Annotated in this window: 97 protein-coding genes and 1 tRNA gene (1 of these 98 running past the window's edge); 54 read left to right on the forward strand and 44 right to left on the reverse strand. The window is 61.3% G+C overall.

Annotated features, from left to right (window positions below; translation table 11 throughout):
- The 5 genes from ACYVGC_RS20225 to ACYVGC_RS20245 all read left to right on the forward strand — a co-directional run.
- Positions 1 to 538 carry the 3' portion of a hypothetical protein gene (locus tag ACYVGC_RS20225; RefSeq protein WP_460585674.1) on the forward strand. Its footprint begins 92 nt before the window's first position, so only the last 538 of its 630 coding nucleotides appear in the window; its start codon lies off the left edge, out of view; the stop codon is at positions 536 to 538.
- Positions 539 to 691: 153 nt separating this feature from the next.
- Positions 692 to 1,684, forward strand: coding sequence for a porphobilinogen synthase (hemB, locus tag ACYVGC_RS20230; RefSeq protein WP_460585675.1), 993 nt, complete (start codon positions 692 to 694; stop codon positions 1,682 to 1,684).
- A 92-nt stretch (positions 1,685 to 1,776) separates the two neighbouring features.
- Positions 1,777 to 2,292: a GNAT family N-acetyltransferase gene (locus tag ACYVGC_RS20235; RefSeq protein ID WP_460585676.1), complete on the forward strand. Its 516-nt coding sequence runs from the start codon at positions 1,777 to 1,779 to the stop codon at positions 2,290 to 2,292.
- 160 nt (positions 2,293 to 2,452) lie between these two features.
- Complete coding sequence (locus ACYVGC_RS20240; RefSeq protein ID WP_460585677.1) at positions 2,453 to 3,175, forward strand: DUF92 domain-containing protein; 723 nt, start codon at positions 2,453 to 2,455, stop codon at positions 3,173 to 3,175.
- Between the two features lie 165 nt (positions 3,176 to 3,340).
- Positions 3,341 to 3,988, forward strand: a complete 648-nt coding sequence (locus tag ACYVGC_RS20245) for an SMI1/KNR4 family protein (protein WP_460585678.1) — start codon at positions 3,341 to 3,343, stop codon at positions 3,986 to 3,988.
- Positions 3,989 to 4,022: 34 nt separating this feature from the next.
- On the opposite strand, the gene ACYVGC_RS20250 is transcribed toward ACYVGC_RS20245, so the two are convergent.
- A complete protein-coding gene (locus tag ACYVGC_RS20250) occupies positions 4,023 to 5,426 on the reverse strand; it encodes an APC family permease (protein ID WP_460585679.1) in 1,404 nt (467 codons plus the stop codon).
- 53 nt (positions 5,427 to 5,479) lie between these two features.
- Positions 5,480 to 5,878 (reverse strand): hypothetical protein, encoded by a 399-nt coding sequence (locus tag ACYVGC_RS20255; protein ID WP_460585680.1) that lies wholly within the window; start codon positions 5,876 to 5,878, stop codon positions 5,480 to 5,482.
- 382 nt (positions 5,879 to 6,260) lie between these two features.
- On the opposite strand from ACYVGC_RS20255, the gene ACYVGC_RS20260 reads away from it, so the two are divergent.
- From ACYVGC_RS20260 to ACYVGC_RS20270, 3 genes are read left to right on the forward strand one after another with little or no spacing between them, the layout of a single operon-like run.
- Positions 6,261 to 7,694, forward strand: coding sequence for a hypothetical protein (locus ACYVGC_RS20260; protein WP_460585681.1), 1,434 nt, complete (start codon positions 6,261 to 6,263; stop codon positions 7,692 to 7,694).
- A gap of 24 nt (positions 7,695 to 7,718) precedes the next feature.
- Entirely contained in the window at positions 7,719 to 8,399 is a 681-nt protein-coding gene (locus ACYVGC_RS20265) for a hypothetical protein (RefSeq protein ID WP_460585682.1), read from the forward strand.
- Positions 8,400 to 8,454: 55 nt separating this feature from the next.
- On the forward strand, positions 8,455 to 9,273 hold the full coding sequence (locus ACYVGC_RS20270) for a hypothetical protein (RefSeq protein ID WP_460585683.1): 819 nt from the start codon (positions 8,455 to 8,457) through the stop codon (positions 9,271 to 9,273).
- 80 nt (positions 9,274 to 9,353) lie between these two features.
- Here ACYVGC_RS20270 and ACYVGC_RS20275 read toward each other — a convergent pair whose 3' ends face one another.
- The 8 genes from ACYVGC_RS20275 to ACYVGC_RS20310 all read right to left on the reverse strand — a co-directional run bounded on the left by ACYVGC_RS20275 (position 9,354) and on the right by ACYVGC_RS20310 (position 21,735).
- Positions 9,354 to 11,366 carry a vWA domain-containing protein gene (locus tag ACYVGC_RS20275; protein WP_460585684.1) on the reverse strand — a complete coding sequence of 671 codons (2,013 nt, stop codon included), beginning with the start codon at positions 11,364 to 11,366 and terminating at the stop codon, positions 9,354 to 9,356.
- Positions 11,367 to 11,623: 257 nt separating this feature from the next.
- Positions 11,624 to 12,157, reverse strand: a complete 534-nt coding sequence (locus ACYVGC_RS20280) for a hypothetical protein (RefSeq protein ID WP_460585685.1) — start codon at positions 12,155 to 12,157, stop codon at positions 11,624 to 11,626.
- Positions 12,158 to 12,185: 28 nt separating this feature from the next.
- Positions 12,186 to 12,578 carry a DoxX family protein gene (locus ACYVGC_RS20285; RefSeq protein ID WP_460585686.1) on the reverse strand — a complete coding sequence of 131 codons (393 nt, stop codon included), beginning with the start codon at positions 12,576 to 12,578 and terminating at the stop codon, positions 12,186 to 12,188.
- Entirely contained in the window at positions 12,578 to 14,737 is a 2,160-nt protein-coding gene (locus ACYVGC_RS20290; protein WP_460585687.1) for a protein-disulfide reductase DsbD family protein, read from the reverse strand. Before ACYVGC_RS20290 ends, ACYVGC_RS20285 begins: the two co-directional genes overlap by 1 nt.
- A gap of 318 nt (positions 14,738 to 15,055) precedes the next feature.
- Positions 15,056 to 15,562 (reverse strand): cupin domain-containing protein, encoded by a 507-nt coding sequence (locus tag ACYVGC_RS20295; protein WP_460585688.1) that lies wholly within the window; start codon positions 15,560 to 15,562, stop codon positions 15,056 to 15,058.
- A gap of 172 nt (positions 15,563 to 15,734) precedes the next feature.
- Positions 15,735 to 15,929, reverse strand: a complete 195-nt coding sequence (locus tag ACYVGC_RS20300; RefSeq protein WP_460585689.1) for a PID-CTERM protein-sorting domain-containing protein — start codon at positions 15,927 to 15,929, stop codon at positions 15,735 to 15,737.
- 118 nt (positions 15,930 to 16,047) lie between these two features.
- A complete protein-coding gene (locus ACYVGC_RS20305) occupies positions 16,048 to 19,857 on the reverse strand; it encodes a DUF4331 family protein (protein WP_460585690.1) in 3,810 nt (1,269 codons plus the stop codon).
- Positions 19,858 to 19,890: 33 nt separating this feature from the next.
- Positions 19,891 to 21,735 (reverse strand): DUF4331 domain-containing protein, encoded by a 1,845-nt coding sequence (locus ACYVGC_RS20310; protein WP_460585691.1) that lies wholly within the window; start codon positions 21,733 to 21,735, stop codon positions 19,891 to 19,893.
- A gap of 489 nt (positions 21,736 to 22,224) precedes the next feature.
- Between ACYVGC_RS20310 and lptB the strand changes: the two genes are divergently transcribed.
- Together lptB and ACYVGC_RS20320 are read left to right on the forward strand one after the other, a co-directional pair.
- On the forward strand, positions 22,225 to 22,965 hold the full coding sequence (lptB, locus tag ACYVGC_RS20315) for an LPS export ABC transporter ATP-binding protein (protein ID WP_460585692.1): 741 nt from the start codon (positions 22,225 to 22,227) through the stop codon (positions 22,963 to 22,965).
- Positions 22,966 to 23,153: 188 nt separating this feature from the next.
- A complete protein-coding gene (locus ACYVGC_RS20320) occupies positions 23,154 to 24,680 on the forward strand; it encodes a GH3 auxin-responsive promoter family protein (protein ID WP_460585693.1) in 1,527 nt (508 codons plus the stop codon).
- Here the strand turns inward: ACYVGC_RS20320 and ACYVGC_RS20325 are convergent.
- Positions 24,677 to 25,120: a hypothetical protein gene (locus ACYVGC_RS20325; protein ID WP_460585694.1), complete on the reverse strand. Its 444-nt coding sequence runs from the start codon at positions 25,118 to 25,120 to the stop codon at positions 24,677 to 24,679. The two genes, ACYVGC_RS20320 and ACYVGC_RS20325, sit on opposite strands and share 4 nt — an antisense overlap.
- Positions 25,121 to 25,492: 372 nt before the next feature.
- On the opposite strand from ACYVGC_RS20325, the gene ACYVGC_RS20330 reads away from it, so the two are divergent.
- Positions 25,493 to 26,020 (forward strand): DUF4126 family protein, encoded by a 528-nt coding sequence (locus tag ACYVGC_RS20330; RefSeq protein ID WP_460585695.1) that lies wholly within the window; start codon positions 25,493 to 25,495, stop codon positions 26,018 to 26,020.
- A gap of 207 nt (positions 26,021 to 26,227) precedes the next feature.
- Complete coding sequence (lpdA, locus tag ACYVGC_RS20335) at positions 26,228 to 27,634, forward strand: dihydrolipoyl dehydrogenase (RefSeq protein ID WP_460585696.1); 1,407 nt, start codon at positions 26,228 to 26,230, stop codon at positions 27,632 to 27,634.
- Between the two features lie 83 nt (positions 27,635 to 27,717).
- Here lpdA and ACYVGC_RS20340 read toward each other — a convergent pair whose 3' ends face one another.
- From ACYVGC_RS20340 to ACYVGC_RS20360, 5 genes are all read right to left on the reverse strand, one after another.
- Positions 27,718 to 28,071: a hypothetical protein gene (locus ACYVGC_RS20340; RefSeq protein ID WP_460585697.1), complete on the reverse strand. Its 354-nt coding sequence runs from the start codon at positions 28,069 to 28,071 to the stop codon at positions 27,718 to 27,720.
- Between the two features lie 108 nt (positions 28,072 to 28,179).
- A complete protein-coding gene (locus ACYVGC_RS20345) occupies positions 28,180 to 28,950 on the reverse strand; it encodes a suppressor of fused domain protein (protein ID WP_460585698.1) in 771 nt (256 codons plus the stop codon).
- 146 nt (positions 28,951 to 29,096) lie between these two features.
- Entirely contained in the window at positions 29,097 to 29,945 is an 849-nt protein-coding gene (locus ACYVGC_RS20350; RefSeq protein ID WP_460585699.1) for a DUF5694 domain-containing protein, read from the reverse strand.
- A gap of 134 nt (positions 29,946 to 30,079) precedes the next feature.
- Positions 30,080 to 30,538: a cold-shock protein gene (locus ACYVGC_RS20355; RefSeq protein WP_283565267.1), complete on the reverse strand. Its 459-nt coding sequence runs from the start codon at positions 30,536 to 30,538 to the stop codon at positions 30,080 to 30,082.
- Positions 30,539 to 30,645: 107 nt separating this feature from the next.
- Entirely contained in the window at positions 30,646 to 31,266 is a 621-nt protein-coding gene (locus tag ACYVGC_RS20360) for a pseudouridine synthase family protein (protein ID WP_460585700.1), read from the reverse strand.
- Between the two features lie 127 nt (positions 31,267 to 31,393).
- Between ACYVGC_RS20360 and ACYVGC_RS20365 the strand changes: the two genes are divergently transcribed.
- The 4 genes from ACYVGC_RS20365 to ACYVGC_RS20380 all read left to right on the forward strand — a co-directional run bounded on the left by ACYVGC_RS20365 (position 31,394) and on the right by ACYVGC_RS20380 (position 35,372).
- A complete protein-coding gene (locus ACYVGC_RS20365) occupies positions 31,394 to 32,263 on the forward strand; it encodes an SDR family oxidoreductase (protein WP_460585701.1) in 870 nt (289 codons plus the stop codon).
- 124 nt (positions 32,264 to 32,387) lie between these two features.
- Positions 32,388 to 33,068, forward strand: coding sequence for a hypothetical protein (locus tag ACYVGC_RS20370; RefSeq protein ID WP_460585702.1), 681 nt, complete (start codon positions 32,388 to 32,390; stop codon positions 33,066 to 33,068).
- Positions 33,069 to 33,260: 192 nt separating this feature from the next.
- Positions 33,261 to 34,721 (forward strand): aldehyde dehydrogenase family protein, encoded by a 1,461-nt coding sequence (locus tag ACYVGC_RS20375; protein ID WP_460585703.1) that lies wholly within the window; start codon positions 33,261 to 33,263, stop codon positions 34,719 to 34,721.
- Between the two features lie 36 nt (positions 34,722 to 34,757).
- Entirely contained in the window at positions 34,758 to 35,372 is a 615-nt protein-coding gene (locus ACYVGC_RS20380; RefSeq protein WP_460585704.1) for a Uma2 family endonuclease, read from the forward strand.
- Positions 35,373 to 35,455: 83 nt separating this feature from the next.
- Here ACYVGC_RS20380 and ACYVGC_RS20385 read toward each other — a convergent pair whose 3' ends face one another.
- Positions 35,456 to 35,848 carry a hypothetical protein gene (locus ACYVGC_RS20385; RefSeq protein ID WP_460585705.1) on the reverse strand — a complete coding sequence of 131 codons (393 nt, stop codon included), beginning with the start codon at positions 35,846 to 35,848 and terminating at the stop codon, positions 35,456 to 35,458.
- Positions 35,849 to 36,056: 208 nt separating this feature from the next.
- Positions 36,057 to 38,069, reverse strand: coding sequence for an FAD-dependent oxidoreductase (locus tag ACYVGC_RS20390; RefSeq protein WP_460585706.1), 2,013 nt, complete (start codon positions 38,067 to 38,069; stop codon positions 36,057 to 36,059).
- Positions 38,070 to 38,173: 104 nt separating this feature from the next.
- Between ACYVGC_RS20390 and ACYVGC_RS20395 the strand changes: the two genes are divergently transcribed.
- Both ACYVGC_RS20395 and ACYVGC_RS20400 read left to right on the forward strand, forming a co-directional pair.
- Positions 38,174 to 38,698, forward strand: a complete 525-nt coding sequence (locus ACYVGC_RS20395) for an acyl-CoA thioesterase (RefSeq protein WP_460585707.1) — start codon at positions 38,174 to 38,176, stop codon at positions 38,696 to 38,698.
- Between the two features lie 96 nt (positions 38,699 to 38,794).
- Complete coding sequence (locus tag ACYVGC_RS20400; protein ID WP_460585708.1) at positions 38,795 to 39,358, forward strand: type 1 glutamine amidotransferase domain-containing protein; 564 nt, start codon at positions 38,795 to 38,797, stop codon at positions 39,356 to 39,358.
- A 74-nt stretch (positions 39,359 to 39,432) separates the two neighbouring features.
- Here the strand turns inward: ACYVGC_RS20400 and ACYVGC_RS20405 are convergent, their stop codons facing one another.
- Positions 39,433 to 39,927: a DUF6992 family protein gene (locus tag ACYVGC_RS20405; protein WP_460585709.1), complete on the reverse strand. Its 495-nt coding sequence runs from the start codon at positions 39,925 to 39,927 to the stop codon at positions 39,433 to 39,435.
- A 127-nt stretch (positions 39,928 to 40,054) separates the two neighbouring features.
- Between ACYVGC_RS20405 and ACYVGC_RS20410 the strand changes: the two genes are divergently transcribed.
- A tRNA-Val gene (locus ACYVGC_RS20410) sits at positions 40,055 to 40,128 on the forward strand.
- 157 nt (positions 40,129 to 40,285) lie between these two features.
- Here the strand turns inward: ACYVGC_RS20410 and ACYVGC_RS20415 are convergent.
- The 7 genes from ACYVGC_RS20415 to ACYVGC_RS20445 form a co-directional block, all read right to left on the reverse strand.
- Complete coding sequence (locus ACYVGC_RS20415) at positions 40,286 to 40,666, reverse strand: hypothetical protein (RefSeq protein ID WP_460585710.1); 381 nt, start codon at positions 40,664 to 40,666, stop codon at positions 40,286 to 40,288.
- A 145-nt stretch (positions 40,667 to 40,811) separates the two neighbouring features.
- Positions 40,812 to 41,501, reverse strand: coding sequence for a peptidase associated/transthyretin-like domain-containing protein (locus ACYVGC_RS20420; RefSeq protein WP_460585711.1), 690 nt, complete (start codon positions 41,499 to 41,501; stop codon positions 40,812 to 40,814).
- A gap of 62 nt (positions 41,502 to 41,563) precedes the next feature.
- Positions 41,564 to 42,016: a hypothetical protein gene (locus tag ACYVGC_RS20425; RefSeq protein ID WP_460585712.1), complete on the reverse strand. Its 453-nt coding sequence runs from the start codon at positions 42,014 to 42,016 to the stop codon at positions 41,564 to 41,566.
- Between the two features lie 471 nt (positions 42,017 to 42,487).
- A complete protein-coding gene (locus ACYVGC_RS20430) occupies positions 42,488 to 43,198 on the reverse strand; it encodes a Crp/Fnr family transcriptional regulator (RefSeq protein WP_460585713.1) in 711 nt (236 codons plus the stop codon).
- Positions 43,199 to 43,389: 191 nt separating this feature from the next.
- Positions 43,390 to 45,084: a 2-oxoglutarate dehydrogenase complex dihydrolipoyllysine-residue succinyltransferase gene (odhB, locus tag ACYVGC_RS20435; RefSeq protein WP_460585714.1), complete on the reverse strand. Its 1,695-nt coding sequence runs from the start codon at positions 45,082 to 45,084 to the stop codon at positions 43,390 to 43,392.
- Positions 45,085 to 45,117: 33 nt separating this feature from the next.
- Complete coding sequence (locus ACYVGC_RS20440) at positions 45,118 to 45,873, reverse strand: HEPN domain-containing protein (protein WP_460585715.1); 756 nt, start codon at positions 45,871 to 45,873, stop codon at positions 45,118 to 45,120.
- Positions 45,874 to 45,954: 81 nt separating this feature from the next.
- On the reverse strand, positions 45,955 to 48,885 hold the full coding sequence (locus ACYVGC_RS20445) for a 2-oxoglutarate dehydrogenase family protein (protein ID WP_460585716.1): 2,931 nt from the start codon (positions 48,883 to 48,885) through the stop codon (positions 45,955 to 45,957).
- A gap of 470 nt (positions 48,886 to 49,355) precedes the next feature.
- Here ACYVGC_RS20445 and ACYVGC_RS20450 point away from each other — a divergent pair, with 470 nt between their 5' ends.
- The gene (locus tag ACYVGC_RS20450) at positions 49,356 to 50,039 is read left to right on the forward strand and encodes a hypothetical protein (RefSeq protein WP_460585717.1); all 684 of its coding nucleotides are present in this window, start codon (positions 49,356 to 49,358) and stop codon (positions 50,037 to 50,039) included.
- Here ACYVGC_RS20450 and ACYVGC_RS20455 read toward each other — a convergent pair.
- Entirely contained in the window at positions 50,015 to 51,199 is a 1,185-nt protein-coding gene (locus ACYVGC_RS20455; protein WP_460585718.1) for an SMP-30/gluconolactonase/LRE family protein, read from the reverse strand. The two genes, ACYVGC_RS20450 and ACYVGC_RS20455, sit on opposite strands and share 25 nt — an antisense overlap.
- Positions 51,200 to 51,472: 273 nt before the next feature.
- Entirely contained in the window at positions 51,473 to 52,468 is a 996-nt protein-coding gene (locus ACYVGC_RS20460; protein ID WP_460585719.1) for a hypothetical protein, read from the reverse strand.
- A 487-nt stretch (positions 52,469 to 52,955) separates the two neighbouring features.
- Between ACYVGC_RS20460 and ACYVGC_RS20465 the strand changes: the two genes are divergently transcribed.
- Together ACYVGC_RS20465 and ACYVGC_RS20470 are read left to right on the forward strand one after the other, a co-directional pair.
- The gene (locus ACYVGC_RS20465; protein ID WP_460585720.1) at positions 52,956 to 53,690 is read left to right on the forward strand and encodes a hypothetical protein; all 735 of its coding nucleotides are present in this window, start codon (positions 52,956 to 52,958) and stop codon (positions 53,688 to 53,690) included.
- A 20-nt stretch (positions 53,691 to 53,710) separates the two neighbouring features.
- Positions 53,711 to 55,090, forward strand: coding sequence for a lipase family protein (locus ACYVGC_RS20470; protein ID WP_460585721.1), 1,380 nt, complete (start codon positions 53,711 to 53,713; stop codon positions 55,088 to 55,090).
- Between the two features lie 7 nt (positions 55,091 to 55,097).
- Here ACYVGC_RS20470 and ACYVGC_RS20475 read toward each other — a convergent pair.
- Positions 55,098 to 56,173, reverse strand: a protein-coding gene (locus ACYVGC_RS20475) for an IS3 family transposase (protein ID WP_460585722.1) whose coding sequence is annotated in 2 segments (ribosomal slippage) — positions 55,098 to 55,921 and positions 55,921 to 56,173 — 1,077 coding nt in all. Because the reading frame shifts where the segments join, the coding sequence is not laid out codon by codon here.
- A 334-nt stretch (positions 56,174 to 56,507) separates the two neighbouring features.
- On the opposite strand from ACYVGC_RS20475, the gene ACYVGC_RS20480 reads away from it, so the two are divergent.
- On the forward strand, positions 56,508 to 56,753 hold the full coding sequence (locus ACYVGC_RS20480; RefSeq protein ID WP_460585723.1) for a lipoprotein: 246 nt from the start codon (positions 56,508 to 56,510) through the stop codon (positions 56,751 to 56,753).
- Here the strand turns inward: ACYVGC_RS20480 and ACYVGC_RS20485 are convergent.
- From ACYVGC_RS20485 to ACYVGC_RS20500, 4 genes are all read right to left on the reverse strand, one after another.
- Positions 56,665 to 58,221, reverse strand: coding sequence for a TolC family protein (locus tag ACYVGC_RS20485; protein WP_460585724.1), 1,557 nt, complete (start codon positions 58,219 to 58,221; stop codon positions 56,665 to 56,667). The two genes, ACYVGC_RS20480 and ACYVGC_RS20485, sit on opposite strands and share 89 nt — an antisense overlap.
- A gap of 3 nt (positions 58,222 to 58,224) precedes the next feature.
- Entirely contained in the window at positions 58,225 to 59,601 is a 1,377-nt protein-coding gene (locus ACYVGC_RS20490) for an HlyD family secretion protein (RefSeq protein ID WP_460585725.1), read from the reverse strand.
- Positions 59,594 to 60,616 (reverse strand): ATP-binding cassette domain-containing protein, encoded by a 1,023-nt coding sequence (locus ACYVGC_RS20495; RefSeq protein WP_460585726.1) that lies wholly within the window; start codon positions 60,614 to 60,616, stop codon positions 59,594 to 59,596. The genes ACYVGC_RS20490 and ACYVGC_RS20495 overlap by 8 nt, the downstream gene beginning before the upstream one ends.
- Before the next feature lie 389 nt (positions 60,617 to 61,005).
- Positions 61,006 to 61,407: a hypothetical protein gene (locus tag ACYVGC_RS20500; RefSeq protein ID WP_460585727.1), complete on the reverse strand. Its 402-nt coding sequence runs from the start codon at positions 61,405 to 61,407 to the stop codon at positions 61,006 to 61,008.
- Between the two features lie 144 nt (positions 61,408 to 61,551).
- Between ACYVGC_RS20500 and ACYVGC_RS20505 the strand changes: the two genes are divergently transcribed.
- The 3 genes from ACYVGC_RS20505 to ACYVGC_RS20515 all read left to right on the forward strand — a co-directional run bounded on the left by ACYVGC_RS20505 (position 61,552) and on the right by ACYVGC_RS20515 (position 63,917).
- Positions 61,552 to 61,977 (forward strand): hypothetical protein, encoded by a 426-nt coding sequence (locus tag ACYVGC_RS20505; RefSeq protein ID WP_460585728.1) that lies wholly within the window; start codon positions 61,552 to 61,554, stop codon positions 61,975 to 61,977.
- 83 nt (positions 61,978 to 62,060) lie between these two features.
- Complete coding sequence (locus ACYVGC_RS20510; RefSeq protein WP_460585729.1) at positions 62,061 to 62,699, forward strand: RNA polymerase sigma factor; 639 nt, start codon at positions 62,061 to 62,063, stop codon at positions 62,697 to 62,699.
- Between the two features lie 96 nt (positions 62,700 to 62,795).
- Positions 62,796 to 63,917 carry a hypothetical protein gene (locus ACYVGC_RS20515; RefSeq protein ID WP_460585730.1) on the forward strand — a complete coding sequence of 374 codons (1,122 nt, stop codon included), beginning with the start codon at positions 62,796 to 62,798 and terminating at the stop codon, positions 63,915 to 63,917.
- 81 nt (positions 63,918 to 63,998) lie between these two features.
- Here ACYVGC_RS20515 and ACYVGC_RS20520 read toward each other — a convergent pair whose 3' ends face one another.
- Together ACYVGC_RS20520 and ACYVGC_RS20525 are read right to left on the reverse strand one after the other, a co-directional pair.
- Positions 63,999 to 65,054, reverse strand: a complete 1,056-nt coding sequence (locus ACYVGC_RS20520; protein WP_460585731.1) for an alpha/beta hydrolase family protein — start codon at positions 65,052 to 65,054, stop codon at positions 63,999 to 64,001.
- A 191-nt stretch (positions 65,055 to 65,245) separates the two neighbouring features.
- Complete coding sequence (locus ACYVGC_RS20525) at positions 65,246 to 65,422, reverse strand: hypothetical protein (RefSeq protein WP_460585732.1); 177 nt, start codon at positions 65,420 to 65,422, stop codon at positions 65,246 to 65,248.
- 158 nt (positions 65,423 to 65,580) lie between these two features.
- Here ACYVGC_RS20525 and fumC point away from each other — a divergent pair, with 158 nt between their 5' ends.
- The 15 genes from fumC to ACYVGC_RS20600 all read left to right on the forward strand — a co-directional run bounded on the left by fumC (position 65,581) and on the right by ACYVGC_RS20600 (position 80,305).
- On the forward strand, positions 65,581 to 66,984 hold the full coding sequence (gene fumC / locus ACYVGC_RS20530) for a class II fumarate hydratase (RefSeq protein WP_460585733.1): 1,404 nt from the start codon (positions 65,581 to 65,583) through the stop codon (positions 66,982 to 66,984).
- A gap of 163 nt (positions 66,985 to 67,147) precedes the next feature.
- Positions 67,148 to 67,648 carry a hypothetical protein gene (locus ACYVGC_RS20535; RefSeq protein ID WP_460585734.1) on the forward strand — a complete coding sequence of 167 codons (501 nt, stop codon included), beginning with the start codon at positions 67,148 to 67,150 and terminating at the stop codon, positions 67,646 to 67,648.
- Entirely contained in the window at positions 67,620 to 67,805 is a 186-nt protein-coding gene (locus ACYVGC_RS20540) for a hypothetical protein (RefSeq protein ID WP_460585735.1), read from the forward strand. The genes ACYVGC_RS20535 and ACYVGC_RS20540 overlap by 29 nt, the downstream gene beginning before the upstream one ends.
- A 97-nt stretch (positions 67,806 to 67,902) precedes the next feature.
- Positions 67,903 to 68,517 (forward strand): hypothetical protein, encoded by a 615-nt coding sequence (locus tag ACYVGC_RS20545; protein WP_460585736.1) that lies wholly within the window; start codon positions 67,903 to 67,905, stop codon positions 68,515 to 68,517.
- Positions 68,518 to 68,582: 65 nt separating this feature from the next.
- A complete protein-coding gene (locus ACYVGC_RS20550; protein ID WP_460585737.1) occupies positions 68,583 to 69,176 on the forward strand; it encodes a GNAT family N-acetyltransferase in 594 nt (197 codons plus the stop codon).
- Positions 69,169 to 69,582, forward strand: a complete 414-nt coding sequence (locus ACYVGC_RS20555; protein ID WP_460585738.1) for a diacylglycerol kinase family protein — start codon at positions 69,169 to 69,171, stop codon at positions 69,580 to 69,582. The genes ACYVGC_RS20550 and ACYVGC_RS20555 overlap by 8 nt, the downstream gene beginning before the upstream one ends.
- A 63-nt stretch (positions 69,583 to 69,645) precedes the next feature.
- Positions 69,646 to 70,107 (forward strand): DUF6970 domain-containing protein, encoded by a 462-nt coding sequence (locus ACYVGC_RS20560; RefSeq protein WP_460585739.1) that lies wholly within the window; start codon positions 69,646 to 69,648, stop codon positions 70,105 to 70,107.
- Between the two features lie 179 nt (positions 70,108 to 70,286).
- Entirely contained in the window at positions 70,287 to 70,778 is a 492-nt protein-coding gene (locus tag ACYVGC_RS20565; RefSeq protein WP_460585740.1) for a DinB family protein, read from the forward strand.
- A gap of 111 nt (positions 70,779 to 70,889) precedes the next feature.
- Positions 70,890 to 71,567 (forward strand): response regulator transcription factor, encoded by a 678-nt coding sequence (locus tag ACYVGC_RS20570; RefSeq protein ID WP_460585741.1) that lies wholly within the window; start codon positions 70,890 to 70,892, stop codon positions 71,565 to 71,567.
- An 84-nt stretch (positions 71,568 to 71,651) separates the two neighbouring features.
- Positions 71,652 to 73,025, forward strand: a complete 1,374-nt coding sequence (locus tag ACYVGC_RS20575) for a sensor histidine kinase (RefSeq protein WP_460585742.1) — start codon at positions 71,652 to 71,654, stop codon at positions 73,023 to 73,025.
- Positions 73,026 to 73,058: 33 nt separating this feature from the next.
- Complete coding sequence (locus ACYVGC_RS20580; RefSeq protein ID WP_460585743.1) at positions 73,059 to 73,763, forward strand: hypothetical protein; 705 nt, start codon at positions 73,059 to 73,061, stop codon at positions 73,761 to 73,763.
- A 134-nt stretch (positions 73,764 to 73,897) separates the two neighbouring features.
- On the forward strand, positions 73,898 to 74,167 hold the full coding sequence (locus ACYVGC_RS20585) for a hypothetical protein (RefSeq protein WP_460585744.1): 270 nt from the start codon (positions 73,898 to 73,900) through the stop codon (positions 74,165 to 74,167).
- Positions 74,168 to 74,204: 37 nt separating this feature from the next.
- The gene (locus ACYVGC_RS20590) at positions 74,205 to 75,362 is read left to right on the forward strand and encodes an efflux RND transporter periplasmic adaptor subunit (protein ID WP_460585745.1); all 1,158 of its coding nucleotides are present in this window, start codon (positions 74,205 to 74,207) and stop codon (positions 75,360 to 75,362) included.
- 135 nt (positions 75,363 to 75,497) lie between these two features.
- The gene (locus ACYVGC_RS20595) at positions 75,498 to 78,668 is read left to right on the forward strand and encodes an efflux RND transporter permease subunit (RefSeq protein WP_460585746.1); all 3,171 of its coding nucleotides are present in this window, start codon (positions 75,498 to 75,500) and stop codon (positions 78,666 to 78,668) included.
- A gap of 191 nt (positions 78,669 to 78,859) precedes the next feature.
- Entirely contained in the window at positions 78,860 to 80,305 is a 1,446-nt protein-coding gene (locus ACYVGC_RS20600; RefSeq protein WP_460585747.1) for an outer membrane factor lipoprotein domain-containing protein, read from the forward strand.
- 187 nt (positions 80,306 to 80,492) lie between these two features.
- On the opposite strand, the gene ACYVGC_RS20605 is transcribed toward ACYVGC_RS20600, so the two are convergent.
- Both ACYVGC_RS20605 and ACYVGC_RS20610 read right to left on the reverse strand, forming a co-directional pair.
- Positions 80,493 to 83,522, reverse strand: a complete 3,030-nt coding sequence (locus ACYVGC_RS20605) for an AsmA family protein (RefSeq protein ID WP_460585748.1) — start codon at positions 83,520 to 83,522, stop codon at positions 80,493 to 80,495.
- 180 nt (positions 83,523 to 83,702) lie between these two features.
- Positions 83,703 to 85,328 (reverse strand): carboxylesterase/lipase family protein, encoded by a 1,626-nt coding sequence (locus ACYVGC_RS20610; RefSeq protein WP_460585749.1) that lies wholly within the window; start codon positions 85,326 to 85,328, stop codon positions 83,703 to 83,705.
- A 251-nt stretch (positions 85,329 to 85,579) separates the two neighbouring features.
- Between ACYVGC_RS20610 and ACYVGC_RS20615 the strand changes: the two genes are divergently transcribed.
- The gene (locus tag ACYVGC_RS20615) at positions 85,580 to 86,029 is read left to right on the forward strand and encodes a DUF7674 family protein (protein ID WP_460585750.1); all 450 of its coding nucleotides are present in this window, start codon (positions 85,580 to 85,582) and stop codon (positions 86,027 to 86,029) included.
- 127 nt (positions 86,030 to 86,156) lie between these two features.
- On the opposite strand, the gene htpG is transcribed toward ACYVGC_RS20615, so the two are convergent.
- The 3 genes from htpG to ACYVGC_RS20630 all read right to left on the reverse strand — a co-directional run bounded on the left by htpG (position 86,157) and on the right by ACYVGC_RS20630 (position 89,225).
- Positions 86,157 to 87,986, reverse strand: coding sequence for a heat shock protein Hsp90 family protein (gene htpG, locus ACYVGC_RS20620; RefSeq protein ID WP_460585751.1), 1,830 nt, complete (start codon positions 87,984 to 87,986; stop codon positions 86,157 to 86,159).
- Positions 87,987 to 88,080: 94 nt separating this feature from the next.
- Complete coding sequence (locus tag ACYVGC_RS20625; protein WP_460585752.1) at positions 88,081 to 88,611, reverse strand: hypothetical protein; 531 nt, start codon at positions 88,609 to 88,611, stop codon at positions 88,081 to 88,083.
- Positions 88,612 to 88,748: 137 nt separating this feature from the next.
- On the reverse strand, positions 88,749 to 89,225 hold the full coding sequence (locus ACYVGC_RS20630; protein WP_460585753.1) for a hypothetical protein: 477 nt from the start codon (positions 89,223 to 89,225) through the stop codon (positions 88,749 to 88,751).
- A 216-nt stretch (positions 89,226 to 89,441) separates the two neighbouring features.
- Here ACYVGC_RS20630 and ACYVGC_RS20635 point away from each other — a divergent pair, with 216 nt between their 5' ends.
- The 5 genes from ACYVGC_RS20635 (at position 89,442) to ACYVGC_RS20655 (ending at position 93,965) form a co-directional block, all read left to right on the forward strand.
- Entirely contained in the window at positions 89,442 to 89,783 is a 342-nt protein-coding gene (locus tag ACYVGC_RS20635) for a hypothetical protein (RefSeq protein WP_460585754.1), read from the forward strand.
- Positions 89,784 to 90,044: 261 nt separating this feature from the next.
- Complete coding sequence (locus ACYVGC_RS20640; RefSeq protein WP_460585755.1) at positions 90,045 to 92,510, forward strand: TonB-dependent receptor; 2,466 nt, start codon at positions 90,045 to 90,047, stop codon at positions 92,508 to 92,510.
- A 144-nt stretch (positions 92,511 to 92,654) separates the two neighbouring features.
- Positions 92,655 to 93,041, forward strand: coding sequence for a hypothetical protein (locus ACYVGC_RS20645; protein WP_460585756.1), 387 nt, complete (start codon positions 92,655 to 92,657; stop codon positions 93,039 to 93,041).
- Between the two features lie 118 nt (positions 93,042 to 93,159).
- Positions 93,160 to 93,600, forward strand: a complete 441-nt coding sequence (locus ACYVGC_RS20650; RefSeq protein WP_460585757.1) for a DUF6526 family protein — start codon at positions 93,160 to 93,162, stop codon at positions 93,598 to 93,600.
- 62 nt (positions 93,601 to 93,662) lie between these two features.
- The gene (locus ACYVGC_RS20655; RefSeq protein ID WP_460585758.1) at positions 93,663 to 93,965 is read left to right on the forward strand and encodes a DUF4286 family protein; all 303 of its coding nucleotides are present in this window, start codon (positions 93,663 to 93,665) and stop codon (positions 93,963 to 93,965) included.
- A 159-nt stretch (positions 93,966 to 94,124) separates the two neighbouring features.
- Here the strand turns inward: ACYVGC_RS20655 and ACYVGC_RS20660 are convergent, their stop codons facing one another.
- The 3 genes from ACYVGC_RS20660 to ACYVGC_RS20670 are packed head-to-tail and all read right to left on the reverse strand — an operon-like array spanning position 94,125 to position 97,268.
- Entirely contained in the window at positions 94,125 to 96,179 is a 2,055-nt protein-coding gene (locus ACYVGC_RS20660; protein WP_460585759.1) for a prolyl oligopeptidase family serine peptidase, read from the reverse strand.
- Positions 96,180 to 96,199: 20 nt separating this feature from the next.
- Positions 96,200 to 96,394, reverse strand: a complete 195-nt coding sequence (locus ACYVGC_RS20665; RefSeq protein WP_460585760.1) for a hypothetical protein — start codon at positions 96,392 to 96,394, stop codon at positions 96,200 to 96,202.
- A 52-nt stretch (positions 96,395 to 96,446) separates the two neighbouring features.
- Positions 96,447 to 97,268: a hypothetical protein gene (locus ACYVGC_RS20670; RefSeq protein WP_460585761.1), complete on the reverse strand. Its 822-nt coding sequence runs from the start codon at positions 97,266 to 97,268 to the stop codon at positions 96,447 to 96,449.
- A 99-nt stretch (positions 97,269 to 97,367) separates the two neighbouring features.
- Between ACYVGC_RS20670 and panD the strand changes: the two genes are divergently transcribed.
- The 5 genes from panD (at position 97,368) to ACYVGC_RS20695 (ending at position 101,868) form a co-directional block, all read left to right on the forward strand.
- Positions 97,368 to 97,715, forward strand: coding sequence for an aspartate 1-decarboxylase (panD, locus tag ACYVGC_RS20675; RefSeq protein WP_460585762.1), 348 nt, complete (start codon positions 97,368 to 97,370; stop codon positions 97,713 to 97,715).
- 82 nt (positions 97,716 to 97,797) lie between these two features.
- Positions 97,798 to 98,844, forward strand: a complete 1,047-nt coding sequence (locus ACYVGC_RS20680) for a lysylphosphatidylglycerol synthase transmembrane domain-containing protein (protein ID WP_460585763.1) — start codon at positions 97,798 to 97,800, stop codon at positions 98,842 to 98,844.
- A gap of 174 nt (positions 98,845 to 99,018) precedes the next feature.
- Complete coding sequence (rfaE2, locus tag ACYVGC_RS20685) at positions 99,019 to 99,501, forward strand: nucleotidyl transferase family protein (RefSeq protein ID WP_460585764.1); 483 nt, start codon at positions 99,019 to 99,021, stop codon at positions 99,499 to 99,501.
- Between the two features lie 109 nt (positions 99,502 to 99,610).
- On the forward strand, positions 99,611 to 100,774 hold the full coding sequence (locus tag ACYVGC_RS20690) for an acyl-CoA dehydrogenase family protein (RefSeq protein WP_460585765.1): 1,164 nt from the start codon (positions 99,611 to 99,613) through the stop codon (positions 100,772 to 100,774).
- Positions 100,775 to 100,941: 167 nt separating this feature from the next.
- Positions 100,942 to 101,868, forward strand: coding sequence for an AraC family transcriptional regulator (locus ACYVGC_RS20695; protein WP_460585766.1), 927 nt, complete (start codon positions 100,942 to 100,944; stop codon positions 101,866 to 101,868).
- A 182-nt stretch (positions 101,869 to 102,050) separates the two neighbouring features.
- On the opposite strand, the gene ACYVGC_RS20700 is transcribed toward ACYVGC_RS20695, so the two are convergent.
- Positions 102,051 to 103,124: a patatin-like phospholipase family protein gene (locus tag ACYVGC_RS20700; protein WP_460585767.1), complete on the reverse strand. Its 1,074-nt coding sequence runs from the start codon at positions 103,122 to 103,124 to the stop codon at positions 102,051 to 102,053.
- Positions 103,125 to 103,250: 126 nt separating this feature from the next.
- Here ACYVGC_RS20700 and ACYVGC_RS20705 point away from each other — a divergent pair, with 126 nt between their 5' ends.
- Together ACYVGC_RS20705 and ACYVGC_RS20710 are read left to right on the forward strand one after the other, a co-directional pair.
- Positions 103,251 to 104,246 carry a Rossmann-fold NAD(P)-binding domain-containing protein gene (locus tag ACYVGC_RS20705; RefSeq protein WP_460585768.1) on the forward strand — a complete coding sequence of 332 codons (996 nt, stop codon included), beginning with the start codon at positions 103,251 to 103,253 and terminating at the stop codon, positions 104,244 to 104,246.
- Positions 104,247 to 104,287: 41 nt separating this feature from the next.
- The gene (locus tag ACYVGC_RS20710; protein WP_460585769.1) at positions 104,288 to 105,565 is read left to right on the forward strand and encodes an AAA family ATPase; all 1,278 of its coding nucleotides are present in this window, start codon (positions 104,288 to 104,290) and stop codon (positions 105,563 to 105,565) included.
- Positions 105,566 to 105,598: the final 33 nt, after the last annotated feature.

The raw sequence follows: 105,598 nt of genomic DNA on the forward strand, positions 1-105,598 counted from the left end.
GCAAGTGCCGGTGGTGGGGCCGGTTGACTCGCCTCGGCTGGCCGAGGTGGCCCCGGCATATCCCAGCTTGCGCAACCGCCAGCCCCGGCCGCTGCGCATCGCTAAGCAGTTGATTAGTAAACGTTTTTTAACGCACTGCATGATTTCGCCTTTGCCGCCGCGTACTCATGCACAGTCGACTGCGGAGGAGAAGACGCCGACTACCTTCAAGGCGAGCTCTTTGATTGTGCTGAGTGGCGTTTTGGTGGCGGTGGGTGGTATTTTGCTGGGCATTGCCCTGGGGGGCGCTTGGGTACTGCTAACGGGCGGCCTGGGCCTGGCGGCCGGGGTAGTACTAGGGATGCTCGGGCTATTCGGGGCGCTCAGTAATGACAGCCGCAGCCAGATTCGCTTTAGTGGCATTATGCTGCTGGGGCTGCTGGTGGCGCTAGCCGGCGTGGTGCTGGGCGTGAGCGTGGGTGGCCTGCTGGGGGTAGGCGTTGGCTTACTACTGCTGGGCCTGGGTAGCCTCGTTACGGGCTGGGGCATTCTTAAGTAACTCGGCGGCGTTCTGGCTGGCCTCGGGCGTGACTGTGTTGTGACGGCTGGGGCATTCTTAAGTAACTCGGCGGCACCGCAACCAAGGTGCGTACTACCTGTTACAAAGTAGGCTTTTGAGCCAAAGCAGTTATCATTTAGCTTATCGTACTTCATGCCTATTATCCCCACGCACCGGCCCCGCCGCAACCGTAAGTCGCAGGTAATCCGCGATATGGTGCAGGAAACGCGCCTCACGGCCCACGATTTTATCTACCCCGTTTTTATCATTGAGGGCCAAAACCAGCGCCTCGAAGTGAAGTCGATGCCCGGCGTGTACCGCTACTCAGCCGACCGCATTATCGACGAAATTGGGGCGGCCGTGGAGCTGGGCATCAACTCGTTCGCGCCGTTTCCGGGTATTAACGACGCCTTGAAAGACCCGCTGGCCCGCGAATCGACCAACATGGACGGGCTGTACCTCAAGACGGTAACCGACATCAAGCGGCAGTTTCCGGACGTGGTGCTGATGACTGACGTGGCGATGGACCCCTACTCTTCCGATGGCCACGACGGCGTGGTGAACCAGGAAACGGGCGAGATTCTCAACGACGCCTCGCTTGAGGTGCTGGGGCAGATGGCGCTGGCCCAGGCCCGCGCCGGGGCCGATATCATCGGGCCGAGCGACATGATGGATGGCCGCGTGGCCTGGATACGCGACGTGCTGGACCGCAACGCGTTCTCGCACGTGAGCATCATGAGCTACACGGCTAAGTATGCGTCGGCTTTCTACGGCCCGTTCCGCGATGCGCTGGACTCGGCCCCGAAAAAAGGCGATAAAAAGAGCTACCAGATGAACCCCGCCAACCGCCTGGAAGCCCTGCGCGAGCTGCAACTCGACGAGGCCGAAGGTGCTGACATGGTGATGATTAAGCCCGCCCTGAGCTACCTCGACATCATTCGGGAGGTGAAGAACCACACCAACCTGCCCGTGACGGCCTACAACGTGAGCGGCGAGTACGCGATGGTGAAAGCCGCCGCCCAAAACGGCTGGGTCGATGGCGAAAAAACCATGATGGAGGTGCTCATGAGCATCAAGCGCGCCGGGGCCGACGCCATCCTGACGTACTTTGCTCAGGAGGCGGCCGAGGTGCTGCGCCGCGGCTAATTTTGGCTATTAGCTGCTGGCTGCTGGCCGTTGGCTTTTGTTCCAACGAAAAAAGCCAAAAGCTAACAGCCAGCAGCTAACAGCCAAAAACCATGACAACTGACCTGACTATCCGCCGCGCCACGGTGGCCGACTTGCCGGCCATCGTGGCGCTGGTGCGGGCCGTAGTACCGCTGATGAATGCCAACGGTAACTACCAATGGACCAGCGAGTACCCAAATGAGGAAGTTTTCCGGCAAGATATTGCGCAGCAGCATTTGTGGGTGGCCGAGCGCCTCAGCGAAATTGAAGGCGTGGCCGCCCTTAATCAGGACCAGGACCCCGAATACGCCGACGCCGACTGGGACGCCGCTGCGCCGGCCCTGGTAACGCATAGGTTGGCCGTGGCCCCCGCCGCCCAGGGCCGGGGCGTGGCCGCCGCGCTGCTGCGCCAGGCCGAGCACGAAGCTAATGCATTGGGAATTGGCACGTTGCGCATCGATACCAATTCGGAGAACGTGGCTACGCAACGGCTTTTCCCGAAGCTGGGCTACCGGTTTGCGGGCGAGATAAAGCTAGCGTTTCAGCCGGGGCTGCGGTTTTTTTGCTACGAAAAGCAGTTGGGGTAGCTGCGCTGATAAAGCGGCAAAGGAGCAGTTACCTCCGGTCCGCCGGCTTTTTCAGCTGGCCGACCGGTTGTCGTTGGGAGCCTGGGTGTAGCAGCGTCAATCGGTCGGCCGGCTGAAAAAGCTGGCGGACCGGCCCTTATAAGCGCCGTATTTTGCCGGCATGACTGATTTATTCCGCTTGGGCGTGGTGGTGGGGCTGCTCAGCCTGGGGATGGCGTACAGCGCGCGGGCGGACAAGCTGACCACGGCCGCCATTTGGACGGGCGGCGGGCTGGGGCTACTCATTTTTCTGGGCAGCGGCTTTGCCGGATTGGCGCAGTTGGCCCTGTTTTTTGGGCTGGGTACGGCCGCCTCCAGCTGGCGCGTGGCCGACAAGCGCCGCCTCGGGCTGGCCGAGGAAAACCGGGGCCGCCGCACGGCCGGCCAAGTAGTGGCCAATGCCGGCGTGGCGGGCCTAATGGGCCTATTGGCTTGGCAGTGGCCACCCCACGCGCCGCTGGCCCGCCTGATGCTGGCCGGCAGCTTTGCCGCCGCCACCGCCGACACGCTGGCCTCGGAGCTGGGCAACGTGTATGGCCGTCACTATTATAACATCCTCACTTTTAGACCCGATACGCGCGGCCTCAACGGCGTGGTGAGCCTGGAAGGTACGGCCTTGGGGCTGGCTGGCTCCGCCGGGCTGGCGGCCAGCTACTGCCTAGGTTTTGGCTGGGGTCCGGCCTTTGGGTGGCTGCTGGTGGCAGGCACGGCCGGCAACCTGGCCGATTCGGTGCTGGGGGCCACAGTGGAACGGCGTGGCTACTTGAGCAACAACGCAGTTAATTTTCTCAACACTTTGACTGGTGCGCTGGTAGCTGGCGGGCTGATACGGTGGCTGGGCTAGATTCGGAGCTAGCAAACTGGCTGACTAAACCAGAAGCTTGTCCTGTGCGACGATGCTAGGTTACCGTTTTGCCGACGAAATGAAGCTGACTTTAGGTTGGAACAGTGGTTATTTTGCTACAGCAAGTCAGTCGCTCCTTGTCTTATCGCACTTACAAGCCCACTTATGAATTCAACCCAGATTGAGTACCTAATGCGCCACCTAAAAGCGAATGGGGTGAGCTTTGATGCCGGGCTAACAACGGAAGAGGTGCAGCAGGTAGAGCAAACCTTTGGCTTCCGCTTTCCGCCTGACTTACGCGCATTTCTACAAACAGCTCTCCCTGCGAGTAAAGGGTTCGTGCCTTGGCGCTATGGAATCAGTAACACGGTTGTTGCCCACAGCATAATAGAGCGAATACATCGCCCAATAAATGAGCTTGTAGCTGATGTGAGAGAGAGTGTTTTTTGGTTGCCACAGTGGGGCCCGCGACCTGCGGATAAATGGGAACGGGAAACACTTGCAAGGCAGTATTTAACTGGCTGTCCGCAGCTTATTCCTATCTACAGCCATCGCTACCTGCCCGAAATGCCCTACGAAACTGGCAATCCGGTATTCTCTGTCTATGGCGCTGATATCATTTACTACGGCTACGACCTGTTTTCTTACTTCGTACATGAATTCACGTTGCACAACCCACCTGACAATAAAGTACCCATCAGGCCAAAACACATAGCGTTTTGGAGCGACTTTGACGAGCCCCAAGACATTAATACCTGGGGTTATTGGGATGGCACAGAAGATGAGAACAATTACTTGTTCTCATGCAAGTAGACGGGGCATTCGGTTCGAATCAACTTCTGTCGCTCTAAACTTTAGCAAACGGCCACTTAGCCTCGCGGCGGCTCCAGAGCAGGAAGGCTACCGTGCCCACGGCCATCATGCCCAGCGCGGCTACCTGGAAGTAGAGCTTGAAGTGCAGCCCGCCCCAGCTGACCTCGGCCGGCGCGATGCCCGCGAATACGAACAGCCACACAATAATGGCCAGGATAACGGGCAGCGGGTAGAGCGGCATTTTGAAGGGCAGCGACGCGGTGCCGCGCCGGCGGCGCAGCAGCACCAGCCCCACCGCCTGGCCCACAAACTGCACCAGAATGCGCATGGCCAGGATGGCCGAAATGACCTCGCCCAGCCGAAACAGCAGGCTGAACACGAAGCCCACACCACCCAGCAGCAGCAGCGACACGTAGGGGAACTGCTTGGTAGGGTGCAACTTACCAAACACGGGCAAGAACTCGCCATCGGCCGCCGCCGCGTACGGAATGCGCGAGTAGCCCAGCAGCACCGCAAACAAGGACGCGAACGCCACCAGCAGCACCATGCCGGTGGCTACGTTGGCGGCCGTGGGCCCGTAGAGGCGCTCCATAAACACGCTGATGATGAACTGCGATTTATCGCTGGCCCCGGCCTGCCAGCCCTGCACCTCCTGCCACCCAATGACGGTGCCCACGCTCCAGTTCAGCAACAGGTACAGCGCCGCAATGCCCAGAATACTCAGGAAAATGCTGCGCGGAATGACTTTCTCGGGACCTTTTATTTCGGCTCCCAGGTGGCACACGTTGTAGTAGCCCAGGTAAGAATAGATGGTTTTGACGGCTGCCTGGCCCATGGCCACCGAAATGAGCAGGCCGGGCAGCTTGCCCACGCCGCCCGCCGGCAGCCAAGCCACCGGGTGGTTAGCGTGGGTGAGGCCCCCAAAAATGAGCCAGCCCATGAGGCTCAGCACGCCCACCCACAGCGCCACGCCGAGCTTGCCAATGTCCTCGATGCGGCGGTAGAGCAGCGCAATGAGCAGCAGCACCACCGAGCCGGCCACCAGCTTGGGCTGCCACCACAGGGGCAGCGGCACCAGGTAGCTGAAGTACTGGGCGAAGCCAATGGCCCCGGAGGCCAGCACCAGCGGCGACTGAATAAGCGTTTGCCAGACGTAGAGAAACGACATGTAGCGGCCCCATTTCTGCTCGCCGTAGGCCAGCTTGAGGAAGCGGTACGAGCCACCCGCCTCGGGGTAGGCCGCGCCCAGCTCGCTCCAGATGAGGCCATCTACGGCGGCCAGCGCCGCGCCTACCAGCCAGGCCAGCAGGAAGTTGGGCCCCATAAAGCCCATGACCAGCGGCAGCGTAACGAAGGGCCCGATGCCCACCATGTCAATCATGTTGAGGGCGGTGGCTTGCACCAGGCCCAGGCGGCGCTGTAAAGAGGGTTGGGACATAGGCGACGAAAGTAGCCCACGGGCGGCCGTTACGGGTGCTGGTGGCCGGCGGGCTACCGCAGCAGCGCCTGCACGGCCGGGTAAAATTCGGCCGCCAGCTCTTCGTCGGGGTAGGTGTCGGAGATGCGCAGGCCACCCCGCTGCCGGTTTGGCGCCGATGCCGGGAAAGCCTCGTAGTAGATGCCCCGGCTGGCCCCGTTAAGGACGAGCCGAACAGGCAGTATCTGGCCCACCTCTTCAAAATCAAGTACTTGGCGACCAATGAATTGCTGATTGACAAACCGGCGTTGCCACAGGTCGATAACCAGTCGGGTACGCAGGGCCATTAGCAACAGCAGCACGGCCCCGGCCCCACCCAACACAGCCGCCGCCGTGCGCACGTATACATCGGCCCCGAAAAAGCCCTGCACCACGGCGTAGCCGGCCAGCAGCAGCGCCAGCCCGTATAGCATTGCCTGCTTCGGGCCCGACTTGCCCAGTCACCAGCCATCGGTGGTTTCGATGAAGTTGAAATTTTCCATGTGCTGCTCAAAGGTGCTGGCCTACTGGTAATTATGCAGAAGACTAGCGTTGAGGCTGATGTAGCGGCGTGGGGCGGTGCCCAGCGCAGCATCCGGGTTAGGAAATGAGCGGTGCACGTAGCCTACGGGCGGTGGGGTGCCCGTGGTAAGTCGGCCGGGGATAACCAGCCCAGAAGCTGCACCGTACAGCTAGCTAAGGAGTTGCGGACGGCCGCCGCAAAGGTCGCTTCCCCGACGAAAACAGCTGTGCACAGAAGCAGTGGCTGGCTGCGTTTGCAGCCGGCCACTCGCCTCGACTTTTCCTTTTCGCGTGATGAAAAATCCCCTCTTCTCCGCCTGGAACCAGAAGCTGCTCCTGGCCCTGCTGCTAGCCACCGCCCTACCCGCCTGGGCCCAGGATTATTCGGGCGGGGCCGGCGACGCCGGCATTAGTATGAGCGACGCCACCATGCGCGCGATGCCTTTCAACTTGATGATGAACCATCTCAAGGATAAGGGCACCAAAAACGGCGCTGCGCGCCCGGCTTCTGCCAAAGCCGCCAGCCTGGCCTACACGCCAACCCCCGCGCTCAGGCAAAAAACCGTGCAGGGCTACGCGGACCGGCTCAAAGCCAAAAACCCCGCCGCCGCGCAGGCCGTGGCGGCCAGCTTCGGGCCGGGCAAAAACGACTACGGCACCGTCTACCGGGGGCTGATAGACGGCTACAACCTGCGCGAAAACGACGCCGTGGATGCTACCACGGCCTACCTGACGCTGGGCTGGATGATAGTACACAACGTGCAGAACGACAAGGCCGTGACTCCGGCCATGGTGCAGGGCCTGCGCGCCCAGCTGGCCCCGCGCCTGGCAACCAACCCAAAACTAACCACCCCCGGCGCGGCGGCTCAGGTGGGCGAAGAAATGAAGCTGCAAAGCGTGGTGGTGCAGGGCGGCTGGCTGGCGGCCATTAAGGAAGGCACCTTGCCGGCCTACCGCCAAGGCATCGCCGCCATGTTCAAAAACCAGTACGGGCTGGATTTCGGCCAGCTCAAACTCACACCCCAGGGCTTTGCGGGCGCAGGAACAGCGGCCGTTGCGGCTAATAAGTCGGCCCCCAACGCGACGTCTTCCACAACGCCCGCAGCTACTGCTGCGCCAGTGGGCAGTGGGCTAGCGGCCGGTGCGCAGTGGTTTTTTCGCGCCGTGAGCGGCGGCAGCGGCGTGGCCTTTGAGCCGGTGGTGCTGCTGGCCAATGGGCAATACTTCGATATTGGCGACGAGCCGCTGGAAAGCGTGAACCCCGCCGCGGCCAAAGCGGCCCGCCCGGCGGCCTGGGGCAGCTGGCGCAAAAACGGCGCGGCCTTCGTGCTCACCAACTACCAGGGCCAGCCGCACGACTACACGCTGGGCAGCGGCAACTGGTTTCCGGCCTACGCCGCCGGGGCCGCGCCGCTGAAGCGGGCCTATGAAAACACGTCGGGCGGCAGCGTGGGCGTAGCTAGTAGCTTGTTTATCAATAAAATACAGTTTGTGGATGCTACGCGTTTTCGGCAGGGCGAGAATATGGGTGTATCGGCCCCCAACGCAGCGGGCGGGCGCGCCAGCAGCGCCAGCGGCACCTACCGCCTGCAAAGCCACACCCTCACCCTCACTTACGCCGACGGCCACACCGTGCGCAAGTCGTTTGCGCTGGGCGCCGAGGGCAGCCCGACCCACGCGGTTAACACGCTGATTTTCATCGGCGGCGATGCCTACACCGACGAATAATCGCTCCCTCTTTCCTTGTCTGCCATGCGTACGCTCTTGAAACTGCTGGCCTGCGCCGCCTTGCTTCTGGCCACCCCCGCTGCCCGCGCCCAAGATGGCCCACCCGTCATGGATTGGATTACGCCCATCATTGATGCCCAACGCGCCGCCGACCTGCGCAACAGCCTGCTCGAACACAAGGCCGGCGATATGAACGTGGGGTACACGCCCACGCCGGCCCTGCGCCAGGCGGCGGTGAAAGGCTACGTGGCCCGCCACCAAGCCACCGACCCGGCCCTGACCCTGGCCATCACCGAGCTGAACCAGGCCGGCAAGCTCAACTACGCCACCGTGTACCGGCAGGCCACGGCCAGCTACGGCTTGTATGAAAACGACGCGGCGGCGGCGCTGACCACGTTTTTCCTGCTCGGCTACCGCATCGTCAACGAAGTCCCGGCGCCCTCGCACGATGCCGCTTTTGCCGCGTGGCTCCAGCTTCTTCCCGGCCTGGCCCATAGCCCCCAACTCGCGGCCCTGGGCGGCGCGGCCCGGTTTGGCGAGGACCTCAAAATGGAATACTACGCCCTGAACCTGGCCTGGACCGTGGCCCGCAAAAACGCGCAGCTAGCGGCCTTCCAGCAGAACACGGCCACGTTGTTTCGCACCAAATACGGGCTGGATTACCAAAAGGTGCAGCTTACCAACAAAGGTTTTTCTAAGCGCTAAGCTTCTAGCATTTGTTTATAACGTATTTACTAACAACTACTTAGCTACTCAGCCTATGAAACGCCCGCTGCACGTATCCGCCTCGCTAGTGGTTTTGAGCGCTGGCCTGCTGGCCGCCCCAATCGCCCGCGCCCAAATGTCGCCGGACCTGGTGATGGAAACCTACAACGCCAACATGAGCGCCATTACGAGCGCGGCCATCAGCAACGCCAACCTGAATAACATTCTGGACGGTAGCGCCCGGCCCAACAGTAAAAAAGGCATCGTGGTGGGCCGGCCCGGCTCCAGCGCCAGCCGGGGCAGCGCCACCGCTACACCGCGCAATACAATGGCCGCCAGCGCCACCAGCGCCGGCCTGCCCTACACCGTGACGCCCGCGCTCAAAGCCAGTACGGTGCAGGGCTACATCGACCGGCTCAAAACCAAAAACCCCGCCGCCTCGCAGGCTGTGGCCACCAACTTCGGGCTGGGCAAGTACGACTACGGCACCATCTACCAAGGCATCGTGAAAGGCAACGGGCTGCGCCAAAACGACGCCGTGGACGCTATGACGGCGTACATGATACTGGGCTGGATGATAGTGCATAACGTGCAGGACGGCAACGCCGTGACCCCGGCCATGGTGCAGGGCGCGCGGGCCCAGTTTGCCCCGCGCCTGAGCCAGAGCCCGCAGCTGACGGCCCCCGGCGCGGCCGGCCAGCTGGGCGAGGAAATGAAGCTGCAAGTCGTCATCGTGCAGGGCGGCTGGCAGTCGGCTATCAAAGAAAATGCGCTGCCGGCTTACCAGCAGGGCATCGCGGCGCTGTTCAAAAATCAGTACGGACTAGATTTCAGTCAGCTCACGCTAACGGGGCAAGGCTTTGCGAAGAAATAGGCCCGCTCGCTGCCACAGCGCGGGCTGTGGGCAGTGAGCGGGCCTATTTCGTTGTTAGCTAATTACTTGATTGACAAGTGCTACCGCACACCCACGTCTTTGCTGGCCGGGGCCAGGCCTTCGGCCAATTGCACGAGGCGCAGCAATTCGGCACGGTAGCCGTCGGCATCGGGGCCGCGGCCGGCCTGGGCCAGCTGGGCGGCGCTGGCATAGGTGGCGGTGCCGCGCTGCTCGCTCTGGCGCAGCAGCAGGCCAAACTCGGCTACGGCGGCGGCAAACTGCTGGTCGGCCGAGGCCTGGGCGATGGGCAGGGCAGCCCCCACCAGGGGCTGAGCCAGCAGCTGGCTAGTGCTGCCCTGCGGCTGCTTGTAGCGCAGCTTCACGGTGAGCACCTCGGTGGTAAGGCCCTGGGACTTGGCCAGCACGTCCTGGCCGGGCTGGTAGGTGGCGGGCTGATATTTCAGCTTATCTACCAAGGGGTTACTGGAATTAACAGGCACGATTTCGTAGAGGGCCGTCACGGTGTGGCCCGCGCCCAGCTCACCGGCGTCTTTGTGGTCGTTGTTGAAATCTTCGTTGGCCAGCAGGCGGTTTTCGTAGCCAAGCAGGCGGTAGCTGGTCACGCGGGCGGGGTTGAACTCGACTTGTAGCTTCACGTCTTTGGCCACCGTGAAGAGGGTGCCACCAAACTGCGCCACCAGGGTGCGGCGGGCCTCGTCGAGGTTATCGAGGTAGGCGTAGTTACCGTTGCCTTTGTCGGCCAATAGCTCCATGCGGCTGTCGTGCAGGTTGCCGCGGCCCACGCCCAACACGGTGAGGAACACGCCCGTTTCACGCTGATTCACAATTAATTGCTCCAGGGCCGCATCGGAGCTTTCGCCCACGTTGAAGTCGCCGTCGCTGGCCAGAATCACGCGGTTGTTACCCTCCTTCTTGAAGTAATGCTGCGCGGTAGAATACGCCAGGCGCAGGCCCGCGCCGCCGGCCGTGGAGCCGCCCGCTTCGAGCCGGTCAATGGCTTCGAGAATGGTATTTTGCTGCGAGCCGGGGGTGGGCGGCAGCACCAGGCCGGCCGCGCCGGCGTAGGCCACCAGGGCCACGTGGTCCTGGGGGCGCAGCTGGCGCACCAGCAGCTTGAGGCCGCTGCGAATGAGCGGCAGGCGGTCGGCGCCCATCATCGAGCCCGACACATCGACCAGAAACACCAGGTTGGCGGGCGGCAGGCTGGCCGTTTCCATCTTTTTGGCCTGAATACCGATGCGGGCCAGCTGGTGGCCGGCGGCCCAGGGGCACTCGCTGAGCTCGGCGCTGATGCGTACCGGCGCGGGGCTGGTGGCGGCCGGCGCGGGCAGCTCGTAGCGGAAGTAGTTAAGCATTTCCTCGACCCGCACGGCATCGCGCGGGGGCAGCTGGCCCTCGTTGAGGAAGCGCCGCACGTTGGTGTAGCTGGCATTGTCCACATCAAGGCTGAACGTGCTCAGCGGCTCCTTCGCCACCGGGTGAAAGGCGTTTTCCTGGATTTTGGCGTACGTGTCGCCCTCCCCCGCCTCGGCGCGGGCCGGGTAGGGCGCGGGGGGAGCTTGGAGGTAGCCAGCCGCTGGGGAAACCGACTTATCGGCCATTTCCAGTTGGTCGGGCATTGAATAGGCGGCTACCTGCCTGCCTCGCTGCGGTTTACGAGTCGGCTGATTCACGGCCAAGCCGGGCACCCGGCCATTGGGGCGCGTGACTACCACCTCACTCAACGTCTTGTGGTCGGCGCGCAGCACCACGTTTAGCGGCCCGGCACCGGCGGGCACGGCCACCTCCTGCGTGAGGTAGCCCACGTAGCTGAACACCAGCCGCGCCCCCTGCGTCGGCACGCCGGCCAGCACGTAGCGGCCGTTGACATCGGTGCTGGTGCCGAGGGCCGTACCCTTGAGCATGACCGTGACGCCGGGCAGGCCCTGGCCTTTGGCGTCGGTGAGGCGGCCGGTGAGCGTGCGGGTGGCGGCGCTGGCGGGCGCGGCCGGCTTATTTTGCTGCGCAACGGCGGGATGGCCAACGGCGAGCAGCCCAAGTGGCAGGAGCAGCGCGGGAAGAAGCTTTTTCATGGCAACGGCGAAGGGTAAGTGAAAGACTTACCCTGCTGATGCCGGAGCGCCCGTAATTGCACAAGGTGTTTCTCAGCTCACTACGGCTGCTGGGTCCGGGTACGTGCTCCGGTCCGCCGGCGCACCCGGCCGACCGGTTGACGGGTGTGGCGTTTGGCCAATCGTTCAGACATCGGGCAGGCATGTTCACGCGACAACCGGTCGGCCAGCTGCGCCGGCGGACCGGGGCACGACCTGGATTTGAAAATAATTGCCTCTCACTGGCAATCGGTGCCTAGCGGGCCCGCGTAGCCCAGCTCCCTAAGCGACTGCTGCGCTTGGCTACGGGTGTACGCGTCGGGGTCTTGGCCGAATGCCTGCAGCACCGTTTCCAGCTCCTTGGTTAGGGAGCTGAACTTTCGGCAAGCGGCCGCAAACTGGTACTTGGCATCGGTAAATGCCGGGTGCGTGAGCGTGGCAACGGTGGTAGCTAGCCGCAGAAAATCGGCAGCAGCTAGGTCTCCCACGTTGGATAGCGGACTGCCTGGGGTGGGCGAGAGCCAGCCAATCAGGCTGCCAATATCCCAGTTGCGCGCAATCAGGTAAAGCAGGTTTACTTGGTCGTCGTGGCTAAGCGTAGCGAGCTGGTGCTCTGCCAGTAGCTGCGCAACGTAGCGTTCTATTTCAGCCCAGGCTGGGTAGCCCGCATCATCTATAAAGAGTGCCTCTATGTCTGGTGGCGAATACGTAGCGGCCAGCCACTCTTTGTACTGAGCAACCAACTCGATTAATAGCAGCGAATTATCTCTCATGAACTGCAACTACTTTGTTATGAGATAATTAACTCATCGCTTTGGTAGTACCAGCCCGCCACACGGCCCACATAAGCAGGGGCTGCAAGGGCAGGCGGGCCCATAGCGCCCACAGCGGAATGTGCAGCTGCTCATGCAGTTGCAGCATGTACACATTGGCCGGAAACACGGCTACCAGCAGCGCCAGCAGGCCCCAGGCGGCCCAGCGCCGGGTGGCGGGCAGCAGCAGGCCCAGGCCGCCGGCTACCTCGGCCGCGCCGCTCAGCAGCACCAGCAGCCGGGGCGCGGGCAGCGCCGGCGGCATAATGCGCAGGTAGGTTTCGGGGTGGATAACGTGCAGGATACCAGCTCCTACAAACGCCACCGCCAGCAGGTAGCGCAGCCAGGGGCGGCCGCCGGGGGCCGCTGCATTAGCTACCACTAGCGGCGGCCGGCGCGCAGGGCCGCCAAGCCGCTATCGAGGAAGCGCACGAAGTTATCGGGGTCATAATTAGCGCCTTGCGGGGTGGCCAGCACGCGCTCGGTGGCGGGGTCGAGCTGCACGTAGAAGGGCTGCGAGTTGGCATTGTAGCGGGTGGCCTGAAAATCACTCCACTTGTTGCCGATGGTTTTAATTTTCTTGCCGCTGAATTTCGACATGGTTTGCTCGGCCTCAGGCAGGTCGGTTTTATCGTCTACGTAAAGCTGCACCAGCACGAACTCGTTGCGCAGGCGTTGCAGCACGCGCGGGTCGGGCCACACGGAGGCCTCCATTTTGCGGCAGTTTACGCAGGCGTTGCCGGTGAAGTCGATGAGAATCGGCTTGCCCACCTGCTTGGCGTAAGCGCGGGCCTCATTATAGTCGAAGTACGCATCGAGGCCCAGCGGCGCGTGAAAAATGTCGCCGTACTTGTGCTGCGCGTGGGGCGCGGCGGCCGGGCCGGTGGCACTGCCGCCCAGCGTGGGCGTGTAGAGGTCAAAATCCTGGGTGTGCTGCGGGGGCAGGAAGCCCGACACGGCTTGCAGCGGCGCGCCCCACAGGCCGGGCACCAGGTAGGTGGTGAAGGCCAGCACGATGATGGCCATGAACAGCCGCGGCAGCGACACGTAGGGCAAGTCGCTGTCGTGCGAAAACCGGATTTTGCCCAATAGGTAGAAGCCCAGCATGGCGAAAATGATAATCCAGAGCGCCAGAAATACCTCCCGGTCAAACCATTGCCAATGGTAGGCCAGGTCTACATTCGACAGGAATTTCAGCGCCAGCGCCAGCTCCAGAAAGCCCAGCACCACCTTCACCGAGTTCAGCCAGCCGCCCGACTTGGGCAGGGCCTTCATCCACGACGGGAACAGGGCGAACAGCGTGAACGGTAGCGCCAGCGCAAACGAGAAGCCGAACATACCCACCGCCGGCCCCAGCAGCTGGCCCGTAGCGGCGGCCTGCACCAGCAGCGTGCCAATGATGGGCCCGGTGCACGAAAACGACACCAGCGCCAGCGTGGCCGCCATAAAGAAAATGCCCACCAGGCCACCCTTATCGGCTTGGGTGTCCGTTTTATTAATCCACGAGCTGGGTAAGGTCAACTCAAAAGCGCCCAAAAATGAGGCCGCAAATACCAGCAGCAGCGCGAAGAAAACCAGGTTGAACGCGCCGCTCGTGGCCAGATTATTCAGGGCATCGGCCCCGAAAATGACGGTCACCAGCAAGCCCAGCGCCACGTAGATGAAGATGATGCTCAGGCCGTAGAAGCTGGCCCGGCCCACCGCCACCCCGCGCGAGTGGTCGCCCTTGGTAAAGTAGCTGACCGTGAACGGCAACAGCGGAAAAATGCACGGCATGATAAGCGCCGCCAACCCGCCCAGGAAGCCCGCTAAAAAGATGCCCCACATCGATTGGCTATTGGCCGGGGCCGCGGCGGCTTGCGCTACTTCCTTGGTAACAGCAGTAGCGGCGGGGGCCACCTCGGTGGGCACCGCAGCCGCCGGAACGGCAGCAGTAGCCGCAGCGGGTGCGGCCGTATCCACTACCGTGGGCGGCGCAACCGGCGTCGTGGCAGTCACCGTTTTAGCCGTGGGCGTAGTTGCGGCAGCGGGCGTAGTAGCCGTAGCGGCGGCAGTTGCAGCGGCCACTTTGGTGGGCGTAGTGGCGGCCGGGGTAGTAGCCGCCGAAGCGCTGGCTACGCCCTTGGCGTCGATGCTGAAATCGAGGTCGTCGGGGGGCAGGCACTTCTCGTCGTTGCACACCATGAAGGTGAGCGTACCCTTCACGGTGGCTTGCGGGCCTTTGAGGCGAATTTTCTGGCTGAACACCGCCCGCTTGGGGAAGTAGGCGATGTTCATGTTGAAGGCTTTTTCGAAGGCCTTCACCGGCTCGGGGCTCTCCGTGACTTTGCCCACCAGCTCGTACTCGGCCGAGGGCGTAAACTTGAAGCTCGTGGGCTCGGGGCCGCCTTCCTCAATAAACTGCGAGTAGATGTGCCAGTTGCCAGCAATGGCCGCCGTGAACGTGAGCGTGGCCTCGCCGGCCGCCGCGCCCGGCTGGGCGGCAAACTTCCAGGTGACAGGGCGGTCAATCTGCGCCTGGGCTAATTGGGTAATACCCAATAATATAACTAATAGCCAGCCCAACCGCAAGGCAGCGGGGCGGCACGTACTAATTTCTAGCATAAAGAGCAGCAGCCCACAGGCTGCCAGGAAAATACGAGCCGCAAAGGTCGGGCACAATGGCCTCAGTAACAGCGGCCGCGGGCGGGCGGTTTGGATGGATAGGTAACCAGTACTTAGTGCTACCCAAAAAGAACGTCATGCTGAGTTTGTCGAAGCATCTCGCTCGCATCGTTGGATTACTAACCCATCGGCGCGAGCGAGATGCTTCGACAAGCTCAGCATGACGTTCTGGATTTTTAATGCTTCTGCTACTGCCTAGCGGCCGAAGTCGTCCTGCACGCGCACGATGTCGTCTTCGTCCGAGGGCTGGCTGGCGTCGGTGTGCTGCCAGATTTCGGCAATCACGCCCCAGCCGGCCAGGCCCACCAGGCGGTGGCGCTCGCCTTGCTTGAGCACGATGCGCTCGCCGGGCTGGTACGATTTTACTTCCGTTTGCTCATCGGTGTCGCTGATGGCCACGCCCACCGGGCCCTCTACTACCTGCCAGATTTCGGCGCGGCGGAAGTGGTACTGCCAGCTCAGGCGCTGGCGCGGGGCCACCAGCAAAATCTTGGGGCTTAGCTGGCCCGAAATGCGCAGCTTGGCCACGTCGAGGCCGTTGAAGTACACATCGGCAAACTGCTGGGCCTGGCTCTCATCGAGCACGAAAAAGCCGCCCCAGGGCCGGCTGGGGTCCTGGCGGTCCACCCGGAAGCCCTGGGTGGCCAGGCGGGCGGCGATGTCGGAGAAAAGCTGTTCTTTTTGGGGGTCGGGGGTTGCCATGGGCGAAAGTGGTAATTTTTTAACCGAAGCTGATTTGCTACCAGCCAATGTGGTAGCAGCGGGGCGTAAAGTTAATCGCAGGTACCAAGTAGCCGCTTTTACACCCCAAACGCCGGCCCCTCCCGGAGGAAGAACCGGCGCTTGCGGTGTAAAAGCGGCTACCTGGTGCCAGTTAGCGGGCCCGGCGGCGGTCGCGCAGCTTCCTGAGGCCAAGCGCCACGCCGCTGGCCAGCAGCAGCGAAGCGCCGCCATCGAGGGGCACGGCCGTGGGGTCGGGGGCCTGGGGCGTGGCCGCAGGGCCGCCCGTATCGGCCTGGGCATGGGCCGCCCCGGTGGTGAGCAAGAGGGCCACAGCTGCGGCACCCATCCCTTTTAAGATTGACTGTTTTTTCATGTTAATATCAGCTGAAGGAGAAAGGATTATGCGCAAAAAACCATCCTTCTCCGACCCGGATACCGGGCCGAAGAAGGGGTTTTTTGGGGCATTAATTAGCAATCACCACGCGCTTTACCACCTGGTTATCACCCGATTTGAGGCGGAGCGTGTACACGCCCAGGGCGAGGTACGATACGTCGAACTGGGCGGTAGCCCCGGCGGCCGTCATGGGCAGCACCTGCTGCGCCACTTGCTGGCCCAGCTGGTTGAAGAGCGTGGCCGTAACCGGCGTGCGGCCCAGCTCGGCGGGCACTACCACCGTGAAGTTGCCCTTGGCCGGGTTCGGGAACAGCTTCACCTGGTCGGCAACGGCGGCGGGGGCCGTAGCCAGGGCATTGTCGGGGCCGAAGTAGAGGCTAAAGCGGCCCGTCAGCGAGGCGCTGTTGGCCGTGAAGCTGTACACCGGCTGCTTGCTGAGGTCGATGCGCGCCCCAGTCTGCGTATCAAGCAGATACACACGGGTGGCCGACCCAAAGTTGAGCACGTCCACGGCATTCAGGCTGTAGCTGCCCGCACCGGCCACCTGCACGTTGAGGGGCACGGTGGTGACCCCCGTGAGCGGAGCCAGGCCATTCACCGACAGCTCGTCGCCGGTGATGAGGCTGCTCACGTTCATGCCCGACGAGTTGGCTAGCTTGAAGGCGTCGAAGTGCGGGTCAAACGCGGCGGTGGCGCCTTGCTCAAAGTACACCGCAGTTTCGTCGATAAGCGGGGTGCTGCCCTGCAGGCGCAGGCGCACCTGGGGCCGGCTGTCGGCCGCAGTGCGGTTGAAGCTCGGCGCGGTGGCGAAGGTGGTCACGCGGGCCGCGTTGGTGAGGGCCAGGCTACCATTGGCGGTGCCGGGCGTGGTTACCCGCATAAAAAAGCCCTGCATAGCGGCTACCAACGGGCTGCCACCCATGCCATTAACGTAGCCGCGGTACTGGCCCACGTACTGGCCGGTGCTCTGGTACACGTACACGGCATCATCCAGGTTGGTGCGCGTTACGCCGGTGGTCTGGCTGAAGTCGAGCGGCGACGGGTAGGGGTTGCCCAGCAGCTGCCAGCCGCTTTTTACCTGCGTGCCGCGGGCCAGGCTGCCGATGCTCAGGGGGCCGTTGTTGAGCGTGCCCATCAGGTCGGCGGTGGCCCCGGACGTAATGTTGAGGTCGTAGCCGCGTAGCGGAGTCATTACGTCGCTGGCCAGCGGCACCATAAAGCCCTTGTCGAAATCAATCGAGCCGGCGCTACCGCTGGTCGTCACGCGGGCCTGGTCGTAGATATACACGTTCGGGAAGGGCGTTACCGAACCGGGCGTGGGCGAGTTGTTGTAGGCCTGGTTGTAGATAGCGGTGAAGCCCGAAGTCGTGGTCAGGTCGCTGAGCGTGGTGCTTACCATCGGCGAGCTGTAGTGGCGGTAGCCAACCCCAGCATTGAAGGTGGGGTCGATGGCGCGCTGCATGGTGGCCGGGCCCGTTACCGAGCCAGCGGTGTTCACCACGAGGGCGGTGCCGGCGGTAGGTGTCGAGAGCAAGGTCAGCATCTGGCTGGTGCTGGTGGTCAGGTTGCCGCTGGTGAGGGCCAGGGTCTGGGCCACGGCCACGCCGCCGTTGGTGAGGGTGAGGCCGGCGGCGTTGTTCACCGTGAGGCTACGCACCCGGCTGGGCAAGCCCGCGCCGGAGGTTTGGGCATCGAGGCCGTTGAACTCGTAGCTGGCATCGGGCGAGTAGCTGCGGGTGCCGGCAACTTGAATAGCCCCGGTAGCGCCGGTGGCGGCAATGCCGTCCGAAGCGCACACGCGCAGCGTGGCGCCGGCTTGCAGCACGAAGCTGCCCGCGCCCGTGATGGGCTGGCAGTTGGTAGCCAGCACGCCGCGGGTGCTCAGGCTGCCGCCGGTTTGCACGGTCAGGGTGCCATTTACCACAATGGGGCCGTTGAAGGAAGCCGCGCCCGTGCTGGTGATGGTCACGTCGTTATACGTGCCCGCTTCTACCGGCATGGCGGTGCTTACTACCAGGTTGGGCGCCACAATAGTATTGGTGGGACCGCTGGCGGGGCTGGTACCGCTCCAGGGCGTTTGCAGGAACGGGAACTCGGCCCGGATGGTGGTGTCGTTGCGCTCCACACCCGTCGTAAAGGTCAGCACGCCACCTAGTTGCGGCGTTACGGGGTTGGTAGCCGTCGGGCCAAAGTCATCGTACCACAGGCCAATGGCGGCCAGTACTACGCCGCTCACAGCCTTCAGCTCAATCTGGTCCACGGCATCCTCCAGGCGGCGGCCGTTGGGGAAGCCGTCCATGTTCGGAATAAACTCCAGGTTGGCGTTATCCTTATACGGGCTGGTGGTGAGGCCCAGCACGGCGGCCTGCAACAAGCCCTGGTTGCTGAAAGTAGCCGAGTTGCGCGGGGTGGCGGGCACGGCCATGTTCAGGCGCAGCATGTCACCGATTACGGGTAAGAAGTTGTTGATGAACGGCTTACCCGCTGCCAGCGGGTTGCCGCCCTTGCCCGTCGCCAATTGGTACGGAATGGCATTGGGCACGCCGGTATGGAAAATGGGCTTGATATCAACCGAGCGGGGCGAGCCGGCGTTGCCACTGTTCAGCAGGTATTCGCCAAAGCCGCCATCCACGGCCGGCGCAAAGGCCGTGCCCGCGTTGGAGCCCGGCGCGCTGTTGTACAGGGCACTCAGGCCGGGAGCCCCATTGCGGAAGTCGAAGCCGTTGCCAAAGCCCGGCCGGCCGGCCAGCGACTTGGTTTGGATGCGCAGGGCCGCGATGTTCGGAATGGCTTCGCCGAAGTAGGTCTGGCCGGCGGGCTTGGCAGCCGCGCCATTCTTGGGTGCATCGTCGGCCATGTAGAGGGCCAGCTCGGGGTTCGAGAGGTAGGTATCCGTTATCGGGGCCTCGGCGTAGGGCGTGCGGGCGTTCCAGGCATCCTTGCCGCCAAGGGGGTTGATAACCTCGTTGGTGAGCGGCATGCCCAGGCGCGATACCTGCACCCAGTTGCCGCTGGCACCCTGGCCGTTAGCAGCGTCGAAGGTCTGCATTTGGGGGCGGCTGGCCGAGGCCCACACGCCGATTACAAAGTCGGGGTCGAGAATATTTTTGGCCGCCGTCACGGCCAGGCCGGTCTTTTGCAGGCTGGCCACCGGAATGCTCATCGTAATCGAATGGCAGTTCTTGTGCGACAAGCCATCGGTAGCGGTGGTAGGCCGGATGTTGGCCAGGTCAAAAATGGCCCCCAGGTCGGCGAAGAATGGGTCGTCGGCCGGGCCGCAGAGCATTTTTTCGCCCGTCGAAGCCGTGGTAATGGCATTTTCGCGCACCGACGTTTCGTAGGGGCCAGCTTTGGCCAGGCCCGCCGCACCGTTGATGGACTGCGGCCCGATATTATTGGCCGGCACTACCCCATTGGTAATGATGGTGGTCGAAACGCCCCCCACGATTTTCTCGCAGGTGTAGGTGGTTTTCAGGTTTTGCTTGCCCAGCCGGACGTTGAAAAACGTGCTGGGGTCTTCGTTCACGCGTTTGAACGTGAAGCGGTACGTGATGTCGTCGCTGCTGGCGTTGGTGGCGTCGTTCTTGACGTGAATCTCGTAGCGCACGTTCTCGCCGAAGGTCGAGTAGTTGGGCCCGCCCTGAGGCAGCTCAAACGGGATGTAGTTGGCCACAATCACGATGCGGCTGGCATCGTTGGGGTCTTTGAAGGCGTAGAGGTCGGTGTTGTCGGCCACCGGGTCGTCGGCGATGAGCGGGGCCTCGCGGTGCGAGGACGCCTCCAGGGGCGTGTAGCGAATCTGGCTCCAGGTAGAGAGGCCGACCGCCGCTGCCGCGAGTACCGGCAGCGTGACGTAAATACGTAACTGTTTGGAAGTCATGTTAATAAACGATAGCAGGAGTGAGACAATGAGTTAGCGGCGAATGCGGAATCCCTGCCACGGCGTTTGCACGTAGGGGAAGGCGGCGCGGAACGTCGTGTCGTTTTTCTCGACCCCGGCCGTGAAATTCAGCACGCCTTTCAGCTGCGGCGTCACGGGCGAGGCGCTGGTGGGCGCGTAGTCGTCGTACCACAGGCCAATGGCCGCCAGCACGGCCCCGCTCACGGCCTGCAACTCAATCTTCACTACTTCGTCTTCGAGGCGGCGTCCGTTGGGGAAGCCGTCCATGTTGGGGATACTCTGGAGGTTCTTATTGCCGTTGTAGCGTGGGTCGGTGAGGCCCAGCACCGCGGCGGCCAGCAGGCCCTGGTTGCTGAAATCGGGCGAGTTGCGCGGGGTGGCGGGCACGGCCATGTTCAGGCGCAGCATGTCGCCAAATACGGGCAAGAAGTTGTTGATGAAGGGCTTACCTGCGGCCAATGGGTTACCGCCCTTACCCGTCGCCAATTGGTAGGGAATGAGGTTGGGCACACCGGTGTGAAAAATGGGCTTGATATCGACCGAGCGCGGCTGGCCAGCCTGGCCATTATTCAGCAAGTATTCGCCAAAGCCGCCCTTGGAGCTGGGCGCCAGGGCCGTGCCATCGGTGAAGGCAGAATTGCCCAGCAGGCCGCTCAAGCCGGCCGCACCATCGCGGAAATCGAAGCCCGCGAAGCTAGCGCCGCCCAGCAGCGGCTGGCCCGCCAGCGACTTGCTTTGGATGCGCAGCGCGGCGAGGGCCGGAATAGCCTGGCCGAAATAGGTTTGGCCGGCGGGCTTGGGCGCCGCGCCGTTCTGGGGGTTATCGTCGGCCATGTACAGGCCCAGTTCGGGGTTTGAGAGGTAGGTATCGGTGGCGGCGGCTTCGCTGCCGGGCTTGGCGCGGTTCCAGGCGTCTTTGCTGCCGATGGGGTTGATGGCCTCGTTCAGCAGCGGCATGCCTAGGCGCGATACCTGGGTGTAGGTCATGTTGTCGGTGGTAGTGCCACCGGTGGCGCTGAGCGTGCGCATGGTGGGGCGGCTGGCCGAGGCCCACACGCCAATCACGTAGTCGGGGTCCAGGATAGTATTGGCCTGACCCACCGTTTTGCCGTCCTTTTGCAGCGTGGCAATCGGCACGCTCACGGCAATGGAGTGCACGTTGTACTTGCCCAGGCCATCGCGGCTGCCCTTGTTCACGCGCAGGCCGGCGAGGTCAAATATGGCCCCCAGGTCCACAAAAAACGGGTCGTCGGACGAGCCGCAGAACACTTGCTCGCCGCCCGCGCCGGTGGCATTGGCCACCGTGCCCTGGCGGTAGGCCGTGTAGGCCGCCTGGTTCAGGCCCACGCCCGAGTTGTTGGTGCGCGGCCCCACGTTGTAGGCCGGCACGGTGCCATTGCTGACGATGGTGGTCGAAACGCCCCCCACGATTTTCTCGCAGGTGTAGGTGGTTTTCAGGTTTTGCTTGCCCAGCCGCGCGTAGAAAAACGTGCTGGGGTCTTCGTTGGTCCTAGTAAATGTGAAGCGATAGGTGATGTCGTCGTCGTTGGTGGTGGCTTTGTTCTTGACGTGGATTTCGTAGCGAATATTCTCGCCAAACGTCACGTAGTTGGGGCCGCCCTGCGGCAGCTGAAACGGAATGTAGTCGGCAATGAGCACCACCCGGTTGGCGTCGTTGGGGTCCACGAAGGCGTACACGTCGGTGTTGTCGGCCAGCGGGTCGTCGGCAATCAGTGGAGCTTCGCGGTGGCTACTGGCCTCCAGGGGCGTGTAGCGCGTGGCGCTCCAGACCGAGAGCGCCGTAACGGCACAAGCCGCTACCAGCCACTGCGATGGTTTGGTTAACAGATGCTTCATGGGAAAATGGAAAGGGGAAAAAGTGGAAATGGGAAACAACGCGCAAAAACACATTAACTTACTAATGTGCTTACAATCAATATTTTACGCAAAGAGATGCGCCCGCCTGCTGCCCGGCAGCAAAAGCAAGCCGGTAGAGAGCGGCGGGTAGCCTTCGGGGAGGTGCCGCACAACGAAGGAGCCGGGGCCCAGAAGGCGCGGCTGCCCGGCACACCGGAAAGTGGGTTGAAAAACCAATTTGACACAGAGTCAAATCAGGTTACCAAGTGAGTGATTGACCCGAAAGTCAGGAACTTACGCCCATAAGTAATTCTCGGATTCCGGCGCGGGGAACTTTTTTTAAAAAGTATTATTGCCTAGCATAAACAACCTAATTAGTTGGCTTTTTCGGGGTTTTTGGAGCCAGACCGGGGCCATACTTACCGGGCCGGGCGGGCGTTGGAGGCGGGCGAGCCGCACGGCGGCCGCAGTTTTACCTTTGTGCCACCTATGATTCTCCGCGCCGAGCACCTCGTCAAGCAATACAAAGCCCGCACCGTCGTCAACGACATGTCGCTCAGCGTGGCGCAGGGCGAAATCGTGGGTTTGCTGGGCCCCAACGGGGCCGGCAAAACCACCTGCTTCTACATGATGGTGGGCATGGTGAAGCCCAACGGCGGCCGCATCTTTTTGGGCGAGGAGGAGGTAACGCGCCTGCCTATTTACCAGCGGGCGCGGCGCGGCATGGGCTACCTGGCCCAGGAAGCCAGCGTGTTCCGCGACCTGAGCGTGGAGGAAAACATCCTCTCGGTGCTCGAAATGACCGACATGCCCAAAAAAGAGCAGCTTGATAAAGTAGAGCAGCTGCTGGAGGAGTTCAGCCTGGGCCACGTGCGCAAAAACCTGGGCAAGGTGCTGAGCGGCGGCGAGCGCCGCCGCACCGAAATAGCCCGCGCCCTGGCCGTGAGCCCCAAATTTGTGCTGCTCGACGAGCCCTTCGCGGGCGTGGACCCCATTGCCACCGAAGAAATCCAGGGCATCGTGGCCCGGCTCAAAAACCAGAATATCGGCGTGCTCATCACCGACCACGACGTGCACAAAACCCTCGAAATAGTGGACCGCGCCTACCTGCTCTTCGAAGGCAAGCTGCTCAAAGCCGGCACCGCCGAGGAGCTGGCCGCCGACGAAACCGTGCGCCGCGTGTACCTGGGCCGCGACTTCGAGCTCAAAAAGCGGAAGACGTTTGAGTAGGGAAGAGTAATGGCAACTTCCACATCATCAGCCGCACCAGTTGTCATTGCGAGCGCAACGCAGTGGAGCGCGGCAATCGCACCAGCACGACGCACGAACGATTTCGTTCTGATGCGATTGCCGCGCTCCACTGCGTTGCGCTCGCAATGACAAACGATTTTTACTTACTAACTACCAATTAAACCGCAGTGCTTGACCAGCTTATTGCCCGCGCCGTTCAGCTTGGCAGCCTGTCCCGGCTGGCGCGGGTGCGGCACGAGCCGCTGGCGGCGCAGGCGGCCGTGCTGCGCTACCTGCTGGGCCGGGCGCGGGGCACGGCCTGGGGCCAGCGCTACGGCTACGCACCCGGTTTGAGCGCCCAGGAGTTTGGCCAGCGCGTGCCAGTAAGCACCTACGAGGAGCTGTACCCCGAGCTGGAGAAAGTGCTGCGCGGCCAGCCCGATGTGCTGTGGCCTGGCCCCGCCCCGCAGTGGCAGGCCCGCAGCAGTGGCACCACCAACGCCCGCAGCAAGTACCTGCCCCTCACCCGCGAGGCCCTGCACCACAACCACTACCGCGCCGGGCGCGACATGCTGGCCCTGGCCACCCACCTCTACCCCGCCCACCGCCTGCTGCAAGGCAAAACCCTGAGCCTGGGCGGCAGCCTGGGCCCCAGCCCCTTCAACGCGGCGGCCCTCACCGGCGATGTATCGGCCCTGGTAATGAACAGCTTACCTAGCTGGGCCCAAACCCTGCGCACCCCGCCCCTATCCCTAGCACTACTAGATGAGTGGGAAGAAAAAATCGAGCGCATTGCCCGCCACGTGCTGCACCAGGATGTGCGCGTGCTGGCCGGCGTGCCCACCTGGATGCTGGTGCTGCTGCGCCGCGTGCTCACGCTAGCCGGGGCCAGCGACCTGCGCGCCGTGTGGCCCCGGCTGGGTCTGTTCCTGCACGGCGCGGTGGCATTCGGGCCGTATAAGTCACTCTTTCAAGAGCTTATGCCCGGCGAGCAGCTGCGCTACCTAGAAATTTATAATGCCTCGGAGGGCTACTTTGCCTTGCAGGACGAGCCCGGCAGCGCCGACCTGCTGCTGCTGCTCGACCACGGCATTTACTACGAGTTTTTGCCCGCCGGGCAGTTCGACCAGCCCGACCCGCGCCCCGTGCCGCTAGAGGACGTGACCATTGGGCCCAGCTACGCGCTGGTTATCAGCAGCAGCGCCGGGCTGTGGCGCTACCTGGTGGGCGACACCGTGCGCTTTACCTCGCTGCGGCCCTACCGGGTGCGCATTACGGGGCGCACCCGGCAGTTTCTCAACGCTTTTGGCGAAGAAGTGGTGGTGGAAAATGCCGAAACGGCCATTGCTGCCGCCGCCGCCGCCACGGGCTGCGCCGTGCGCGACTTCACGGCCGCACCCGTCTACTTTGCGGCGGGCGGCGGCACCTCGCGCGGCGGCCACGAGTGGGCCGTAGAACTGAGCGGCCCGCCGCCCGCCGATACCGCACTATTCGGACAAGTACTTGATAAAGAGCTACGTGCCCTGAACTCAGATTACGATGCCAAGCGCCACCGCGACCTGGCCCTGGCCCCGCCCCGCGTGCACTTTGTGCCCGCGGGCACCTTTGAGGCCTGGCTGCGCCACCGGGGCCGCCTGGGCGGCCAGCGCAAGGTGCCGCGCCTGGCCAACTCGCGCCAGGTGCTGGAGGAAGTACTGGCCACCCGGCCCGGCTAGTCGGCCGTGGCTTCGGCGTGCAGCAGCCAGCTTACCGCGGCGGCAGTTTCGTCGAAGAAAGCGTACTCCATGCTGCCCGCTACTTGATGTCCAATGGCCTGGGGTGCCCCAGGGCTGCTGTGGCTGGTTTCGACCAGGGCGCACCGCTCGTAGCCGGCTTCGCGGATGGCGCGGGGTACCCACTCGGCCACCAGCCAGCGCTGCGTCGCGGCCGGAATTTCCTCCGGCTGCCCGTGCACAAACAGCAGCGCCGTAACGTGGTAGCGCTGCATGGCCCGCAGCACGTGCTCGTAAATGGCCCGCAGCTCGCCGGGCTCGGCCGCCATCGAGCGCCAGTCAGTCCGAATATAACCCTTTGAGCAATAAGATATTGCAGCGGCGGGATTACGAAAGTACTGGGTAGAGTGGCTCATGGCGGGCAGCGGTAGGGATAACGACACAGCAACTTACTCCCTCCCCTACCAGTCGGTTTTTGCCTTCCGACCAACACCCCCGAACGCCCGCCGAACGGAGGCCTTTTGTGGGCGTTAGCTATACTTCTGGCGCGACGCAGCGTGCCTGGCGTGCCGCTGGCACTCAGCCCAAATAGCAGAATAACAGGGTCGTGGCGCACGCAGCGTCTGGCCGGGCATGCGCGCCGGCATAACTATTCAGGCGCAATAAAACCGATACGTCCTTTTTGTAACTCACTATTTATCAATGCAAAAGCCAATAGCTAGCAGCTGAAGGCCAATAGCCCACTACGCACCTAGCCGTTTTGGGCCGCTTTGCGTTAAAAAGCAACTCGTTCCCTGATTCCCTTTCACTTTCCCATGAAATCCAAGAAGCTCAAAAAGTCTGCCCCGGCCGCCGCGCCGCGCACCGCCAAGTTTTGGCCCGCGCTGGGTTTTGCCGCCATCACGGGGGCCCGCGCCACCAGCGGCCCCATGTTTCTAGCCGATTACCTGTCGCACCGGGCCCTGGCCCCCGGCATGGCCTCGTCGCCGCTGCGCTTTCTTACCAAGCCCGGCGTGGCCGCCACCCTCAAGGTGCTGACCGCCGGCGAAATAGTGGGCGACAAGCTGCCCAACACCGGCGACCGCATTGTTCCGCAGCAGCTATCGGCGCGCGCGGCTTCGGGCGCGCTGGTGGGCGCTACCTGGTATAAGAGCCAGGGCGGCAGCGCCTTAACGGGAGCCCTGGTGGGCAGCCTGGGTGCCGTGGCCGCTACGTTTCTGACCTTCTACCTGCGCAAGGGCCTGAGCGAAAAAACGGGTATTGCCACCTCCACCATCGGCGCGGGCGAAGACGCCCTGGTGCTGGCCGGCGGCGTGGCCCTCAGCCCGCGGCCTAAGTCCTAGCCGCGTAGCGCCCTGCGCCACCGCGCAGCTTACCACGTATAAATAGCTGACAAACAATAAAATACCCCGCTATTCGGCGGGGTATTTTATTTTGGATAAAGTGGTATTGGCAAGCGCATTAGTCGCGCGGCCATGCCTGCCGCGGCCGGGGCCCGCGTATCTTTGTGAAGCTGGCCGCGCGCCGGCTTTCACTTGATTTTTGTGAGTATGAATCAGTATGATGTGACCGTTGTGGGCTCGGGCCCCGGCGGATATGTAGCCGCCATTCGCTGCGCCCAGCTGGGCCTGAAAACCGCCCTCATCGAGAAGTACCCCACCCTGGGCGGCACCTGCCTCAATGTGGGCTGCATCCCCAGCAAGGCGCTGCTCGACTCCTCAGAGCACTACCACAACGCCCACTCGGTGTTTGCCGAGCACGGCATCGGCCTCGATAACCTCACGGTGGACATGAACCGCATGATTGACCGCAAGGCCGGCGTGGTGAAGGCCAACGTGGAGGGCATCGGCTACCTGATGAAGAAAAACAAAATCGACGTGCTCACCGGCGTCGGCGCGTTCGTGGATAAGAACCACCTCAGCATCACGCCGTTGGGTGGCGGCGAGGCCCAACAGATTGAAACCAAGAACGTTATCATCGCCACGGGCTCCAAACCCACGGTGCTGCCGTTCATTGCCCAGGACAAGCAGCGCATCATCACCAGCACCGAGGCCCTCAACATTCGCGAAGTGCCCAAGCACATGATTGTGATTGGCGGCGGCGTTATCGGCCTCGAAATGGCTTCCGTGTACGCCCGCCTCGGTGCGAAAGTATCGGTGGTCGAGTTCATGGATTCGCTCATCCCCACCATGGACCGCGGCCTCGGCAAAGAGCTGAAGCGCGTGCTGGGCAAAATCGGCATCGAGTTTTTCATGAGCCATAAAGTGACCGGCGCCACCCGCGAGGGCGACGTCGTGACCGTGACCGCCACCAACCCGAAAGGGGAGGAAGTGAAATTTGAGGGTGATTACTGCCTCGTGGCCGTGGGCCGCGCGCCCTACACCGCCGGCCTCAACCTCGAAGCTGCCGGCGTGGCCATGGAAGAGCGCGGCCGCATCAAGGTCGATGAACATTTGCAAACCAACGTGCCCGGTATCTACGCCATCGGCGACGTCATTCGCGGGGCCATGCTGGCCCACAAGGCCGAGGAAGAAGGCGTGTTCGTGGCCGAAACCATCGTGGGCCAGAAGCCGCACATCAACTACCTGCTCATCCCCGGCGTGGTATACACCTGGCCCGAAGTGGCCGGCGTGGGCTACACCGAGGAGCAGCTCAAGGAGCAGGGCAAAGCCTACAAAGTGGGCTCGTTCCCCTTCAAAGCCAGCGGACGCGCCCGCGCCAGCGGCGACACCGACGGCTTCGTGAAAGTGCTAGCCGACAAAACCACCGACGAAATTCTGGGCGTGCACATGATAGGGCCGCGCATCGCCGACCTCATTGCCGAAGCCGTGACCGCCATGGAGTTCCGCGCCTCCGCCGAGGACGTGGCCCGCATGAGCCACTCGCACCCCACCTACGCCGAGGCCATGAAAGAAGCGTGTTTGGCAGCTACGGAGAACCGGGCCATTCATATGTAATTCGAAACGGTATCGAATGAAAAGGGCCGAAACTGCTTAACTGTCAGTTTCGGCCCTTTTTGTATTTACCACGAAAGTGCGGGTTACCAATCGCGGCCCGCAGATAAGCCTTCCCCATCGTTGTCGATATAGCCAAGTCCGGCGGCGTTAGCAATTGTGTCGATAAGGTCGATTAAATCTTCTCGGGCAAGGGTATCAATGCTACCAGTCCATTCATTCGTTTTATCAACAGCTTCTTCAAATAAGGCCACCTTTTCTTTTTCTGCGCCGTTTTCTCCCAACGCAATCAAGTGCGCTATAAGGCTGTCGAAGGTGTCAATCATTTCGTCACACTCTTCCAAAGTCCACATCTCTAGGCCATCGTCAATCGAGGATTTCCAATTATCAAAAGGATATTCCTGCTTGGCAGCAGTAAGGTTTTCGGCGTAGGAGCTCATAGCTATTTGGCGTCGTGAAAAGGCAGGAATTAAGACTTGGTTGTAGTGAAGCCAAAAAGCGGCTAAAGCTCCCGCAGATTCAGCCGCTTTTAGTTTGGCGCAATCAATTTAACCCAGCGCCGTATTGGGCCGCGTCAGGTCTAGCACGTCGCCAATGTCGTAGGCCTCAAACTGGTCGATGAGGGCGTCGGCCCCCTGCGCCATCTTCAACTCCATTTCCTCGCGGTAAATGGGGTAGAGCGTATAGAACTGCACCGTTTTTTCGGGGCTGATGACCAGGGTCTGAAACTCCTCGGGCAGGCTGAGCGCCGTGAGCAGCAACATGCAGCCCAGCTCGGTGTTGTCGGCAAAGGGCACGGCGTCCTCCCCGTTGGGGATGGTGTGGCCGAAGCCTAGCCAGCTGCTGTATTCGTGCGGCAGGCGAGCCAGTATTTTCAACCAGCGAATGGGCCAGTATACGTTTTCATCGGCGAAGGCGGTGGCTACGTCGGCCGGGTCGGCGGGGATATTCCAGGTGCTGGGTAGCAAGATGCACAGCTCGGCAAAGGGCGGGGCATCGTCGGCGGAAGCCCCGGGCGGCACGTTCATGGGGCGGTCGCTCATGCCCGACGTAACGAGGGTATAAAACGGAAAGTCGGCGCTGGGCGGCACCACGTGCACGTCGAGGTGCACCTTGTCGGAGATTAGCTCGTGGTACACGCCACTCACCGGCCCTAGGTGGCGCTCAATGTGGTCGGCAATGGCCGAGATGGTAGCGTCGTCGCCGCTGGTCAACTCAAATGGGGCCGCTTCCTGGTAGCGGTAGATGGGCGCGCCCGCAGGCGTAAGCTCCGGCTCATCCTGGCCGGGGCTGGTAGGGGAAGTTGGCGAGTCAGACATAGGCGGCTATACGGTACCGGTTTGCGGCGGGGTTGCGGGCAATTTGCTGCCATTCACTAGCAGCGCTTTTCCTGCTCGACCTAAACGCAAAAAGGCGGCTGAAACTCCCGGAGCTTCAGCCGCCTTTTTGCGTTTGGTAATGGTGACTACTTCCCTAGCACGTCTTGCAGCGTCTTCAGCCGAAAGCGCTTGTCGTATTTCACGAAATCCTGCATCATGGCGGCGTGGCCCGAGCCCACCAACACTACGGCGTTGCCATCTTCGGCCGTCATGGTTTTCTGCACAATGGAATACATGTACAGATTGCGGCGGTACCATTCGGAAACGAGGTAAGACCCGGCAAAATTTCCCACATTGCCCGCTCGGTTAAAGAGATTCAAGTACGCGCCCTTGTTTTCGGCCAGGCTTTGGGGGGTATTGAAATCAAGTAGTAGCTGGGTGAGGGAGAGGGTGGTCAGCTTGCGGTTCTGCTCTGCTTCCATAACCTTGTGGCCATCCTCCATTTGCTTGATTAAGGACTCTTGGTGAGCTTGTTGCATCACATGCACTACACTGTCGTAGGGAAAGGCCGCCTGGGTATAGTCCATCCCATAGATGCGGGACACGCCGGCCTTCTTACCAGCCCGAAAAGCGAGTTGCATAATCTCATTTTTGAGGTAAAAGCTGTGGCGGCTAACCGGAAATTTGGCCGTGACATAAGCCTCGTAAGTGCCCCCGAGGTACTGCTTGTACAATGCATCTATTTCCTCCTGCTTACTCCACTCAGCTTCCACAAATATTTTAGTAGCCTTAAAACGAGCGATTTTATCGGTCATCGCCTCCAGTTCGGCTTGGGCGGCGGGGCCGAGAATATCAAACGATTTTGTCTTCACAATGTCCACGCCGGGGTTAGCGAAGTGGAAGGTGCCCAGCAGCAGTAAGTCACTTTGCTTAGTTTGGGCAAAGCTTTGCGAGGAGAAGGCGAAGAAGAGTATTAGTAAGACAAGACGTTGCATTAGAGCCAGGTGAAGTTAGTTCGAGGCTAAATATACTATTCCGTAGTACTGAGCCTTTGACCCAAAATGGCCCAAACGCAAAAAGGCGGCTGAAGCTCCCAGAGCTTCAGCCGCCTTTTATACAGTCAAGTTGACTAGGCGCTCATTTTCACGCGCACGGCGGTCGGGCCTTTCATGCCCGGCTCTACCTCAAACGTGACCTTGTTGCCTTCCAATAGCTGGAGGCCGCCCAGGGCGTTGGCGTGCACAAAAATGCTTTCCTGGCTGGCGGCATCCTTGATGAAGCCATAGCCTTTGGAGTTGTTGAAGAACGTGACGGTGCCGGTGCGCATAACGTCTTCCGGCTCGCGGTCTTCCTGCTTGGGCACGCCCACCAGAATGTCTTCTACGTTGATTTCCTTCTTCTTGCGGGTCGGGTCGGGCGGGGTGGAGGTGATGTTGCCGTTCTCATCGACATACGCCATCATCTCTTCCAGGCTCGAATCCTTCTTGTTAGCCTGGCGCTCTTCGCGGCGCTCGGATTTCTCCTGCTGCTTTTTCTGCCGCTTCTTTTCGTTCTCTTTCTTACTGAAACTCTCTTGCGCTCTGGCCATAGGGGGTGTGTAGGGTATTCGGCTGCGTTGCGTTGGGATGCTGCCACCGGGCGGCAACCGCCTAGTTTATAACCATCTCGCACCGAAATAAGTCCCGAATTTACTCCTTATTTTCCGAAAAAACTACTTACCTCCCGGTTGGCCCCGGCCACCAAGTCGGCCAGCAGCACCTCCCCCACCCGCACGCGCACCAGCCGCAGCGTGGGAAAGCCCACGGCGGCCGTCATTTTGCGCACCTGCCGGTACTTGCCCTCCGTCACCGTGATGGCCACCCAGCTGGTGGGGCCGTGGCGGTCGTCGCGGATGCGCCGGCCGCGGGGCGGCAGCTCGGGCGCGGTGGCCAGGCGGCGCGCCTGGCAGGGCAGCGTGCAGTAGGGCGTGCCGTGAATGCTAATCGCCACTCCCTCTTGCAGTTGCGCCAGGGCCTCGGGCGTGAGCTCGCCATCCACCTGGGCGTAGTATTCCTTCTCCACATGGCGGCTGCGCACCTGCTCGCTCACACGGCCGTCGGTGGTGAGCAGCAGCAGGCCCTCACTGTCCTCGTCGAGCCGGCCAATGGCCATGGTGCCGGCCGGGAAGTCGCCTAGCTCGCCCAGGAAGTGCTTCTTCGCTTCTTTGGAAAATTCGCTGGTAAACTGGCTGAGGTAGCCGTAGGGCTTGTGCAGCGCAAAGTGGCGGTGCGGTACGGGGGCATCGTCGGGGGCGGGGGGAGCAATGGAGTCGGGCACGGAGCAGGGGAAAAGCCGGCGGCAAAGGACCGGCTTTTTTAGTAAAAACTCATTTTGTTAGTAACCCCGCCGGCGGCTGGCCGTTAAGTTGAGCCGCTTACTACCTGTTTCTTATCCACAACTTACCATGTCTGACAAACCCACCATTTTCCCGCCCCAGCACCAGGACGCAGGTGCCGGCCACCCCGGCCTCGAACACAAAATGACGCCCGAGCCGGAGTACATCCGCAAGGGCTACAAAGGGGCCGATAAACTGCTCAACAAAATTGCCCTCATTACGGGCGGCGACTCGGGCATTGGCCGGGCCGTGGCCGTGCATTTTGCCCGCGAAGGCGCCGATGTGGCCATCTGCTACTTCCCCACTGAGCAGGAAGACGCCGAAAAAGTGCAGCAGCTGGTGCAGGCCGAAGGCCGCCGCTGCCTGTTGCTGCCCGGCGACCTGAAGGTGCCCACCTTCTGCGAAGAGATTGTGGAGCGCACCGTGGCCGAGTACGGCAAGCTCGACGTGCTGGTGAACAACGCCGCCGAGCAAAACTGGCACGATTCGCTGGAAGACATTACCAATGAGGAGCTTGACAGCATCTTCAATCTCAACATCATCGCCATGTTCCGCATCACGCGCACGGCGCTGAAGCACCTCAAGGAAGGCGCGGCCATCATCAACACCACCTCGGTGAATGCCTACAAGGGCAATGAGGCACTGCTCGACTATACCTCGACCAAGGGCGCTATTGAGGCATTTACGCGGGCGCTGTCGCTGCAACTCATTAAGAAAGGCATTCGGGTAAACTCGGTGGCCCCAGGCCCCATCTGGACGCCGTTTATTACGGGCGTAGGCTTGCTCAAACTGCCGCTGTTTGGCCACGATGTGCCCATGGGTCGCGCCGGCCAGCCGTCGGAAGTAGCCCCGGCCTACGTGTTTTTGGCTTCGGAGGATGCCTCTTATTTCTCGGGCCAGACGCTGCACCCCAACGGCGGCTCGGTGGTAAACGCCTAAGTCTCTTCTTTGAGTTAACATAATGATTGCCAGCTCCTTGCTAAGGAGCTGGCAACATCATTTTCGGCCAGCCGTATTAGCTGCCAATCGCGGCGAAAGCCGCACCTTACTTTGTGCTAATCTCATGAACACCAAACTCCTGCTCTTGGCCACGGCCGCCACTTTCACGTTCGCTTCCTGCTCGAACGAGAAGAAGACCGAAACCACTGAAACCACGGCCGTACCCGGCGGTACCGAAACCACGACCACCACCACGACGGTGGACACCGCCAGCTACCGCAGCAACGCCGACCAACTGGCCAACCAGGTAGCCGCTGACTTGAAAACGACGGATGCCGCAGCCAAGGCCCGCCTCCAAAACATCTACTACAGCCGCGGCCGCGCCCTGCGCGACATCGACACCCGCTACACCACCGACACCACCGGCCGCTACGCTGCTGTAATGGCTGCTAACGACTTGACTACCAAGGAGGTAAAAACGGTAGTAACCGACCCCGACGCCTACCGCACCTACACCGACAACCAGGGCAATTATTACGCTGGCCCTTACACCGCCGCTACTACCACGACCACTACTACTACCACCAGCACCCCGGCCGCCAAGCCTAGCCTGGGGGCTCGCGTGGGTCAGGGCTCGGGTATCAAGAAGCTCGAAAACAACGACGACGACCGCAAAGTGAAGTACGAAAACGGCGCTAAAATCAAGCGCAGCGACGACGGCTCGCTGAAAATCAAGCGGGCCGATGGCACCAAGGTTAAGATTGACGAAAACGGCAAGCGCACGGTAAAAAAGCCGCTGTTCTAAGCTACTTGAGTCAGTAAGAAAGGCCCGTTTCCAGGTTGGAAACGGGCCTTTCTGCCTTGCGGCAAACCGCTTGGCGCTGTTTGGCATCTTTGCCCTAGCGGGCTGGTTGCTACTTGCCAGAGTGGCCTTATCTTTCAACCATTCAAGCGGATAGCGGCGGCGCGTGGCTGGCTGGCGGCCGCTTTACTGCGCATGTCTGCTCCTGTTTCCTTGGTTACCCCACCGCCTGCTGCCTCAGCCGCGGCACCCAACCGCTTTGCCAACGAGTTTGCGGCCCTGCGGGCCAATGCCCCAGCGCTGCGGGCCGAGGACGTAGCCGCCCGCCGCCGCCGCCTGGGCCGCCTGGCCGATTGGCTTGTGGCTAATCAAAAGGATATTCAACAGGCTTTATACCAAGATTTTAAGAAGCCGCCTGAAGAAACCGACCTCACCGAAATATGGCCCTCGCTCACCGAAATTCGCCACAGCAGCCGGCAGCTGAAAAGCTGGGCTGCCCCGCGCCGGGTGGGTACGCCGCTGGCGCTGCTGGGCACCCGGGGCTGGGTGCAGCCTGAGCCCAAAGGCGTGGTGCTCATTATTGCGCCCTGGAACTACCCGTTTTATCTGGCCATCGACCCGCTGGCCTCGGCCATTGCGGCGGGCAACGCGGTGGTTATCAAGCCCGCCGAGCAAACGCACGCCACCGCGGCCCTGCTGCGCCGGCTGGCCGAGGCACTGTTTCAGCCCAACGAAGTGCTGGTGCTGGAGGGCGACAAGGAGGTGGCCAGTGAGCTGCTGCGCCTGCCCTGGAACCACATTTTCTTCACCGGCTCGCCCCAGATTGGCAAAATAGTGATGCGCGCCGCCGCCGAGCACCTCAGCGGTATCACGCTGGAGCTGGGTGGCAAGAGCCCCGCCATTGTGGACGACACGGCCAACCTACGCGACGCGGCCGAAAAAATCGTGTGGGGCAAGTTTCTCAACGCCGGCCAAACCTGCGTGGCCCCCGACTACCTACTGGTGCAGGCCCGCGTGCACGACGCCTTAGTGACCGAAATGCGCCGGGCGCTGGCGCGCTTTTACGGGCCCGACAATGAGGCGATTAAGGCTTCCAAATCGTTTGCCCGCGTGGTGAATGCCCACCACTTTGCGCGCCTGGCCGCCCTGCTCGAAGATGCCGAAACGCGCGGCGCCACCGTGGCCCAGGGCGGCAGCCTCGACGAGCACCAGTGCTACATCGAGCCCACCATTCTCACCAACGTGCCCGCCGGGGCCGCCGTGCTGGAAGAGGAAATATTTGGCCCGCTGCTACCCGTGCTCACCTTCGAGCACCTGCCCGAGGCGGCGGCCTACGTCAACGCCCGGCTGCCGCCCCTGGCGCAGTATGTGTTCACCACCAGCCCCGCCAACCGGCGCTACCTGCTCGGCACCGTAGCAGCCGGTGGCGCGGCCGTGAACGAAACCATCATCCAGCTCGCGCACCCCGACTTGCCCTTCGGCGGCGTGGGCAACAGCGGGCTAGGCAAGGCGCACGGCCACGCGGGTTTCCTGGCCTTTAGCAACGAGAAATCGGTGTTGCAGCAGCGCGTGGGCTTCACCGGCATCAAGCAGTTTTACCCGCCTTACACCGGGCGGGTGCGGCGCTTGCTGGGCCTGCTGCTGAAGTATTTATAACGCGCTGAACAGCTACTTTGAGCAACGGGAAATGTAATGGAAACGCCTGACCTAACGCCGCGCCGCTACACGCCGGAAGAATACTTTGCGCTGGAAGAAACGAGCGAAAAGCGCTATGAATACGTTGCTGGTGAGCTATTTGCAATAACAGGTACCAGTAAATCGCACAATCTTATCAAAAGCAACTTAGTGGCTGCGCTGCGGCCCGGTGCGCGGCAACGCGGCGGCCGGGTATTCGATGCGAGTGTGCGGCTCGTGGTGCAAGAAAAAGCCATTTACGTTTACCCAGACGTGATGCTGACCTGTGACCCCGCCGACCGCCGCGAAACTTATCAAGTGCGCAACCCGGTATTGATAGCCGAAATCCTATCGCCCTCTACGGCCGAGTATGACCGCACGGAGAAATTTGCTAATTATCAGAAGATAAACAGTTTACGCCATTACCTACTGGTATCGCAAACGGCTTGGGTGGTCGAGTGGTTTCGGCGCGATGAGGCCGGGCAGTGGATTTACACCCTGCTCAGCACCCCCGAGCGCGTGCTGGAAATCCCGGACCTAGGTCTGGCGCTGCCCCTGCGCGAGTTGTACGAAGATACCGACGTAGCCCCGCTGCGGGTGCAGCCAGGGCGGGATTTAGAGACACGTGGGTAAAACCATCAAGCCGTCATGCTGAACCTGCCGAAACATGACGGCCTGATGGGTATTTTAACGGGCTTTATTACAGGCGCAATCAGTTACCTCCGCTGCATTTCGGCCTGAATCTGGGGGCGCTTGACCTGCATTTCCTTGTACGAAACGGGGCCCAGCACCTGGCGCAGCTCCTTGTCGGACGAGGCGTTGATGCGGCCCAGGGCAGCCTTGAGCTGGGGAGACTGGGCGGGGTACTGCTGGCGGGCGGCGTTTACCTGCTCCACGGTGGAATTGAGCACTTTACGGGCCTGCACGGTTTGCTCGGGGCGTAGGTGGAGCACGGTGGTCATGGCATCGGCGAGGTCGCGGGCGGCGGTGGGCGGCGTGGGCGAATCAGGCGTGCGCACGGCCTCCACTACCGGCGGAGCGGGGGCATCATTGCGATGGCGATGAAAGACGGAGCAGCTAGCGGTGCCAATCAGGGCGAGGGCCAACAAAGGGCGAAGGGCAGAAACAGAATGCATAGGGTGAAAGCGGCTTGCAAAAGAAACCGGCCTCATCCTACGCAAACGCCGGGCGAATGGCCAGTATCCAGGTGCTGGCGAGGCCCGGGTGGGGCAGTTATTGATTGGCAGGAACGTGCCAAGGCACGTTCGTCGCCCGCAAATAGCGACGGCAAAACGCGCCGTGGCGCGTTCCTACGGCTTATTTCAACCCCTGCGCCGTGTAGTGGGCCAGCGCCATAATGGTGAGCATGGGGTTGACGCCGCTGCACGCCGGGAAGGCCGAACCATCGGCCACGTACAGGCCCTGCACCTCCACGGTTTCGCCGCTGGGGCGCAGCGGGTGGGTGGCGCGCTGGCCGCCGAGGCGGCAGGTGCTCATCTGGTGGGCGCTGTAGAGGCCAAAGCGGTTGGGGTGCCAGCGCAGGCTGGTGAGCTGGTCGAGCAGCGCGGGGTTGTGCAGGGTGCCGCCCGCGGCGTGCAGCGTGGGCAGGGTGCCGTGGGGCAAAAACACGGTGTGCGCCCCGGCCGCCACGTGAATTTCGGCGGCAGCCCGCACGCCGGTCAGCATATTCTGCTTGTCAAATTTCGATAACTTATATTCAATCAATGGCTTGCCCTGCTTGTCGGCCTGCACGCGGCCGCCAGCGCGGTCGCGGGTGAGCACAATGAACGAGCCCAGGTGGCTGGCGGCTTGCAGCAGCTGGCGGTGCTGCGCGCCCGACTGCCAGGGCAGCACCATGGCCAGCAGGCCGGGGTGGGTGGGCGGCGTTTCAAGCTTCACGCCGAAGTTGGTGCCGTGCAGCCGGGTGTAGGTATCGTTCACCACGCTCATGCTGGGGCCGTGCCACGAGTGCATGGGGTGCGGGTAGTGGGCGGCCACCACCACGGTGGGGTGCAGGTGCAGGTGGCGGCCCAGGTGCGGGTGCCGCAGCCCCGAGCGCAGCAGCAGCGCCGGCGTCTGGATGGCCCCACCCGCCACCACCACCCGCTGCGCCCGCACCGTGATGCGCACCGGGCGGCCGTCGGCCGTGGTGTGCATGGCCTCGGCCCCGGTGGCGCGGCCGCCCACCACGGTCACGCGCTCGGCGCGGGTGTCGGGCAGTAGGCGCGCGCCGTGGGCGGCGGCGGTGCGCAGGTAGGTATTGAGGGTGCCTTGCTTAATACCGTGGGCATCGCCCAGCGTGGAGAAGCCTAGGCCCTGGAAATGCAAGTCATTATCAGTCAATTCCTTCTCATTGCGCGGAATGAGCTGGGTGGCCTGGCCCAGGCGGGCCGAGCCGTCGAGCAGGGCTTGGTTTTGGCCGTTGTGGCGCGGGTAGTCGGTGTTCACGCTCAGAGCCTGGGTTACGGCGTCGAGGCTAGCCTGGAAGGCGGCGCTGGTGAACTGCGGCGCGCGGTGCTCACGCGCCCATTCGTCGAGCACGTAGTCGGGGGTGCGAAACGCGCCGGCCCAGTTCACGGTGGTGCCGCCGCCCAGGCAGGCCCCGGCCAGGATGCTCACGCCGCCATCGCGGGTGCTGAGCGCGCCACGCCCGTCGTAGAGGCGGCCCAGCATATCGGCCTCGCGCTGCGTGAAGTCGGGGCCGTGGCAGTAGGGGCCGGCCTCCAGCACCAGCACGTCGTGGCCGGCCTGGGCCAGCTCGCCGGCTACCACGCCGCCGCCCGCGCCCGAGCCAATTACCAGTACATCACAGTAATAGGTAGTATCAACTACGGGAGCCAACGGCTTCAGGGGCCGCTCGGTGGTCACGGGTGGGTCGGGGGCAGGCGGCAGCGCGGGGCCGGGGTAGCCCAGCGCCGCCCAGGCCGGGTTGAGGGAGCCATCGGCCGGGCTACCGCCGTAGTACAGAAACGTGCACAGCTTGCGCAGCGCCTGAAAGCCCTGCCGCAGCGCGGGCACCCGCGAGCCGGCCCAGCTTTGCAGCAGGCGCTCACGCTGCGCGGGTGCTAGCCCCCGAAAGGGCCGCAGTGGCCCCCACCAAGTCAGACCCGCTAAAGGTTTATCCAGTAAATCAAGCAGTTGACCAAACTCGGCCTGCGCGCCCAGCGGCTGGGCCCGAATGGCGGCCGCTAGCATATCGAGGTCCACAAGTGCGGAGCCGGGCGGCGCGCTGGCCGGCGTGGGCCCGGCCGGAATAAACGTGTCGGCGAGGGCGCGCAGGGTGGCGGCGCGGGCGGGCGTGAGCACAAACATGGCAGGTGGGCGGGGCAAAGCGAGCGCAAGTGGTTGGGGCTGAAAAGATAAGCCGCAAAACGCCAAAGTAGTAGGCGTGCCGACTACTTTGGCGTTTAAAAGAGCCGCCCGACCTTTACCGCATGGCTACTCTTCTCCGCACTCCCGAAACCCAGCACCGCGTTCATTTCCAGGACTGCGACATGCTGGGCCACCTCAACAACGCCCGCTACCTCGACTACTTTCTCAACGCCCGCGAAGACCAGGTGGCCGAGCACTACACCCTCAACATGGGCGAGCTGGCCCGCGAGCAGCAGGCCGCCTGGGTCGTTACCAAGCACCAGCTCAGCTACCTCAAGCCGGCGCGCCAGGGCATTATCGTGCGCATTCTCACCCAGCTTATTCATTTCGACAACTCCAACCTGGTGGTGGAGATGCAGATGCGCACCGCCGATGGCCTGCGCCTGCTGGCCATATTATGGGCCGAAATGACCTTTGTAAAGCTGCCCGCCGGCACCCGCACCGACCATGCCGACGCCCTCATGGACCTGCTCGATGAGCTCGACGTGCCCGGCATCGACTACGAGGCCGATGGCTTCGACCAACGCGTGAAAACTGTGCGCCAGGAGCTCAAGAAGGTGCGCCGCGCCGCCGGCCAGCCCGATTAATCTAAGCCCGGCCGTAGCAACCCGGCCCCGGCACGGGGCGTACAACGCAGCACTTCCGGCAAACTCTTTCCAGCCGATTCCTTTTCCACAAGTACCATGTCTCTTTTCAGCAGCGATAAGCTTAAAGGCAAGCGCATTGCCATCCTGGCCACCGATGGCTTCGAGCAAGTAGAACTCACCGAGCCCCAGAAATTTCTCAAGAATGAAGGGGCTATGGTCGATGTAATTTCCCTCAAATCAGGTTCCATCAAAGGTTGGGACATGACGGACTGGGGCGACAAAGTGGACGTAGATAAAACCCTGGACGATGTGAAGGTGGCCGACTACGACGCCCTCGTGCTGCCCGGCGGCCAGATTAACCCCGATAAGCTGCGCGTGGAGCCCACGGCCGTAAGCTTCGTGCGCGAGTTTGCGCAGTCGGGCAAGCTGGTTGCCGCCATCTGCCACGGCTCCTGGACGCTCATTGAGGCCGACGTGGTGCGCGGCAAGCACATGACCAGCTGGCCCAGCGTGAAGACCGACCTACGCAACGCCGGCGCCGAGTGGCAAGACGCTGAAGTAGTGGTCGATGGCAACTTCATCACCAGCCGCAAGCCCGAGGATTTGGACGCCTTCAACAAGAAAATTGAGGAGCTGCTACTAGCCGGCAAGGATGCCTAGCTTCGCAAGTAACCCCACAAAAAAGGCGTGCGCTACCGAGTAGCGCACGCCTTTTTTCATGCAGTAAATAGTAGCTAATACCTTAAAAATAAGTACATTGCCGCATCAAATACCAGCAAAAAAGCCCCTTGTAGCTGCACCGAGCGGCCGTAGCCGTGCAGGCGCTCGGGCTGTTTGGCGGCGGGGTCCGTGGCGCGGCGTAGCAGCCACACCCCCACCAAAATGTAGCCCACGTCGAGGGCCGCGTTGAGCAGGAATACCTGCCCCGTGAAGTGCATATCGGCTAGGGCAGCGGCGGGCGAAAAGCCCGCGGGCGGGTGGCCGGGGTGCGTGCGCAGGATGCCCACGGCCGCCAAAATAGCGTTGATGAAGCCCCAGCCGCAGTTCATGAGGTGGAAGTGGTGGTACCAGGTGCGGCGGTCGGTGCGCGGCAGCTCGTAGCCGCTGAAGGTGAGGTTGAGCAGCGCCCACACGCCCAGCACACTCAGGCCCCGGCTCAGCAGCAGCTCGTGGTGCTGGTAGGTGGCCAGCCAGGCCGGCGCGGCCGGCAGCGTAGAAAGCAATAGCATAGCTACAAAGAAAACTACGGCCCGGCCAGTTGCGCGGGCGGCGGCCAAAAGTTGCGGCCCGCACAGCTGGCAATGGGCCCGGCGGCGTACTTTTGCGCCCGGCACGCCCGGCGTGCCACCCAGCCCCGGGGAATTAGCTCAGCTGGTTAGAGCGCTACCTTGACATGGTAGAGGTCGCCGGTTCGATTCCGGCATTGCCCACAAAAGCCCCGCTGGCAGCTTGCCAGCGGGGTTTTTACGTTATAGCCCGAAAATCAAAAGGAGCGCCAGCCAGCCGGCCGGTGCTCCGTTTGATAAGTTGGTAAAGCCAGACCGCAGGGCGGCCGGGTTTTACAAAAAGCGGTTTTTCTGACTAGCGCTAGTTGATGCTCGCCGCGTGCGAGCGCAGCACTTCCCGGGCAATAGCCAGGTTGGTATCGCGCGAATTCACTACCAGGTAGATGAACTTGGTGCCCGAGGGGTTGAGCTTGAGTAGGTGCAGCTGGTTGGTGAGGGTGATGAGGATGTCCTCAATCGTTTCACCTTGCAGCTTGAGGGCGGCCATGGCCTTCTGTTTTTGCTTTACTACTTCGGTGTTATAGGCGGCGGCGGTTTCGGGGTTGATGGTAGGCGTGTTGGAGTGCGAGGCCAGGGCCATGCCCGACTGCACATCGACCACGGCTATGGCCATCAGGCTGGGTAGGTCAGTAATAATTGCGTCAACTGCTTGCCCAGCGGGGCTATTCTTAGAGTATGCCATGGTGGCGGAGGGAGGGGGGGTATTTGGTAAAGATTCTTGCAGCTTGAGGGCGTCTTCTTGCAGTTTTCGGGCGACTAGTTTGCGGTACGTTTTCGCTTTCACATCGTCGGGAGGATGCCCCTGGGGCACCCCGTAAATTCAGGTATTAGAAAAACAACCAGTGGCGGCGCTTGCTGGCCTTGGGCTGGAGCGTGACGGTGGCAGCGGTGCTGGCCTGGCCGGCGGCTACTTCTTGCTCGTGGTAGCCACCGTAGCCGTATTGCAGCGTGGCTTGGCCATCGGCAGGCACACGCAGGGTGTAGTTGCCCTGCGCATCGGTGCTGGTGCCGTGGGCGGTGCCTTTGCGCAGCACGGTAGCCCCGGCCAGCGGCAAGCCCTTTTCGTTGAGGATGCGGCCGTGCACCAGCACGGTGCGGGCGGCGGTGGCCGCCGCAGGAGCCAGCTCCAGGCTAGCCATGGCGGGCAGGGCGCTGGCTACGGGCAGCTTGGCAATGGGCAGCACGTTGGAAGGCCGGTTGCTAGCAGCCATGCTCACGCCGGCTAGCAAGGCACTCACCGTTACCAGGCTCAGCGCCCGCTGCCGAAACCGCTTGGGCTGCTCCCGGATGAAGGTGAGCTGCTGCTGCACCCAGCTGGGCGCGGCGGCAGGAGCCTCAGTGGCTTGCAGCTGATGCCAGCGCGTGACGGTGGAGTGGGCCTGGCCGGCATCGCGGTGCAGATAGGCTTCCACGGCCTGGGCCGAGCTACGGGCGAGGTCACCTTGCAGGTAGGCATCTCGGTACACGGGCAGCAACTCGCCAGTTTGCGGGTCGAAGGGGGTAGCGGTGAGTTTCATAGGACAGGGCGCAGAAAAAAGGCGAGAAAAGCGAGTGGGTTAATCTGTTTATAATCAATGCACTAAGCTACTGGGCTATCGAGTAGCTGCGCGGCTTGCTGGGCGAGCTGGCGGGCCAGGGCCAGGTTGGTATCGTGCCGGCCAACGGCCAGAAACAATACTTGCTGGCTGCCGGGCCGCAGCCGCAGCAGGTGCAGCTGGCCCGAAAGCGTGAGCAGCACCTCTTCCAGCTCTTCGTCGGCCTGCCCTTGGTGGAGCTGCTTGGCCTGCTGCACCACGGCGGCTACCGACTGCGCCACTAGGCTGGGTTGGTAGTGCCGCTCGGCGGCGTAGGTGGCCAGCAGCTGGCCGGTAGGCAGGTCCAGCACGGCGGCTAGTAGTAGTTCGGGCAGTTCGGTGAGCAGGTAATGCAGGGCGGCGGTAGCGGGGCCGCTAGCAGCACCACTGCCCGCTACCACCTCCCGGATGGGCGGGCCGCCCAGGCCCGGGATGTAGCGTAGAAAGGGTAAGTTCATGGCACGCGGGCGGCAGTTATCCCGACGAAGCCAGCCTCCATAAAATCGAGAGCTAAACTTCTAAAAACCTACCAGGCCTTAGGTCAGACGAATAGAATAAAAGCAATTCGCATCAGTAATCAAGCAAGTGGGAGTAGCGCACCAAAATATGTGTTGAAAATGAAAATAGTGTGCTGCATTTCTATTACAAATATTGAATAAGGCCTTCGCAATAAAAATGACATTTGTCACAATTTAATTTGATTTATGTTAAATCAGAGCGCTTTACATTTTTTAGTAAATATGATTATTTTGTTAATTTTCATTATCAATTATTTTATTTGCGGGTGCTGATTGAGCCTGATATTTTTTCTTGATAATATCCATCGCCTTATGTAAGCAATATTATTTTACCCATTCGCGGCCACTAAAAAAGCCAACGCCCAGCGGTGAAGCAGGCGTTGGCTTAGGTGGTTAGCGGTAGCTAATAGCTCAGTCGTAGTGGGCCGAGATAGCCAGTAGCCGCGCTTCATCGAGCAGCGTTATCTGGCTGCCGCGGGTGGCAATAATGCCCGCGTCCTTGTAGTCGGAGAGCAGGCGGCTCACGGTTTCCTTGGCCGTGCCTACTAGGGCGGCCAGGTCGTCGCGCGAGAGGGCCAGTGCGAAAGGCTGGCCGGGGGGCGCGGCCGAGTCGAAGGTACGGCGCACCAGCAGCAGGGCTTCGGCCAAGCGCTCGCGCACGGGCTTGTAGGCCAGGCGCAGCATCTGCGCTTCGGCCTCGCCCAGGCTAGTGGCCAGCAGCTTCAGCAGCGAGTTGGCAAACTGCTGGTTGGACTGCACCAGGCGCAGGAAATCGGCGCGGGGCACAAAGCACACCACACAGTCGTCGAGGGCCACGGCCGAGGTCGAGTACGGGCTATTGCTGAGCAGCGCCCGGAAGCCCAGCACATCGCCGTGCTGCACAAAACGCACAATCTGCTCCTTGCTGTCGCCACCCGTTTTGGTCACCTTTATGCGGCCCTGGTGCACGCAGTGCAGCCCCAGCGCCAAGCTACCCTCGTGGTAGATGGTCTGGCCCTTTTGGTAAAGCTGGGCCGACTTGGTGGTGGACACAAACTCCAGCTCTTCGAGCAGGCAGCTGCCAAGCAGTGGGCCACGCCGGCTCGGGCACGAATGACAGGTAGGGGAAGTAAAACGGCTCATACACACAGTTCGCTAAAGGCCAATCACCCAAAGTTACTAGTTACAGCTTTTTTAGTTACGCGTATAAATATCTGAAACAAAGCAAACATTGAGCATAAATTCTTGATTGTTAACATTTTATGAAAATAAAGAAAAATAAAAAAAGCTGCCTTCAATGAAGACAGCCTTTTTATAATTCAATTTAATATTTCTTAAACACCTAGTAGCAGGCGGGTCGGGTCTTCGAGCAATTCCTTCACGCGCACCAGGAACGAGACGGACTCGCGGCCGTCAATCACGCGGTGGTCGTAGCTGAGTGCCAGGTACATCATGGGGCGAATTACCACCTGCCCGTTCTCGGCCACGGGGCGCTGAATGATGTTGTGCATGCCCAGAATGGCCGACTGCGGCGCGTTGATGATGGGCGTGCTCATCATGGAGCCGAAGATGCCGCCGTTGGTGATGGTGAACGTGCCGCCCGTCATCTGCTCGATGGTGAGCTTGTTGTCGCGGGCCAGGCCGGCGAGGCGCACTACTTCCTTTTCCACGCCCTCAAAGCTCAGCTTCTCGGCGTTGCGAATCACGGGCACCACGAGGCCCTTGGGGGCCGACACGGCAATGCTGATGTCGCAGAAATCGGAGTACACGATGTCGCCGCCGTCGATGTAGGCGTTCACGGCGGGCCACTCCTGCAGGGCCACGCACACGGCCTTGGTGAAGAATGACATAAAGCCCAGGCCCACGCCCTTCTTCTCCTTGAACTTGTCCTTGAACTTGTTGCGCAAGTCCATGATAGGCTGCATGTTCACCTCGTTGAAGGTGGTGAGCATGGCCGTCTCGTTTTTCACCGACACCAGGCGGCGGGCCACCGTTTTGCGCAGGTTGCTCATGCGCTCACGGCGCTGGCCCCGCTCGCCGGCTGGGGCGGGGGCAGCGGCCGGCTGGTTGGCGGGGGCAGCAGCGGCCGGCGCGGGCGCAGGTGCGGCGGGCTTAGCCTGCGCGTTCTGGGCGTCGTCTTTGGTAATGCGGCCGTCGCGGCCCGTACCGGCTACGTCGGCGGCCTTGATGCCTTTCTCGTCCAGGATTTTACCGGCGGCTGGCGAGGGCACGCCCGTAGCGTAGGTGCTGGCATTGGCGCTGGCTGGCTGGGCCAAGGCGGGGGTAGCGGCGGCCGCAGCCGGGGCGCTGGCAACTGGGGCCGCAGCCGCTGCGCCGCTACCACTCTCAATGCGGGCAATGACAGCCCCAATGCTGATGGTTTCGCCTTCCTGCACGGCGTGGCGTAGAATGCCTTCGGCCTCGGCGGGCAACTCAAACGTGGCTTTATCTGATTCCAGCTCCGCAATTACTTCATCACAAGCTACTTGCGCACCATCGGGCTTCAGCCACTTGGCCACCGTTACTTCCGTAATGGACTCGCCCACGGCGGGAATCTTCATCTCGACCGAGCTGCTGCCACCAGCGGCGGGGGCACTTGCGGCGGGGGCGCTTGGGGCAGCCAAAGCCGCGCCGGGCGTGCTGGGGTCAGCGTCGGGGCGGTCGGCGGGGGTGCCACCGTAACCGGCCTGGTCGCTGGCCTGCGCATTCTCTTCGCCCTTATTCAGCGGGTCGGTAGTAGCGGCGGGCGCGGCGGCGGCCGGGGCACTAGCCGGGGCCGGAGCAGCACTGCCGCCCGCGCCATCGAGCTCGGCGATGACGGTGCCGATGTTAATCGTTTCGCCTTCCGCCACGCGGATTTTGAGCACGCCATCGGCCTCGGCGGGCAGCTCAAACGTGGCTTTGTCCGATTCCAGCTCGGCGATAACCTCGTCGCGCTTCACGGCCTCGCCGTCTTTCTTGAGCCACTTGGCAATGGTGACTTCGGTGATGGATTCGCCGACGGCGGGGATTTTGATTTCGGTGGGCATGGTAAGGAGCGGGAATTTTGGCAAAGGAAAGAATTACGTCAGGCTTTGCCGAATACGCTGCGTAAAAGTCTGGTAAATGGCCGCCGCTGCGTCGAGCAACACAAGCTTTGCTGGCGGGGTAGCTACAGTAAAAGAGTAATCGTGAAATAGCGCTGAAAAGGGAGCCAATAGTTTAACCTTCCGGCATATGGCTGCTTCCACATCTTCTTTTCGCTTGACGGCCGCCAGTAGCAGATTCAAATCATGCCCGGCGGGCAACTGCACGCGCAACGACATAAGCCGTGCCTTGAGCAGCTTCTCAGCCGCCGACTGGCAGGTGCGAGCTACCATATCGTAGTAGTCGATTTGGAGCCCCACTTCGCGGGTCGCAGCCAAGTCTTGCTCAGCGCTTTTTAGTAGGCGCTGAATTACAATTCTCTCTTGGCTACTAAGAGGCGCATCGTCGGGCACACGGACTGGCCGGCTAGCCACGCCATGAAGAATACGTCCGCGTTGCAAAGCCGCGTATTCGCGGCGGCAACGATTGGCGCTAACCTCGTGCAATTCGCTCGCATTCAGCGAAGCAATATCTACGTCAGTAGCCCACAAGTCGGAGTATAACAACTGCTTAACTTGTTGCTGCCTTTCTCGCTTTGGGGTTTCATCAGTGTCTTTAACCACTAACAAATCCAGGTCGCTGTGCTCCGTTGGCTCGCCGTAGGCGTACGAACCAAACAGGATTATCCTGTCCGGCGCGTAGCCTTCGACGATGCGGCGCACCACGGCCTGAATTTGCTCTTCGGTTATCATGGGGTGTGCGGTAAGTTTTAGCTTGCCGTGGCGTGATGAAAGCCTGCTACACACGGCAAGCTAAAGCTTACCGCACACTGGCTAGTCCTGCTTTTTAGCCACTTCGTTGGTTTCTTTGATTTGCTCGTCGGCCACGGCATCCTTGGGCTTGTCGAAGGCGCGGGCTACGATTTCCTTTTGCTCTTTTACGTGCACCTTGTTGTAGCCGGTGGCGGGCGAGGCCGAGGGTTTGCGGGCCACCACGTCGTGCAGCTCGCGGCGCATGAAGCGCAGCAGGTAGTTCCAGTAGCCCATGTTTTCGGGCTCTTCCTGCACCCAGATAAGCTTGGCTTTCGAGTACTTAGCCAGCTCAGCGTCGAGCTGCTTTTTGGGGAAGGGATGCAGCTGCTCGAGGCGCACAATGGCCACGTCCTTGCGGTCGGACTTCTGCTGCTCGTCGAGCAGGTCGTAGTATACCTTGCCCGAGCATAGTAGCACCTTTTTCACCTTCTTGGCATCGGCAAACGTGTCGCCGAGCACCTCCTGGAAGCGGCCGCTCGTGAAGTCCGCTATCGGCGACACGCAGAGCGGGTTGCGCAGCATCGACTTGGGCGACATCACCACCAGCGGCTTGCGGAAGCTCCAGGTGAGCTGGCGGCGCAGGGCGTGGAAGAAGTTGGCCGGTGTGGTGATGTTGGCCACCACAATGTTGTTCTCGGCCGCCAGTTGCAAGAACCGCTCGGGGCGGGCGTTGGAGTGCTCGGGGCCCTGGCCTTCGTAGCCGTGGGGCAGCTGCATCACGATGCCGTTCATGCGCTGCCACTTGCTTTCGCTGCTCACAATGAACTGGTCAATCATGGTTTGCGCGCCGTTGGCGAAGTCGCCAAACTGCGCCTCCCAAATCACCAGCGCCGTGGGGTTGGCCATGGCGTAGCCAAACTCGAAGCCCAGCACGGCATACTCGCTCAGCAGCGAGTTGTAAATGCTCAGCTGCTCATGCTCGCCCTCCAAGTGGTTGAGCGAGTTGTAGGGGGCCGACGTTTCGGCGTCGTGCAGCACCGCGTGGCGGTGCGAGAACGTGCCGCGCTGCACATCCTGGCCGCTCACGCGCACCATGTGGTTTTCGCTCATCAGCGAGCCGTAGGCCAGCAGCTCGCCGGCCGCCCAGTTGAGCGTGCGGGTTTCGTAGAACATTTTGCGGCGTTCCTTCAACAGGTTGTCAATCTGCTTAATAGGCCGGAAATTCTCCGGAATCGTGGTCAGGGCCTTCGCCACGCGCTCCACAACTTCTTCACTGATGCCGGTTTCCGGCGACTGGTCGAAGTCTTCGTTGGTGCTGCGGCGCAGGGTGCGCCACTCGTTTTCGAGGGCCTGGTACTTATAAGGTAGCGGCTGCTGCTTCACCTGGTCGAGGCGGGCTTGCAGCATATCGCGGAACTCGCGGTCCATCTGGTTGGCCAGCTCGGCATCGACGTCGCCGCGCTTCACCAGTGTGGCGTTGTACACCTCGCGCGGGTTAGGGTGCTTCGAGATGACGTTGTAGAGCGTGGGCTGCGTGAACTTGGGCTCGTCCGACTCGTTGTGGCCGTGGCGGCGGTAGCACACCATATCGATGAAGATATCGGCGTGAAACTGCTGGCGGTACTCCGTGGCCAGGCGCACGGCGAACACCACCGCCTCGGGGTCGTCGCCGTTCACGTGAATCACTGGCGCGTCGATAATCTTCGCTAAATCAGTGCTGTAGATAGACGAGCGCGCATCCTCAAAATCGGTGGTGAAGCCCACCTGGTTGTTAATCACGAAGTGAATCGTGCCGCCCGTTTTGTAGCCCTCCAGCTGCGACATCTGGGTCAGCTCGTAGCCGATGCCCTGGCCGGCCAGCGCCGCATCGCCGTGGATGAGGATGGGCAAAATCTGGTGGTAGTCGCCACCGTACTGGTGCTCAATCTTGGCGCGCACGAAGCCTTCCACCACCGGGTTCACCGCTTCGAGGTGCGAAGGGTTAGGAGCCAGCTTCAGGTTAACTTTCTGACCATTAATGGCTTCTACTTCCGACGAGTAGCCCATGTGGTACTTCACGTCGCCGTCGCCCATGGTGAGGTCGGGCGTGGCCGTGCCCTCAAACTCCGAGAAAATCTGCTCGTACGTTTTACCCATGATATTGGCCAGCACGTTGAGGCGGCCGCGGTGGGCCATGCCAATCATCACTTCCTTCACGCCCAGCTCGGCGCCCCGGTTGATGATGGCGTCGAGGGCGGGAATGGTGGTTTCGCCGCCTTCCAGCGAGAAGCGCTTCTGGCCCAAGAACTTGGTATGCAAGAAGTTCTCAAACACCACCGCCTCATTTAACTTCTTGAGAATGCGCTTCTTATAGTCGGCATCCGGGTTGAAGGCCAGCGCGTCGTGCTCCGTCTTTTGCTGGAACCACTCCAGCACCTGCGGGTCGCGGATGTAGGTGTACTCGAAGCCCACGGTGCCCGCGTAGATGCTGGTGAGCGCCGCCACAATCTCGCGCAGCGTAGCGCCCTGGCCCAGGCCGAGGTCGTCGCCCTGCCGGAACTTGGTATCCAGGTCGCTGTCGCTCAAGCCAAAGTCGGCGAGGTTCAGGCGGGCCTGACGGTCTTTGCGCTCGCGCACCGGGTTGGTTTTGGCGCGCAAATGGCCGCGGCTGCGGAAGGCGTGAATGAGGTTACGCACGGCCGTTTCCTTGTCGGCGGCTACTGCGCCAGTTGCCAGGCCGGGGGCATCGTTGGTTGAGGCATCGGTGCTGAGCACGCCGTAGCCATCGGGCTGCGGCACGGGGCCGGGGCTGGGCGCGGCGCTGGTTTTGGGCGCGCTGCCGTTGGTAGCGGGGGCGGCACTAGCGGCACCGGGCACTACGGGCGCACCCTCGGGGAACTGCTGCGAAAAATCGAACCCCTCGAAGAACTTACGCCAGCCAAAATCGACGGATTCGGGGTTGTTTCGGTACGCCTGGTACAGCGTTTCGATGGCCGCCGCGTCAGCGTTGGCGATGTAGGAGTAGGTATCCATTGCGGGAATTTGAAGGGTCAGGCGAAAGCAATGCAAAAGTAAACTAGCTGGTAGCAAGCGCGAAACCTACATTCGGGTTTACAAATCTTGCTGATAACCAACTTATTGACTGCGGAGCTTATCGGCGGAGCTACCGATGGTTGGCCAATTTAACTGAATTAGCCAGGATACCTAGCCCCTTAGGGGCCTGCGAGCAATGCTCAACGGCATTTTTTAGCCAGGGTACGGCGCCTGCTGCTACTAGCTGCGGTGGGCCATACTAGTCCGGCGCAGATAGAATTTTTCCGGCTAAGGACCTCACTTTAAGCTAATGGCGGTAGTGTTTGTTGGACAATAAATTTATCCACAACCATTCTATCTCATTCACTGTTAAAGGCTTTCTTCTAACTATTATAGAGGAAAGAATGCCCAGAACGCCGGGCCTAACTGGCGCACTAATCACTATTTTATGAATGGATAATGTCAAATTAGTGGCAAACATTCTGCTAGCCGCTGCGGCCCTGATTACCAGGCCGCACCCAGCCGAAACCACTACCGCTACTACCAACCGCACTACGTTTATTGCCTCCGCGGGCACCAGCCACCGGCTGGTAACGCGCACCGCGCGGAAAAAAAAGCTGCTTAAAGCCAGCGCCCGCACGTTTACCGTAACGGCTACCGCCTACCAGGCCGTGCCGGGTCAAACAGATAAGGAGCCATTTGTAACGGCCGACAACTCACGCATCAAGCGCCACTATAGCAGCAAGACGCACTGGATGGCCCTCTCCAATGACTTGCTGACGCGCTGGGGCGGTAAGTTCAATTACGGCGATAAGGTGCGGGTACGGGGCATTTCGCCCAAGCTCGATGGCGTGTATACGGTGCACGATACCATGAACAAGCGCCACCGGCACTGCATGGATATCCTGACTCACCCGAGTGAAAAAGTAGACATTTTTACCAAAGACGTTAAGATACAGTTAGTTGCCAAGGCACCCAGCATGGTAGCCAGCACCCCGCCGGGCCGGATGCAGGAAACCCGCACCCGGCCGATTGCCCGCGTAAGCCGCCCGCGAACGCGCCGGCCAATGGCCAGCGCCTTGCGCGGACATAGACACAACGGCTTCCTGGCTAGCGACAAGCGCGGCAATTATTTTGCCAGCGCCATCTTATAGATGCGGTAGGGCTCGCGGGGCTGGCCTACGCCTTTATTCCAGTTCGGCGTTTTGTGAATGGCCGACGTGGTGAAGTAGATGGACTTGCCATCGGGGTCCCAGGCGAAGGTATCGGGCCACTCCAAGCGGGCTTCTTTCACGAGGCTTTCCGTTTTGCCATCGGGCGTACGACGCAGGATTTCCGCGTTCTCGAAGGCCGTGAGGTACAGGTTGTTCTTACTATCCATCTCCATGCCGTCGCAGGCGGGGGCATCGGCCAGCTTCTCCACGGCGGCTTCTACCTGGGCCTCAGTGAGGGCCGCGTTGCGGAGCACGGCAGTTTTGATGCGGTAGAGCGAGTGGCCCGACAACGCGCGGTAGTAGAGGTACTGGTTATCAGTGCTCAGCGCAATGCCGTCGGCTTTGAACGCGCCGGGCTTGCCAGTGGGGTCGTACAGGGCGTGGCCCTGCGCCTTGGTAATGAAGCCTTTATCGGGGAGCGTGGAGGGCTGCTTGGCTAGCAGCTGGCGCGACTTGGTGGTTTTGAGGTCGGTGACGACCAGCGCGCCGGTGCCCGAGTCGGTGAGGTAGGCGTAGTTGTTTTGCAGGTCGATGCGCACATCGTTGAGGTACGAATGGCGCGGGGCCACGCTCTCGGGGTACAGAATGGTCTGGAGCACCTGGCCGGTTTTAGGGTCGGTTTTTACCAGCTTCACGCCGCCGGGCACTGTGAACTTGAGGCCAGGGGCGGCGGGGTCAATTATCCAGAGCATGCCCTGGCTATCGACGTAGCCGGCCTGCGGGCAAATCCAGTGTTTCTGGGGCTCCGCCTTTACCGAGTCGTTCCAGGTGCACCAGCCGGCGTCGGGGTACGGCGTGAGGGTGCTGTTGGCCCCCACCAGGGCCACCGGGAAAGTGGGGTTGTAGTCCCAGCGCGGTGAGAAGGCGAAGATTTTGCCGCCCGGCGCTACGGCCACGCCCGTTACCTGCGGGTCGGCGAACTCGGCCACGATGGTGAGCGGCGAGTTGGCGGGCACGGGCGCTGGCACGTGGGCCGCCGTAGAGTCGGCGGGCATGGTGCCGCGGGCCTGATTGGTGGCCGAGTCGTTGCCATTGCAGCTGGCCAGCAGCAAGCTAGCGGCCGACAGCGCAGCCCCGGCTTTGAGAAGAGAAGCAGTCATAGAAAAGGGAGATTACTAAAAACCCCGGCCTCTTGGTGAGGCCGGGGTTTTGCATACGGGCAGACCGGGCGGGGCGTTCGGACGAGCTTACCACTGTGCGGGGTCGCCCTCCCCGGAGCACCCCACCCCCGGCCCCTCCCCTTCGGGAGAGGGGTGCCTGACGCAAGCCAATGCAAGCGCCGCCGTGGCACCCCTCTCCCGAAGGGGAGGGGCCAGGGGTGGGGTGCTCCGGGGAGGACGACCCCCGCAAACCAGTAGCATTCCCCACTCTTTCTACAGCCACACGGCGGCTTCGGCGGCGCTTTGCACCCGGCCCTCCGCATTGTAAAGCAGGCTCATGGGCTGAAAGGGATTGGCCAGGATGCGCGCTTCGCCGATGCCCCAGCGGGGCCAGAGGCCGGTGAGGGTGTGGGCGTAGCCGAGGTTATCCCAGGGGTTGAAAATGGTGGCCGTCACGTCGTCCACCAGCGCGTCGAGCACCAGCTCGGTGCCGGGGGGGTCGAGGGGGCCGGGGCGGCGGGGGTACACGTCGGGCACGGCCGCCAGCAGGTAGGCCGCGTAGTAGGCGCGGGCCTTAAACTCAGCTACTTGCGCGGGGTGCAGCGGGCGCTGGGCATCGTGGTACACCTGCCGCATGGCCTGGCTGATGAAGCCAATATCCACTAACGTGCCCACTACCACGGCGTTACCCATTTTAATGCTGAAAACCAGCGTATTAAGGTCGTCGTCGTACTCAAAGGCGGGGGCTTCATAGGTGGCATCTACTTCAAGCACGAACACTGAGCCGGGGATAAAATCGGCGTAGTCGGTGGGCACGCGCAGGCCTTGCAGCAGCTGAAAAAACGCCCGAAATCGCTGGAGCAGGTGCACGTTTTCGGCCAGCGGATACTGGGGCTTAATGAGCGGCGCTTGCTGCTGCACCAGCTCGGCGGCGAAGATGCCGTAGAACATCTTGCTCAGCCACTGCCACAGGCGGGCGGGCGGCAGGGCGCGCAGGGCGGCGGGGCCGGCCAGGGCGGCGGCTTGCACCTCGGCTTCCAGCGCGGCGAGGCGGGCGTGCAGGGCAGGCACCAGCGACAGGCGCAGGGCGGCGTAGGTGGTGTGGCTTTGGTCGAGCAGGTAGATGGGGCGCTCGGCCAAGTGGTAAGTAGCTGTTAGCCAGTCGGCAAATACCGGCACGGTATCGGCCGGGCCCACGGGCTGGCCGGTGAGAAAGCAGCGGCCGGGGCCAAACTGCATGCCCTCAAAAGGGTCGTAAAGCGTAATCATAAGCGGCGCGGGTAACGGCCGCAAAGGTCGGGCCCGGCGGCTTAGCGCAGCGCGGGCGGCGGCGAGCACGTGAAGTTCAGCCTGCTGCACGCAAGTCTGGCTCCCGGGGCGGGGGCTAACGCCAGCACGCGGTGGCAAGGGGGGGGTGGGCACCGGACCAGCAAACGGGGCACACCAGTAAAATCAGACGTTAGCAAATGCTTCAACTCGTTCCAATGTCTAATTTTTCTTTTATAATTAATTGATTTACAGAAATTTGAACTTGAATAATTTCTAAAGTGACATCAGTTAATTATAAGTAAATAAAATTTATTATTCCTTATATATTAGTACATTTCCACCGATTTCAGCACTACTTTATACTAAGCTGATTTTCAGCTGTAAAGATGCTAGCTACGGTTCTCTTTTTATCCATTCCTTTTCCCTCTTCCCATGACCAAAAAATTATCACGCCTGTTGCTGCTGCTTGGCCTGCTGAGCGGGGTCTATGCCCCCGGTTGGGGCCAGCAAGCCCCCACTGCCGACGTGGGCAACCTTCAAGGAACTGCGGACCGCCCTGGCCGGGCTCAACCCCAACCGCATCCCGACCGGGGTACTCCTCAACCGGACGCCGGTTTTTACCGACCCCCACCTCTTTAGCGGGCAGGGTGACACGGCCGCCAGCTACGCCGGCTTCGAGCAGCAGTACGCCGAGTTTTACCAGGCCGCGCTCGACACGAGCCAACTGCCCACACTGGCGGCGCTGCGAGCCAGCATTACCCAGCGCACGCAGCAGGGTACCGTGCCGCTGCTTATGCTTCAGTACAACTACAATGAATTTGCCAGTGACGCCTTTAGTAGCCAGTCACTTACCGTCGATTCGGTGAACGAGCGGGTGAGTGAGGGGCCAAACTTCAGCCGTAGCCCCTACACGAGCGGACGCGTTTTTTCGGTGGCGCTGCCCCTGTTAGTGGCGGCCGGCCGCGTACTAAGCCTGTACGTGGGACCCGAGTTTTGGCTGGGCAACACGGCCCCACCGGCCACGGTGCGCATTGATTTTGGGGATGGCTGGGGCGCACGCACCGTTGCGATGGGCTCCACCATCGGGGTGCAGGTAAACGGCATGCTGGACCTGCCCGCCAGCCGGCGGACTACCAGCCAGGCAGCCGTCTTGCCCTATCCGGTCCGGGGCCCGGTCGCACGCCGCCACCCAGCCTGTTTAGCGGGGGCACCATTCGGGTAACAGACCCCACTACCAGCTTCATGGCGGCCACCACGCTCAGCACGTTGCAAACGGCCAGCCAGGCCCCCGACATGGCCCTGGGCCTGGTAGCCAGCCGCAAATGGGGCGCGTTTGTGCCGCCACCGGCCATTGTGTCGGGCCCCAACGGCCGGGCCTCGGCCATTGCCTGGATAAAGTATGCCGAGGATAACCCGGCCCTGCCCGATGGCACGCACCGGCTGCGCCACCCGCTGGTGTTTGTGGAAGGCATCGACTTTCCGGCGTTTCGCAACAACTCGGGCGCGGCGGGCCCGAACCACTACATTGCCCAAACGGGGCCGCTGCCACTCAGCGACTTTGAGACGGGCCCGGCCCAGCAGTTTGGCGGCTACCGCAACGGCGCGGCCGGCTGGAACGAGTTGGTGGACTACAACAGCGAGTATAAGGCGCTGGAGAAATTCCCGGACCTGCGCAGGCCATTGCCAACGGCAGCGGGCAGGCAGCTGCAGGCGGCCACCAGCACCACGCTGCCCGATGGCACGCACGGTGGCGGCTACGACATCGTGTACCTCGATTTTTCGGATGGGGCCGGCCTCATTCAGCACAACGCGATGGTGCTCGTGGAGCTGCTGCAATGGATAAACCAGGCCGACGACCGCACCGCCGATGCCGAGGAAACGTTGGTAATCGGGGCCAGCATGGGCGGGCAGGTGGCCCGCTTTGCCCTGGCCTGGATGGAGCAACAGAACCTGTGCCACAACAGCAAGCTCTACGTCTCATTTGACTCGCCCCACCGCGGGGCCAACGTGCCGCTGGGCCTGCAATACCTGTTCGACCGCCTGCAGGGGGCTTGGATTGGCGCGGGTGGTGCCGAGGAAGTAGTGCATACCAAGCTGCTGCGCGAGGCCTCGATGCAGATGCTCGTGTTTCACTTTGCCGACGGGGCCACGCCCTACCGCACGCAGTGGCAGGCCTCACCGGGCTCCTACCCGTCGCTGCTGCGCAAGGTGGCCATTGCCAACGGCAGCGGGCAGGCCGCGTTTCCGCCCGATATGTCGCCCGGTATGCTGATGCTGCGCACTAGTATTAATCCGTTCAGGGGCACCCCATTTATAGTGGGTCAAAACTATAGCTACGCGCTGGGCCGCGGCGACCACTTGGTGCTACGCTGGAAAAGGCCTTACAGCCCTTACGTCCACACCAAAACTTCCGACCCCGGCTGGGGCAACTACGACACGGCCCCCGGCTCGGGCGCGGGCGCGGGCGCGGGCGCGCGCACGGCCGGCGATGCCCAGGACGTGAGCGACCACGCGCTGGTATCGGGCGGCGACCATAACACCTTCATGCCTACCATCAGCACCCTCGACGTACAGGACGCGGGGCCCATCTGTACGCTTCCCCGTTCGATAAGCCAGTGGTAGGCAGAGGTTAAGCGGCTTGTTTAAATTCGATAGGGGTCATAAAATTCAAGGCCTGGTGGGGCCGTTGGGTGTTATAGTCGTGCCGCCACTCGTCGACCAGTTGGCGCACGTGGGCCAGCGAGCGGAACAGGTGAGCGTCGAGCAGTTCGCGGCGGAACGAACCGTTGAAGCGTTCGATGTACGCATTCTGCGTCGGCTTGCCGGGCTGAATCCAGTGTAGCGTAATACCCTGCTGCTCACACCACTCACGCAGTTTGGCGCTAATAAATTCAGGGCCGTTGTCGGTGCGCAGCTGCATGGGGCGGCCATAGCACTCGACTAAGCGCGTCAGCACCTGCACGACGCGACTAGCAGGCAAGGAGAAGTCAATTTCCACGCCCAGCAGCTCGCGGTGGTAGTCGTCGAGCACGTTGAGCGTCCGGAATCGGCGGCCATCGGTCAACACGTCGCTCGTAAAGTCGATTGACCAGCACCCGTTGGCTGCCTCGGGCACCGCTAAGGGCTGCTTCACGCGGGCCGGCACGCGCTTTTTCAGGCGCCGGGGTAGGTTAAGGGCCAGTGCCCGATAGATGCGCAACCTACGTTTATGATTGATTACCAGTCCGTTTTTGCGTAAGCGGTGGTGCAGCTTCCAGAAACCCCAGCCCGGATGCCGCCCACTTAACGTCCGCAGTGCCTGCTGCACGGGCTCATCGTTTCGCCCCTGCGCCACGGGATGGTAGCTGCCGCGCGCCAGCCCCACCAGGGCACACGCCCGGCGCTGGCTCCAGCCTTTACGCACTAAGCCCGGCGCTGCCTGGCGCCGCGCCGCCGGGCTACTTACTTTTTTCGCAGTATCTCCTTGAGGGCCTGATTCTCTAGGCTTAGGTCCGCGAACATCTGCTTGAGCTTGCGATTCTCCTCTTCCAGGTGCTTGAGCCGGGTTAGCTCCGCCACGCTAGCCCCGGCGTATTTGCTTTTCCAGGCATAAAATGTAGCCTCGCTTAAGCCGTGCTCGCGCACAATCTGGGCCACCGTCTGCCCGCTGGTTTGCTGTTGGAGAATGGCCATAATCTGGGCCTCGCTGAATCGTCCTTTTTTCATTTCTCAGTCGTCAGGTAGTGAAAGTTACACCTTTCTCTACTCACAACTGGCACTCGATTTGGAGAAGCGTACAGGTCAAGCTCCAACTTGTTGATGTGCCACCTAAAAGTAGGGTAATTATCCATGTACAAGGTTACGAGGGCTCAGGCGACACCTTCTACTATCCACGAGATACTATCGTAATTCGCCCCCTTTTGGCAAATTTCAAAACAGGTTTGTTATGGTCAATCAATGACCAAGGAAAGGATACAGATACCAATACCACTGTTCAGGCCAGTGCTTTAGACACGGTAACGGTACGCATCCCCTTCTAGCATGTGTGGCTTTTGCTCCCATGAAACGTCCCCTCCTTTACGCCCTACTGCTCCCGCTGCTGACCGGCTGCCAGCCGGACCCCACCACGGGCACGACCACGGTGGAAGGCCAGGTGGTGGACAGCCAAAGCCACCAAGATGTATCCAACGCCACCGTGCAGGTCTACCAGGCCCCGGCTATTTGGCGTTTACCGAGCGGCTGCCCGCGTAGTAGTACAGCTCGGCGCGCGATTTTTCATAGCTCGACCGCAGGCTTTCCTGCTTGATGCGCAGGTCGATAAGCTTAGTTTCGCGGGCGTTGATGAGGAAGATGGTGCTTTCGCCCAGCTCAAACTTGGCCAGCTCGGCGCGCAGCAGAATGCGCTGATTGGCAATAGTTTGGGCTTGCAGCGCAAGTTGACGCTCGTAGGCCTTGAGGGTGTTGTAAACCGTATTGACCTGCGTGACAATGGTGCGCTGGCTTTGCTGCTGCTCCAGCACGTTTTCCTTGATTTGGATGCGCGTGTATTGCAGCTTGCCGCGCTCGGCGCGCAAGAATAACGGGAAGGCAAAGTCAAAACCTACCTTGTGGTTATCTATACCAAACCGGTAGTAATCAGGTAGTTCATTCTGATAAAAATCGCCCTGGCTGATGAGCGTGCCGGTTAGGTTGAGCTTGGGCTTGAGCATTTCGCGGCGGAAACGCTCTTCCACGCCCAACTGGCGGCTTTTGGCGTCGAGCTTCACCAGCGTGGGGTGGCTGGCGGCGGCCAGCTCGGCGAGGCGCTGGTACTCGGCGCGGCGCACGGTATCGAGCACGGGCGGCTGGGGCGCGGCGTAGCGCGGCAGCTCCACGGGCTGGTTCTTGTTGTTCCAGAGGTGGTTGGACAGCACAAGGCGCGCATTTTGCAAGTCTACTTGCAGCTGCGTGGCCTGCACTTGGCGGTCCTGCACGGTTATTTGGGCCTCTACCGAGTCGATGGGAGCCTGGTCGCCAATCTGGGCGCGGCGGGCGGTGCCCTGAAAGCGGCGGTCGGCCAGGGCTACGCCTTCCTGAATGAGGGCCGCCTGCTGGAAGGTGTAGTACCAGTTCCAGTAGTCTTTGGCGGCTTGCAGCCACACCTCGTTTATCTGCTTCACGCGGTCGGCCTCGGCGGCGGTCTGCATGATTTGGGCTTGGCGCAGGGTACTGCGGCGGGCATCAATGAGCAAGCCCTGGCCGATGGGAATGGACAGCCCCAGGCCAGCCAGGCCGTTGAGCGGGGTGCGGTTCTCGGGGTTGACGTAGGTGCCGGCGTAGCGGTCGTAGGTAGCCTTAAGGTCGATGCCACCGGGCCAGATGGGTACCTTCAGCTCGTTGTGCCAATTGTTATAATAGTCGGTGCCACCAAATTGCTTGCGGTGAAAATCGGAGCCCAGCTTGGGGTCGAAGCCGCCGCGGGCCTGCAACACCTGGCTGCGGGCCTCGTCGCTGAGCAGGGCGGCCTGCTTCACAATGGGGTGGTTGGCAAACACCAGGTCGGCTAGGTCTTGCAGCGAAAACACCTTGGCCGTATCGGCGGGCTGCACCTCGGCCAGCTGCTCGGTTTGGAGGGGCGCGCGCTCCAGGCCCGACTTGCGGGCCGGCAGCTGCGGGTCTTGGGCCCGAGCGGGGTGCGCCAGGCCAGCCAGTAGCGCCAGCACGGGCAGCCAGTGCCAGGCCGGGCTAGCCAGTGCCTGCCGTAAACTCTTGAAAATCAACGTGAATGAATACATGGGTTACTTGGCTTTCTCCTTGTCTTCCTTCACGGGCGTGCCGTCGGGCTCGGTGTTGAGGGTAGGTGGGAAGCCGTTGAGCTGCCGCCAGATTTCGTACCACACGGGTACCGAGTCGAGGATAACCCAGCCCTGCACGCCCGAGCCCAGGCGCAGCTGCTTAGGCCAGGGCTGGTCGCCGGGCTGCGGCTGGCTGGGGCGCACCAGCAGGCGGTATTTGCCGCTGGTAGTGCTCACCACGTCGATGACCGTGACAAAGCCGCCAAACGTGCCCACGGCGGCCGACGGCCAACCCGTGAACTGGATGGCCGGCCAGCCGTCGAACTGCAGGCGCACTATACGCCCGCGCTGAATTAGCGGCACATCCATAGCGCGCACGTACATCTCGGCGGCCAGCACCGGCGCTTCGGGCTGGAGCGTGGCAATGGACTCGCCCTCCTTAATCGTCTCGCCGATGCCAGCCTTGAGGGCCCGCACGATGAAGCCGGTTTGGGGCGCGCGCACCACGTAGAGGCCGCGGCGCACGGCCACGTTGCTGATTTTGTTGCGCAGCGACGACACCTCGCCTTCCGAGCTAGCCCGGCTCGACACAGCCGAGCTGCGGTCCGACAGGGTTTTGGCCAAGTCCTGGCCGTACTTGGCGCGCAGGTTGGCGAGCTCGATGCGGGCGTTGGCCAAGGCTTGGATGCTGCTGTTCACCTTGTTGCGCTGCGAGGTTACTTTGGCCAAGTCTTCTTGCAGCTTAAGGCGGCGCGTTTCGATGTCGGTGAGCGAAAAAAGGCCATTTTTGTAGCCTTCCTCGTAGCGCAGCAGCCGGGCCTTGGCTGTTTCGTAGAATGTGGTAATGGCCACCAGGTCAGCCCGGTCGCTGTCGAGGTAGTTTTGAGCTTGCTCCACCTTGTTGCGGGCCGATTCTAGCTGCACTTCCAGGGTAGCGCGCAGGGCGGCCATTTGCTGGTCGGTAGCCGCAATTTTGGCCACGTTGGCGGCCACGTTGCCGCGCTTGGCAGTCAGCTGCTCGCGCAGGCGCTCGGGCAGGTTGGGGTCAAAGTACTCGTCCTTGATTTCGGAGATGGTCAGCAGGGTATCGCCGCGGTGCACCAGCTGGCCCTCGCGCACGTTCCAGTGCTCGATGCGGCCAGCTATCTGGTTCTGAATGTTTTGCGGGCGGTCTTGCGGCGTGAGAGCCGTGAGCGTGCCGGTGCCATAAATAGTCTGGCGCCAGGGCAAAAACAGGATAATAAGGAACACAATGCCGATTACCGCCAGGATGCGGCCCAGCTTGCGGCTGGCGTAGGTGCGCAGCAGCTCGGGGCGCGACTGCCGGGATACCTGCTGCCACACCTCCTCGGCCACGTGTTGGTTGGAGAGATTAAGCATGGTCTAAGGCGATGGAATTTTTGTGCTCGTCCAAGGGCAGGTCAGTTACGGCGGCCACTTTTTCTACGCCCGTCAGCACGTCAAAAATGGTGTTAACGCTCGTCATTAGTTTTTCTATCGAGCCGCTAATCATCACAATAAGTACTTCAGCCGCAACAAATTGCCCCAGCGTCATCTGGCGCGACACCACGAAGAGCGTGCCCGCTATGAGCAGGCCCGCCGTAAGAATGGTGCGCAACCCCACCCCGTAGGCATAGTACGATTTCAGGATGCGGAAGTGAGCGTTGCGGGCGTGCAGGTACTTGGAAGTCAGCTCGTCGGCGCGGGCCAGCGTTTTGTGCTCCTCCGCGTCGTCGCCGCGCACCTCGTCGATGCGGCCGGCCACATCTTCCAGCCAGGCCACCAGCTGGTATTTATAGGCCGACTCGTCGATGCTCGTGCGCAGTGCCTGGCGGTAATTGAGCATGAACACAACTATCAGGGCCAGGATGGTGAATAAGCCAAACCCAATAAAAATGGGGTGGTAAAAAGCCAGCACAAGCACGCCCATCAGTATTTGCAGCACCGCAAACATGACATCGACCAGCAGCTTGGTCAACCCCTTTTGGATGGTCAGGATGTCAAAAAAGCGGTTAACCAGCTCCCGGGGGTCTTGGCCGGCCAGCGCCTCGGCCTTGATGCGCGGCAGCCGGTAGGCGTACTCGATGGCCGCTTTGGCAAAAATGCGCTGCTCAATGGCCTCCACCAGCGTCATTTGGCCCACCAGCAGAATACCTCCCAGCAGCACGCCCCCCGCCACCACGGCCACCAAAATGTAGGTAGAGCCAAACACCGCCCCCGTCGAAACCAGGTTGAACACCGCCTGCGTGCCCAGCGGCAGCGACAGGCTGATGAGGCCCGTGATGATGGCGTAAAAAATGATGTAGCGAATGGTGGGGCGCTCCGTGTCGAGCATCCGCGTGAGGCGCTGCCAGGGGGTGGGCGGCGGCAAGCCAGCCGTAGCGTGTGAAGCCATAGGGATTCTAATTATCAGTATATAAAGCAGTTAGAGGGCCCGCCGGTGGGAAGAAAGCCGGCCAGAGGCAGCGCGGCGCGGTGGGCAGCTACCGCAGCTGAGGCCCGCCCCGGGGCAGGGCTGGCAGCGGCAGTTCGCAGGTTTTGCGTCGTTTACCAGTAGCGAGCTAGTTAGTTACGTTTTTAATGAACATTTAATGAACATGAAGAACACCTTGGAGCTAATATATTGGCCATCAGATTATTATCCTAAATCACGCGACCAGGTTGCTTAAAACCCGGCTACGCCAAAAACCCAGATGTGGGTAGGCCCCCAGCAGTTGGCTACAACTACCGGGGGCCTACCCACACCTGGGTATAGCAAATGGGAAAACGGAGTTTGGCGGGCGGCTAGCGCGACAGCAAGTTGCCGGCCTTAATGAGCGTGCGGCTCAACTGGTGCAGCGAATCGGAATAGCCGTTGGCGGCCTCCTCGCCCACCTTTGCGGCTTCGGCGCCGAGGCTGGCCAGCACCTCGGCCACCTCGTGGGCCTGCGTGTCAGACGAGCCCAGCATTTCGCGTAAGAGCTTGATTTCCTGCTTTATTTTAGCTAGGCCGGGGCGGTCGCTGGCGGCCAGCACGGTTTCCCAGCGCTCCAGCTCGCGCAGGCCGGTGGCCCCGTCGGCGTTCGGGAGGCCCTGGCCCAGCAGGGTGAGCGTGTCGGTCAGCAAAGCCGTGTTTTGCTCGTCGCTGATGTGCAGCTGCACTTCGGGCGTGGGGGGCGTGTGCGGGGTAGCGGCGGTAGAGTCCATGGGGGAAAAGGATAAGTTAACTGGCTATACTTGGCGCGGCCCGAAAAAGTTAGTTTTCCCGGCTTCTCCTAAGGTTACCTTTTGGCCCTGGTGCTAATTAAGCCGCACAAGCTCACTAGCTCCTCATCTTCTTTTTTTAATCTTATGAATACCTCGCTCAAAACCCTGTTCGCTGCCGCCATCGCCCTGAGCTTCACCGCTTGCTCGACCGACACCACCAAAAACGCCGATGGCTCGACTACCACCGAGGTAACCACCCCCAGCGCCGACCAAGTAGGCGACAAAATGGAAGCCAAAGCGGATGCTGCGGGTGACAAAATGGACGCTGCCGGCGACAAAATGGAAGCCAAAATGGATGCCGCTGGCAACAAGATTGACGACAAAATGGACCAGGCCGGCAACAAAATGGATGCCGCTGCCGACCGCGCCAAGGCGAACGCCAACGAAGCCGGTGCCAAGATGGACGCCAAAATGGATGCCGCTGGCAACAAAATGGACGCCATGGGCGACGCCGCTGCCAAGTCGGCCCGCGAAACCAAAGCCAACATGAAGGCTGCTTCGCAGAACTAGTTCTGACCGCTTCGCTGAAAGCCCGCGCCCCTGGCGCGGGCTTTTTTTGTGGGGCTAGCGCCGGTTGGGCGTATTTTGCTGCCGTGTTTTTTAGTCGCCGCGCCCCCATCGTCCCAGCCGCCGCCCTCTCCGACCAGGAGGTGCTGGCCCGCTACCGCCAGGGCGGCGATGTGGCCGCGCTGGGCACGCTGTATGAGCGGCACCTGCCGGAGGTGTTTGCGGTGTGCCGACGCTACCTGGCCCCGCCCGACGAAGATGCGCAAGATGCTACTATGCAGCTCTTTGAGCAGCTCGTGACCAAGCTGCGCACCCACGTGCCCGACAACTTTGGGGCCTGGCTCTATGCCACGGCACGCAACTTTTGCCTCATGGAGCTGCGCGCCCGGCAGCGGGGCACGGCCAGCGGCGGCCCGCTGGTGCTGTTTCCGGAGGCCACCGATGTGGAAAACGCCGCCGCCCGGCATCTGCCCGATGCCACCTTCGAGGCCGAAACCGCAGACCAGCACGAGGCCGACCTGCAAGCCCTGGAGCTGGCGCTCACCCAGCTACCCGCCGAGCAGCGCCGCTGCCTGGAGTTGTTTTACCTCGAAGAAAAATCGTATCAGGAAGTGGTGGCCGCCACCGGCCTGGCCCTCAACCTGGTCAAAAGCCACTTGCAAAACGGCCGCCGCATGCTCAAGCGCAACCTAAGTAGTGAATTAAAAATCAGGAGTGAAGAATGAAGAAGTAGCAGACCGTCATGCTGAAACAGCTTATCTATATTCTTCTCCCAAAACCCAATTCTTCACTCTAAATTCTTCCTTCCTAATTAAATTAACATGCTGCCTGCCAACTCCTTACTGAACGCTACTGCCCCGGCCGGCCCGCACCTGCCGGTGACGCTGCTGCGCCAGTATGCGGCGGGCACGCTGGCCCCCGCGGCCCAGCACCGCGTGGAGGCCCACACCCTGGCCTGCGCCCGCTGCGCCGATGTGCTGGCCGGCCTCATGCAAACGCCCGCCGCCACCACCGACCAGGCCCTCGCGCAGCTCCAGCTGCGGCTGCGCCAGCGCACGCAGCAGCAAGCCGCCCCGGCCCGGCTGGTGCGCGAAACGCGCCGCCACCGCTGGCTGGTGCCGCAGCTTGCGGCCGCCGCCGCCCTGCTTTTTGGGTTGATTGCCGGCGGCTGGTGGGCGTGGCAGCAGCGTCAGCATTCGCCGGCGGCGCAGGTACCTGTTGCTGCCACTACGCAGCCTGCGGCACCGGCCGCCCCTACGGCGGCTGCCCCGCCGTCAGCGGCTACTGAATCGGCACCACCTGCCAGCTCAGCCGCGCCGATGGCCGTAGCCCGGCCGGCGGCCCGCCCCAGTTCCGCGGCGGTGAGGCAGCCCACCCAACGGCCACTGGCAAAGCTTTCTTCTAAAGACGTTGCCTTCAGTAAGCCGACCCCAGTTGCCGCAGTACCGACTCAATCTGTACCTGATTTAGTCGCGGACTCGCCCGCGCCCACAATCCTTACTACACCGCCCGCCGCGCCGGTAGCCCGCGCTGCCGCGCCCACCCTTCCCGACTCGGCAGCGCTGGCAGGGCGCGTGAGCGGCCTGGCGCTGCGCAGCACTCCTTACGATAACGCGGTGAAAGTGCGGGCCACGGCCATGCCCAACGCGCCGGGGCTACCGCCCACGCCGGTGGGGGGCTACGCCGCCTGGCGCGAGCAAGTACGCCGCGAGGCCACCGAGTTCAAGCCCGAGCTGCCTGATACGCCCCTCTCGGGCACGGTGCAGCTGGGCGTAACCATCGGGGCCGATGGCAAGATTCAGGAAATGAGGGTGTTGCACGGCCTGCGGGCTGACTACGACGCCGAGGCCCAACGCCTGGTGTGCGACGGCCCTAAGTGGGTGCCCGGCATCAGCGGTGGCCAGCGCGCGCCCCGCATGGTGACGGTAGCGGTGCCTTTTTAAGGAATGAATGAGTGAGTTGTAACTGAGTGAATCAGCAAATGACGTTAATACCAGTTGCTGATTCACTCATTCACAACTTACTCATTCACCCTTTTTAAAGGAGCCATCGTCCACCGTTTTCAGGAACCTGGTGAAGCCGGCCATGTACACCTGCTGGTCGTCGTACATGGCCATGTGGCTGCCTTGGGGGCAGATAAGTGATGCCCCTTGCTTGACCTGGGTGGCAATCCAAGCCATGTGGGCGGGGTCCATGGTATCGTACTTGCCGCCGATGCTGAGCACCGGAATTGTGAGTTGCGGCAGGTCCTTGGTGCGGTCCCAGGTGGTGAGCTTACCCGAAATGCCGAACTCGCTGGGGCCCTGCATGGTCACGTAGAGCGACTGGTTGACTTTACTCATGGCGCGGGTCACCGGCTCGGGGTTGGGCACGATACGGCATAGGTGCTCGGCGTAGAAGTTGGGCTCCAGCAACCCCATATAGCGCGGATTGGCGAAGTCTTTTTTAGCCTCAATCTGGCGGATTTCGGCGAGCACTTCGGGCTTCATCTGCTTGGCCAGCACATCCTGGGCATACTTGCCGTAGGCGGGGCAGCTCATCATCATGTTGCTGATAATAAGGCCCTTGAGATTTTGCTGATACTTGAAGGCGTACTCAGCGGCTAGGATGCCGCCCCAGCTGTGGCCCAGCAGGTAGAAGTTGCTTTTGTCCAGGTGCAGGGCCTGGCGCACCTGCTCCACTTCCTCCACGTAGCGGGGCAGGCTCCACATGCTGGTATCGCGGGGGTTGTCGGAGTTACCGCAGCCTAGCTGGTCGTAGTAGATGAACTCGATGCCCTCCTGCGGCAAGAAGCTCTCCATGCACTCGAAGTATTCGTGCGTGGCCCCGGGGCCGCCATTGAGCAGCAACACCTTGATTTTGGGGTTGTTGCCAAACCGCTTGGTCCAGACGTTGAACTTGCCCTTGGGCGTGGTGATGGAAATTACCTGCACGCCGCCGGTTTTCACGCTCGCCTCGGGGGCCGGGAAGTAGGTACTGGGCGTGGTGGCCGGGGCGGTGGTGGCCGCGGGCTGGCAAGCGGGCAGGGTAGCCGCCGCGAGTAGCGCGGCAGTAGCCCGAATGAGGGTAGCAAACGACATAGGCAGGGCTAAGTGGCACGGGCGTTCGTACCGGGCAGCCAAGCTACTACGCAAAAAGGGAGCTAAAAAACAACGTCTGTCATGCTGACGAAGGAAGCATCCTATCAGGGCTGAACGAGTCGTTCTAACCTGATAAGATGCTTCCTTCGTCAGCATGACAGACGATTAGCAAAAGCAGCAATACCTAAAACCTAGCCGCTGTAGCCGCCGCCGCTTTCGGGCTCGGTGGCGCTGCCGCCGGCCTTATCGGGCGTGGGCAAGTCAGACTCGGTTTTGATTTCGACGTCGCTGTAATCGGGCACGCCGTCGCCTTGCACGGGTACGGGCGGCTCGGTGTGGGGGTCGGGGGTGGGCGTATGCTGGCTCATAGTGGTGAGATAGTGAATTGGTGAGACGTGAATGTGCTTACGCAGTTGGGATGGTAATGGCTGCCGGGGGCAGAGCAGGCACTGTACTTTTGCGCACGTGCCGATTGGCCTTGCCGACCGGGTTTCTCACTAGTTCACCATCTCACTATCTCACCTAAATGAGCCAGTTTCGGACCGAAAAAGACACCATGGGCCAGGTGCAAGTACCCGCCGACGCCTATTGGGGCGCCCAAACCCAGCGCAGCATCGAAAACTTCCCCATCGCGCAGGACATCAACCGGATGCCGAAGGAGATTATCGCTGCCTTCGCTTACTTGAAGAAGGCCGCCGCCCTCACCAACCGCGACGCCGGCGTGCTCGACGCCGACAAGGCCGCCCTCATTGGCCAGGTGGCCGACGAGATTTTGGCCGGCAAGCTCGCCGACTCATTTCCGCTGGTGGTGTGGCAAACGGGCTCGGGCACGCAGAGCAATATGAACGTGAACGAGGTGATTGCCTACCGCGGCCACGTGCTGCACGGCGGCCTGCTAAGCGACGAGAAGAAGTTTCTGGCCCCGAACGACGACGTGAACAAGTCGCAGAGCAGCAACGACACCTTCCCCACGGCCATGCACATTGCGGCCTACAAGATACTGGTAGAGAATACGATACCCGGCATCACGAAGCTGCGCGACACGCTGAAGAAGAAGTCGGCAGACTTCAAGCACGTGGTGAAAATCGGCCGCACCCACTTCATGGATGCCACGCCGCTCACGCTGGGCCAGGAGTTTTCGGGCTACGTGTCGCAGCTCGACCACGGCCTGCGAGCTATCAACAACACCCTGAGCCACTTGAGCGAGCTGGCGCTGGGCGGCACGGCCGTGGGCACGGGCATCAACACGCCCGCCGGCTACTCCGAGAACGTGGCCAAGCACATTGCCGACCTCACGGGCCTGCCCTTCGTCACGGCCGAAAACAAGTTTGAGGCCCTGGCCGCCCACGATGCCATTGTGGAAACCCACGGCGCGCTGAAGATGGTGGCCGTGAGTTTGATGAAAATCGCCAACGACATCCGGATGCTCAGCAGCGGTCCGCGCGCCGGCATTGGCGAAATCCATATTCCTGATAACGAGCCCGGTAGCAGCATCATGCCCGGCAAGGTGAACCCCACCCAGTGTGAAGCCATGACTATGGTAGCGGCCCAGGTGATGGGCAACGACGTGGCCATCACTATCGGCGGCTCGCTGGGTCACTTCGAGCTGAACGTGTTCAAGCCCGTCATGATTTACAACTTCCTGCACTCGGCCCGCCTGCTCGGCGACGTGTGCGTGGCCTTCAACGACAAGTGCGCGGTGGGCATCGAGCCCATTTTGCCCAACATCAAGAAGCACGTCGATAGCAGCCTGATGCTGGTAACGGCCCTCAACCCCCACATCGGCTACTACAAAGCCGCCGAAATTGCCCAGACGGCCCACAAAAATGGCTCGACGCTGAAGGAAACCGCCATTCAGCTCGGCTACGTGACGTCTGAGGACTTCGACCAGTGGCTGAAGCCCGAGGATATGGTGGGCGAGATTAAGTAAAAATCAGTTGTCACTGCGAGCACCGCGAAGCAATCGCATCCGAACGATACCCGCGCCGGTTGTTTGTCCATCGTTCGGGTGCGATTGCTTCGCAGTGCTCACGATGACAACTGATTTTTAAGAGCGTACTCCCTTGTTCAATACCATCCTCCCCTACCGCCGGGTGCAGCGCAACCGTAATAACACGGCGGGGCGGGAAAGCTGGCTGGCCGAATCGATTTACAAGTTCTTCATCCACTCGCCCACCTCGCGGCGCAAATACTTGGTGGAAGTAAGAGAGTATCCTGACCACTTATGCACCGTAGATTTTTACGCCAAGATTAAAAGCGTTTATCGGTACCGCCTGCGCACCAACCAGCATGCCGCGGGCAAACTAGGGGCCACGGTGTTGAACATTATTGCCCACACCATCAGCCAAGACCCTCAGGCCTGCTTTGGCTTTATTGCCGCTGCTATGCTGGACGAAACGACCGATACCAGTACGCGCCGCTTCCAGCTCTACACCAAAATGCTGGAACTTAAAATCGACCCAACACACTATAAAGTAGAGGTATTACGAGAAAACAGCTTCATCTTTGTTTTACCCGTTGCGCTGGCAAGCCAGCCACAAGGGTTGCAACAATTTATTGGCCGTTATGACCGCATTTTCCGCGAAACGTTCTAAAAAAGCTGACCCAAGGCAAGCTATGCGCGATGCCCGTAAGGCAGCCAACCGTGAAATCACACCTGACCGCATTGCAGCCGTTCACATTCTGGCTGATGGTAGCGAACTGATTGAATTAAAGCCTGTTGCCATCCCCGGCTACACGTACTCGTTTTAATTTCGGCGGCCCGTTGGCCCGTAAAAGCCGTCTGGCCCTTGTGCCAGGCGGCTTTGTTTTTTGGCCCATTTGCAGCGGCCTTTTACTTGCTTTGGCTATGCACTATCACGCTGTTTATCTGATTTTTAACTTATCACTACTTCCCTTGGCGAGCCATGCGCAGCTAACGCAAGCGGTGCCCGTGGACACGGCCACGGCGCGCACGGTGCTGGCCCAGGCGGCCCGGCAGTACCCCAAGTTTACCGCGGCGCTGACCGATGTGCGCCAGCACGACCCGCTGCTACGGCGCTTTATGGTGGTAACCAGCGCGGAACGGCTCGGCAGCCCGGCCGCCGCTTTCGGTAATGGCGTGGTGCGGCTCGACCGGCGCTTTCTGGAGCACCAACAACCCGATTTTGACGATAACCGGCTGGTGGTGGTGCTGTACCACGAAATTGGGCACCTGCACTATTTCAGTGCGGTGCCCCTCGGCCAGCGCGACTCGCAGGCGAGCGAGCGGGCGGCATTTGACTACTCCTTGCTGAAAACCAAGGACTTGGCTGAGGCCGGCGACTGCGCCCCGTTGCACACCGGCCTGCGGTTTATGTTGCTGCGCAGCCAATCCAGTGACCTGGCCGACCCGCACGTGCGCGCCCTCAAAAGCCTGGTGCAGGAGCCCACTTACGCGGCGTACAAAGCCTACGTGGCCGCCCATTGCCCCGCGCAGCCGTAGCGGGTGGCTAGCAGTTGGGCGCGGTTTTTTCGCATCTTTGCGGCCGCACTATCTCCCTGCCCGCCATGCCTCTCGACTTCACCCAAAACCTGGTACTGGAAAATAGCCGCGTGCGCCTGCGCCCCCTCGAAGCCGCTGATTTTGAAGAGTTAAAGCTTGTTGCCTTTGCGCCCGAAATCTGGCAATTCACCGTTACCCGCGCCGACGATGCGGTGAGCCTGGCCGCCTACATCGCGGCGGCCCTGCAGGCGCGGCAGGCCGGGCAGCGCTACGCATTTGCCATTATCGACCGGGCCACGGGGCGGCTGGCGGGCAGCACCAGCTACTACAATATCGACCTCGACAACGACAAGCTAAGTGTAGGCTACACCTGGGTAGGCACTGATTTTCAGCGCACTGGCCTCAACCGGGCGGCCAAGCACCTGCTGCTGGGCTACGCCTTCGACCAGCTGGGCTGCGAGCGCGTGGAGCTGGAAACCGACCGCCGCAACCAGCAGTCGCAAACCGCCATGCGCCGCATGGGGGCCACCGAGGAAGGCACGCTGCGCAGCCACCGCGTGCTGCACGATGGCTACCGGCGCGACACGGTCATTTTCAGCATCATCCGGCCCGAGTGGCCCGAGCTGCGCCGTAGCACCTTTGCCGAGTACAATGTCTGAACCGACGGCCGACGCCGCCCGCCCGGCCGCCCGGCCCGGCTTGCTGCGCCGCCGGGCGGCCAGCTTCGGGCACGCGCTTCGGGGCGTGGGGGCGGCACTGCGCACGGAGGTGCACTTGCAGTTTCACGCGGTGGCCACGGCGGCGGTGTTGGGGGCGGGCTGGTTTTTCAACCTCAGCCTTACCGAGTGGGCGCTGGTGGCGCTGGCCGTAGCTAGCGTGTGGGCCGCCGAACTGTTCAACACGGCCCTTGAGGCGCTTACCAACCTGGTGTCGCCGGGCTACCACACGCTGGCGGGGCGGGCCAAGGACGTGGCAGCCGGGGCGGTGCTGCTGGCCGCGCTGGGCGCGCTGGCGGTGGGCGGCTGCGTGTTTGGGCCCAAAATCTGGGGGTTACTGTCGCGCTAACTATTTGGGCTGGTTGGCGTAAGGCTAAACACTTTTACCAGTGTTTTTCTACTCCCTTCCGCTATGCGTCGTTTGTCTATTCCACTTATCGCCCTTACCCTGTTGCTGGGGGCCTGCCAGCAAGATGTGGTAGTGAACACGCCCACCACGCCGCCTTCCGAAGGCTTTGTGAGCCAGCCCAATACGCCCGCGCCCACCAGCACCAACACCGTGGATGCCGTGCCCGCCCGCGACATGCGCCTCGATAGTACGGCCCGCCCCGCCTGGCTGGAAAACCGCATTCAGAAAATACTGGCCACGCGCAAGCGCAACCCCATTATTCGCGTCACGCGCTATCAGTTTGAGGGTGAGACGGTTTACTATGAGTCGGCCCCGTGCTGCGACCAGCAATCGACGCTCTACGATTTGGAGGGCAAGATTCTGTGTCACCCCGAAGGCGGCATCACGGGCCGGGGCGATGGCAAGTGCAGCAGCTTCAACAAGCGCCGCAGCAACGAGCAGCTGGTGTGGCAAGACCCCCGCTGAGGCGGCTTATCTTAAAGAGAACGTCATACTCATCTGACGTCCGCTTGCCGAAGCATTTCTACCGCGCCGTTGGCTAACCCTAATGGCGCGGTAGAAATGCTTCGGTAAGTGGACGTCAGAGGAGCATGACGTTCTTTTGCATTTCCAATCCCCTTGTTTTCCTCCTTCTCCTGTACTCCATGATTAACACCATCGCCAAGCTCGGCGTTTTCAACGTGTGGGCCAACGAAACTTTGCTGCGCCGCCTCGACTCCTCAGTGGCCGCCGGCAAGGAAGCGCCGCAGCCGGCGCTGCGCATTTTCAGCCACGTTATCAATGCCCAGGCCATCTGGATTGCCCGCCTTTCGGGCACGGCCAGCCCACTGAAAGTATGGCAGGAGCACGACCTCGCCGGGCTGCACCACTGGCACGAGCAGACATCACAAGCGTTTGCCGACTTGTGCGCCAATGCCGACGAAACCGAGCTACTGCGCCACATTCAATATTCTAATTCTCAGGGCGATGCGTTCGACTCGCAGGTGAGCGACATCCTGACCCACTGCGTGATGCACGCCAGCTATCACCGCGGCCAGGTGGCCGTGAAGATGCGCGAAGGTGGCTTGGAGCCCGTCAATTCCGACTTCATCACCTACTGCCGCGAGCAAGCCGGCCAGGTGACCCCGCAGCTGTAAAACGGAGTGCTACTCCGTTTTACATTTCTTCGCAGGCCGCTTCGCCTTTGTTGGCGGGGCGGCCTGTTCTTGTTTGGACCGGGGCCGTATAGCGGGTAGTACTTTTTGCTTATGAAAATTCTGCTGGTCGAAGACGAGCCGCCGCTGGCCTCGTTCATCAAAAAAGGCTTCGCTCACGAAGGCTACGACCTCACCGTGGCCTACGACGGGCGCACGGGCTGGTCGCTCTACGAGCAGCAGCCCTACGACCTGGTGATAATGGACGTGAACCTGCCCTACGTGAACGGCGTGGAACTGTGCCAGCGCATTCGGGCGCATAGCCGGCAGGTGCCGGTGCTGCTGCTCACGGCCCTCGACAGCCTCGACGACAAGGAAGCCGGCTTCGCCGCCGGGGCCGACGACTACTTGGTTAAGCCCTTTGAATTCAGGGAGTTGCTGATGCGGGCCCGCGCCCTCACCCAGCGCTACGCGGCCGCTAGCGGCGAGCGCCGCGAGCTGCGCATGGCCGACCTGGTGCTCGACCTCGACGCCAAAACGGTGGCCCGCGCCGGCCAGCGCATCGACCTCACCACCCGCGAGTACTCGCTGCTGGAGCACCTGCTACGCAACCGCGGCCGCGTGGTGTCGCGCGTGGATATTGCCGAGCGGGTGTGGGACCTGGACTTTGACACCACAACCAACGTTATTGATGTGTACGTGAGCTACTTGCGCAAGAAGCTGGACCGCGATTTTTCGCCCAAGCTCATTCATACCGTGGTGGGCATGGGCTACGTGATGCGCGAAGGGTAGCGTGGACTCTGCGAGTCCGCGCGTTGAACGATACTGAAACGACCCACGCGCGGACTCGCAGAGTCCACGCTACCCCTTGCAAATATGCTGATTCGCAATAAGCTGATGCTACGCTTTACGCTGGTGGTGCTGGCCATTCAGGTTAGCTTTTCGGCGTTTATCTACTACTTCAATGCCAGCACGCGGGCACAGCGCTTTGAGCACCGGTTGGGCACCAGCGCCACGCTGGCGGCGCGGCTGCTCATCAGGCCCGGCAAGCTCGAAACCGGGCAGCTGGGCAGCCTGCGCCGCCGCGACCTGCTCACGCTGCCCGAGGAGCAAATCAGTATTTACGGGCCCGGCGGCGAACTGCGCTACAGCAGCGCCGACGACATCGACCAGGGCCCCAACCGGGCGCGGCTGGGGGCCCTGCAGCCGGGCCAGCTCACGGGCTTCGGGGCCAGCGGGCGGCGCGAGGCGGTGGGCTGGAGCTACGACCACGAGGGCGAGCAGTACGCCATTTTTGTGTCGGCCGATGACCAGCTGGGCTGGGCGCGGCTGTACCAACTGGGGCTGCTGCTGCTGCTGGGCAACGTGGGGGCGCTGGCGCTCACCATTTTGGCGGGCTGGTACTTTGCGGGGGCGGCGCTGGCCCCGGTGGCGCGCATTGGGCGGCAGGCGGGGCGCATTTCGGCTACCAACCTGGGCCGCCGGCTGTCGGAGGGCAACGGGCGCGACGAGCTGGCCCAGCTGGCACGCACCTTCAACACCATGCTGGCCGGACTGGAGCAGGCGTTTGAATCGCAGAAAAGCTTCCTGGCCCACGCCTCGCACGAGCTGCGCACGCCCCTCACCACGCTCACCGGCACCCTGGAAACGGCCCTAGCCTACGACGCCACCCTGCCCGACGCCCGCGAGAGCCTGGCCCACTCGCTCGATGCGGCCCGCCACTTACAGGGCCTCACTACCAGCCTATTAGCCCTGGCCAAGGCCGATGGCACGCTGCCGCCCTTCGGCCCCGTGCGCCTCGACGAGTGCCTGACCCAGGCCCTGGATTTTGCCCGCGCCAAGTACCCCGGCCGCGAGCTGCGCCTAACTTTTGGTGCGTTGCCGGAGGCCGAGGCCGATGTATTTATGCTGCCCGGCAATGCCGAGCTGCTCACCACGGCCCTGCTCAACCTGCTCGACAACGCCGCCAAGTACTCGGCTGGCCCCGTGCTGGCCGAGCTGGCCTACGAGGGCCCCGCCACCCTGCGCGTGCGCGTCACCGATGCCGGCCCCGGCCTCAGTCCCGACGAATTGAGCCACATTTACGAGCCGCTGTACCGGGCCGCCGGGGCAATGGGTCGCCCCGGCTACGGCCTGGGTTTGCCCCTCACCCAGCGCATTGTGCGCCGCCACGCAGGCCGGCTGGAGTTGACATCGGCCGTGGGCCAGGGCACTACGGCCACCGTGTGGCTGCCGGCACCGCCGGTGTAAAGCGCAACTTTACAGTTGCCCATTATCCAGCATATGAGCCTTCAAACTGTCCCCATCACTGACCAGCTTGCCTGGCTGCCCCAAACGCCAGCTACTGCCGCACCGGCCGCGCCCGGCCTGCCACCTGGCTACGCGGCCTACCTCAAGCTACTGCCGCCGCTGGGCATTGACCTGAGCGTTCCTATTGCGGAGTATTCGTTTGCTCAACGAACAGTAGCTGAGCTGAATGCGCGCGCAGCTTTTTGGAAGAAATATGGCATCGTGCAGGGGCAGCCTTCGGCCAATCGACTGGAAACCATTACCTACCGTGAAGTAGCCGCCGCGCTGGACTTGGTTTTTGATGCACAGTTCAGCGGCGCTGATATAGCACGGGCTTACGGTGGCTGGCCGCCCCACTTAGGTAGTAGTCCAGCGCTGGAAGCGGCTTTTGTGCAGCAGCTTATCCAAGCGCTGGGGTCAGCTACGGCAGTTTATTTCTACGGGTCAGCTGAAGAAGGCAACGGTTACCGTAGCAGCGATGGCTTCCCGGCCGACTGGCTCACGTACGGCTTACTAGCTGATTTACCAGAGGTGCGCGAGGAGAGTGGAGGGCTACCCACGTATTTTTTTGCGGCCGACCATTCGTGGTGCTTTTACCAAGGCGAATCAGCTGATTTGGTTGTGGGGTGCGCCGCGCCCTTGGCACAGGCGCTGTTAGCGCAGGCGGGGTTAGAGGCATTGCCACTGACTACTTTTTAGTCGTCTGACCTTCGGAACAGGCAAAGCCAGCGGGTGATAATTCACCCCATTTTCATCTTTTCTAATACGGTTCTCATACCGTTTTAATGTCGCGGGGGGTGCTTTGCGGGCAGTTGACACTGCCCCGCCTGCCCATGTCCAATCCGCTTCGGTCGTTGAATTTTCTGGCTTTGCTGCTAGCGGGGGCTCTGGCTTTATCGCTGGTATTCAATGGCTTCCTACTTTACAACAGGACCCCGGCGGCGGCCGACTACGAAGACCTCCAAGAAACCGAAACCGACCTGCGCCTGACGCAGCGGCTGCTGGCCCGCTGCCAGGCCGACCACCACCAGCAGGACAGCCTGCTGGCCTTGCAGCCCCGGCTACCGGTGGTTTTGCCCACCGCCAACGCCTCGGCCCAGTAGCCGGCCGGGGGCTTTTCGCCTGCTCATTTTTTACTCCATGAACTCCTTGTTTCGCCGCTCTTTCTTTCGCCCGTTTGCGCTGACCGCTGCGGCGGGTTTGCTGGCCGCTGGCCTCGCCAGCTGCTCGGCCAAGGCCGAAAAAGACACCGCCGAGGCCCCGCCCGTGGTGCCGGTGGTCACGCTCCAAACCTCCAGCCAGCAGCTGCACCGTGACTACGTGGTGGACGTGCAGGCCGTGCGCAACGTGGAGGTGCGGGCCCAGGTGGCGGGCTTTCTGGAGCACATTTACGTGGAGGAGGGCAAGCCCGTGAAGAAGGGCCAACTGCTGTTTCGCCTCAATGCCAGCGCCTACCAGAACAAGCTGGCCCAGGCCCAGGCCGCCGTAGCCAGCGCCCAGGCCCAGGCCGCCGCCGTGCGCGTGGAGGGCGACCGCGTGCGCCTGCTGGTAGATAAAAACGTGATTGCCAAGTCGGAAATGTCGCTCTCGAACAGCAAAATTAACGACGCGAAGGCCCAGATTGCGGCCGCCCGCGCCGGCGAGGCCGCCGCCCGCCTTAGCCTGAGCTACACGCTGGTACGCGCGCCATTTGATGGGGTTATCGACCGCATTCCGCTCAAGATGGGCAGCGTGGTGGAGGAAGGCACCCTGCTCACCACGGTGTCGGACCTGAGCTCCGTGTTTGCTTACTTCGACGTGGCCGAGGGCAACTACATGGACTACACCAAGGCCCGCCAGCAGCACCCCGAGCAGCACCCCGACTCGGTGCGCCTCACGCTGGCCAACGGCGAGCAGTACCCCCTCACCGGCCACATCGAAACCGCCGAAAGCGAGTTCAACCCCAACACCGGCTCCATCGCCCTCAAAGCGCGCTTTGCCAACCCGCAGCGCCTGCTCAAGCACGGGGCCTCGGGCAAGGTGCGCCTCACCAGCGGGCTGCCCAATGCCCTGCTGCTGCCGCAAAAGGCGGTGTTCGAAATTCAGGACAAAAACTACGTGTACGTGGTGGACCAGCAGGGCCTGGTGCACACCCGCAACTTCGTGCCCCAGACGCGCTTAGGTGATTTTTACGTGGTGAAAGACGGCCTCAAACCGGGCGAGCGCGTGGTGTACGAAGGAGCCCCGGACCTGCACGACGGCCAAAGAATTCAGGCCAAAGCCCAGCTGCTGGATACGGCGGCCGTGGCCACGCAGTAGCGCGCTGTAGCGTGGACTCTGCGAGTCCGCGCGTTGGGGCAGCCACCCACAATTATCAATCAGTGAGCTTTTTAGCACTGATTTTCCTCCTCCAATTCGTTCACGCGCGGACTCGCAGAGTCCACGCTACTGCTTATGTTCGATATCTTCATTCGCCGGCCGATACTCTCGCTGGTCATCTCCGTGTTTCTGGTGCTGCTGGGCGGGCTGGCGCTGTTTACGCTGCCGATTACGCAGTTTCCGGACATTGTGCCGCCCTCGGTGACCGTGACGGCCAAGTACACGGGCGCCAACGCCGAGGTGTGCGCCAAGGCCGTGGCCACGCCCCTGGAGCGCGCCATCAACGGCGTGCCGGGCATGACCTACATGAACTCGGTGAGCTCGAACAACGGCGTGACGCTCATCACGGTATTCTTCGAGGTGGGCACCGACCCCGACCTGGCGGCCGTGGGCGTGCAAAACCGCGTGACGACCGTAATTGATGAGCTGCCCGAGGAGGTAATTAAGGCCGGCGTAACCACCGAGAAAGAGGTAAACTCGATGCTGCTCTACCTCAACATCACGAGTGACGACAAGGCGGTGGGCGAAAAGTTTATTTATAACTTCGCCGATATCAACGTGTTGCAGGAGCTCAAGCGGATTAATGGGGTGGGCTTTGCCGAGATTATGGGCTCGCGCGAGTACTCGATGCGGGTGTGGCTGAAGCCCGACCGCATGGCTGCCTACCAGGTGGGCACCAACGAGATTGTGACCGCCATCCGGGCCCAGAACGTGGAGGCGGCCCCCGGCAAATCGGGCGAAAGCTCGGGTGGCAAGGCCCAGCAGTTGCAGTACGTGCTGCGCTACACGGGCAAGCTGTTTGAGCCCGAGGAGTACCGCAACATCGTGATTCGGGCCAACCCCGACGGCTCGGTGCTGCGCCTCAAGGCGGTGGCCGACGTAGAGTTTGGTTCGCTCACCTACGGCATGTCTTCGAAGAACGATGGGCAGCCTTCGGCGGCCATCATGCTGAAGCAGCGGCCGGGCTCGAACGCTAGTGAGGTGATTGCCAACGTAAAAGCCCGCATGGCCGAGCTGCAAGCCACCAGCTTTCCGCCCGGGATGAAGTACAGCATCGCCTACGACGTGTCGCGCTTCCTCGACGCCAGCATTCACGAGGTGCTGCGTACGCTGGTGGAGGCGTTCGTGCTGGTGTTCATCATCGTGTACCTGTTTTTGCAAGACTGGCGCTCCACGCTCATTCCGGCGCTGGCCGTGCCGGTGGCGCTCATTGGCACGCTGGCCTTCATGCAGATGCTGGGCTTTTCGATTAACCTACTGACACTCTTTGCATTGGTGCTGGCCATCGGCATCGTGGTCGATAACGCCATTGTGGTGGTGGAAGCCGTGCACGCCAAGATGCAGGAAAAGCACCTGGATGCCCGCACGGCCACCTACGAGGCCATGCATGAAATCAGTAGCTCGCTGATTGCCATTACGTTGGTGATGTCGGCGGTGTTCATCCCGGTGTCGTTCATGGATGGGCCGGTGGGCGTGTTCTACCGTCAGTTTTCGCTCACGCTGGCCATCGCCATCGTCATTTCGGGCGTGAACGCGGTGACGCTTACGCCGGCGCTCTGCGCGCTCATGCTCAAGCACCAGGAGGGCGAGCGCACGGGGCTGGTAGGCAAGTTTTTCAAGGGCTTCAACAACAAGTACGAAGGCCTAGCCGGCGGCTACCAGCGGCTGCTGCACAGCATTGCCGGCCGCCGCGTGGTCACTATCGGAGTGCTGCTGCTGTTTTTCGGGGCCACCTGGGGCATCAGCCGCATTCTGCCCTCGGGCTTTATCCCGACCGAGGACCAGGGCATGGTATATATCAACGTGACCACGCCGGCTGGCGCTACGGTGGAGCGCACAGAGGCCGTACTGGCTCAGGTACAGCGCATTGCGCAGAAGCTCAAGCCCGTAGAGTCGGTTTCGACGCTGGCTGGGTACAGCTTGGTAAACGAGGTGGCCGGCTCCAGCTACGGCATGGGCATGATTAACCTCAAGGGCTGGGAAGAGCGCGACCAGTCGGTAGCCGAGTTCATTAAAGAGTTGGAAGACAAGACGAAAGGCATCAAAGACGCCGAAATTCAGTTTCTGCCGCCGCCCACGGTGCCGGGCTTCGGCAACAGCAGCGGCTTCGAGCTGCGGCTGCTGGACAAGACGGGCCGCGGCGACTTGCAGCAGACGGCCAAGGTGTCGCAAACCTTCCTGGCGGCGCTGCAAAAGGAGCCGGCCATCAACGGCGCGTTCACGGGCTTCGACCCTAACTTCCCGCAGTACCTCATCCACGTAGACCAAGACATGGCCGCCAAAAAGGGCGTGACCGTGGACCAGGCCATGAGCACGCTGCAAACCTTGCTCGGCAGCTACTACGCCAGCAATTTTATCCGCTTCGGCCAGATGTATAAGGTGATGGTGCAAGCCGGCCCCGAGTACCGCGGCCGCCCCGACGACCTGCTGGCCCTGCACGTCAAAAACAACCGCGGCGAGTTGGTGCCCTTCTCCACGTTCGTGCGGCTGGAGCGCGTGTTTGGCCCCGACCAGCTGACGCGCTACAACATGTACACCTCGGCCATGATTAACGGCGATGCCGCCGCCGGCCACAGCTCGGGCGACGCCATTACGGCCATCCAGCAGGTGGCGGCCAAGGTGCTCCCTAAAGGCTTCGCCTACGAGTGGAGCGGCATGACGCGCGAGCAAATCCTGAGCGGAGACCAGGCGCTCTACGTGTTCGCGCTCGTGCTGGTGTTCGTGTATTTGCTGCTGGCCGCCCAGTACGAAAGCCTGCTGCTGCCCCTGCCCGTGCTGCTGAGTTTACCCACCGGCGTATTCGGGGCCTTCGTGAGCCTCAAGCTTTTGGGCCTCGAAAACAACATCTACGCCCAGGTGGCGCTGGTGATGCTCATCGGCCTGCTGGGCAAAAACGCCATCCTCGTCATCGAGTTTGCCGAGCAGCGCCGCCGCGCCGGGGCCACCGTGCTGGAGGCCGCCGTGCAGGGCGCGGTGTCGCGTCTGCGGCCGATTTTGATGACCTCGTTCGCCTTCATCGCGGGCCTCATTCCGCTGGTAACGGCCAGCGGCGCGGGGGCCCTGGGCAACCGCTCCATTGGCACGGCGGCGGCAGGCGGCATGCTCATCGGCACCGTGTTTGGCATGGTGCTGATACCGGGCCTCTACGTGCTGTTTGCCAGCTTCGAAAAGGTGAAGAACTTGGACGGGGAGAAGGAGATGACGGAGCCGGCGCGTGCGCCGGAACCGGAGCTGGTGGCGCATTGACTTAGCTAACGTGCGCCTCACCCCCCGGCCCCCTCTCCGAAAAGGAGAGGGGAGCCGACCGATTACCGATGATGCTCCACTATTGGGCAGCAATCAATTAACAAAAAGCGACCGCCCGCGCCGCCGGGGCTCCCCCTCTCCTTTTCGGAGAGGGGGCCGGGGGGTGAGGCGCCCGCCAGCACGACAACCCCATGCGCTTCCTCGTTCCTATAGTTTCCAGCTTCCTCTTACTTGCGGCCGCGGGCTGCCGCGTGGCCGCGCCCGCGGGCCCCGCGCCCAGCCCCAGCGCCCCCAAAACATTCACCCAAACGCCGCTCACCGATACCCTCAGCGTGGGGGCCACGCCGTGGCGGCAGTTTTTCCAGGACCCCGCTTTGGTCGGGCTCATCGACACGGCGCTGCGGCAAAACCTTGATTTGCGGGTGGCCGTGCAGCGCGTGGAGGTGTTTCAGGCGCAGTACCTGGCGCGGCGCGGGGCGTTGTTTCCGTCGGTGACGGCCGTGGGTAACGTAGGCCTCGACCGCTATGGCAAATACACCATGACGGGCGTGGGCAACTTCGACACCAACCTCTCGCAGAATATCGACGGCAACCAGCGCGTGCCCACCGGCCTCACGCCCGACTACTTCGTGGGCCTGCGCAGCTCGTGGGAAATCGACCTCTGGGGCAAGCTGCGCAGCCGCCGCAAGGCGGCCTACCTGCGCGTGCTGGGCTCGGAACAGGGCCGCAACCTGGTGATTACCAACGTAGTGGCCGACGTAGCGCGGGCCTACTACGAACTCCTAACCCTTGACAACCAGCTGGCTACGCTGGTGCGCAACGCCCGCTTTCAGCAGGAAGGCCTACGGCTGATTCGCATTCAGAAGCAAGCCGGCCGCGTGACCGAGCTGGCCGTGCAGCAGTTTGCCGCCCAGGCCCTGCGCACCGAAAGCCTGGCCTACGGCACCCGCCAGCAAATTACCGAAACCGAAACCAGCCTCAACCAGCTGCTGGGGCGCTACCCGCAGCCCATCGGGCGGGGCCCCGCGCTGCCCAATCAGCAGGGCCTGCCCACCCGCCTCGGGGCCGGCCTGCCCGCCACGGCGCTGCTACGCCGCCCCGACGTGCGCCAGGCCGAGCTGGAGCTGCGCGCCACCAGCGCTGACGTGGATGCCGCCCGCGCCGCCTTTTTGCCCAGCCTCACCCTCACGCCCTACCTGGGCCTCAACGCATTCCGGGCCAACCTGCTGCTCGATGCCGGCTCCGTGACCTACGGCCTCATCGGGGGCCTGGCGGGGCCCATCCTCAACCGGGCGCAGTACCGGGCCGATTTCCGCCAGGCCGTGGCCAACAATTATGAGGGCTACTACCGCTACCAGCAGGCCCTGCAAACGGGCTTCCGCGAAGTAGTGGTGGGCCTGAAAGGCCTCGAAAACTACCGCGCCGTGGCCGACCTCCGCGCCCGCGAAGTGGCCCAGCTGCAAAGCGCCGTATCCACGTCCAACGAGCTGTTTGTAGCCGGCTATGCCTCTTATTTAGAGGTAATTACGGCTCAGCGTAGCGTGCTCGAAGCTGAGCTAAGTCTCGCCGATGCCCGCCAGGCCCAGCTACTGCAAAGCGTGAACCTCTACCGGGCACTAGGGGGCGGCTGGCAGTAAATGTCTGAACCGCGGATTTATCGGATTCGTCGGATTTTGGTGACGATTTTGGGGCCGATTCAAGCGTTCACAAAAAAGGCCCGTTACTACGGGCCTTTTTTGTGCGTTGCAATAATCAAACGGAGCGAGTTGAAAAAGGAATTGTCCCCAAAATCCGATGAATCCGATAAATCCGCGGTTCAGACATTTACTTCTTGGTCGTGTCAACCGGCGCGGGCGCGGTGGGCTTCTTGCGGCCGCCAAACAGGCTGTTCAGCCCCGCGCCAATGGCTTGCTTAGCCTTTTCCTGGGCTTCGAGTTTCTTCTTCTGAATCTCCAGGTTTAGCTGTTCCTGCGAGTTTTGCTGGGTGGTGGCGGTGGCTTTCTGGGTGCTGTCAGTCTTGGCTTTGTTCTTGGTGGCCAGGCCCAGCAGCGCGTCGGTGAGCTTGGTTTTCACCACGTTGGTCACAATGGCTTTGCCCTGGTCCTTGAGGCTGCCGCTGGTCAGCTTCACCACCGGGCTGGCCATGCTGCCGCCAATGTTGAGGCCCAGCGTCACGCGGTCGGTACCCTGGATGTTTTGCACGCCCGTGAGTTGCGTGAGCTTGCCGCTCAGCGCGTTGCCCAGCTTGCCGGTGGGCGCGTTGATGGCCGTTACGTACGAGAGCACGCCGGCCAGGCTGTTCGAGCCGCCCACGGTCATTTTCACGTCGCCGATGTTCAGGTCGAAGGGCTTCACCAGGAAGTTGCCGTTCACAATCTGGGCGTCCACAATCTTGTTGAGCACTTGCAGGTTTTTGAGCTCGGGCAGCGTGGTGAGGCTCGAAATCTGCGACATTACCGGCGACTGCAACACACTGGCTTTCACGATGTCAAACAAGCCCTTGCCGCTCAGCGTGCTCAGCTTGGGCAGCATATCCTGGCCCATCTCGCCGCTCACGCTAAAGTTGGTGCCGAATATCCCCTGCACCTGCGAGGCCAGCGGCACTAGCGCCTTGATGGTGTTGAACGAGCTAAACGCTTTCTGAAAATCGAGGTTCTTGATGTTCAGCCCCAGGTCAAACTTGGGGTGCGCCAGGTCCTGGGTATTGTAACTGCCAGTAGTACCGAAGGTAGCCCCCAACGTGTTAAAGGTCAAATCTTTGAGCGTGGCTACTTCATTCTTCACCGTCACGGCCCCGCTGGCGTTGGTCAGCTTCAGGTTGTCGTAGGTCACGTTGTCCACCTTGCTGTTCAGCACCAAGTCGAAGAACTTCGGAATGGGCACCACGCCGTTGGCTTTGGCGGGGGCGGCCTTGCCGGTGGCGGTCGATTTCTCACTCACCGGGTCCACCATAAACTCGTTCACGTTGAAGTTGTGCGAGGTCACGTTCATCGTGCCTTTCAGCGCCTGGCCGGGCGTGAAGAGGTAGCCCAGGTAGTTGCTCACCGTGCCATTGGCCGCAAAGTCGGAGGTGCCGGCCGTGCCGTTCAGGCTCTGAATGGCAATCTGGTTGTTGTTGAACGTGCCCGCCGCGCTGCTGATGTTCACGCCCTGCGGCAGGTCTTTGCTCTTGTAGGTCACGTTCTTAGCCTGCACCGTGCCACTGGCTTTCACGTTCTGGTAGCGGCCGGCTTCCACGTCGGCCATGTTGCCGGCGGCGGCGATGTTGCCGCTCACCCGGCCCGTCACGGTCATGCCTTCGAGCGGGAAAATCTTGGTGATTTTGGTGAGGTCCACCGTGCCCTTCACGTTGGCGTCGAACACGGGCGCGTTGATGTTGTGGGCCGCCAGGCGGCCGTCGAGCGGCTCGCCCTCCAGCATCATGTGAAACTGGGGCAGGTTTACGTAGGTATCGTTCACCTGGCCAGTGGCGTTTACCACCGTGCCGCTCAGGTTAATATCCTCAATCGGGGCCGGAAACTTGTTCGATTTCACGTAGCCGTTGGTCATCTTGATGGCGGCGTTCACCACCGGCATCTGGGTTTTCGAGTAGGTGCCCTTGCCGGTGGCATCCACAAACAGCTGGCCGCGCATAGTGAGGCCGGCCACGGGGTACACTTTCAGCGCCTCGGCCAGGTTTACGTTGGCCTTCACGCGGCCGTCTACCTTCATGGGCTCCAGGCCGTCGATGGTCACGTTGCCATCCACGGGGTTGGTGCCCAGGTCGAGGTGAAACTTCGACACGTTGATTTTCACGTTGTTGGTGAAGCCCGAGGGGTTGTCCACCACCATCGCCACGTTGATGTTTTTGGCTTCCTGCGGCAGCTGCGGGTACTTGAAGCGGCCGTTGGTCACGGCCAGGTTCACACCGTAGCCGGGCATGCGCAGCTTGTTTTGCACGCCCTTGTAGTAGCCATTAAAGGCCACCTGTCCGCTCGCCGCCACGTCCTTAAACTGGGCGTTGAACACGCCCGGCACCAAGCTCAGGATGTTCTTAAAGTCGGTTTGCAAAGCCTTGAACGTCACGTCATACGTGATGTCCGTGGCATTGGGCAAGCCGATGGCCCCCGCGAAGCTGAACGGGAAGTCGTTGAGCTTCACCTGGTTCTCCTTGAACGTATAGAGGCTCTTGTTCAAATCCATGCTCATGGCGATGGCGGCATCTACTTGCTTATCAGTGAGATAGTCGATACCGGCGTAGTTGGCCGTGAGCTTGGCAATGGTGGTGTTAGAAGTGAGGTCGAAGATATTCTGGGCAAAATCGCCTTTGCCGGTGTGGTTCACGCCGCGCGCATCCAGGCTGAACGGGATGGTGCGGTCCTCATAGCGCAGGCGGCCATCGGTTATTTCCCAGCCCCGGATGGCCAGGTTCACGGCGCTCGTGTCCTGGCCCTTGGCCGCGGCGGCCGAGTCCGAAATCATAATATCCCAGTTGGCGCGCCCACTCTTGAGCACCTTCACCGAGAACTCGGGCCGGTCGAGGGCCACGCTCTTAATGTCAATCTGCTTGCCTTTAATGACGCTCATCAAATCGAGGCCCACCTTCAAATCGGGCAGGTACGCCAGCGTGTCGCGGCTGAACGAGTCGAGGCCAATCACGCGCAGGTTTTTGATATCCAGGCCCAAATCGGGAAACGTGCTGAGCAGCGTCACGCCGATATCGTCGGGGTTGTACTGCACCTTGGCGCGCACGCGCTGGGCAATCTGCTGGTCGGCCAGCGCCCGCAGCTTGTCCTTAAACAGGAACGGCGCGGCGACCAGCGCGGCCACCAGCAGCACGACAAACACCAGAAAACCAAGCAGAATTTTACGCATCGGAGAAGCTAAATAAGGACGAGGGGCAAAAGTAACCGTCCAGTCAATTTCACTTTAACGCGAAAATGAAGCCGAACGCACCCCGCCCCCGCATTTTTTCTGCCAACCGCCGCACTTCATCCACCAAAAAGCCCCGTTGCCAGTGGGCAACGGGGCTTTTCAGGCAGCGTGCCTCAGGCACTACTTCGCCGCGAGCTGCTCCAGCAGCAGGTAGCGGGCGCGCGTTTGGTCGGCTTCGTCTTTAGTCGTCACATCGAGGCGTAACAGCTGCCCGGCGGCACCTTTGCTAGCTTTGGGCCAAGTGGGCAGGCCCGCGCCGTTCGGGTTGCCGGTTTTAATGAAGTTGGCGAAATACGCCTGCATCGTTTTCGATACCTGGTAATCATCGGGCGTCCAGGCATATACCTTGTTGGTGGCCAGGTTGCCCATCGCATACTCAATCTCGGCCGAGTGCACGGCGCCCTTGGCGGGCGGGGTGGGGGCGGCCGTGCCGGTCCCCTTTACTACGCCGCCGGCCAGGCCGGCGGTGGCGTTGCCCATTTCGGGCGTCATGGCCGGGCGCGGGCGGGCGTAGAGGTAGCGGTACACCGGCTGGTCGCCAGTTTGGCCGTGCATATCGGCCCATTTCCAGGTACCGTAGGCGATGAAGCGGTCGCTGGCCAGGTCGGTAGCGGCTTGCTCTACTTGGGCATCGGTGGCGGCGGGGTAAAGCTTCAGCACGTCGGCGGCGCGGTCGCCGTATAGCTTTTGCACAGCGGCGCGGTAGTTCTCCAAAGTGGGCGCAGCTTGGCCTAACAGGCCCTGGTAGCCACTTTCCTGCGAGTTCCAACCCACCAGCAGCGGTACGGACGCCTGGCTGGCCGAGGCAAAAATCTCGGCGGGCGGCCGGGGCAGGAAGTACCCATCCACAATGGCCGAAAAACGAGGGGCGGTTGGCTTGCCCGTGGCCTCCAGCACCTGCTGGGCCGACAGCGCCCGCAGGGCGGCCAGCGAGCTAGCCCCCAGGCTATTGGCAAAGGCCACCCCGGTTTGCTCGGCCTGCGCCAGCGTGGGCAGCGGCTGCAAACCCAGCAGCGAGCCGCTTTCGCCGATGGCGCCGGCTAGCAGGTTTTTGGCCAGCGGCGAGGCCATTTGGGCGCTCACCGAGTACGAGCCCGCCGACTCGCCGCCAATCGTAATGTGCTCGGGGTCACCGCCGAAGGCCGCAATATTGTCCTTCACCCAGCGAATAGCGGCCGCTTGGTCGAGCAGGCCATAATTGCCCGAAGCGTGCTTGGGCGACTCCTTGGTAAGCTCAGGATGAGCCATGAAGCCGAATACGCCCAGGCGGTAGTTCACCGTCACGGTCACGATGCCTTGCTTGGCCAGCGCCTCGCCGTCGTAGCGCGGCTCCGAGCCATCGCCAGCCACAAAGCCGCCGCCGTAGAAGTATACCAGCACCGGCCGCCGCTCCTTGGCCGCCTGCGCGCCCGTCCACACGTTGAGGTAGAGGCAGTCCTCGCTCACGCCGTTCGAGCGAAAATTCATGTCGCCAAACAGCGGCAGCTGCATGGCGCGCGGGCCAAACTGGGTGGCCGGCCGTACGTTGGTCCACTTCGGGGCCGGCTGCGGGGCCTGCCAACGGCGCTCGCCCACGGGCGGCGCGGCATAGGGAATACCCTTAAACTCGTGGATGCCGCTGGCGGCGGTGGCACCAGCCAGCCGGCCGTTGGCCACTTGCACCTGGTTGTGGGCCAAGTCGGCGGGCTTTTGGGCTAGGGCCGCCGTGGCCAGGAAGAGGGTGGGAATACAGAGAAGTTGTTTCATGCTGAAAGGTAGGACGCTTGTCGCCATTGTTGCGGGTTTCGCGCAAGTAGGAAACGGCCTTGATATCAGCATCATTCGGAGACTATCGAAGGGCGCCAACAAAACCACTAGATTCACATTCCGGTAGGACTACGCCCCGCCGATATTCAACTTCCGGTTTCAGTAATACTTCGTCAATCCAGTCACTTCAGCTACCTGTCACTACGGGCCAAAGGCAGCTTGACAAAGTAAATGTCAATTACAATTTCCCAATGATACCTCAAGCTTTTAATACTGAATTTAGCCTTGGCCATGTTGACAGGTTTTTTTTAGCCCTTACTTCAACTGACAAAGAATTAAGGGACCACTTCGACAAATACCTTCATGATGAATATGATGAAGAATTCCCGGAGCGGTTGAGCTACTTAGACATGGCAGAAATTGCAAGATTCCTTATTGACAGAGTAGAAGCAGGACAAACGAATTTTTTTCAGGACTTATTTACACAAATGGAAATAATCCTGTTAAACTGTGATAGCTATGTCAATGAATTGATGATTATTGGATTGTTCGAGAGTATTCAAAACAATTGCGGCCACAAAAAAATTGATTATCACCAGGGTTTCGACAAGTGGCTGAATCCTATTTCAAAGCAAAAGTGGGACGTTCTAATTGACTTTTGGGAAGGAATCGATTGGAGAGAGAAGAGTACTGGTTTGTAGCATTTAATACGACCATTGTACGTTAGAATTAACCTGCCATTTGAAAAAGCTAAACGCCCTTCCGGCCATGCGGCCAGAAGGGCGTTTAATTATTGAAAACACACTTGTAAGGTCAGTGCCCAGCTGCTTACAGCAGCTCGGTGCTACGCTTCACGAAGGCCGTGAGCGCCTCACCTTTCAGCAAGCCTTGCGTGAGCAAAGCCAAGTCGAAGGCTTGCTTGGCAATGGTTTCGCCGCCGTCGGCGAGCACCTTGGCCACTAGCGGGCTGTTGGCGTTCACGGTTACGTCAAACGAGTCGGGCATGGCGCCAAACATCTGCATGCCGCCGCCGCCGCCGGTGCGCTGCATGTCTTTCATGCGGCGCATAAACTCGTTTTGGGTGATGACCACCGGCGCATCCTGCGGCGAGAGGGCCGCCACTTTGACGTGCATGGCCGGGTTACTGATGGCGCTGGTGAATACTTCGCTCAGCTTGGTCTGGTCGTCGTCGCTGAGCACGCTGGCCGGGGCTTCGTCCTTCTCAATGAGCTGGCTGGCCGTGGCCGCGTCCACGCGCTTAAACGTGGTTTTCTCCAATTTCTGCTCCAGCTGGCCAATGAAGTGTGGGTCCAGCATGTGGTCGAGGCTCAGCACGTCGTAGCCGCGCTCCTGGGCGGCGGCCACGAAGCCGTGCTGCTGCTCGGCATCGGTGGTGTAGAGCACCACGGTGTTGCCGTCCTTGTCCTGCTGGTTGGCCTGCACGTGCTCAGTGTACTCGGTGAGAGTACGCAGGGTACCGTCCACGCTTTTCAGCAGCACAAAGTCCTTGGCGCGCTCGTAAAACTTCTCGTCCGAGAGCATACCGTACTTCACAAACAGCCCAATATCAGCCCATTTCTCTTCGTAGGCGGAGCGGTCCTTGCGGAACAGCTCGGCCAGCTTATCGGCTACTTTTTTGGTGATGTAGGTGTTGATTTTGCGCACCGCCGCGTCGGCTTGCAGGAAGCTGCGCGACACGTTGAGCGGAATATCGGGCGAGTCGATTACGCCGTGCAGCAGCATCAGAAACTCGGGTACCACGTCCTTCACCTCGTCGGTGATAAACACCTGGCGCGAATACAGCTGAATCTTGTTGCGCGAGAATTGCAGCTCGTCCTTCACCTTGGGGAAGTACAAAATACCCGTGAGGTTAAACGGATAGTCTACGTTCAGGTGAATCCAGAACAGGGGCTCGTCCATGCTCATGGGATAGAGCTCCTGGTAGAACTTCTTGTAGTCCTCGTCGGTGAGGTCGGCGGGCTGCTTGGTCCAGATGGGCGTGGTGTCGTTAATCAACTCACCCTCAAACTCAATCGGCACCGGCAAAAACTTGCAGTACTTGGTGAGGATGGTACGCAGGCGGGCTTCTTCGAGAAACTCGTCGGAATCGTCGGCCACGTGCAGCACCACGTCGGTGCCGCGCTCGGCCTTGGCGTGCTCGCCGGTGGGCTCGTCGATGGTGTACTGGGTCGAGCCATCGCAGGTCCAGTGCGCGGTCAGCGTGTCGTCTTTGAAGGACTGCGACCAGATTTCCACTTCCTTCGACACCATAAAGGCCGAATAGAAGCCCAGGCCGAATTGCCCGATTATCTGGTCTTTAGCCGTAGCATCGGTTTCCTTGTACTTCTCCACAAACTCGGTGGCCCCGGAGAAGGCAATCTGGTTGATGTACTTCTTGATTTCCTCGGCCGTCATGCCCAGGCCGTGGTCCGACACCGTGATTTTGCGGGTTTCTTTGTCCACGGTCACGCGCACTTTCAGTTCGCCCAGCTCTCCCTTAAACTCGCCTTGGCGGGCCAGGCTTTGCAGCTTCTGGGTGGCATCGACGGCGTTGCTGACCAGCTCGCGCAGGAAAATTTCGTGGTCAGAATACAAGAACTTCTTGATGATAGGGAAGATGTTCTCGGTATGAATGGAGATGGAGCCGGTTTCGGACATCGGAGAGGAATAGCTTGGTGAAACAATAAAAGGCTGACTAACAGGCAGGGCCTGCTAGCCAGCCCTTCGTTTCAAAGGCTGTTCCAAGGTGCGGTTAGCTGTCAGGTTGGCAGTCGGCGCGCTCGCGGCGCTGGTAGCGGACGCGGGGCTCGGCCGCTACGCTGGGGGCATCGGGGGCACTACCGCAGCCAGCGGCCCACTCGGCAAACAGGGCGGGCAGCCGAGGCGAATCATCAGTAAGCCAGGCCATTGCAGCCTCCGCATTCGCAAAAAACTGCACGTCAAACGGAATAATTTTATCCACTGCGGCCAGCAAGCCCTCCAGTACGTGCTGGTTGTAGATGCGCTGGCCCGAGAGCACCACCACCATCTGCCGCAGCGGCAGCTTGAGGAGCGAGGGTATAAAGCTGGTGCTCAGCCACAGCTGGTCATACACAGGCACATCGGGCAGGGCATTGAGGTCCAGCACCACGCGGCCCACGCCGAGGTAGGTGAGCACGCGCTGCAGCTGCGTGAAGGCCCGCTGAAAGTACCGCATGTTGCGGCCACCCACCCACGACACCCGCGCCACATTCAGGAACTCGTCATTTTGTATGCAAAATTCTCCTATTTTGTTGATAATCATAAACTTATCCTACCTTCATTTTTAGTGGTGGCAATTGGCGGGGTGCCAGGATAGCAGCGGAGCGGCACATATACGGCCACGAACTTAAAATGGACGTAGCTGCACTTAAATTTAAGTAACAGCTATACTTTAAACTGTCAGGGGAGGCGGCGGTATTCCACCTCTTCCGTTACGCCGGGCAGCTCCTCGCCCACCAGAAACTCCACTACCAACTTGCGCCGGCCCACCTGCACCAGGCGCTGGTGGTCGAACGACGAGCCGCCCGCTGTGGCCGAGCTCTGGGCAAAGAGCGTTTTGTTCTGAACGGAATACGTGCCGGTTTCATTGCGAACGGGCTGGCCAAGGCGCGCAATGCTGAACGCGTAGGTGCCATCGGCCCGAAACGTGACTCGCAGGCGGGATGTTCCCGCGGTCACCTCCCGGTTGAGGGCGGCCACCTCGGGGTTGTCCATGCGGGCCAGCAGCTCGGGGGCGGCTCCCTGGTCGGTTACGAAGCTGATTTGGCGCAGCTCCCACTCCCCCAGCAACGCCGCCGGCACCTGGGCGCGGGCCTGGCGCATGAGCAGTACCAAGCCAGCCAGCAGCCATAACCTACGCCAAAAAGCAGAGTACATGAGGAACTATATAGAATGAGGCCGACAAGATACGCGGCTAGCCGAGCATTAATCTATGCTAGGAGCTGTGCGTCAGGATTTAGCCCGAAAAGGCCTGCTTTGTAACATTGTTGCAATAAACTAACATTAGGCGGGTGCTACTCCGTAACTTTGCGGGGCCGATGCAACCATTGCGCGGCAGTAGTCTCTATCTAGGTAGAGCTTATTGGTATTCCCGTGTTACGGCCCATCCTCCGCCCCTACCTCGCCCTGCTGCTGCTGCTCTGCCTCGTGCGGACGCTGCTGCCCGAGGCGTGGGTGCTGGCGCTGCACACCCACGGCCACACCACCGAGCTAGCCGCCGCCCGCCGCCCCACCGGCAAGGAGTTGGCCAGCCCCAAGCACACCCACTGCCACACCGAGCAGTTTTACAATACGCCCTACACAGCGGCGTTGCCGATACGCATACCGCCGCCGCGGCTGCGCGCGCACTACCAGCCGCTGGCCGTGCCGGCCCAGCTGGCTAGCCTGGCAGCGGTGCTGCGGAGCACGGCCCTGCGCGGCCCCCCACTGGCGTAGGCTGCCCTGGAGGGTGGCCGCTTACTCGCCGTTGCTTATCTTTTAAATTCACAGGTTATCCGCCTGACTATCAGCCTTCACGGCTGACCTTACCCGCTTGCCGCCCGGCCCCACTGGGCCCGCCGTCCCGGTTTTTCTCTGGTTTGGTTTTAGAGAAAATGTGAACATACCCTGGCTCCTGGCTGGGGTTTGTTTGCGGGGCGGGGTGCGGCGGGCCGGGTAGTGCGGCGCGGTAGCCTCCCCTTCATTTCGCGGTTTTTTATGCTTCGTACCTCTGTACTAGTGGTGCTAGCCAGCACGTTCACTTTATCGGCGGGCGCGCAGGTAGCCCCGGCTACTGCTACTCGCGGCCGAGCCGCCGCCACCTTCGCCGGCCGCCTCACCGATGCCGGCACCGGCCAGCCTTTGCCGGGGGCCAACGTTATTTTTCCCGACCTTAAGCAGGGCGCGGCCACCGATGCCGACGGCCGCTTTAGTTTCGCCAACCTGCCCCGCGGGCGGTTTTTAGTGCAGATTACTTCGCTGGGCTACAACACGATAACCCAAACCATCGATACCGGCACCGGTCAGGCCCTCGACCTTAAGCTCACGCCCGCGGCCACCGAAATCGGCCAGGTAGTAGTCACGGGCGTGAGCCAGGCCACCGAGCTGCGCCGCTCGCCGGTGCCCACCACAGTGGTGGACCGCACGCGCCTCAACCAGACGTCGGCCACCAACATTATCGACGCCATTGCCCACACGCCGGGCATCAGCCAGATTACCACCGGGGCGGCCATTAGTAAGCCTGTCGTGCGTGGGCTGGGCTACAACCGCGTGGTGACCCTGAACAACGGGGCCAAGCAGGAGGGCCAGCAGTGGGGCGACGAGCACGGCATCGAGATTGATGAGTTTAGCATCGACCGGGCCGAGATTATTAAGGGGCCGGGCTCCTTATTATATGGCTCCGATGCCATGGCGGGCGTCATCAATTTCCTGGCCCCCGAGCCCATTGCGGAGGGCCACATCACGGGCTCGGCCACGGCCAACTACCAGACTAACAACCGCCAGCAGGGCTACTCGCTGGAGAATGCGGGCAACCTCAACGGCCTCAACTGGCTGGTGCGCGGCACCCGCAAGGTGGCCGGCAACTACCAAAACCGCTACGACGACCACGTTTTCAACTCGGGCTTTAATGAGTGGAACGCCAATGGCTACCTGGGCCTGAACAAAAGCTGGGGCTACTCGCACCTCACCTTCAGCACGTTCAACCAAAACCTGGGCCTCGTGGAGGGCATCCGCGACAGCCTGAGCGGGCGCTTTATGCGCGATGTGGCCGTGGGCGGCCAGGTAGAATCGCGCATTGTGAGCGACGGCGAGTTGCGCGGCTACGGCCTCACCGAGCCCCGCCAACTCGTTAACCACCTGCGCTTTGGCACCGACAACAGTTTTGTGGTGGGCCAAAACGGCGGCCGGCTTACGCTGCAAGTCAACTACCAGCAGAACCTGCGCCGCGAGTACGGCGACGTGCTGAACCCCACCGAGCCGCAGCTCTACTTCCAGCTGCGCACCGTGGACTACGCCCTGCGCTACTTCGTGCCCGAGTTTGGCGGCGGCTACAACCTGGCCGTGGGCACCACCGGCCTGCGCCAGCAAAACCGCAACCTGGGCACCGAATTCCTCATTCCGGCCTACAATATGACGGAGGGCGGCGTGTTTGGGGTGCTCAAAAAGTCGTTTGGCGGGCTCGACCTCAGCGGCGGCCTGCGCTACGACGTGCGCCGCATTTCGGCCCAAAGCCTGTACCTCGACGGCAACGAGCAGCCCACCGCCCCCACCACGCCGGGGGCCGAAACCAAGTTTCCGGGCTTCCTCAGCACGTTTAATAACTACAGCGGCAGCCTGGGCGCGGCCTACAACCTCAGCGACCGGCTCACGGTGAAGGCCAATATTTCGCGGGGCTTCCGGGCTCCCAACATTGCCGAGCTGGGGGCCAACGGCGTGCACGAGGGTACCATTCGCTACGAGGTAGGCCAGCCTGGCCTCCAGGCCGAAACCAGCTTACAGGTAGATGCGGGCGTAAGCTACACCTCTGACCACGTGCGCTTTACGGTAGATGCGTTTGAGAACAGTATCAGCAACTACATTTTTGCGCGGCGGGTGCTGAACCGGGCCGGCACCGACTCGCTGGTGTCCACGGGCCCCGATATCGGCCTCTTCAACTACGTGCAGGGGCAGGCGCGGCTGCTGGGCGGCGAGGTCACGCTTGACTTTCACCCCCACCCGCTCGACTGGCTGCACTTCGAAAACTCGTTTGCCATGGTGCGCGCGCGCCAGCTCGACGTGCCCAGCGAGCAGCAGTTTTTGCCCTTCATCCCGGCCGACCGCCTGCAAAGTGAGCTGCGCGGCAACTTCCGCCGCCAGGGCAAGCGCCTGACCAACGTGTACGCTCGCTTTCAATTGGAGCAAACCTTCGCCCAAAACCGCTTCTTTGGCGCGTTCGACACCGAAACAGCCACGCCAGCCTACACCTTGTTTAATGCCGGCGTGGGCACCGACGTGGCCGACGCCAAGGGCCGCACGCTGTTCTCGCTCTACGTCACGGCCAACAACCTCTTCGACGTGGCCTACCAAAGCCACCTCAGCCGCCTCAAATACGAGCAGCTCAACTACGCCACCGGCCGGCGCGGCGTGTACAACCTGGGCCGCACGCTGAGCGTGAAGCTGGTAGTGCCGCTGGCGTTTAAGTAGAACGCGGAACGCAGATGCCTTGGCATTACTTGGCCAAATAACTATTTTTCAAGGCGATAGAGGAAGATTAATCGGCGCGGGCCGAACTATCCGGCGGCCCTTGCGTTGAAGACGCGGCCACAGTAGCTGGCTTTAATTTATTCTATGAAAAAGTTATTTTTTGGGGCCGTGTTCGCCCTGAGCGCCCTGGTTGCCACCTCGGCCCACGCCCAAACCACCACTGCCGACCCAGCGGTTGCCACGCCCCAAATGGTACAAAGCACCCAATCGACCTACGAGCAGCAGCGCGACCAGCGCAAAGCGGCCGACCAAACGGTGGAGGACAACCGCCGCCAGCTGAAGCAGCAGCAAAGCCAGACGCGCGAGCTAAAAAGCCAGATGCGCCAGCAGCGCGAGCAAGCCAAGCAGCAAAACGAGCAGCTGAAAATGGCCAAGCAGCAGGAAAAAGTAGCCTCGCAGCAAGAAAAAGCCGCCAAAGAGCAAATGAAAGCGGAAAAAGCCGCCGAGAAAGCCGCTCGCAAAATGCAGTAGACCAGCCACCGGCGCAAGCAATTGCTCGGCTTTTGTTAAAAAGCTCCGGCCCCGGCCGGAGCTTTTTTTGTTTTGGCCGTATGCTTGTTTTTACTCACGCCGCTCGCCTTTTCGCCCTATGGCTGCCAAAAACCCTGCTAAATACTACCCACTGCACCATTTTGTGGTGCTGCCCCTCGCGCTGCTGATGGTGGGCTACACCATCCGGCGCTACGTGGGCGTGGCCGGCGACGACTCCGAAATTGCGCGGCTCTGGTTTTCGCTGGCCGCCGTTACGCTGCTCTTTTTTGTGGCCGTGGTGATGCTGCGTCAGCATTACGCCCTCACGCTGCAAGACCGTATTGCCCGCCTCGAAGTGCGCCAGCGCTACTTTGAAGTAAGCGGCCAGCGCTTCGCTTCTTTAGAGAAAGAACTGAATATCAAGCAGATACTAACGCTGCGCCTCGCCGGCGACCAGGAATTACCCGCCTTAGCCCAAGCTACGGCCAAAGAAAAGCTAACGCCCAAAGACATCCTAGCTCGCATCAACGACTACCAGTTTGACACCATGCGCGTGTGAGCCCAAGGCGACAGACTAGTGGGCCGCCAGTTCTGAATTACCGAACCACCAAGCTGCTTTTTATGATTCTTTACAACGTCACCACCAGCCTCGAACCCAGCATAGCCGACGAATGGGTAGCCTACATGCGCGAGCACCACATGGCCGAAGTAGTTGGTACTGGGTGCTTTATCAAAAGCACCCTGCTGCGCCTCCTCAATGAGGAGGATGGCGGCGTCACGTACGCCGCCCAGTATTTCAGCGTCAGCCTCGAACAGCTGGAGGCCTACCAGGCGCACTTTGCACCCGCTCTGATTCAGGAAATGGATAAGCGCTTTGCCGGCAAGTACCATTCCTTCCGCACCACGCTGGAAGTGGTGGAATAACCTTTATGTAAGAGTGTAAGCTCAAAATTGAACGTCATGCTCATCTGGCGTCCGCTTGTTGAAGCAGTTCTACCACGCCAGTAGGTTACTAACCCAAACGGCGTGGTAGAACTGCTTCGACAAGCGGACGCCAGATGAGCATGACGTTCAATTTTGACTTTATTTCACCGACTCCCCCATCTCAAACAGTGTGAAGCTCCACACATCGGCCCACTCGGCTATCTGGAGCTGCGTGCTTTTGCCCGCGCCGTGGCCGGCATTCACATCGATGCGGATAAGGGTGGGCGCGTCGCCGGCCTGGTCGGCTTGCAGCTGGGCCGCGAATTTGAAGGAGTGCGCCGGCACCACGCGGTCGTCGTGGTCGGCGGTGGTAATGAGGGTGGCGGGGTAGGCCGTACCGGGCTTCAGGTTATGCAACGGCGAGTAGCTGAGCAGGTTACGAAACTGCGCCTCGTCGTCGGAGGTGCCGTACTCGGGAGCCCAGTTCCAGCCGATGGTGAATTTCTGGTACTTGAGCATGTCCATGACGCCCACGGCGGGCAGGGCCACGCGGCACAGCTCAGGGCGCTGCGTCATAATGACACCTACTAGCAGGCCGCCGTTCGAGCCACCTGCAATAGCCAGCTTGGCGGCGCTGGTATAACCTTGATTGACAAGTGTTTCAGCGGCGGCGACAAAGTCGTCGAACACGTTTTGCTTATGGGGCGTCATTCCCGCCTGGTGCCAGGCCTCGCCGTATTCGCCGCCGCCGCGCAGGTTGGGGATGGCCAGCACGCCGCCCTGCTCCAGCCACAGCAGCCGCGCCACCGAGAAGCCCGGCGTGACGCTCACGTTGAAGCCGCCGTAGGCGTAGAGGTAAGTGGGGTTTTGGCCATCGAGCGCCAGCCCCTTCTTGTGAGTGATGAACATGGGTACCTGCGTACCGTCCTTGCTGGCGTAGAACACCTGGGTGGTCATATAGTCAGCGGGTTGCACGTCCACGGTGGGCGCTTTGAACACCGTGCTCACGTTGGCCACCGGGTCGTAGTGGTAGATGGTGGTCGGGTACGTGAACGACGTGAAGGCGTAGTACAGTTCGCGGTCGGTGCGCCGCCCGCCAAAGCCGCCCGCCGTGCCAATGGCCGGCAGCGCCACATCATGCTGGTGCTCACCCTGTTCCGAATATACCCGCACCCGTGAGCTGGCATCGTGCAGGTAGGTGGCCAGTAGGCAGCCCGCCGCCTGGCTGATGCCTTCGAGCTTCTCCGCAGTTTCGGCAATAACATCTTGCCAATCAGCAGCTTGCCCAGGGCACACGCGCACGATGCGGTAGTTGGGCGCGTGGTCGTTGGTGTAGAGCAGCAGCTCGTCGCCGAGGCTGCCGATTACGCTGGTGTCAAACGCGTAGCTGGGCTGCACGGTAAGCCAGGTGGCGGCTTGCGTGGGGTTTTGCAAGTCGCGCACCAGCAGCTGGTTGCCGTCGCTTTTGCCATCGGTGAGGCTCAGGCAGAGCCAGCGCTCGTCCTCCGTCACGTCGGCAATGCGGAAGCCCAAGGCCATTGCCGGGTTTTCGTACACCAGCTCGTCGGCGCTTTGGAGCGTGCCCAGGCGGTGGTAGTACACCTTATGGAACTCGTTTTTGCCGGCCAGCGCGGCCTCGCCGGGCCGGGGCGCATCGTAGGCGCTGTAGTAAAAACCCTCTTTGGCCCAGGCCACGCCTGAGACTTTCACCCAGTCGAGCGCATCGGGCAGGGGCTGGCGGCTGGCCATGTCGAGCAGCCGGATTTGCTGCCAGTCGGAGCCGCCGCCGCTGGTGGTGTAGGCCAGGTAGCGGTGGTCGTTGCTGAAATGCAGGCCCGTGAGCGCCGTAGTGCCATCAGCCGAAAACTGGTTGGGGTCGAGCAGCACCGCGGCCGCGTCCAGGGGCTGGCCCACCGGCACGGCGTACACCACGGCCTGGTTTTGCAAGCCATCATTCTTACTAAAAATCAGTAGGTTACCCTCCTGGCTCGGCACGCCGTAGCGCTCGTAGTTCCAGAGCTGGGTGAGGCGCTCGCGCAGCTTATCGCGAAATGGAATCTGAGCCAGGTAGTCGAAGGTCACCTCGTTTTGGGCAGTTACCCAGGCGGTGGTTTCGGGGGCGTCGGCGTCTTCGAGCCAGCGGTAGGGGTCGGGCACCTGGGTGCCGAAGTAGGTGTCGGGCTGCGGGTCGCGGTGGGCGGCGGGATACGTCAAAATAAAGAGCAATAAAGAAGCTACGGGCCGGGCACCACCTTGGGCGCAGGGTGTTCCAGCGTGGGCGACTCGGTGAGAATGTGCTTGTTAGACACGGCATTGGCGCGCACGGCCTCTTTGCGCTCCGGCGCGCGGGAGGTGGCAATGCGGCAGCCGGCCGCCAGCAGCAGCCCCGCCAGCACCAAGCCCATGCGAAGAATAGAAATGCGCGTCATACACCGTAAGAATAAGCAGCGGGGTTGGATGTTTAGCCCCCGGCCCGCGGGGTCAGGCATCGGGGGTGGTTTCGTTGGCTTGGCGCAGGGCCTCGGCCACTCGGGCGTTCACGAGCGCCTCTATCTGCTGGCGCTGGGCAGCCGTGAGGTCGGAGCCAGCGGCGGGGGCCGCCCGGCGCAGCTGCCGCAGCTCGCGGCCCAGGCTCAGGCGTAGCATAGCGTACAACACCAGGCTTAAAATACTTAAAATCAGCGCTAACGGCGCAAAAATCCGGTTAAGCAGCGGCTCGGCGGCAGCAGCCGGAGCCAGCGCGGTGGGGTGGGCGGCGGGGCCCCCGCTGGCCTCGGCGGCTTCGGCGGGGCCGGCCCCGGTGCCCGCCTCAGTTTCGGCCTGGGGGGCGGGCGTGGGGTCGGTGGGCGGCAGGCCGGTTTGAACGTAGTCGGTCAGCTTTTTTTCGAGCGCTTGCAGGCCGGCCAGGCGGGCTGGGTCACGCTGGCGGGCGGGCGAGGCCTTCAAGCGGCTGACAATGGCCTTAACCAGCGCCGCCACGCGGGCCGGATTATTCTTCAACCCCTTGTATATCTTGCCTTTACCCTCAATAGGCAAGTACAGTACTGAGTAAATGCGCAGGCTATCGGGCCGCAGGCTGGCGGCCAGGCCGGCCAGGTTGCCGCCCTCGCAGCGCAGCGTGCGCTGCAGCTGCGGCCGGCCAGCGTCGGCGTACACGTAGCGGGCGGTGGCGCACCAGATTTGCACCTTGGCCTCGTCGAGCGAGGGCTGGCCGAGGGGCGTTTGGGCGCGGGCGGCGGCGGGGGCCAGCAGCCCGGCCGCCAGCAGCAACAGGCACCAGGGGCCGGCAAGTCGGTTTTTCATATTACAGGAGAGCAGAGGCAGATGGGGACCGGAAAGTACGACGCGCCCCCGCCCCCGCCAAGGGGCGGTTATCTTTGGGGGCTTTTATAGTTTTTAGGTATGCACATCGAAGTTCTCAAGTCCAAAATTCACCGGGCCAAAGTAACCCAGGCCGAGCTGCACTACGTGGGCAGCATTACCATTGACGAAGACCTGCTTGACGCCGCCAATATGGTGGAGAACGAGAAGGTAACCGTGGTGAACGTCAACAACGGCGAGCGCCTCGAAACCTACACCATCAAGGGCGCGCGCGGCACGGGCATGATTTGCCTCAACGGCCCCGCCGCCCGCAAGGCCGCCGTGGGCGACATCGTCATCATCATCTCCTACGGCTTAGTTGATTTCAAGGAGGCCCGCGCCCACCAGCCCACCATCATCTTCCCCGACCAGCACAACCGGCTGGGGTAAGCTATTAGCTGATGGCTGTTAGCTATTAGCTTTTTATCGAACGAAAGCTAAAGGCTAACAGCTATTAGCTAACAGCTAAAAAATGAAGCACTTAGTTACCATCCTCAAGTATGCCCTGCTGCTGGGGATTTCGGGCGCGCTGATGTGGTTTGCGGTGCGCGGGCAAGATTTGTCGCGCATTGGGCACTACATCCGCACGGCCAACTATTTCTGGCTCTCGCTTACGCTCGTTATCTCGGCGCTGGGCTACTTCAGCCGCGCCTTCCGCTGGCAGATGCAGCTCACCGCCTCGCGCACGCCGGCCCCGTTCTGGACCGTGTACCACGCCATGATGGTGGGCTACCTCGCCAACCTGGTACTGCCGCGGGCCGGCGAGGTTATCCGCTGCTCGGTGCTGCGGCGCACGGGCGGCGTGCCGGTGCAGGTGGCGCTGGGCACCGTGGTTACGGAGCGCGTTATCGACGTGGTGGTGCTGCTTAGCTTGCTGGGGGCCACGTTGTTGCTCGATTTCAACACCTTCTGGGCCTTTGCTACCGACAAGCTTTTTGGGGGACAGTACGATGCCCTGGCCCGCAACCGCACGCCCCTGCTGCTAGCCGCGCTGGGCGGCTTGGTGCTGCTGGCTGTGGCCGCCTACACGCTGGTGCGCAACTTGGAGCGCCTGCGCCAAAACGCCCTTTTCAACAAGGCCACGCTGTTTGTGAAGGGCCTGCTGGCCGGCGTGTTCAGCGTGCTCAAGCTCGAAAACAAGGGCCTGTTTCTATTCCACACGCTATTTACCTGGAGCGTGTATTTCTTCACCAACTACATCGCCTTTCTCTGCTTTCCCGAAACCCACGGGTTGGGGATGAAAGCCGGCCTGGCGGTGCTCACCTTCGGGGCGTTTGGCATGGCCGCGCCGGTGGCGGGCGGCATTGGGCCGTTTCACGTGCTGGTGCAGGGTATTTTGCTGGCCTACGGGGTTAATAAGGAAGCGGGCATTGCCTACGCCCTGGTGGTGCACGGGGCCCAAACGCTACTGGTGGTGCTGATGGGCGGCATCAGCTTCGTGGCCGTGGCCGCCGCCGACAAAGGCAGTGTAGTAGCCGAAGCCGAAGCCCTGGCCGACGAACCGCTAACCACGGAGTGAGTTCATAAAGACTTAAGAAAAACGTCTGTCATTGCGAGCGCAACGCAGTGGAGCGTGGCAATCGCACCAGCACGATACCCGCACGACAATTTTCTGATGCGATTGCTTCGCGCTGCTCGCAATGACAGACGTTTTTGGACAAGCCGTAGAATCACTAACTGCTAACTTAAACCCATGACTGCCGATAAAATCCTAACTCCCACGCAGTTGCCGGCCACGCTCGCCGCTTGGCGCGATGCCGGCGAGCGCGTGGTATTCACCAACGGCTGCTTCGATTTGCTGCACCTGGGCCACGTCGACTACCTCGAAAAGGCCCGCGCCCTCGGCACCCGCTTGGTGGTGGGCCTCAACACCGATGCTTCGGTGCGCGTGCTCAAGCCCGGCCGGCCCTTGCAGGACGAAACCGCCCGCGCCCGCATTCTGGCCGCGCTAGCCTTTGTGGATGCCGTGGTGCTATTTGGCGAGCCCACGCCGTTGCAACTCATTGAGGCCGTGCAGCCCGATATTCTGGTGAAGGGCGACGATTATGCCGTGGCCGGAATTGTGGGCCACGAGCTGGTGTTAGGGCGGGGCGGGCAGGTGCTCACCGTGCCGCTGGTGGCTGGCTACAGCACCTCCAACATTGTTAAGAAGATAACCGACAGCCTGAAACCCTAACTACTCGGCACGCCTACTAGTTAGCGCAACCGTTTTAGGGCCGAATAACGTATTTTTGCAGTCTACCCTCCTCCTCTCCCACCCTATCCCCCACCCCAGTATTTTGGAAATGACCACTTCGACGGCCACGGCCTCCCCCTTCCAGCTCACCGAAGAGCAACTGGCCGTGCAGGCCGCCGCCCGCGACTTTGCCCAAAGCGAGCTGTGGGAAGGCGTGATTGAGCGCGACGAGCACCAGAAATTTCCCGCCGCCCAGGTCAAGCGCATGGGCGAGCTCGGCTTCATGGGCATGATGGTGAGCCCCGAGTACGGCGGCTCGGGCCTCGACACTATGAGTTACGTGCTGGCGATGGAGGAAATCTCCAAAGTCGATGCCTCGTGCTCGGTTATCATGTCGGTTAATAACTCGCTGGTTTGCTGGGGCTTAGAGCAATACGGCACCGAGGAGCAGAAGCAGAAGTACCTGCCCCGCCTGTGCTCGGGTGAAATCATTGGCGCCTTCGCCCTCTCCGAGCCCGAGGCCGGCTCTGATGCCACCAGCCAGCGCACCACCGCCGAAGACAAAGGCGACTACTACCTGCTCAACGGCACCAAAAACTGGATTACCAACGGCACCACCGCCTCGGTGTACCTGGTTATTGCCCAAACCAACCCCGAGTTGAAGTCGCGCGGCATCAACGTGCTGATTGTGGATAAGGACATGCCCGGCTTCATCCAAGGCCCGAAGGAGAACAAACTCGGCATTCGGGGTTCTGATACCTGCTCGCTCATGTTTACCGATGTGCAGGTGCCTAAGGAAAACCGCATCGGGGCCAATGGCTTCGGCTTTAAGTTTGCCATGCAGGTGCTGGCGGGCGGCCGCATCGGCATTGCGGCGCAGGCGCTGGGCATTGCCTCGGGCTCGCTGGAGCTGAGCATCAAGTACGCCAAGGAGCGCAAGGCGTTCGGCGTGGAGATTGCCAAGCACCAGGCTATCCAGTTCAAGCTGGCCGACATGGCCACTAACATCGACGCCGCTCGCCTGCTGTGCCTGCAAGCTGCCGCCGACAAAGACAACCACGCTGACTACGCCAAGAGCGGGGCCATGGCCAAGTTGTTTGCCTCCAAAACGGCCATGGATTCGGCCGTGGAGGCGGTGCAGATTCACGGCGGCTACGGCTTTGTGAAGGAGTACCATGTGGAGCGCTTTATGCGCGACGCCAAGATTACCCAGATTTATGAAGGAACCTCGGAAATTCAGAAAATCGTTATATCCCGCGAAATCCTGAAATAGCACTCTGCCGCCCAGTAAATTCGCGAAGTTGTACGGAACCCAGGCCAAATCGGTCTGGGTTTTTGTTTTTGTGAATTTTTTTTAGAAAACATTGTAGTAAACGGTAGTAACTTGAGCCACTTTTGCGGGTGACCGAAGCGACCTTTCCTATAATGAAAACAACGTAGATGGAAGACTATAACAAAGTAATTGAATCGCTGGGTGTGCGGTTCATTCGGGCCAAAAACCTGGTACTGAGGCAAGCATTCACGGTGCGCAACGCCTATGATGTGGGCAATAACATTATTCTGCTGCACCAAGGCAAAGTAATCTTTGGGGAAGACGAGCAAACGGTGGAGGAAGGCGAACTACTTTTCCTGCCCGGCGGGCGGGCTACGCGCGTGGGCTACGGCGAAAGCGCTACCACCCGCGTCATTTCCAACGATGATTTAATCACGAACAAAGACCGGTTTTTTACCTCCAACGACAAGCTCGATTTCATTGGCGATGCTGAGGAAAGCCACAGCTTCGTGTCGTTTGAGGCCAAGGTGTTTGACTCGGTCAACTTCTTCGCGTCGCTCGACGTGCCGGCCTTCATCATTAAGGGCAACTCGAAGCTGGCCAACCTGGTCATCAAAATCATTGAGGAGTCGCTGCAGGACCTGCCGGGCCGCGAGCGCCTCATCAACATCTACACCGAGAACCTGGTGGTGGAAGTGGTGCGCTACATCCTGCGCAACAACCTGTTTGTGGAGCAGTTAGCCACCAACAGCACTTACTTCAAGGACCCGCGCCTCATCGACTTGTTCAACTTCATTAAGGAGAACCTGAGCGGCGACTTGTCCAACAAGGTGCTGGCTACGGTGGCCAGCGTGAGCGAGGACTACGTGGGCCAGTACTTCAAGATGCTGACCAACATTAACCCGCAGGATTACATTGAGTATCAGCGCATGGAGCGCGCGGTTTCGCTGCTACGCACCACCAAGAAAAGCATCCGCGACATCGGCAAAGAAGTGGGCTACAAAGACACCGCCTACTTCTGCCGCCGCTTCAAAATGATGTTCGGCATTCCGGCCGGCAAGATGCGCCGCCGCGAGACGGCCATGAACATCTAATCGCAGATTTAGACAGATTACGCTAATTTCGCTGATTCCAACGGGCCTTTGGTAGGCTGGTGAGCAGGTTAAAATTGGCAGCTTAAAGACCTGTATTCGTTGCGTTTGGTTAGCCAAATGCAACGAATACAGGTCTTTTTACAAATACTTGTTGGTGAGTTGATTATAGATTTTCGAGAAATTTAGTGGGCAGCTTGCTGGCGGCTGAAGAAGGCTTGTACGCCCTGGCGGCCGCTGGCCAGCAGTTGCTCTTTTTGCGCGGCGGAAATGCGGCGCACCTTCGGCCCATAGCCTAGGGTGCTGATACTGATGGTGCGGGGCCAGTCAGTGGGCAGGGCGGGGTTGAGGTTTTCGAGGGCCACGGTGTAGAGCGCCCCGATGTAGGACGGAAAATCGTGGATGTCGTACGGGGCCAGGGCCGGCCGGCCGGTGGGCAGGGTGTCGAGGGCTATCTGCTCGGCGCGGTCGAGGCGCAGGCCCAGGGTTTCGGGGTTGGCGGTGGTGCCAGGCGGCAGGCCAGCGGGCAGGTAGCGGGGCAGGTCGAACATGTGCAGCGGGTAGTTGGCTAGCAGGCCACCATCGACGAGCACCTGCACGGGCTGGCCGGCTTTGGGCTTGCCTTGAATAACTTGATTATCAGCATCGAGCAGCACGGCCCGGAAGTACAGCGGGATGCTCATGCTGATGCGCACGGCATCGGCCACGCGCATGGTGGGGTGAGTTTCGTAGCTGAATACTTGGGTGCATTGCCGGGTGAGGTTGGTGCCGGTGGTGTAGAGGTCGCGGTAGTGGCCGGGCTGCGCCAGGGCCAGCGCGTGCAGCTCGGCCAGGGTGAGATTAGGACGCTGAGTCTGGCGGCCTACCAGCTCGCAGAGGTAAGTGGCGAGCTGGTTGCCGCGGTACCAGCCAAACTGACGTAGCAGCCGGCTGCCACCCCCGATAAAGATGAAGCGGCCGTCGTTGAGCCGTTGTACAGGCGTGCGGTTGATGATATCGGTAATGGCCGCGGGTGCGTAGCCCACCGCTAATAGTGCCGCCTGAATGGCCCCCGCCGAGGTGCCCCCCACCCGCGTAATGGAAGCCAGCACACCCTGCCGCTCCAACTCCTGCAAAGCCCCGCCGTAGGCAATGCCCCGAATGCCGCCGCCTTTCATGATGAGGTTGCGGTAGAGCGGAATCGCGGGCTGGGCGTGGCCGGGTAAGGGCACACTAATTGAGGCTATCAGGCTGAACATAAGCAGTAAGCGGGTAGTCATAGGCTCTAAATATATACCGCTAGGGTCAGCCGGCCTTGCGCGGCCAGGCAAACCCGGCCCCTGAGCCGGGCCGTATCTTTGTAGCCTGCTGCTCTCCTTCCCCTCCCGCTCACCCCCAGCCTGCTCATGACTACTTCGCCCAGCGAACATACCCCCCCTGCTCAAACACCCGGCAACGTCCTCGTTATTGGGGCCTGCGGCCAGTTGGGCCTGGAGCTCACCGCCGCCCTGCGCCAGCGCTACGCGCCCGAGGCCGTGGTAGCCGCCGACGTGCGCCCGCCCAAAGACCCCGCAGCCCTAGCCGGCGGCCCCTTCGAGCTGCTCGACGTGCTCGACCAGCCCCGCCTGGAGGCCCTGATTGCGCAGTACCAGCCGGTGCAGATATACCACCTCGCCGCCCTGCTGTCGGCCACGGCCGAGAAGGACCCAATGTTTGCCTGGAAGCTGAATATGGATGGCTTGCTGAACGTGTTGAACCTGGCCGTACAATACCGCGTGCCGCAGGTGTACTGGCCCAGCTCTATTGCTGTGTTTGGGCCCGACACGCCCCGCGAGCACACGCCCCAAACCACCATCATGAACCCCAACACGGTGTATGGCATCAGCAAGCTGGCCGGCGAGCAGTGGTGCGAGTGGTACCACCGCCACTATGGCCTCGACGTGCGCAGCCTGCGCTACCCCGGCCTCATCGGCTACAAGAGCCTGCCCGGCGGCGGCACCACCGACTACGCCGTGGATATTTACCACAAGGCCGTGGCTGGCGAGGACTTCGAGTGCTTCCTGAAGGCCGACACCTACTTACCCATGATGTATATGCCTGATGCCCTGAAGGCTACGCTTGACCTCATGCACGCCCCGGCCGAAAGCATCAAGGTGCGCACCAGCTACAACCTGGGGGCCATGAGCTTCTCGCCCGCCGAGATTACCACGGCCATCCAGCAGGAAATGCCCGGCTTCCGGGTGAGCTACGCCCCCGACCAGCGCCAGGCCATTGCCGACTCGTGGCCCGCCAGCATCGACGACACGGCCGCCCGCCAGGACTGGGGCTGGGCCCCGGAGTTTGACTTGGGTAAGATGACGCGCGACATGTTGGTGCATTTGCGCGAGCCGGTAACGGCGTAGATAGGCGGATTACCTTCGCTTCAAAACTTCATTGCCTTTTTATGGCTGATTCAGTCGAAACGCCTGCTACTCATGTGTCGCCCTACCTCAAGCAGGTGCGGGTGCGGGACTATCCGCCCTTGCGCGATGCGAAGGTGGACTTTAAGCCAGGACTGAATATTATTATCGGTAAGAATGGAGCGGGGAAAACGCGGTTTTTGACGCTGACAAAGAATTTAGCAGACATCTACAATGGACGTCATACCGATGGCCTTGGTTGTGAGCTTATTATAGCCGGCCAGTATGAATTGAAGGTTGCATTTGTAGAGCAAAATGATTCTACAGAAGACGACTTGACTAGACTATTAGGCCCCATGCCATTACTAGCTGCCGTCTCTTATGGCTCGGAGACAGTACATGAAACCAATCTTTATACAGCTATTGATGAACTGGTAGATGACCGACTTTTTCTTTATACGGTCGTCTTGGTTCAGCATGGGATACCTACTTCCCGATTACCTATTATAGATGAGAGTGTCGAACTACTGGTAAGAATAGTACTCCGGAAGATGGCTACTAGCATAGTACTGGATAATGAGGCTAAAAACTTGAATGCGGTTGAAAGCCAGTTTGTCCAAGAACTATTAGGTGTAATTATGCGCGCAATTCATGGGCAGCTTAATGAGCCTAAGCACCTGTTTACTATTACAACCGATGGAGCGAAAGAAGGAATAGCGCAAGCAATTGACGATTATCTCAGCTTGCTGAATAATTACTTACCCTTGTATTCGCCCCTTAAAGCGGTCAGAAGGAGTGAGTTCTTCCAAATTTATTATAATTCAGTTCAGGGCGATTTGATAATAAAAGGACTGGTACTGGAATACCAGATAGGAGAAGACTGGCTGCCTTTCAGCGCCTTATCAGATGGGACTAAACGACTTTTTTATCTTATCATAGAAGTTTTATCCCCACTTGGAGCACGGCGTAGCCAGCCCAAAATTATCCTGATAGAGGAGCCAGAATTAGGCGTACATCCTCACCAACTGCATCTGCTACTTAACCTCATTCGTGAGGTGTCCCGTGAGCACCAGGTAATTCTGACTACGCACGCGCCGCAGGTGTTGGATATGCTGGGCAAGAAAGAGTTGGACCGCATTAGTGTTTGTGAAGCCACTACCAAAAAAGGCACACAGTTCCGCAAGCTAAGCCGGACTAAGCAGGCGCAGGCGCGCATTTACATGCAGGAAACTGGCTTTCTGAGTGATTACTGGCGCTATTCTTACTTGGAAGGCGATGTGAGGTGGTCGGGTGCAAATGGACACCGAGCTAAGGTAGGTTGAAAAGGTAGTGAAGTTCGATTTCGAGCGGGGTGC

The organism is Hymenobacter arcticus (assembly GCF_054779975.1).

Excerpts from the sequence above, each read along its gene's own strand:
- hemB (WP_460585675.1), top strand. The coding sequence starts at position 692 with ATGCCTATTATCCCCACGCACCGGCCCCGCCGCAACCGTAAGTCGCAG.
- ACYVGC_RS20235 (WP_460585676.1), top strand. The coding sequence starts at position 1,777 with ATGACAACTGACCTGACTATCCGCCGCGCCACGGTGGCCGACTTGCCG.
- ACYVGC_RS20240 (WP_460585677.1), top strand. The coding sequence starts at position 2,453 with ATGACTGATTTATTCCGCTTGGGCGTGGTGGTGGGGCTGCTCAGCCTG.
- ACYVGC_RS20245 (WP_460585678.1), top strand. The coding sequence starts at position 3,341 with ATGAATTCAACCCAGATTGAGTACCTAATGCGCCACCTAAAAGCGAAT.
- ACYVGC_RS20250 (WP_460585679.1), bottom strand. The coding sequence starts at position 5,426 with ATGTCCCAACCCTCTTTACAGCGCCGCCTGGGCCTGGTGCAAGCCACC.
- ACYVGC_RS20255 (WP_460585680.1), bottom strand. The coding sequence starts at position 5,878 with ATGCTATACGGGCTGGCGCTGCTGCTGGCCGGCTACGCCGTGGTGCAG.
- ACYVGC_RS20260 (WP_460585681.1), top strand. The coding sequence starts at position 6,261 with ATGAAAAATCCCCTCTTCTCCGCCTGGAACCAGAAGCTGCTCCTGGCC.
- ACYVGC_RS20265 (WP_460585682.1), top strand. The coding sequence starts at position 7,719 with ATGCGTACGCTCTTGAAACTGCTGGCCTGCGCCGCCTTGCTTCTGGCC.
- ACYVGC_RS20270 (WP_460585683.1), top strand. The coding sequence starts at position 8,455 with ATGAAACGCCCGCTGCACGTATCCGCCTCGCTAGTGGTTTTGAGCGCT.
- ACYVGC_RS20275 (WP_460585684.1), bottom strand. The coding sequence starts at position 11,366 with ATGAAAAAGCTTCTTCCCGCGCTGCTCCTGCCACTTGGGCTGCTCGCC.
- ACYVGC_RS20280 (WP_460585685.1), bottom strand. The coding sequence starts at position 12,157 with ATGAGAGATAATTCGCTGCTATTAATCGAGTTGGTTGCTCAGTACAAA.
- ACYVGC_RS20295 (WP_460585688.1), bottom strand. The coding sequence starts at position 15,562 with ATGGCAACCCCCGACCCCCAAAAAGAACAGCTTTTCTCCGACATCGCC.
- ACYVGC_RS20300 (WP_460585689.1), bottom strand. The coding sequence starts at position 15,929 with ATGGGTGCCGCAGCTGTGGCCCTCTTGCTCACCACCGGGGCGGCCCAT.
- ACYVGC_RS20305 (WP_460585690.1), bottom strand. The coding sequence starts at position 19,857 with ATGACTTCCAAACAGTTACGTATTTACGTCACGCTGCCGGTACTCGCG.
- ACYVGC_RS20310 (WP_460585691.1), bottom strand. The coding sequence starts at position 21,735 with ATGAAGCATCTGTTAACCAAACCATCGCAGTGGCTGGTAGCGGCTTGT.
- lptB (WP_460585692.1), top strand. The coding sequence starts at position 22,225 with ATGATTCTCCGCGCCGAGCACCTCGTCAAGCAATACAAAGCCCGCACC.
- ACYVGC_RS20330 (WP_460585695.1), top strand. The coding sequence starts at position 25,493 with ATGAAATCCAAGAAGCTCAAAAAGTCTGCCCCGGCCGCCGCGCCGCGC.
- lpdA (WP_460585696.1), top strand. The coding sequence starts at position 26,228 with ATGAATCAGTATGATGTGACCGTTGTGGGCTCGGGCCCCGGCGGATAT.
- ACYVGC_RS20340 (WP_460585697.1), bottom strand. The coding sequence starts at position 28,071 with ATGAGCTCCTACGCCGAAAACCTTACTGCTGCCAAGCAGGAATATCCT.
- ACYVGC_RS20345 (WP_460585698.1), bottom strand. The coding sequence starts at position 28,950 with ATGTCTGACTCGCCAACTTCCCCTACCAGCCCCGGCCAGGATGAGCCG.
- ACYVGC_RS20350 (WP_460585699.1), bottom strand. The coding sequence starts at position 29,945 with ATGCAACGTCTTGTCTTACTAATACTCTTCTTCGCCTTCTCCTCGCAA.
- ACYVGC_RS20355 (WP_283565267.1), bottom strand. The coding sequence starts at position 30,538 with ATGGCCAGAGCGCAAGAGAGTTTCAGTAAGAAAGAGAACGAAAAGAAG.
- ACYVGC_RS20365 (WP_460585701.1), top strand. The coding sequence starts at position 31,394 with ATGTCTGACAAACCCACCATTTTCCCGCCCCAGCACCAGGACGCAGGT.
- ACYVGC_RS20370 (WP_460585702.1), top strand. The coding sequence starts at position 32,388 with ATGAACACCAAACTCCTGCTCTTGGCCACGGCCGCCACTTTCACGTTC.
- ACYVGC_RS20375 (WP_460585703.1), top strand. The coding sequence starts at position 33,261 with ATGTCTGCTCCTGTTTCCTTGGTTACCCCACCGCCTGCTGCCTCAGCC.
- ACYVGC_RS20380 (WP_460585704.1), top strand. The coding sequence starts at position 34,758 with ATGGAAACGCCTGACCTAACGCCGCGCCGCTACACGCCGGAAGAATAC.
- ACYVGC_RS20395 (WP_460585707.1), top strand. The coding sequence starts at position 38,174 with ATGGCTACTCTTCTCCGCACTCCCGAAACCCAGCACCGCGTTCATTTC.
- ACYVGC_RS20400 (WP_460585708.1), top strand. The coding sequence starts at position 38,795 with ATGTCTCTTTTCAGCAGCGATAAGCTTAAAGGCAAGCGCATTGCCATC.
- ACYVGC_RS20405 (WP_460585709.1), bottom strand. The coding sequence starts at position 39,927 with ATGCTATTGCTTTCTACGCTGCCGGCCGCGCCGGCCTGGCTGGCCACC.
- ACYVGC_RS20415 (WP_460585710.1), bottom strand. The coding sequence starts at position 40,666 with ATGGCATACTCTAAGAATAGCCCCGCTGGGCAAGCAGTTGACGCAATT.
- ACYVGC_RS20420 (WP_460585711.1), bottom strand. The coding sequence starts at position 41,501 with ATGAAACTCACCGCTACCCCCTTCGACCCGCAAACTGGCGAGTTGCTG.
- ACYVGC_RS20425 (WP_460585712.1), bottom strand. The coding sequence starts at position 42,016 with ATGAACTTACCCTTTCTACGCTACATCCCGGGCCTGGGCGGCCCGCCC.
- ACYVGC_RS20430 (WP_460585713.1), bottom strand. The coding sequence starts at position 43,198 with ATGAGCCGTTTTACTTCCCCTACCTGTCATTCGTGCCCGAGCCGGCGT.
- odhB (WP_460585714.1), bottom strand. The coding sequence starts at position 45,084 with ATGCCCACCGAAATCAAAATCCCCGCCGTCGGCGAATCCATCACCGAA.
- ACYVGC_RS20440 (WP_460585715.1), bottom strand. The coding sequence starts at position 45,873 with ATGATAACCGAAGAGCAAATTCAGGCCGTGGTGCGCCGCATCGTCGAA.
- ACYVGC_RS20445 (WP_460585716.1), bottom strand. The coding sequence starts at position 48,885 with ATGGATACCTACTCCTACATCGCCAACGCTGACGCGGCGGCCATCGAA.
- ACYVGC_RS20455 (WP_460585718.1), bottom strand. The coding sequence starts at position 51,199 with ATGACTGCTTCTCTTCTCAAAGCCGGGGCTGCGCTGTCGGCCGCTAGC.
- ACYVGC_RS20460 (WP_460585719.1), bottom strand. The coding sequence starts at position 52,468 with ATGATTACGCTTTACGACCCTTTTGAGGGCATGCAGTTTGGCCCCGGC.
- ACYVGC_RS20465 (WP_460585720.1), top strand. The coding sequence starts at position 52,956 with ATGCCCCCGGTTGGGGCCAGCAAGCCCCCACTGCCGACGTGGGCAACC.
- ACYVGC_RS20470 (WP_460585721.1), top strand. The coding sequence starts at position 53,711 with ATGGCGGCCACCACGCTCAGCACGTTGCAAACGGCCAGCCAGGCCCCC.
- ACYVGC_RS20480 (WP_460585723.1), top strand. The coding sequence starts at position 56,508 with ATGAAACGTCCCCTCCTTTACGCCCTACTGCTCCCGCTGCTGACCGGC.
- ACYVGC_RS20485 (WP_460585724.1), bottom strand. The coding sequence starts at position 58,221 with ATGTATTCATTCACGTTGATTTTCAAGAGTTTACGGCAGGCACTGGCT.
- ACYVGC_RS20490 (WP_460585725.1), bottom strand. The coding sequence starts at position 59,601 with ATGCTTAATCTCTCCAACCAACACGTGGCCGAGGAGGTGTGGCAGCAG.
- ACYVGC_RS20495 (WP_460585726.1), bottom strand. The coding sequence starts at position 60,616 with ATGGCTTCACACGCTACGGCTGGCTTGCCGCCGCCCACCCCCTGGCAG.
- ACYVGC_RS20500 (WP_460585727.1), bottom strand. The coding sequence starts at position 61,407 with ATGGACTCTACCGCCGCTACCCCGCACACGCCCCCCACGCCCGAAGTG.
- ACYVGC_RS20505 (WP_460585728.1), top strand. The coding sequence starts at position 61,552 with ATGAATACCTCGCTCAAAACCCTGTTCGCTGCCGCCATCGCCCTGAGC.
- ACYVGC_RS20515 (WP_460585730.1), top strand. The coding sequence starts at position 62,796 with ATGCTGCCTGCCAACTCCTTACTGAACGCTACTGCCCCGGCCGGCCCG.
- ACYVGC_RS20520 (WP_460585731.1), bottom strand. The coding sequence starts at position 65,054 with ATGTCGTTTGCTACCCTCATTCGGGCTACTGCCGCGCTACTCGCGGCG.
- ACYVGC_RS20525 (WP_460585732.1), bottom strand. The coding sequence starts at position 65,422 with ATGAGCCAGCATACGCCCACCCCCGACCCCCACACCGAGCCGCCCGTA.
- fumC (WP_460585733.1), top strand. The coding sequence starts at position 65,581 with ATGAGCCAGTTTCGGACCGAAAAAGACACCATGGGCCAGGTGCAAGTA.
- ACYVGC_RS20540 (WP_460585735.1), top strand. The coding sequence starts at position 67,620 with ATGACCGCATTTTCCGCGAAACGTTCTAAAAAAGCTGACCCAAGGCAA.
- ACYVGC_RS20545 (WP_460585736.1), top strand. The coding sequence starts at position 67,903 with ATGCACTATCACGCTGTTTATCTGATTTTTAACTTATCACTACTTCCC.
- ACYVGC_RS20550 (WP_460585737.1), top strand. The coding sequence starts at position 68,583 with ATGCCTCTCGACTTCACCCAAAACCTGGTACTGGAAAATAGCCGCGTG.
- ACYVGC_RS20555 (WP_460585738.1), top strand. The coding sequence starts at position 69,169 with ATGTCTGAACCGACGGCCGACGCCGCCCGCCCGGCCGCCCGGCCCGGC.
- ACYVGC_RS20560 (WP_460585739.1), top strand. The coding sequence starts at position 69,646 with ATGCGTCGTTTGTCTATTCCACTTATCGCCCTTACCCTGTTGCTGGGG.
- ACYVGC_RS20565 (WP_460585740.1), top strand. The coding sequence starts at position 70,287 with ATGATTAACACCATCGCCAAGCTCGGCGTTTTCAACGTGTGGGCCAAC.
- ACYVGC_RS20570 (WP_460585741.1), top strand. The coding sequence starts at position 70,890 with ATGAAAATTCTGCTGGTCGAAGACGAGCCGCCGCTGGCCTCGTTCATC.
- ACYVGC_RS20575 (WP_460585742.1), top strand. The coding sequence starts at position 71,652 with ATGCTGATTCGCAATAAGCTGATGCTACGCTTTACGCTGGTGGTGCTG.
- ACYVGC_RS20580 (WP_460585743.1), top strand. The coding sequence starts at position 73,059 with ATGAGCCTTCAAACTGTCCCCATCACTGACCAGCTTGCCTGGCTGCCC.
- ACYVGC_RS20585 (WP_460585744.1), top strand. The coding sequence starts at position 73,898 with ATGTCCAATCCGCTTCGGTCGTTGAATTTTCTGGCTTTGCTGCTAGCG.
- ACYVGC_RS20590 (WP_460585745.1), top strand. The coding sequence starts at position 74,205 with ATGAACTCCTTGTTTCGCCGCTCTTTCTTTCGCCCGTTTGCGCTGACC.
- ACYVGC_RS20595 (WP_460585746.1), top strand. The coding sequence starts at position 75,498 with ATGTTCGATATCTTCATTCGCCGGCCGATACTCTCGCTGGTCATCTCC.
- ACYVGC_RS20600 (WP_460585747.1), top strand. The coding sequence starts at position 78,860 with ATGCGCTTCCTCGTTCCTATAGTTTCCAGCTTCCTCTTACTTGCGGCC.
- ACYVGC_RS20605 (WP_460585748.1), bottom strand. The coding sequence starts at position 83,522 with ATGCGTAAAATTCTGCTTGGTTTTCTGGTGTTTGTCGTGCTGCTGGTG.
- ACYVGC_RS20610 (WP_460585749.1), bottom strand. The coding sequence starts at position 85,328 with ATGAAACAACTTCTCTGTATTCCCACCCTCTTCCTGGCCACGGCGGCC.
- ACYVGC_RS20615 (WP_460585750.1), top strand. The coding sequence starts at position 85,580 with ATGATACCTCAAGCTTTTAATACTGAATTTAGCCTTGGCCATGTTGAC.
- htpG (WP_460585751.1), bottom strand. The coding sequence starts at position 87,986 with ATGTCCGAAACCGGCTCCATCTCCATTCATACCGAGAACATCTTCCCT.
- ACYVGC_RS20625 (WP_460585752.1), bottom strand. The coding sequence starts at position 88,611 with ATGATTATCAACAAAATAGGAGAATTTTGCATACAAAATGACGAGTTC.
- ACYVGC_RS20630 (WP_460585753.1), bottom strand. The coding sequence starts at position 89,225 with ATGTACTCTGCTTTTTGGCGTAGGTTATGGCTGCTGGCTGGCTTGGTA.
- ACYVGC_RS20640 (WP_460585755.1), top strand. The coding sequence starts at position 90,045 with ATGCTTCGTACCTCTGTACTAGTGGTGCTAGCCAGCACGTTCACTTTA.
- ACYVGC_RS20645 (WP_460585756.1), top strand. The coding sequence starts at position 92,655 with ATGAAAAAGTTATTTTTTGGGGCCGTGTTCGCCCTGAGCGCCCTGGTT.
- ACYVGC_RS20650 (WP_460585757.1), top strand. The coding sequence starts at position 93,160 with ATGGCTGCCAAAAACCCTGCTAAATACTACCCACTGCACCATTTTGTG.
- ACYVGC_RS20655 (WP_460585758.1), top strand. The coding sequence starts at position 93,663 with ATGATTCTTTACAACGTCACCACCAGCCTCGAACCCAGCATAGCCGAC.
- ACYVGC_RS20665 (WP_460585760.1), bottom strand. The coding sequence starts at position 96,394 with ATGACGCGCATTTCTATTCTTCGCATGGGCTTGGTGCTGGCGGGGCTG.
- ACYVGC_RS20670 (WP_460585761.1), bottom strand. The coding sequence starts at position 97,268 with ATGAAAAACCGACTTGCCGGCCCCTGGTGCCTGTTGCTGCTGGCGGCC.
- panD (WP_460585762.1), top strand. The coding sequence starts at position 97,368 with ATGCACATCGAAGTTCTCAAGTCCAAAATTCACCGGGCCAAAGTAACC.
- ACYVGC_RS20680 (WP_460585763.1), top strand. The coding sequence starts at position 97,798 with ATGAAGCACTTAGTTACCATCCTCAAGTATGCCCTGCTGCTGGGGATT.
- rfaE2 (WP_460585764.1), top strand. The coding sequence starts at position 99,019 with ATGACTGCCGATAAAATCCTAACTCCCACGCAGTTGCCGGCCACGCTC.
- ACYVGC_RS20690 (WP_460585765.1), top strand. The coding sequence starts at position 99,611 with ATGACCACTTCGACGGCCACGGCCTCCCCCTTCCAGCTCACCGAAGAG.
- ACYVGC_RS20695 (WP_460585766.1), top strand. The coding sequence starts at position 100,942 with ATGGAAGACTATAACAAAGTAATTGAATCGCTGGGTGTGCGGTTCATT.
- ACYVGC_RS20700 (WP_460585767.1), bottom strand. The coding sequence starts at position 103,124 with ATGACTACCCGCTTACTGCTTATGTTCAGCCTGATAGCCTCAATTAGT.
- ACYVGC_RS20705 (WP_460585768.1), top strand. The coding sequence starts at position 103,251 with ATGACTACTTCGCCCAGCGAACATACCCCCCCTGCTCAAACACCCGGC.
- ACYVGC_RS20710 (WP_460585769.1), top strand. The coding sequence starts at position 104,288 with ATGGCTGATTCAGTCGAAACGCCTGCTACTCATGTGTCGCCCTACCTC.